Origin of the sequence: Streptomyces sp. NPDC008121 (assembly GCF_042957155.1) — a bacterium.
Classification (GTDB): domain Bacteria; phylum Actinomycetota; class Actinomycetes; order Streptomycetales; family Streptomycetaceae; genus Streptomyces.
Window position 1 is genome coordinate 399,101 of record NZ_JBIBHT010000007.1, and the last position, 110,087, is coordinate 509,187.

General features: G+C 72.3%; 106 protein-coding genes, 5 tRNA genes, 1 pseudogene and 1 riboswitch (2 of these 113 running past the window's edge). Of the genes and pseudogenes, 51 read left to right on the top strand and 61 right to left on the bottom strand.

The features are described from left to right. Together ACFZBD_RS24390 and ACFZBD_RS24395 are read right to left on the bottom strand one after the other, a co-directional pair. Positions 1–929: the 5' portion of a DUF418 domain-containing protein gene (locus tag ACFZBD_RS24390; RefSeq protein ID WP_391143007.1), read on the bottom strand. The gene continues 268 nt to the left of window position 1, outside the view; only the first 929 of its 1,197 coding nucleotides appear in the window; its start codon is at positions 927–929; its stop codon lies beyond the left edge, outside the window. Between the two features lie 111 nt (positions 930–1,040). After that, positions 1,041–1,631, bottom strand: a complete 591-nt coding sequence (locus tag ACFZBD_RS24395) for a TetR family transcriptional regulator (RefSeq protein ID WP_391143010.1) — start codon at positions 1,629–1,631, stop codon at positions 1,041–1,043. A gap of 87 nt (positions 1,632–1,718) precedes the next feature. Here ACFZBD_RS24395 and ACFZBD_RS24400 point away from each other — a divergent pair, with 87 nt between their 5' ends. The 6 genes from ACFZBD_RS24400 (at position 1,719) to ACFZBD_RS24425 (ending at position 9,540) form a co-directional block, all read left to right on the top strand. Further along, positions 1,719–3,326, top strand: coding sequence for a carboxyl transferase domain-containing protein (locus tag ACFZBD_RS24400; protein WP_391143013.1), 1,608 nt, complete (start codon positions 1,719–1,721; stop codon positions 3,324–3,326). 7 nt (positions 3,327–3,333) lie between these two features. Continuing rightward, a complete protein-coding gene (locus ACFZBD_RS24405; RefSeq protein WP_391143016.1) occupies positions 3,334–5,271 on the top strand; it encodes a biotin carboxylase N-terminal domain-containing protein in 1,938 nt (645 codons plus the stop codon). Continuing rightward, entirely contained in the window at positions 5,268–6,203 is a 936-nt protein-coding gene (locus ACFZBD_RS24410; protein WP_391143019.1) for a hydroxymethylglutaryl-CoA lyase, read from the top strand. Before ACFZBD_RS24405 ends, ACFZBD_RS24410 begins: the two co-directional genes overlap by 4 nt. A gap of 8 nt (positions 6,204–6,211) precedes the next feature. Beyond that, entirely contained in the window at positions 6,212–7,372 is a 1,161-nt protein-coding gene (locus ACFZBD_RS24415; protein ID WP_391143022.1) for an acyl-CoA dehydrogenase family protein, read from the top strand. 274 nt (positions 7,373–7,646) lie between these two features. Beyond that, entirely contained in the window at positions 7,647–8,696 is a 1,050-nt protein-coding gene (locus tag ACFZBD_RS24420) for an ABC transporter substrate-binding protein (protein ID WP_391143025.1), read from the top strand. Between the two features lie 4 nt (positions 8,697–8,700). Continuing rightward, positions 8,701–9,540, top strand: a complete 840-nt coding sequence (locus ACFZBD_RS24425; RefSeq protein WP_391143028.1) for an SIP domain-containing protein — start codon at positions 8,701–8,703, stop codon at positions 9,538–9,540. 112 nt (positions 9,541–9,652) lie between these two features. Here ACFZBD_RS24425 and ACFZBD_RS24430 read toward each other — a convergent pair whose 3' ends face one another. After that, positions 9,653–11,275, bottom strand: a complete 1,623-nt coding sequence (locus ACFZBD_RS24430) for a family 20 glycosylhydrolase (protein WP_391143031.1) — start codon at positions 11,273–11,275, stop codon at positions 9,653–9,655. 192 nt (positions 11,276–11,467) lie between these two features. On the opposite strand from ACFZBD_RS24430, the gene ACFZBD_RS24435 reads away from it, so the two are divergent. Both ACFZBD_RS24435 and glmS read left to right on the top strand, forming a co-directional pair. Further along, complete coding sequence (locus ACFZBD_RS24435) at positions 11,468–11,743, top strand: hypothetical protein (protein ID WP_391143034.1); 276 nt, start codon at positions 11,468–11,470, stop codon at positions 11,741–11,743. Positions 11,744–11,776: 33 nt separating this feature from the next. After that, entirely contained in the window at positions 11,777–13,594 is a 1,818-nt protein-coding gene (gene glmS, locus ACFZBD_RS24440) for a glutamine--fructose-6-phosphate transaminase (isomerizing) (RefSeq protein WP_391143036.1), read from the top strand. A gap of 234 nt (positions 13,595–13,828) precedes the next feature. On the opposite strand, the gene ACFZBD_RS24445 is transcribed toward glmS, so the two are convergent. Continuing rightward, positions 13,829–14,395, bottom strand: coding sequence for a GPR1/FUN34/YaaH family transporter (locus tag ACFZBD_RS24445; protein WP_391143038.1), 567 nt, complete (start codon positions 14,393–14,395; stop codon positions 13,829–13,831). A 163-nt stretch (positions 14,396–14,558) separates the two neighbouring features. After that, complete coding sequence (locus ACFZBD_RS24450; protein WP_391143041.1) at positions 14,559–15,080, bottom strand: universal stress protein; 522 nt, start codon at positions 15,078–15,080, stop codon at positions 14,559–14,561. Between the two features lie 334 nt (positions 15,081–15,414). Here ACFZBD_RS24450 and ACFZBD_RS24455 point away from each other — a divergent pair, with 334 nt between their 5' ends. From ACFZBD_RS24455 to ACFZBD_RS24475, 5 genes are all read left to right on the top strand, one after another. Then, complete coding sequence (locus ACFZBD_RS24455) at positions 15,415–15,867, top strand: hypothetical protein (RefSeq protein WP_391143043.1); 453 nt, start codon at positions 15,415–15,417, stop codon at positions 15,865–15,867. 407 nt (positions 15,868–16,274) lie between these two features. Continuing rightward, positions 16,275–17,444, top strand: coding sequence for a helix-turn-helix domain-containing protein (locus ACFZBD_RS24460; RefSeq protein WP_391143045.1), 1,170 nt, complete (start codon positions 16,275–16,277; stop codon positions 17,442–17,444). A 127-nt stretch (positions 17,445–17,571) separates the two neighbouring features. Beyond that, entirely contained in the window at positions 17,572–18,174 is a 603-nt protein-coding gene (gene orn, locus ACFZBD_RS24465; protein WP_391143049.1) for an oligoribonuclease, read from the top strand. Positions 18,175–18,279: 105 nt separating this feature from the next. After that, positions 18,280–18,352 (top strand) — tRNA-His (locus ACFZBD_RS24470). A 131-nt stretch (positions 18,353–18,483) separates the two neighbouring features. After that, positions 18,484–18,705 carry a hypothetical protein gene (locus ACFZBD_RS24475; protein ID WP_391143052.1) on the top strand — a complete coding sequence of 74 codons (222 nt, stop codon included), beginning with the start codon at positions 18,484–18,486 and terminating at the stop codon, positions 18,703–18,705. A gap of 146 nt (positions 18,706–18,851) precedes the next feature. On the opposite strand, the gene ACFZBD_RS24480 is transcribed toward ACFZBD_RS24475, so the two are convergent. The 3 genes from ACFZBD_RS24480 to ACFZBD_RS24490 all read right to left on the bottom strand — a co-directional run bounded on the left by ACFZBD_RS24480 (position 18,852) and on the right by ACFZBD_RS24490 (position 22,729). Continuing rightward, positions 18,852–20,357 (bottom strand): cellulose binding domain-containing protein, encoded by a 1,506-nt coding sequence (locus ACFZBD_RS24480; RefSeq protein ID WP_391143055.1) that lies wholly within the window; start codon positions 20,355–20,357, stop codon positions 18,852–18,854. Between the two features lie 261 nt (positions 20,358–20,618). Next, positions 20,619–22,031, bottom strand: a complete 1,413-nt coding sequence (locus ACFZBD_RS24485; protein ID WP_391143057.1) for an ATP-binding protein — start codon at positions 22,029–22,031, stop codon at positions 20,619–20,621. Then, complete coding sequence (locus ACFZBD_RS24490) at positions 22,028–22,729, bottom strand: response regulator (RefSeq protein WP_391143060.1); 702 nt, start codon at positions 22,727–22,729, stop codon at positions 22,028–22,030. The genes ACFZBD_RS24485 and ACFZBD_RS24490 overlap by 4 nt, the downstream gene beginning before the upstream one ends. A gap of 78 nt (positions 22,730–22,807) precedes the next feature. Here ACFZBD_RS24490 and ACFZBD_RS24495 point away from each other — a divergent pair, with 78 nt between their 5' ends. Then, positions 22,808–23,356 carry a hypothetical protein gene (locus ACFZBD_RS24495; RefSeq protein ID WP_391143063.1) on the top strand — a complete coding sequence of 183 codons (549 nt, stop codon included), beginning with the start codon at positions 22,808–22,810 and terminating at the stop codon, positions 23,354–23,356. 49 nt (positions 23,357–23,405) lie between these two features. Here ACFZBD_RS24495 and ACFZBD_RS24500 read toward each other — a convergent pair whose 3' ends face one another. Further along, positions 23,406–24,281 carry a fused MFS/spermidine synthase gene (locus tag ACFZBD_RS24500; RefSeq protein ID WP_391143065.1) on the bottom strand — a complete coding sequence of 292 codons (876 nt, stop codon included), beginning with the start codon at positions 24,279–24,281 and terminating at the stop codon, positions 23,406–23,408. A 98-nt stretch (positions 24,282–24,379) separates the two neighbouring features. Beyond that, entirely contained in the window at positions 24,380–24,820 is a 441-nt protein-coding gene (locus tag ACFZBD_RS24505) for a hypothetical protein (RefSeq protein ID WP_391143068.1), read from the bottom strand. A gap of 223 nt (positions 24,821–25,043) precedes the next feature. Between ACFZBD_RS24505 and ACFZBD_RS24510 the strand changes: the two genes are divergently transcribed. Next, on the top strand, positions 25,044–26,333 hold the full coding sequence (locus ACFZBD_RS24510; protein WP_391143071.1) for a tetratricopeptide repeat protein: 1,290 nt from the start codon (positions 25,044–25,046) through the stop codon (positions 26,331–26,333). Positions 26,334–26,598: 265 nt separating this feature from the next. Here ACFZBD_RS24510 and ACFZBD_RS24515 read toward each other — a convergent pair whose 3' ends face one another. Continuing rightward, entirely contained in the window at positions 26,599–27,192 is a 594-nt protein-coding gene (locus tag ACFZBD_RS24515; RefSeq protein ID WP_391143073.1) for a histidine phosphatase family protein, read from the bottom strand. 139 nt (positions 27,193–27,331) lie between these two features. Between ACFZBD_RS24515 and ACFZBD_RS24520 the strand changes: the two genes are divergently transcribed. Genes ACFZBD_RS24520 through ACFZBD_RS24535 form a run of 4 tightly spaced genes read left to right on the top strand, consistent with a single transcriptional unit; the run spans position 27,332 to position 32,151 of the window. Further along, positions 27,332–28,201, top strand: coding sequence for a phosphatase PAP2 family protein (locus tag ACFZBD_RS24520; protein WP_391143075.1), 870 nt, complete (start codon positions 27,332–27,334; stop codon positions 28,199–28,201). Continuing rightward, positions 28,134–29,246 carry a hypothetical protein gene (locus ACFZBD_RS24525; protein WP_391143078.1) on the top strand — a complete coding sequence of 371 codons (1,113 nt, stop codon included), beginning with the start codon at positions 28,134–28,136 and terminating at the stop codon, positions 29,244–29,246. Before ACFZBD_RS24520 ends, ACFZBD_RS24525 begins: the two co-directional genes overlap by 68 nt. Further along, the gene (locus tag ACFZBD_RS24530; RefSeq protein WP_391143081.1) at positions 29,237–30,826 is read left to right on the top strand and encodes a hypothetical protein; all 1,590 of its coding nucleotides are present in this window, start codon (positions 29,237–29,239) and stop codon (positions 30,824–30,826) included. The genes ACFZBD_RS24525 and ACFZBD_RS24530 overlap by 10 nt, the downstream gene beginning before the upstream one ends. Beyond that, the gene (locus ACFZBD_RS24535) at positions 30,823–32,151 is read left to right on the top strand and encodes an AAA family ATPase (protein ID WP_391143084.1); all 1,329 of its coding nucleotides are present in this window, start codon (positions 30,823–30,825) and stop codon (positions 32,149–32,151) included. The genes ACFZBD_RS24530 and ACFZBD_RS24535 overlap by 4 nt, the downstream gene beginning before the upstream one ends. On the opposite strand, the gene ACFZBD_RS24540 is transcribed toward ACFZBD_RS24535, so the two are convergent. Further along, positions 32,113–32,454, bottom strand: coding sequence for a hypothetical protein (locus ACFZBD_RS24540; protein WP_391143087.1), 342 nt, complete (start codon positions 32,452–32,454; stop codon positions 32,113–32,115). The genes ACFZBD_RS24535 and ACFZBD_RS24540 overlap by 39 nt on opposite strands. Before the next feature lie 315 nt (positions 32,455–32,769). Here ACFZBD_RS24540 and ACFZBD_RS24545 point away from each other — a divergent pair, with 315 nt between their 5' ends. The 3 genes from ACFZBD_RS24545 (at position 32,770) to ACFZBD_RS24555 (ending at position 34,022) form a co-directional block, all read left to right on the top strand. Further along, positions 32,770–33,126, top strand: a complete 357-nt coding sequence (locus tag ACFZBD_RS24545) for a hypothetical protein (protein ID WP_391143090.1) — start codon at positions 32,770–32,772, stop codon at positions 33,124–33,126. Positions 33,127–33,286: 160 nt separating this feature from the next. Next, complete coding sequence (locus ACFZBD_RS24550) at positions 33,287–33,958, top strand: bifunctional DNA primase/polymerase (RefSeq protein ID WP_391143093.1); 672 nt, start codon at positions 33,287–33,289, stop codon at positions 33,956–33,958. Then, positions 33,949–34,022: transfer RNA gene (locus ACFZBD_RS24555), tRNA-Lys, on the top strand. The genes ACFZBD_RS24550 and ACFZBD_RS24555 overlap by 10 nt, the downstream gene beginning before the upstream one ends. A gap of 60 nt (positions 34,023–34,082) precedes the next feature. Here ACFZBD_RS24555 and ACFZBD_RS24560 read toward each other — a convergent pair. Next, positions 34,083–35,363: a M6 family metalloprotease domain-containing protein gene (locus tag ACFZBD_RS24560; RefSeq protein ID WP_391143096.1), complete on the bottom strand. Its 1,281-nt coding sequence runs from the start codon at positions 35,361–35,363 to the stop codon at positions 34,083–34,085. 324 nt (positions 35,364–35,687) lie between these two features. Between ACFZBD_RS24560 and ACFZBD_RS24565 the strand changes: the two genes are divergently transcribed. After that, a complete protein-coding gene (locus ACFZBD_RS24565) occupies positions 35,688–37,625 on the top strand; it encodes an EAL domain-containing protein (RefSeq protein ID WP_391143099.1) in 1,938 nt (645 codons plus the stop codon). A gap of 85 nt (positions 37,626–37,710) precedes the next feature. Here ACFZBD_RS24565 and ACFZBD_RS24570 read toward each other — a convergent pair whose 3' ends face one another. Both ACFZBD_RS24570 and ACFZBD_RS24575 read right to left on the bottom strand, forming a co-directional pair. Then, entirely contained in the window at positions 37,711–39,402 is a 1,692-nt protein-coding gene (locus tag ACFZBD_RS24570; protein WP_391143102.1) for a glycosyl hydrolase family 18 protein, read from the bottom strand. 236 nt (positions 39,403–39,638) lie between these two features. Then, positions 39,639–40,715 carry an MsnO8 family LLM class oxidoreductase gene (locus ACFZBD_RS24575; protein WP_391143104.1) on the bottom strand — a complete coding sequence of 359 codons (1,077 nt, stop codon included), beginning with the start codon at positions 40,713–40,715 and terminating at the stop codon, positions 39,639–39,641. A 107-nt stretch (positions 40,716–40,822) separates the two neighbouring features. Between ACFZBD_RS24575 and ehuB the strand changes: the two genes are divergently transcribed. The 6 genes from ehuB (at position 40,823) to ACFZBD_RS24605 (ending at position 44,887) form a co-directional block, all read left to right on the top strand. Continuing rightward, positions 40,823–41,710, top strand: a complete 888-nt coding sequence (ehuB, locus tag ACFZBD_RS24580) for an ectoine/hydroxyectoine ABC transporter substrate-binding protein EhuB (protein WP_391143106.1) — start codon at positions 40,823–40,825, stop codon at positions 41,708–41,710. Then, positions 41,707–42,366, top strand: a complete 660-nt coding sequence (gene ehuC, locus ACFZBD_RS24585) for an ectoine/hydroxyectoine ABC transporter permease subunit EhuC (RefSeq protein ID WP_391143108.1) — start codon at positions 41,707–41,709, stop codon at positions 42,364–42,366. The genes ehuB and ehuC overlap by 4 nt, the downstream gene beginning before the upstream one ends. Next, positions 42,363–43,013 (top strand): ectoine/hydroxyectoine ABC transporter permease subunit EhuD, encoded by a 651-nt coding sequence (gene ehuD / locus ACFZBD_RS24590; protein WP_391143110.1) that lies wholly within the window; start codon positions 42,363–42,365, stop codon positions 43,011–43,013. Before ehuC ends, ehuD begins: the two co-directional genes overlap by 4 nt. After that, a complete protein-coding gene (gene ehuA, locus ACFZBD_RS24595) occupies positions 43,003–43,755 on the top strand; it encodes an ectoine/hydroxyectoine ABC transporter ATP-binding protein EhuA (protein WP_391143111.1) in 753 nt (250 codons plus the stop codon). Before ehuD ends, ehuA begins: the two co-directional genes overlap by 11 nt. A gap of 167 nt (positions 43,756–43,922) precedes the next feature. Then, the gene (locus tag ACFZBD_RS24600; protein WP_391143114.1) at positions 43,923–44,681 is read left to right on the top strand and encodes an IclR family transcriptional regulator C-terminal domain-containing protein; all 759 of its coding nucleotides are present in this window, start codon (positions 43,923–43,925) and stop codon (positions 44,679–44,681) included. Positions 44,682–44,813: 132 nt separating this feature from the next. Further along, positions 44,814–44,887 (top strand) — tRNA-Lys (locus ACFZBD_RS24605). 58 nt (positions 44,888–44,945) lie between these two features. On the opposite strand, the gene ACFZBD_RS24610 is transcribed toward ACFZBD_RS24605, so the two are convergent. The 4 genes from ACFZBD_RS24610 to ACFZBD_RS24625 form a co-directional block, all read right to left on the bottom strand. Next, positions 44,946–46,790, bottom strand: coding sequence for an AMP-binding protein (locus ACFZBD_RS24610; RefSeq protein ID WP_391143116.1), 1,845 nt, complete (start codon positions 46,788–46,790; stop codon positions 44,946–44,948). Positions 46,791–46,815: 25 nt separating this feature from the next. After that, complete coding sequence (locus tag ACFZBD_RS24615) at positions 46,816–47,406, bottom strand: lytic polysaccharide monooxygenase (RefSeq protein WP_365715303.1); 591 nt, start codon at positions 47,404–47,406, stop codon at positions 46,816–46,818. Between the two features lie 154 nt (positions 47,407–47,560). After that, positions 47,561–49,840 (bottom strand): SPFH domain-containing protein, encoded by a 2,280-nt coding sequence (locus tag ACFZBD_RS24620; RefSeq protein ID WP_391143120.1) that lies wholly within the window; start codon positions 49,838–49,840, stop codon positions 47,561–47,563. 24 nt (positions 49,841–49,864) lie between these two features. Then, entirely contained in the window at positions 49,865–51,355 is a 1,491-nt protein-coding gene (locus ACFZBD_RS24625; RefSeq protein ID WP_391143122.1) for a peptidoglycan-binding protein, read from the bottom strand. Positions 51,356–51,538: 183 nt separating this feature from the next. Here ACFZBD_RS24625 and ACFZBD_RS24630 point away from each other — a divergent pair. After that, positions 51,539–51,612, top strand: a tRNA-Lys gene (locus ACFZBD_RS24630). Positions 51,613–51,681: 69 nt separating this feature from the next. Here the strand turns inward: ACFZBD_RS24630 and ACFZBD_RS24635 are convergent. From ACFZBD_RS24635 to ACFZBD_RS24690, 12 genes are all read right to left on the bottom strand, one after another. After that, positions 51,682–52,353 (bottom strand): class F sortase, encoded by a 672-nt coding sequence (locus ACFZBD_RS24635; protein ID WP_391143124.1) that lies wholly within the window; start codon positions 52,351–52,353, stop codon positions 51,682–51,684. A gap of 9 nt (positions 52,354–52,362) precedes the next feature. Continuing rightward, on the bottom strand, positions 52,363–53,061 hold the full coding sequence (locus ACFZBD_RS24640) for a hypothetical protein (protein WP_391143127.1): 699 nt from the start codon (positions 53,059–53,061) through the stop codon (positions 52,363–52,365). Positions 53,062–53,143: 82 nt separating this feature from the next. Then, a complete protein-coding gene (locus tag ACFZBD_RS24645; protein WP_391143131.1) occupies positions 53,144–53,923 on the bottom strand; it encodes an HAD-IIA family hydrolase in 780 nt (259 codons plus the stop codon). A 140-nt stretch (positions 53,924–54,063) separates the two neighbouring features. Then, complete coding sequence (locus ACFZBD_RS24650; protein ID WP_391143134.1) at positions 54,064–55,131, bottom strand: 2-aminoethylphosphonate ABC transporter substrate-binding protein; 1,068 nt, start codon at positions 55,129–55,131, stop codon at positions 54,064–54,066. A gap of 95 nt (positions 55,132–55,226) precedes the next feature. Further along, a complete protein-coding gene (locus ACFZBD_RS24655; protein WP_391143138.1) occupies positions 55,227–56,024 on the bottom strand; it encodes an ABC transporter permease subunit in 798 nt (265 codons plus the stop codon). Then, positions 56,011–56,808 (bottom strand): 2-aminoethylphosphonate ABC transporter permease subunit, encoded by a 798-nt coding sequence (locus ACFZBD_RS24660; RefSeq protein WP_391143360.1) that lies wholly within the window; start codon positions 56,806–56,808, stop codon positions 56,011–56,013. Before ACFZBD_RS24660 ends, ACFZBD_RS24655 begins: the two co-directional genes overlap by 14 nt. Before the next feature lie 244 nt (positions 56,809–57,052). Beyond that, on the bottom strand, positions 57,053–58,108 hold the full coding sequence (locus ACFZBD_RS24665; RefSeq protein ID WP_391143141.1) for an ATP-binding cassette domain-containing protein: 1,056 nt from the start codon (positions 58,106–58,108) through the stop codon (positions 57,053–57,055). Continuing rightward, positions 58,105–58,800, bottom strand: coding sequence for a phosphonatase-like hydrolase (locus ACFZBD_RS24670; protein ID WP_391143144.1), 696 nt, complete (start codon positions 58,798–58,800; stop codon positions 58,105–58,107). Before ACFZBD_RS24670 ends, ACFZBD_RS24665 begins: the two co-directional genes overlap by 4 nt. A 5-nt stretch (positions 58,801–58,805) precedes the next feature. Next, positions 58,806–59,927 carry a TIGR03364 family FAD-dependent oxidoreductase gene (locus tag ACFZBD_RS24675; protein ID WP_391143146.1) on the bottom strand — a complete coding sequence of 374 codons (1,122 nt, stop codon included), beginning with the start codon at positions 59,925–59,927 and terminating at the stop codon, positions 58,806–58,808. Positions 59,928–60,101: 174 nt separating this feature from the next. After that, complete coding sequence (locus ACFZBD_RS24680; RefSeq protein ID WP_391143149.1) at positions 60,102–60,866, bottom strand: UTRA domain-containing protein; 765 nt, start codon at positions 60,864–60,866, stop codon at positions 60,102–60,104. A gap of 231 nt (positions 60,867–61,097) precedes the next feature. Then, on the bottom strand, positions 61,098–62,267 hold the full coding sequence (locus ACFZBD_RS24685) for a hypothetical protein (RefSeq protein WP_391143152.1): 1,170 nt from the start codon (positions 62,265–62,267) through the stop codon (positions 61,098–61,100). Between the two features lie 119 nt (positions 62,268–62,386). After that, positions 62,387–63,706, bottom strand: coding sequence for an ROK family protein (locus tag ACFZBD_RS24690; protein WP_391143156.1), 1,320 nt, complete (start codon positions 63,704–63,706; stop codon positions 62,387–62,389). Between the two features lie 269 nt (positions 63,707–63,975). On the opposite strand from ACFZBD_RS24690, the gene ACFZBD_RS24695 reads away from it, so the two are divergent. Then, on the top strand, positions 63,976–65,061 hold the full coding sequence (locus ACFZBD_RS24695) for a Gfo/Idh/MocA family oxidoreductase (protein ID WP_391143159.1): 1,086 nt from the start codon (positions 63,976–63,978) through the stop codon (positions 65,059–65,061). After that, entirely contained in the window at positions 65,058–65,531 is a 474-nt protein-coding gene (locus ACFZBD_RS24700; protein ID WP_391143163.1) for a heme-degrading domain-containing protein, read from the top strand. Before ACFZBD_RS24695 ends, ACFZBD_RS24700 begins: the two co-directional genes overlap by 4 nt. A 106-nt stretch (positions 65,532–65,637) precedes the next feature. Here ACFZBD_RS24700 and ACFZBD_RS24705 read toward each other — a convergent pair whose 3' ends face one another. The 4 genes from ACFZBD_RS24705 to ACFZBD_RS24720 form a co-directional block, all read right to left on the bottom strand. After that, positions 65,638–66,495, bottom strand: coding sequence for a fumarylacetoacetate hydrolase family protein (locus ACFZBD_RS24705; RefSeq protein ID WP_391143166.1), 858 nt, complete (start codon positions 66,493–66,495; stop codon positions 65,638–65,640). A 218-nt stretch (positions 66,496–66,713) separates the two neighbouring features. Further along, positions 66,714–67,391 carry a membrane protein insertase YidC gene (locus ACFZBD_RS24710; RefSeq protein ID WP_391143169.1) on the bottom strand — a complete coding sequence of 226 codons (678 nt, stop codon included), beginning with the start codon at positions 67,389–67,391 and terminating at the stop codon, positions 66,714–66,716. Positions 67,392–67,596: 205 nt separating this feature from the next. Beyond that, the gene (locus ACFZBD_RS24715; protein ID WP_391143172.1) at positions 67,597–67,896 is read right to left on the bottom strand and encodes a DUF6412 domain-containing protein; all 300 of its coding nucleotides are present in this window, start codon (positions 67,894–67,896) and stop codon (positions 67,597–67,599) included. A gap of 95 nt (positions 67,897–67,991) precedes the next feature. After that, positions 67,992–68,522, bottom strand: coding sequence for a winged helix-turn-helix transcriptional regulator (locus ACFZBD_RS24720; RefSeq protein ID WP_391143174.1), 531 nt, complete (start codon positions 68,520–68,522; stop codon positions 67,992–67,994). A gap of 114 nt (positions 68,523–68,636) precedes the next feature. Here ACFZBD_RS24720 and ACFZBD_RS24725 point away from each other — a divergent pair, with 114 nt between their 5' ends. Then, the gene (locus ACFZBD_RS24725; RefSeq protein ID WP_391143177.1) at positions 68,637–70,076 is read left to right on the top strand and encodes an MFS transporter; all 1,440 of its coding nucleotides are present in this window, start codon (positions 68,637–68,639) and stop codon (positions 70,074–70,076) included. Positions 70,077–70,099: 23 nt separating this feature from the next. On the opposite strand, the gene ACFZBD_RS24730 is transcribed toward ACFZBD_RS24725, so the two are convergent. Beyond that, positions 70,100–70,900, bottom strand: a complete 801-nt coding sequence (locus tag ACFZBD_RS24730) for a class E sortase (protein ID WP_391143180.1) — start codon at positions 70,898–70,900, stop codon at positions 70,100–70,102. Positions 70,901–70,963: 63 nt separating this feature from the next. On the opposite strand from ACFZBD_RS24730, the gene ACFZBD_RS24735 reads away from it, so the two are divergent. From ACFZBD_RS24735 to ACFZBD_RS24745, 3 genes are read left to right on the top strand one after another with little or no spacing between them, the layout of a single operon-like run. Beyond that, positions 70,964–71,974 (top strand): SEC-C metal-binding domain-containing protein, encoded by a 1,011-nt coding sequence (locus tag ACFZBD_RS24735; RefSeq protein ID WP_391143183.1) that lies wholly within the window; start codon positions 70,964–70,966, stop codon positions 71,972–71,974. A 36-nt stretch (positions 71,975–72,010) separates the two neighbouring features. Continuing rightward, positions 72,011–72,982 carry a NaeI family type II restriction endonuclease gene (locus ACFZBD_RS24740; RefSeq protein WP_391143186.1) on the top strand — a complete coding sequence of 324 codons (972 nt, stop codon included), beginning with the start codon at positions 72,011–72,013 and terminating at the stop codon, positions 72,980–72,982. Positions 72,983–72,994: 12 nt separating this feature from the next. Beyond that, positions 72,995–73,519 carry a DNA mismatch endonuclease Vsr gene (locus ACFZBD_RS24745; RefSeq protein ID WP_391143189.1) on the top strand — a complete coding sequence of 175 codons (525 nt, stop codon included), beginning with the start codon at positions 72,995–72,997 and terminating at the stop codon, positions 73,517–73,519. On the opposite strand, the gene ACFZBD_RS24750 is transcribed toward ACFZBD_RS24745, so the two are convergent. After that, positions 73,507–74,709: a DNA (cytosine-5-)-methyltransferase gene (locus tag ACFZBD_RS24750; protein WP_391143191.1), complete on the bottom strand. Its 1,203-nt coding sequence runs from the start codon at positions 74,707–74,709 to the stop codon at positions 73,507–73,509. The two genes, ACFZBD_RS24745 and ACFZBD_RS24750, sit on opposite strands and share 13 nt — an antisense overlap. Before the next feature lie 786 nt (positions 74,710–75,495). Between ACFZBD_RS24750 and ACFZBD_RS24755 the strand changes: the two genes are divergently transcribed. Then, positions 75,496–76,194 (top strand): excalibur calcium-binding domain-containing protein, encoded by a 699-nt coding sequence (locus ACFZBD_RS24755; protein WP_391143194.1) that lies wholly within the window; start codon positions 75,496–75,498, stop codon positions 76,192–76,194. Positions 76,195–76,246: 52 nt separating this feature from the next. Beyond that, positions 76,247–76,549 carry a hypothetical protein gene (locus ACFZBD_RS24760; protein ID WP_391143197.1) on the top strand — a complete coding sequence of 101 codons (303 nt, stop codon included), beginning with the start codon at positions 76,247–76,249 and terminating at the stop codon, positions 76,547–76,549. 148 nt (positions 76,550–76,697) lie between these two features. Here ACFZBD_RS24760 and ACFZBD_RS24765 read toward each other — a convergent pair whose 3' ends face one another. The 4 genes from ACFZBD_RS24765 to ACFZBD_RS24780 form a co-directional block, all read right to left on the bottom strand. Beyond that, complete coding sequence (locus ACFZBD_RS24765; protein WP_391143199.1) at positions 76,698–78,101, bottom strand: DUF445 family protein; 1,404 nt, start codon at positions 78,099–78,101, stop codon at positions 76,698–76,700. Between the two features lie 14 nt (positions 78,102–78,115). After that, complete coding sequence (locus tag ACFZBD_RS24770) at positions 78,116–79,087, bottom strand: ATP-binding cassette domain-containing protein (RefSeq protein ID WP_391143363.1); 972 nt, start codon at positions 79,085–79,087, stop codon at positions 78,116–78,118. Positions 79,088–79,194: 107 nt separating this feature from the next. Next, the gene (locus tag ACFZBD_RS24775; protein ID WP_391143366.1) at positions 79,195–79,971 is read right to left on the bottom strand and encodes an ABC-2 family transporter protein; all 777 of its coding nucleotides are present in this window, start codon (positions 79,969–79,971) and stop codon (positions 79,195–79,197) included. 130 nt (positions 79,972–80,101) lie between these two features. Beyond that, on the bottom strand, positions 80,102–80,902 hold the full coding sequence (locus tag ACFZBD_RS24780; protein ID WP_391143369.1) for an ABC-2 family transporter protein: 801 nt from the start codon (positions 80,900–80,902) through the stop codon (positions 80,102–80,104). Positions 80,903–81,058: 156 nt separating this feature from the next. Between ACFZBD_RS24780 and ACFZBD_RS24785 the strand changes: the two are divergent. Further along, positions 81,059–83,405: pseudogene (locus ACFZBD_RS24785) on the top strand (transglycosylase domain-containing protein); the annotation flags it as partial. On the opposite strand, the gene ACFZBD_RS24790 reads toward ACFZBD_RS24785, so the two are convergent. The 3 genes from ACFZBD_RS24790 to ACFZBD_RS24800 form a co-directional block, all read right to left on the bottom strand. Then, the gene (locus tag ACFZBD_RS24790) at positions 83,308–83,628 is read right to left on the bottom strand and encodes an SMR family transporter (RefSeq protein ID WP_391143372.1); all 321 of its coding nucleotides are present in this window, start codon (positions 83,626–83,628) and stop codon (positions 83,308–83,310) included. The pseudogene ACFZBD_RS24785 and the gene ACFZBD_RS24790 sit on opposite strands and share 98 nt — an antisense overlap. A 34-nt stretch (positions 83,629–83,662) precedes the next feature. After that, positions 83,663–83,738, bottom strand: a riboswitch (guanidine-III (ykkC-III) riboswitch). 106 nt (positions 83,739–83,844) lie between these two features. Beyond that, a complete protein-coding gene (locus tag ACFZBD_RS24795) occupies positions 83,845–84,183 on the bottom strand; it encodes a co-chaperone GroES (protein WP_365715335.1) in 339 nt (112 codons plus the stop codon). Between the two features lie 60 nt (positions 84,184–84,243). Then, positions 84,244–84,564, bottom strand: a complete 321-nt coding sequence (locus tag ACFZBD_RS24800; RefSeq protein WP_391143203.1) for a DUF3618 domain-containing protein — start codon at positions 84,562–84,564, stop codon at positions 84,244–84,246. 123 nt (positions 84,565–84,687) lie between these two features. Between ACFZBD_RS24800 and bcp the strand changes: the two genes are divergently transcribed. The 5 genes from bcp to ACFZBD_RS24825 all read left to right on the top strand — a co-directional run bounded on the left by bcp (position 84,688) and on the right by ACFZBD_RS24825 (position 88,456). Continuing rightward, complete coding sequence (gene bcp / locus ACFZBD_RS24805) at positions 84,688–85,161, top strand: thioredoxin-dependent thiol peroxidase (protein ID WP_391143207.1); 474 nt, start codon at positions 84,688–84,690, stop codon at positions 85,159–85,161. A gap of 210 nt (positions 85,162–85,371) precedes the next feature. Next, on the top strand, positions 85,372–86,868 hold the full coding sequence (gene proP, locus ACFZBD_RS24810; protein WP_391143210.1) for a glycine betaine/L-proline transporter ProP: 1,497 nt from the start codon (positions 85,372–85,374) through the stop codon (positions 86,866–86,868). A 179-nt stretch (positions 86,869–87,047) separates the two neighbouring features. Further along, positions 87,048–87,698, top strand: a complete 651-nt coding sequence (locus ACFZBD_RS24815) for an HNH endonuclease (RefSeq protein ID WP_391143213.1) — start codon at positions 87,048–87,050, stop codon at positions 87,696–87,698. 527 nt (positions 87,699–88,225) lie between these two features. Next, on the top strand, positions 88,226–88,369 hold the full coding sequence (locus ACFZBD_RS24820; RefSeq protein ID WP_391143216.1) for a hypothetical protein: 144 nt from the start codon (positions 88,226–88,228) through the stop codon (positions 88,367–88,369). A 12-nt stretch (positions 88,370–88,381) separates the two neighbouring features. Beyond that, a tRNA-Leu gene (locus ACFZBD_RS24825) sits at positions 88,382–88,456 on the top strand. A gap of 45 nt (positions 88,457–88,501) precedes the next feature. Here ACFZBD_RS24825 and rdgB read toward each other — a convergent pair. From rdgB to ACFZBD_RS24845, 4 genes are all read right to left on the bottom strand, one after another. After that, positions 88,502–89,104, bottom strand: a complete 603-nt coding sequence (gene rdgB, locus ACFZBD_RS24830; RefSeq protein ID WP_391143219.1) for an RdgB/HAM1 family non-canonical purine NTP pyrophosphatase — start codon at positions 89,102–89,104, stop codon at positions 88,502–88,504. Between the two features lie 8 nt (positions 89,105–89,112). Further along, the gene (locus ACFZBD_RS24835; RefSeq protein WP_391143223.1) at positions 89,113–89,493 is read right to left on the bottom strand and encodes a hypothetical protein; all 381 of its coding nucleotides are present in this window, start codon (positions 89,491–89,493) and stop codon (positions 89,113–89,115) included. 156 nt (positions 89,494–89,649) lie between these two features. Next, positions 89,650–90,381, bottom strand: a complete 732-nt coding sequence (gene rph / locus ACFZBD_RS24840; RefSeq protein WP_391143226.1) for a ribonuclease PH — start codon at positions 90,379–90,381, stop codon at positions 89,650–89,652. A gap of 76 nt (positions 90,382–90,457) precedes the next feature. Then, entirely contained in the window at positions 90,458–90,691 is a 234-nt protein-coding gene (locus ACFZBD_RS24845) for a glucose PTS transporter subunit EIIB (RefSeq protein ID WP_391143229.1), read from the bottom strand. Positions 90,692–90,928: 237 nt separating this feature from the next. Between ACFZBD_RS24845 and ACFZBD_RS24850 the strand changes: the two genes are divergently transcribed. Both ACFZBD_RS24850 and ACFZBD_RS24855 read left to right on the top strand, forming a co-directional pair. Beyond that, positions 90,929–92,194 (top strand): PTS transporter subunit EIIC, encoded by a 1,266-nt coding sequence (locus ACFZBD_RS24850; RefSeq protein WP_391143233.1) that lies wholly within the window; start codon positions 90,929–90,931, stop codon positions 92,192–92,194. 285 nt (positions 92,195–92,479) lie between these two features. Further along, complete coding sequence (locus ACFZBD_RS24855) at positions 92,480–93,745, top strand: PTS transporter subunit EIIC (protein WP_391143236.1); 1,266 nt, start codon at positions 92,480–92,482, stop codon at positions 93,743–93,745. Between the two features lie 88 nt (positions 93,746–93,833). On the opposite strand, the gene ACFZBD_RS24860 is transcribed toward ACFZBD_RS24855, so the two are convergent. After that, entirely contained in the window at positions 93,834–94,586 is a 753-nt protein-coding gene (locus ACFZBD_RS24860) for an MBL fold metallo-hydrolase (protein ID WP_391143238.1), read from the bottom strand. 256 nt (positions 94,587–94,842) lie between these two features. Here ACFZBD_RS24860 and ACFZBD_RS24865 point away from each other — a divergent pair, with 256 nt between their 5' ends. Next, positions 94,843–95,349 carry a type II toxin-antitoxin system PemK/MazF family toxin gene (locus tag ACFZBD_RS24865; protein ID WP_391143240.1) on the top strand — a complete coding sequence of 169 codons (507 nt, stop codon included), beginning with the start codon at positions 94,843–94,845 and terminating at the stop codon, positions 95,347–95,349. A 109-nt stretch (positions 95,350–95,458) separates the two neighbouring features. On the opposite strand, the gene ACFZBD_RS24870 is transcribed toward ACFZBD_RS24865, so the two are convergent. The 7 genes from ACFZBD_RS24870 to clpS form a co-directional block, all read right to left on the bottom strand. Further along, entirely contained in the window at positions 95,459–96,409 is a 951-nt protein-coding gene (locus tag ACFZBD_RS24870) for a cysteine synthase (protein WP_391143243.1), read from the bottom strand. 5 nt (positions 96,410–96,414) lie between these two features. Next, positions 96,415–96,693: a MoaD/ThiS family protein gene (locus ACFZBD_RS24875; RefSeq protein WP_391143246.1), complete on the bottom strand. Its 279-nt coding sequence runs from the start codon at positions 96,691–96,693 to the stop codon at positions 96,415–96,417. A gap of 99 nt (positions 96,694–96,792) precedes the next feature. After that, entirely contained in the window at positions 96,793–96,909 is a 117-nt protein-coding gene (locus ACFZBD_RS24880; protein WP_391143248.1) for a putative leader peptide, read from the bottom strand. A gap of 90 nt (positions 96,910–96,999) precedes the next feature. Continuing rightward, on the bottom strand, positions 97,000–97,431 hold the full coding sequence (locus ACFZBD_RS24885; RefSeq protein ID WP_391143251.1) for a Mov34/MPN/PAD-1 family protein: 432 nt from the start codon (positions 97,429–97,431) through the stop codon (positions 97,000–97,002). 78 nt (positions 97,432–97,509) lie between these two features. Further along, a complete protein-coding gene (locus ACFZBD_RS24890; protein WP_391143254.1) occupies positions 97,510–98,937 on the bottom strand; it encodes an amino acid permease in 1,428 nt (475 codons plus the stop codon). A 361-nt stretch (positions 98,938–99,298) separates the two neighbouring features. Further along, positions 99,299–99,877: a DUF2017 family protein gene (locus tag ACFZBD_RS24895; protein WP_391143257.1), complete on the bottom strand. Its 579-nt coding sequence runs from the start codon at positions 99,875–99,877 to the stop codon at positions 99,299–99,301. Further along, complete coding sequence (clpS, locus tag ACFZBD_RS24900) at positions 99,877–100,182, bottom strand: ATP-dependent Clp protease adapter ClpS (RefSeq protein ID WP_391143258.1); 306 nt, start codon at positions 100,180–100,182, stop codon at positions 99,877–99,879. The genes ACFZBD_RS24895 and clpS overlap by 1 nt, the downstream gene beginning before the upstream one ends. 103 nt (positions 100,183–100,285) lie before the next feature. On the opposite strand from clpS, the gene ACFZBD_RS24905 reads away from it, so the two are divergent. Beyond that, a complete protein-coding gene (locus ACFZBD_RS24905; protein WP_391143262.1) occupies positions 100,286–101,662 on the top strand; it encodes a nicotinate phosphoribosyltransferase in 1,377 nt (458 codons plus the stop codon). Positions 101,663–101,777: 115 nt separating this feature from the next. Beyond that, positions 101,778–102,377: an isochorismatase family protein gene (locus ACFZBD_RS24910; protein WP_391143264.1), complete on the top strand. Its 600-nt coding sequence runs from the start codon at positions 101,778–101,780 to the stop codon at positions 102,375–102,377. A gap of 53 nt (positions 102,378–102,430) precedes the next feature. Here the strand turns inward: ACFZBD_RS24910 and ACFZBD_RS24915 are convergent, their stop codons facing one another. Next, positions 102,431–102,724, bottom strand: a complete 294-nt coding sequence (locus ACFZBD_RS24915) for a hypothetical protein (protein WP_365715357.1) — start codon at positions 102,722–102,724, stop codon at positions 102,431–102,433. A gap of 122 nt (positions 102,725–102,846) precedes the next feature. Beyond that, on the bottom strand, positions 102,847–105,291 hold the full coding sequence (locus ACFZBD_RS24920; RefSeq protein ID WP_391143267.1) for an immune inhibitor A domain-containing protein: 2,445 nt from the start codon (positions 105,289–105,291) through the stop codon (positions 102,847–102,849). Between the two features lie 371 nt (positions 105,292–105,662). Between ACFZBD_RS24920 and ACFZBD_RS24925 the strand changes: the two genes are divergently transcribed. Further along, positions 105,663–105,932: a hypothetical protein gene (locus tag ACFZBD_RS24925; protein WP_391143270.1), complete on the top strand. Its 270-nt coding sequence runs from the start codon at positions 105,663–105,665 to the stop codon at positions 105,930–105,932. Between the two features lie 12 nt (positions 105,933–105,944). Here ACFZBD_RS24925 and ACFZBD_RS24930 read toward each other — a convergent pair whose 3' ends face one another. After that, a complete protein-coding gene (locus tag ACFZBD_RS24930; protein WP_391143273.1) occupies positions 105,945–106,739 on the bottom strand; it encodes an RDD family protein in 795 nt (264 codons plus the stop codon). 143 nt (positions 106,740–106,882) lie between these two features. Beyond that, positions 106,883–108,382, bottom strand: coding sequence for an RDD family protein (locus ACFZBD_RS24935; protein ID WP_391143275.1), 1,500 nt, complete (start codon positions 108,380–108,382; stop codon positions 106,883–106,885). A gap of 333 nt (positions 108,383–108,715) precedes the next feature. Here ACFZBD_RS24935 and ACFZBD_RS24940 point away from each other — a divergent pair, with 333 nt between their 5' ends. Next, the gene (locus ACFZBD_RS24940; RefSeq protein WP_391143276.1) at positions 108,716–109,243 is read left to right on the top strand and encodes an SsgA family sporulation/cell division regulator; all 528 of its coding nucleotides are present in this window, start codon (positions 108,716–108,718) and stop codon (positions 109,241–109,243) included. A gap of 59 nt (positions 109,244–109,302) precedes the next feature. Here the strand turns inward: ACFZBD_RS24940 and ACFZBD_RS24945 are convergent, their stop codons facing one another. After that, a protein-coding gene (locus tag ACFZBD_RS24945; protein WP_391143278.1) for an FAD-linked oxidase C-terminal domain-containing protein crosses the window boundary here: on the bottom strand, positions 109,303–110,087 show its 3' portion. The gene runs 595 nt beyond the window's last position; only the last 785 of its 1,380 coding nucleotides appear in the window; the start codon falls outside the window, past its right edge — the gene reads right to left on this strand; it ends in the stop codon at positions 109,303–109,305.

Below are 110,087 nucleotides of genomic sequence, written 5' to 3' on the forward strand. Positions count from 1 at the left end.
CGGCGGGTGGCGGCGCCGCGCGGCGTCCGCATCCACAGCAGCAGGGCGCTGCCGTACGCGGCGGTGAGCGCCGGGGCGGTGACCATGCCGGCGACGAAGGCGAGGGTCCCCCAGCGGGCCGGGAGGACGCCGGTGGCGCCCGCCGCCATGAGGAGGGAGCCGGGCAGGCCGCAGAGCAGTCCGTACGTACGGATCCGCCGCAGCCGGTCCGTGCCGAGGGCGTCACCGGCCAGCAGCCGCCGCTTGCCGGCCGCCGCGCCCGCCAGGAAGGCGGCGGTGACCAGGCCGCCGGCGAAGAGGAGGGCGCCGACGACGTCGGGCCAGGCGGCGAGGTGGGTGGCGATGATGTCGGCCGGGCCGCCGCGGTAGCCGGCCGTCAGCCGGGCGGTCTCCTCGGCCTGGTCGGTCTCCGTGCCGCCGTCCGGGACGAGCGTCACCAGGGCGGCGAAGGCGAGCAGCAGCGCGGAGGTCACCGTCTGGACCCAGCGGGCGGCCGTCCACAGCCGGCCGGGGGACGCGCCTCGGGCCGCGAGGAGGATCAGGCCGAGGAGGGCGTACATGGTCAGGATGTCGCCGGTGTAGAGCAGCGCGATGTGCAGCAGGCCGAGGACGAAGAGGCCGAGGAGGCGGCGCAGCATGCGCGGGACGAAGCGCGCGCCGGCTCGCTCGGCCGACTCCTGCTGGAGGACGAAGCTGTAGCCGAAGAGGAACGAGAAGAGCAGATAGAACTTGGTCTCCACGAACGCGGTGACCAAGCCTTTGGCCACGAGGCCGGGCGTGTCGTCGGGGAGGGCGGGGACGCCCGCCATGACGAGGGCGTTGACCAGGAGGATCCCGCCGAGCGCGAAGCCGCGCAGGGCGTCCACCTCCTGGATGCGCCGCCCGCTGTCCGCCGGGCGGACGCCGGCCTCCGTCGCGTCCTGTGCCATGGCCGTGCCCCCGTGCTCGGTCGTCTGCCGGACGGCGCCCGAGGGCCCGTCGTCTCCGGGAAGTCTGCCGGACGGCCCGCGGGTCCGACGGACCGCGGGGCGCCGACGCGGCTAGCGGGCGGCGGCCAGGGCGCCGAAGGCGCCGTGGGCCAGGCGCCGCAGCAGCTCCTCCATCGCCGTGCGCCCCAGCGCGGCGAGGTAGGGCGTGGAGTTCAGGAGGCCGAAGACCGCGTGCACGGCCGCGCGCGCCTCGCTCTCGGTGGCGGTCGGGTACAGCTCCCGTACGACCGCCACCCACAGCTCCACGTACTGCCGCTGGAGCTGGCGCACCCGCTTGCGGTCCTCGTCCTTGAGCCGGTCGAGTTCGCGGTCGTGGAGGGTGATCAGGGGCCGGTCGTCGAGGGCGAAGTCGATGTGTCCGTCGATGAGCGAGCCGAGGAGCGCCCGCGGGTCGCCGGCCGCCTCGCCGACCCGGAGCCGGCCGCCGTCGAGGAGCCGCTCGCTGATGCCGACGAGCAGCTCGGCCAGCATGGCGTCCTTGCCGGGGAAGTGGCGGTAGAGCCCGGGGCCGCTGATGCCGACGGCCGCTCCTATCTCGTCCACGCCCACGCCGTGGAAGCCGCGCTCGGCGAAGAGGCGGGCGGCCTCCTTGAGGATCTGCTCGCGTCGCGTCGGGGCGTCGGTCCTGGCGGTCGTGGTCATGGGACCGATTCTAGACAACGCGGTTAGCGATCGTTAACCTGAAGGACATACGTTAACGCTCATTAACCGAGCAAGGGAGCTCAGTCGATGCAGCAGGCACCTGTGCTGACGAGCGCGGCGGACCCCGCCTCGCCGGCCTGGCAGGCCAACGAGGCAGCCCACCACGAGCTGGCCGCGACCCTGCGCGCCAAGCTCGCGGCGGCCGCGCTCGGCGGCGGCGAGAAGGCCCGCGCCCGGCACACCGCGCGCGGCAAGCTGCTGCCGCGGGACCGGGTGGACACGCTTCTGGACCCGGGCTCGCCCTTCCTGGAGCTGGCCCCGCTGGCCGCGACCGGCATGTACGGCGACCAGGCACCGGCCGCCGGAGTCATCGCCGGCATCGGCCGGGTCTCCGGCCGCGAGGTCGTGATCGTCGCCAACGACGCCACCGTCAAGGGCGGCACGTACTACCCGATGACGGTGAAGAAGCACCTGCGGGCCCAGGAGGTGGCGCTGGAGAATCGTCTCCCCTGCCTCTACCTCGTGGACTCGGGCGGCGCCTTCCTGCCGCTCCAGGACGAGGTCTTCCCCGACCGGGAGCACTTCGGCCGGATCTTCTACAACCAGGCCCGGATGTCCGGCGCCGGCATCCCGCAGATCGCGGCGGTCCTCGGCTCCTGCACGGCCGGCGGCGCGTACGTCCCCGCGATGAGCGACGAGGCCGTGATCGTCCGCAACCAGGGCACGATCTTCCTCGGCGGGCCGCCGCTGGTGAAGGCCGCGACCGGCGAGGTCGTCACGGCCGAGGAACTGGGCGGCGGCGAGGTCCACTCCCGTACGTCCGGGGTCACCGACCACCTCGCCGAGGACGACGCCCACGCCCTGCGGATCGTCCGCAACATCGTGGCGACGCTCCCCGAGCGCGGCCCGCTGCCCTGGTCGGTCGAGCCGGTCGTCGAGCCGAAGGTCGACCCGGCCGGGCTGTACGGCGCGGTGCCGGTGGACTCCCGTACGCCCTACGACGCCCGCGAGATCATCGCCCGGATCGTCGACGGCTCGCGCTTCCAGGAGTTCAAGTCGGAGTACGGCCAGACGCTCGTCACCGGCTTCGCCCGGATCCACGGCCACCCGGTGGGCATCGTCGCCAACAACGGCATCCTGTTCTCCGAATCCGCCCAGAAGGGCGCCCACTTCATCGAGCTGTGCGACCAGCGCGGCATCCCGCTGCTCTTCCTGCAGAACATCTCCGGCTTCATGGTCGGCCGGGACTACGAAGCGGGCGGCATCGCCAAGCACGGCGCCAAGATGGTCACGGCCGTCGCGTGCACCCGGGTGCCGAAGCTGACCGTCGTCGTCGGCGGCTCGTACGGCGCGGGCAACTACTCCATGTGCGGACGGGCCTACTCCCCCCGCTTCCTCTGGATGTGGCCCAACGCCAAGATCTCGGTCATGGGCGGCGAGCAGGCCGCGTCCGTCCTCGCGACGGTCAAGCGGGACCAGCTCGGCGACGGATGGAGCGCCGAGGAGGAGGACGCCTTCAAGGCGCCGATCCGCGAGCAGTACGAGACCCAGGGCAACGCCTACTACGCCACCGCCCGGCTCTGGGACGACGGGGTCATCGACCCGATGGAGACCCGGCAGGCCGTCGGCCTCGCGCTCACCGCCTGTGCCAACGCCCCCCTGACCGAACCCGCCTTCGGCGTCTTCCGGATGTGAGTGACAGATGACCATGTTCGACACAGTCCTCGTCGCCAACCGCGGCGAGATCGCCGTCCGCGTCATCCGTACCCTGCGGGCGATGGGGGTCCGCTCGGTCGCCGTTCACAGCGACGCGGACGCCGACGCCCGGCACGTACGGGAGGCCGACACGGCGGTTCGGCTCGGCCCCGCCCCCGCCGCCGAGTCCTACCTCTCCGCCGAGCGGCTGATCGAGGCCGCCCGCCGCACCGGCGCGCAGGCGGTCCACCCGGGGTACGGATTCCTCGCCGAGAACGCCGGGTTCGCGCAGGCCTGCGCCGAGGCCGGACTCGTCTTCATCGGCCCGCCGGCCACGGCGATCTCGCTCATGGGCGACAAGATCCGGGCCAAGGAGACCGTGAAGGCGGCCGGCGTCCCCGTCGTACCGGGCGCCGCCGACCCCGAACTGGAGGCCGCCGCCCGCGAACTGGGCGCCCCGGTCCTGCTGAAGCCCTCGGCGGGCGGCGGCGGCAAGGGCATGCGCCTGGTGCGCGACCTGTCGGTGCTCACCGACGAGATCGCCGCCGCCCGGCGCGAGGCCCGGTCCTCCTTCGGCGACGACACCCTGCTGGTGGAGCGGTGGATCGACCGCCCGCGGCACATCGAGATCCAGGTCCTGGCCGACGCGCACGGCAACGTCGTCCACCTCGGGGAGCGCGAGTGCTCCCTCCAGCGCCGCCACCAGAAGATCATCGAAGAGGCGCCGAGCGTCCTGCTGACCCCGGAGATCCGCGCGGAGATGGGCGCGGCGGCGGTCGAGGCGGCCCGGTCCTGCGGCTACGTCGGCGCGGGCACGGTCGAGTTCATCGTCCCGGGCGTGGACCCCTCCTCGTACTACTTCATGGAGATGAACACCCGGCTCCAGGTTGAGCACCCGGTGACCGAGCTGATCACCGGGATCGACCTGGTGGAGTGGCAGCTGCGGGTCGCGGCCGGCGAGAAGCTGGGCTTCGGCCAGGAGGACGTCCGCCTCGACGGCTGGGCGATCGAGGCCCGGATCTGCGCGGAGGACCCGTCCCGCGGCTTCCTCCCGTCCGGCGGAACGGTTCTCTCCCTGCACGAGCCCCAGGGCGGAGGGGTCCGCACCGACTCCGGGCTCAGCGAGGGCACGGAGGTCGGCAGCCTCTACGACCCGATGCTCTCCAAGGTGATCGTCCACGCCCCCGACCGCGCCACCGCCCTGCGCCGCCTGCGCGCGGCCCTCGCCGACACCGTCACCCTCGGCGTCCCCACCAACGCGGGCTTCCTGCGCCGGCTGCTGGCCCACCCCTCGGTGGTGAGCGGCGACCTGGACACCGGGCTCGTCGAGCGGGACGCGGAGAGCCTGGTCGACAAGGGCGTACCCGACGAGGTCTACGCCGCGGCCGCCGCCGTACGGCTCACCGCGCTCACCCCCGCCCCCGCGGCCGGCTGGACCGACCCGTTCTCCGTGCCGAACGGCTGGCGCATCGGCGGCCGGCCGGCCCCCCTGGACTTCCCGTTCCGCGTGTCGGGCCTCGAACCCGTCACGGCGCAGGCGCCCGCAGGGGCCAAGGTCACCGCCGACTCGGTCACCGTCCACCTCGACGGCCTCACCCATCACTTCCGCCTCGCCTCCTCCCCGGAGGGGGTCTGGCTGGGCCGCGACGGGGACTCCTGGCACGTCCTCGATCACGATCCCGTCGCCGCCGCGCTCTCCGGAGCCCGCCACGGAGGCGCCGACACCCTCGCCGCCCCCATGCCCGGGACCGTGACCGTCGTGAAGGTGACCGTCGGGGAGGAGGTCGAGGCCGGGCAGAGCCTCCTCGTCGTCGAGGCGATGAAGATGGAGCACGTCATCTCCGCCCCGCACGCCGGCACCGTCACCGAACTGGACGTCACACCCGGCACCACCGTCGCCATGGACCAGATCCTCGCCGTGGTGACCCCGAGGGAGGAATCATGACCACGGGCCTGCCCATGACGGTGCCCGCCGCCGGGCTCCCCGCCCGCGTCCGCATCCACGAGGTCGGGGCCCGCGACGGGCTGCAGAACGAGAAGACCGTCGTCCCGACCGCCGTCAAGGCCGAGTTCGTGCGCCGTCTCGCCGGGGCCGGGCTCTCCACGGTCGAGGCCACCAGCTTCGTCCACCCCCGGTGGGTGCCCCAGCTGGCCGACGCCGAGGAGCTGTTCCCGCTGCTGCGGGGCCTGCCGGCGCGCCTGCCCGTGCTCGTCCCCAACGAGCGCGGTCTCGACCGCGCCCTCGCCCTCGGCGCGCGGGAGATCGCGGTCTTCGCCTCCGCCACCGAGTCCTTCGCCAAGGCCAACCTCAACCGGACCGTCGACGAGGCGCTGGCCATGTTCGCGCCGACCGTCACGCGGGCCATAGAGCAGGGCCTGAAGGTGCGCGGCTATCTCTCCATGTGCTTCGGCGACCCGTGGGAGGGCCCGGTCCCGGTCGAGCAGGTCGTCCGGGTCACCAAGGCGCTGGCCGAGATGGGCTGCGACGAGCTGAGCCTCGGCGACACCATCGGCGTCGCCACCCCGGGGCACGTCCAGGCGCTGCTGACGGCGCTGAACGAAGCCGGCGTCCCCACCTCCCGGATCGCCGTGCACTTCCACGACACCTACGGCCAGGCGCTGTCCAACACCCTCGCCGCGCTCCGGCACGGTGTCACCACCGTCGACGCCTCCGCCGGCGGCCTCGGCGGCTGCCCGTACGCCAAGAGCGCCACCGGCAACCTCGCCACCGAGGACCTCGTGTGGATGCTCGACGGCCTCGGCATCGAGACCGGGGTCGACCTCGCCGCCCTCACCGCCACGAGCGTGTGGATGGCCGAACAACTGGGCCGACCGAGCCCTTCCCGTACCGTCCGCGCCCTCTCCCACAAGGAGTGACGAAACCCATGTCCCTCGACCACCGGCTCTCCGAAGAGCACGAGGAACTCCGCCGCACCGTCGAGGAGTTCGCCCACGACGTCGTCGCCCCCAAGATCGGGGACTACTACGAGCGGCACGAGTTCCCGTACGAGATCGTCCGCGAGATGGGGCGCATGGGCCTGTTCGGCCTGCCCTTCCCCGAGGAGTACGGCGGCATGGGCGGCGACTACCTCGCCCTCGGCATCGCCCTCGAGGAGCTGGCCCGGGTCGACTCCTCCGTCGCCATCACCCTGGAGGCGGGCGTCTCGCTGGGCGCGATGCCCGTCTACCGCTTCGGCACCGCGGAGCAGAAGCGGGAGTGGCTGCCCCGCATGTGCTCGGGCGAGATCCTGGGCGCCTTCGGGCTGACCGAGCCCGGCGCGGGCTCGGACGCCGGCGGCACCCGCACGACGGCCGTCCGTGACGGCGACGAGTGGGTGATCAACGGCTCGAAGTGCTTCATCACCAACTCCGGTACGGACATCACGGGCCTGGTCACCGTCACCGCCGTGACCGGCCGCAAGGCGGACGGCCGGCCGCTGATCTCCTCGATCATCGTGCCGTCGGGCACCCCCGGCTTCACCGTCGCCGCCCCGTACTCCAAGGTCGGCTGGAACGCCTCGGACACCCGTGAGCTGTCCTTCGACGACGTCCGCGTGCCCGTCGCGAACCTGCTCGGCGAGGAGGGCCGGGGGTACGCGCAGTTCCTCCGCATCCTCGACGAGGGCCGGATCGCGATCTCGGCCCTCGCGACCGGCCTCGCCCAGGGCTGCGTCGACGAGTCGGTGAAGTACGCCAAGGAGCGCCACGCGTTCGGGCGGGCGATCGGCGACAACCAGGCGGTCCAGTTCAAGATCGCGGACATGGAGATGCGGGCGCACATGGCCCGGGTCGGCTGGCGCGACGCGGCCTCCCGGCTGGTGCTCGGCGAGCCGTTCAAGAAGGAGGCGGCGCTGGCGAAGCTGTACTCCTCGACGGTGGCGGTGGACAACGCCCGCGAGGCGACCCAGATCCACGGCGGCTACGGCTTCATGAACGAGTACCCGGTGGCCCGCATGTGGCGCGACTCCAAGATCCTGGAGATCGGCGAGGGCACGAGCGAGGTCCAGCGGATGCTGATCGCCCGGGAGCTGGGCTTCACGGCCTGAACCGAGGGGTGTCGACGTCGCGGGCCGGGACCTGGTGGTCCCGGCCCGCCGCTCGTCGCCGGTGGTGGCGGGCCGGGTCATCCGGTCGAGCAGCCAGGAGCGGACGCCGCCGAGCGCCGACGCGGCCAGGGCCGTCGGGTGGAGGGTGAAACCGTGCGCGGCGTAATCCTGCACCCCCCGGCACCGCGCACAGAAGGTTAGGCTAACCTTCCCTCGATCGACGCTGGTCGGCCCCCGGCCGGCCCCGCCCGCACGCACCGAAAGCGACTCCGCCATGCCCAGCAACGCCCGAGCCTCCCATCCGACCCGTCGCGGCCTCCTCGCCGCGGGCGGCGCCCTCGGGCTCGGCGCCGCGCTCGCCGCCTGCGGCGGCGAGAAGGCCGGAAGCGGTGCTGCCGCGAACACCTCGGACAAGACCGGCCCCTGGAAGTTCACCGACGACCGGGGCACGGCCGTCCAGGCGAAGTCCACGCCGAAGAACATCGTCGCCTTCACCGGCATGGCCGCCGCCCTGAAGGACTTCGGCATCGAGGTCAAGGGCGTCTTCGGCCCGACCTACGTCGAGGACCCGAAGACCAAGGCCCGGAAGCCGGACGTCCAGGCCGGCGACCTCGACATCGCCAAGGTGAAGGTGATCGGCAACGTCTGGGGCGAGTTCAGGATCGAGGAGTACCTCAAGCTCGCCCCGGACCTCCTCATCACGGACATGTGGGAGAAGAACGACCTCTGGTACGTCCCGGCCGAGCAGAAGGACAAGATCCTCAAGATCGCCCCGAGCGTCGCCCTCTGGGCCGCCGACAGGTCGATGCCGGCCGTCCTCCAGCGCCACGCCGACCTCGCCGCCTCGCTGGGCGCCGATGTGAAGACCCGGCAGATCCTCGCGGACAAGGCCCGCTTCGAGGCCGCCGCCGAGCGGGTCCGCCGGGCCGCCAAGGGCAAGAAGGACATCAAGGTCCTCATCGGCTCCGGCTCCCCGGACCTCTTCTACGTCTCCACCCCGGTCCGGCCGACCGACACGCTCTACTTCAAGGAGCTTGGCGTCAACCTGGTCACCCCCGACAAGCTCGACCAGGGCGGCTGGTTCGAGGGTCTGAGCTGGGAGAACGTCGGGAAGTACCAGGCCGACGTCATCATGCTCGACAACCGGACCTCGGCCCTCCAGCCCGAGGCCCTGAAGTCCAAGCCGACCTGGGCCGCGCTGCCCGCCGTCAAGGCCGGGCAGGTCGTCCCGCGCGTCACCGAGCCGGTCTACTCCTACGCCAAGTGCGCCCCGCTCCTGGAGGACCTGGCCAAGGTCCTGGAGAACGCGAAGAAGGTGTCCTGACCCGATGACGAGCGCCGCGGCCGCCCCGTTCCGGTTCTTCTCCCTCCGGGTCGACCGGACGAGACGGCTGGGCCCGTCGCTGGTCCGGATCACCTTCGCCGGCCCGGAGCCGGCCGCCTTCGCCTCCGGCGGACGCGACCAGTCGCTCTCGCTCTTCCTCCCGCACCCCGGCCAGGACGCGCCGGTCCTGCCCCCGCTGGACGACCCGGACATCTACGCGGTCCTGGGCGCCTGGCGGGCGATGCCGCACGACGAGCGGGCGGTGATGCGCTCGTACACCGTGCGGGAGCAGCGGACCGGCCCCGACGAGGTCGACATCGACTTCGCGCTGCACGAGGACGGCGGCCCGGCCTGCCGCTGGGCCGGGCGGGCGAAGCCCGGGGACCGGGTGGTCGTGCTCGGTCCGGCGGTCGCCGAGAACACCGCCGTCCGCTTCCAGCCGCCCGCGGACACCGACTCCGTGGTGATCTGGGCGGACGAGACGGCCCTGCCGGCCGCCTCCGCGATCCTGGAGTGGCTGCCGGCCGGGACCAGGGCGCGGGTCTTCCTCTCGGTGCCGTACTCCGGCGACCGTGCGGAGCTCGTGACGGATGCCGACGCCACCGTCACCTGGCTGGTGCGCGAGGAGGGCGCCCCGTCCGCCGTGGACGCGGTGCGCGGCGCCGAGCTGCCGGGGGCGGCTCCGTACGTCTGGCTCGCGGGCGAGTCGGGCTCCGTGAAGGAGCTGCGCCGGCATTTCGTACGGGACCGGGGGCTGGACCGCGGGCACGTGACGTTCGTCGGCTACTGGCGCCGGGGGCTGTCCGAGGACGCCCTGCGGGAGGCCCCGGCCGACGAGGCGTAGGGCGGGCTGCGGCCGGCGCGCCCGGCACGCTTCCGCCCGAAGGACCGGCCGGCGTCCGGGGGTTTACGGTCCCCCCGGACGCCGGCTCCTTGCGTGGGCTCCCGGCTCGCCCCTAGGGCGCGTCCCAAGGCACCTGGGGCGAGCGGTAGTAGTCGATCCCGAGGGCCTCGAAGCGCGGTCCCTGGGCCGCCAGGCGCACCTTGTAGGTCTCCCAGTCGTGCGTCGCCGCCGGGGACCAGCCCAGTTCGGCCACGCCCGGCAGGCGCGGGAAGGCCATCTGGTCGATGTGGGCGCTCTCGGAGAGGGTCTCCGTCCACAGGGGCGCCTCGACGCCCTGCACCGCGGTCGCCGGCGCGCCGGGGAGGTAGGCGGCGGGGTCCCAGTCGTAGGAGCGGCGCACCTCGACGTAGCCGGCCCAGGCCAGGCCGAGCTTGGTGTCCTTGGTGTACTTCATGTCGAGGTAGGCCCGGTCGGCGGGCGACAGGATCAGTCCCGTGCCGTTCCGCGCGGCCGCGGCGACCTGCGCCTTCTCGGCGTCCGAGGTCCGGTCGAGGCCCCAGTACTGCGCGAGGGCGCCCTTCGCGGGGGTGGCACCGGTCAGTTGGTGCCAGCCGACGACGGTCTTGCCGTACTTCGCGACGATCGGCTGGACCTTGTCCATGAAGGCGACGTAGTCCTCGTGCGGGGTGGAGTGCGCCTCGTCGCCGCCGATGTGGAGGTACTTCCCGGGGGTCAGGGCGGCCAGCTCCCGGATGACGTCGTCGACGAAGTCGTACGTGACGGGCTTCGGGACGCAGAGCGAGCTGAAGCCGACCTCGGTGCCGGTGTAGAGCGGCGGGGCGACGCCGTCGCAGTTCAGCTCGGCGTAGGAGGCGAGGGCGGCGTTGGTGTGTCCGGGCAGGTCGATCTCGGGGACGACCTCCTGGTAACGGGAGGCGGCGTAGCGGACGATCTCCTTGTAGTCGTCCTTGGTGTAGTGGCCGCCGGGGCCGCCGCCGACCTCGGTGGAGCCGCCGTACGTGGCGAGCCGGGGCCAGGAGTCGATGGCGATGCGCCAGCCCTGGTCGTCGGAGAGGTGCAGGTGCAGCTTGTTGACCTTGTAGAGGGCGAGCTGGTCGATGTAGCGCTTGACCTCGTCGACGGTGAAGAAGTGACGGGAGACGTCGAGCATCGCGCCGCGGTAGGCGTAGCGCGGGGTGTCGGTGATGGTGCCGCCGGCGACCTTCCAGGGGCCGGGCTGGACGGTCCTGCGTTCGACGGCGGCGGGGAGCTGCTGCCGGAGGGTCTGGACCCCGCGGAAGAGGCCGGCGGGGCGTCGGGCGGTGAGCGTGATGCCGTCGCGGCCGGAGCGCAGGCGGTAGCCCTCGTCGCCGAGCGCCCGGTCGCCGGGGCTGAGGCGCAGCAGGATGCCGCCGCGCGCCCGGTGTTCGTCGACGACGGGCAGGGGGAGGCCGGTGGAGGGGCGGAGCACTCCGGCGAGGTAGTCGCCGACGGCGCGCGTGGCGCGGGAGTCGCCGGCGTGGCCGTCGACCCGGATGCGGGTGGCGGCGGTGAGGGCGTACGGGTGTCCGCCGGGGGTGACGGAGGCGGGGGCGGGCACGATCTGACCCAGCGGGCGGGGATCGGCCCCGGCGGGCCCGGCCGGGGCGGGGGCGGCCGCGACGCAGGAGAGGCCGGCGGCGGCGGCGATCAGCAGGGCACCGAGCACACGGGGGAACGTTCTGCGCTGTCTCACAGGGAGGGTCCCTTTCGACGGGCTTCACGACGGTGGAATGCGTATCCGATCGGTCACCATGCGTACCGTCCACCTCAGGCGCGGTCAAGGTGTAGACCAATTTCGCCGCCGAAAGCCTCGATCATGAGCCCTCCTGCCCGATTCCGGGCAGGTTTCTTGCAAACCGAGGCCCGGACCCTTCAGTATTCACGGGTGCTCGATCGCCGCCCGTCACACGACGACCTCATCGACCACCTGGTGCGCAGCACCGCGCTCCAGCGCGGCGAGGCGGCCCGGGTGATCCTCGACGTGCTGGCGTACTTCGACGAGTCGACCGAGGACTTCGTCCGCCGCCGCCACCGCGAACTCCAGTCCGGCGGCGCGGTGAACGCGGAGATCTTCGAGCGCATCGCGGCCGAACTGCCGCACCGCGCCGTGGCGCCCCCGGAGCTCTCGCTCCGGCAACTGCGCCGCATCGTCTACGGCTGAGCACACCCACTGACTCGGAGGGCTGAAACCTTTATGTGCGGAATCGTCGGTTACATCGGAAAGCGTGACGTGGCCCCGCTGCTCCTCGAAGGACTGCAGCGGCTGGAGTACCGGGGGTACGACTCCGCCGGCATCGTCATCAGCAGCCCGAAGGCCAGCGGCCTGAAGATGGTCAAGGCCAAGGGGCGGGTCCGGGACCTGGAGGCCCGCGTCCCCAAGCGCTTCACCGGCACCACCGGCATCGCCCACACCCGCTGGGCCACCCACGGCGCGCCCAGCGACATCAACTCGCACCCGCACCTGGACCCCGAGAACAAGGTCGCCGTCGTCCACAACGGCATCGTCGACAACGCCTCCGAGCTGCGCGCCAAGCTGGTCGCCGACGGCGTCGTCTTCGCCTCCGAGACCGACACCGAGGTCATCACCCACCTCATCGCCCGCTCCCAGGCCACCACCCTGGAGGAGAAGGTCCGCGAGGCCCTCAAGGTCATCGAGGGCACGTACGGCATCGCCGTCATGCACGCCGACTTCGGCGACCGCATCGTGGTGGCCCGCAACGGCTCCCCCGTCGTCCTCGGCATCGGCGAGAAGGAGATGTTCGTCGCCTCCGACGTCGCCGCCCTGATCGCCCACACCCGCCAGGTCGTCACCCTCGACGACGGCGAGATGGCCACCCTCAAGGCCGACGACTTCCGCACGTACACCACCTCCGGCGCGACCACCACCGCCACCCCGGAGACCGTGGAGTGGGAGGCCGCCTCCTACGACATGGGCGGCCACGACACGTACATGCACAAGGAGATCTCCGAGCAGCCCGACGCGGTCGACCGCGTGCTGCGCGGCCGGATCGACGACCGCTTCTCCACCGTCCACCTCGGCGGGCTCAACCTCGACGCCCGCGAGGCCCGCACCATCCGCCGCATCAAGATCCTCGGCTGCGGCACCTCGTACCACGCCGGCCTCATCGGCGCCGGGCTCATCGAGTCCATGGCCCGCATCCCCGCCGACGCCGAGCCGGCCTCGGAGTTCCGCTACCGCAACCCGGTCGTGGACCCCGACACCCTCTACATCGCCGTCTCCCAGTCCGGTGAGACCTACGACGTCCTCGCGGCCGTCCAGGAGCTCAAGCGGAAGGGCGCCCGCGTCCTCGGCGTCGTCAACGTCGTCGGCTCGGCCATCGCCCGCGAGGCGGACGGCGGCGTGTACGTCCACGCCGGCCCGGAGGTCTGCGTCGTCTCCACCAAGTGCTTCACCAACACCGTCGTCGCCTTCGCGCTGCTCGCCCTGCACCTGGGCCGCATCCGCGACCTGTCGGTGACCGACGGCAAGCGGATCATCGAGGGCCTGCGCAAGCTCCCCGAGCAGATCAGCGAGATCCTCACCTCCGAGGACAAGATCAAGAAGCTGGCCGAGGAGTACGCCGGCGCCCAGTCGATGATGTTCATCGGCCGCGTCCGGGGCTACCCCGTCGCCCTCGAGGCCTCCCTGAAGCTCAAGGAGATCTCCTACATCCACGCCGAGGCGTACCCGGCCTCCGAGCTGAAGCACGGCCCGCTCGCGCTCATCGAGCCGGCCCTGCCGACGGTCGCGATCGTCCCCGACGACGACCTGCTGGAGAAGAACCGCGCCGCCCTGGAGGAGATCAAGGCGCGCAGCGGCCGCATCCTCGCCGTCGCGCACCAGCCGCAGGAGAAGGCCGACCACACCATCGTCGTACCGAAGAACGAGGACGAGCTGGACCCGATCCTCATGGGCATCCCGCTCCAGCTCTTCGCGTACCACACCGCCCTCGCCATGGGCCGCGACATCGACAAGCCGCGCAACCTGGCCAAGTCCGTCACGGTCGAGTAGCCCCCTCCGGGCCTGTCCCCCGGAGACTCGACCACGGCCGGGAAAGCCCGTCCGCCCCCTTCCGGCCTGTCCCCGGAAGGGCGGACGCCCGGCCGGACACAGAAGCGGTCCCCGTGCCCGGCACGGGGACCGCTTCGTTCCGCCTCCCGGATCGGTTCGCCGCCGGGGCGCCGTACGCGGCGGTCGACAGCCGCGCGCCCCTTCGGCTCACCGTCCGCGCGCACGCCGTCCGCGTCAGCTCGCGGCCGGGGCCTCCCGGCGGGAGGCGCGGCCGAGGGAGGTCGGCCAGTGGGCGACCGCCGCCGTCGCGCCGTACCAGGCCGCGAGGCCCGCCACCGCGGCGACCCAGCCGCCCGCCTTCCCCAGACCGCCGTTGCCGGCCAGGGCGCCGATGCCGAGCAGCAGCAGCGCCACGCACAGCAGCCCGTACACCCCCTGCCCGAGCAGACCCGTGCCCGAGGCCGCCATCGTCAGCGTGAGCGCGAGCAGCGCCCACAGCAGCAGGAACAGCCCGGTCGCCTCGGCCGAGGCGCTGCCGCCCGCCGCGGTGCCCCAGGTGAACCAGAAGGCGCCGAGCGCCGAGAAGGCCGTGCCGTCACGGCCGTCGCCCGCCCGCAGGGCGAGCAGGCCGGCGAGGAACAGTGCCACCCCGCCGACCCAGGTGGCGAGCGCGGCGGCGTCGGACGCGGCGACGTTGTCGATCACACCGGTGCCGCCTATGCCGAAGGCCAGCAGGGTGAGTCCGAGTGCGAGTCGGCCGAGTGTGGAGGCGGTGTTTCCCGCGGCGACTTCATTGTCCACGGCGGGCTCCCTTCAGATGCGCAGTTGTGCTGCTTGGGCCACTTTGTTCCGGTGACCTTTATCTACCCTTCACAAGCGCACAATTCACCTGAGGATGGCCGAATTTCTCTGCTCATCACGGGAGTTGGGAAGAGAGCGGGGGAAGCGCCGGAGGCGGGGGCGGCTACGGGATGACGATGACGGGCCGCTGCGCGCGTCGCGCGAGCCGGCCGGCGACGGAGCCGAAGATCCGTCCGACGATGCCGTGGGTGGAGCCGACCACGATCGCGTCGGCCGCGTACTCCCGGCCGACCTCCTCCAGCTCGTGGCAGATGTCGCCGCCGCGCTCGACGAGGATCCAGGGGACCTCGGCGAGATACTCCGCGCAGGCCAGCTCCAGGCCGAGCACCTCGGTGCGGTGGTCCGGCACGTCGACGAAGACCGGGGGCTCGCAACCGGCCCAGACCGTGGTCGGCAGCCGGTTGGCCACGTGCACGATGATCAGGCCGGAGCCGGAACGGCAGGCCATGCCGATGGCGTACGCCAAGGCTCGCTCGCTGGAGGTCGAGCCGTCGAAACCGACGACCACTCCGTGCCGGAAAGCCGGATCACAGGAGTGACGTGGTTGTTCCACCGCCAGGGGGTCGACCGTGGAATCGGCGACGCGCTTGCGGTCCGCGGGTTCGGGGATTTCGTGACCGGCCATCGGTGTCTCGACGAAGAAGATCCTTCTGGGAAGGGACAGAACGGCTGCTGGCGGCGGAGCTGTGTCCGGGAATCATCTTCCCTGGCCCATACCCCCAAGGGTACGGCGACACTCCTCTCCTGCCCAGAGCCCGCCGAGCGGCGTGCGGCGAACGCACGGCGTCCCAGGGAGCATGCCCGAGCCTGCCCCTCTCTGGCAATGCCCGTTGTGTCCTACAGGTGTCCCCGCGGGGGGCCGGTGCGCGTACGGGGCCAAACGGACGCGCCGCGCAGTGACCGGAACGTTGTACTCCTCGTTGCCACTGGTCCAGCCCACCGTCGCAGGGAGACCGCCCGTGCCCGCACCATCGGCCGCCGCCGCCCAGACCTCCGCCCCCGTCCCGCCGCGCGGCCGCCGCCGCGCCGGGAGCCGGCCGTCGGCACCCACCCCCACGGCGACGGTGACGGTGACGGCTCCCGGCGGAAGCGTGAGCGGTACGGAGGGGGCGGCCGGACGGGCGGGCGGTTCCGGTGCCGGTGCCGGGGAGGGCGTCGGCGCGGGCGGCGGGCCCGGGGAATCGGCGGGCGACGTCGTCCGCTGGGCCGCCTTCTGCTGTGTGCTCGTCCCGGTCGTCCTCGTCGTCTACGGCACCTCCCTCGGCGGGGCCGCCGGAGCCGCCCTCGGCCTCGTCGCGGTGACGGCGGTCTGCCGGGTCCTGCTGCGCCGCTCCGAGCACGGACTGCGGACCGAGGCCGCCGGGAACCACGCCTGGTGCCCGCCCGGGGGCCGCCACCACCGTCAGGACTGACCCGACCTGACATACCCCCCGTAGAGCTGACAGGTTCGCACACCCACACCCGTATGATTTCAGCCAACTTCCCGATGTCGGCGAGTCCTTGCCCGAAGGGCCCCTCAACCCCGGTTCCACCAGGGCTGAAAGCCTCGCGACGAGCCCTCGCACCCTACGGGGACGGGCCATGCACGGACGGCGCACTTCCCTGCGCGGCCCGCGAGTGGAACGCTTCCTGATCGAATGCTTCGCGCCAAGTTGCCTTGTCGACAATGTGCCGGATGGAGAACTTGTCACGCCGGCGGCACGGAACGCAGTAGATTCGATCATGGGTATCGAAGACTGGGGTCTCGTGCAAAACCGAGGGGAAACGTGCAGGAGCGACAGGACCAGGGAGACGCGAACACCGAGGGGGGCTTAGCGTCATGAGCCAGGACTCCGCCGCACCGGAGGCCGCACGGAAGCTTTCCGGGCGCCGCCGTCGCGAAGTCGTCGCGGTGCTGCTGTTCAGCGGTGGCCCCATCTTCGAGAGCTCCATCCCGCTCTCCGTGTTCGGGATCGACCGGCAGGACGCCGGGGTGCCCCGCTACCGGCTGCTCGTCTGCGCCGGCGAAGAGGGCCCGCTGCGGACCACGGGCGGCCTCGAACTGACCGCGCCGTACGGCCTGGACGCGATCAGCCGGGCCGGCACCGTCGTCGTACCGGCCTGGCGGTCGATCACCTCGCCGCCACCGCCGGAAGCGCTCGAAGCGCTGCGCCGGGCACACGAGGAAGGCGCCAGGATCGTCGGGCTGTGCACGGGGGCGTTCGTCCTCGCCGCCGCCGGCCTCCTCGACGGCCGGCCCGCGACCACACACTGGATGTACGCGCCGACGCTCGCCAAGCGCTACCCCTCGGTCCACGTGGACCCGCGGGAGCTCTTCGTCGACGACGGGGACGTACTCACCTCGGCGGGCACCGCCGCCGGGATCGACCTCTGTCTGCACATCGTGCGGACCGACCACGGCGCGGAAGCCGCCGGCGCCCTGGCGCGCCGGCTGGTCGTCCCGCCGCGGCGCAGCGGCGGTCAGGAGCGCTATCTCGACAGGTCTTTACCCGAGGAGATCGGCGCCGACCCGCTCGCGGAGGTCGTCGCCTGGGCGCTGGAACACCTCCACGAACAGTTCGACGTGGAGACGCTCGCCGCCCGCGCGTACATGTCGCGGCGCACCTTCGACCGCCGGTTCCGCTCGCTGACGGGCTCCGCGCCGCTGCAGTGGCTGATCACCCAGCGGGTACTGCAGGCGCAGCGGCTCCTGGAGACCTCCGACTACTCCGTCGACGAGGTCGCCGGCAGGTGCGGCTTCCGGTCCCCGGTGGCGCTGCGCGGCCACTTCCGGCGCCAGCTCGGCTCCTCGCCGGCCGCCTACCGCGCCGCCTACCGGGCCCGCCGCCCGCAGGGCGAGACGACGACGGCCGTCATGGACCCGGTCGTGCCCCCACAGGTCGCCTCCGCGATGCGGCGCCCCGGGAGCCCGCTGGACCAGGGCAAACCGCACTCCGACGCGTACGCCTCCGGCCGGGCGGCGCTGCCGGGCCAGCGGAGCGCCCCGTAGACCGCGCGCCACAAGCCGCGCACCGCAAGACGACGGGCGCCCGGGGACACCCCCCTGGGCGCCCGTCGGCGTCCCCGGAGCCCACGAGCCGGGTCCGATCACCGGCCGAAGCCATAAGGTAGGACGCATGAACGATCGCATGGTGTGGATCGACTGCGAGATGACCGGGCTCTCGCTGACGGACGACGCACTCATCGAGGTGGCCGCGCTGGTCACCGACTCGGAACTGAACGTACTCGGCGAAGGGGTGGACATCGTGATCCGCCCGCCGGAGGCGGCGCTGGAGACCATGCCCGACATCGTGCGGCGGATGCACACCGCCTCCGGTCTCCTCGACGCCCTCCCCGACGGCACCACCCTCGCCGACGCCGAGGCACAGGTCCTCGCCTACGTCCGCGAACACGTCAAGGAGCCGCTCAAGGCCCCCCTCTGCGGAAACTCGGTCTCCACCGACCGCGGGTTCCTCTCGCGGGACATGCCCGCCCTGGAGAGCCACCTCCACTACCGGATCGTCGACGTGTCCTCGATCAAGGAACTGGCCCGCCGCTGGTACCCGAGGGCGTACTTCAACAGTCCGGAGAAGAGCGGCAACCACCGGGCCCTCGCCGACATCCGCGAATCCATCGCCGAGCTGCGCTACTACCGCGAAGCGGTCTTCGTCCCCCAGCCCGGCCCCGACTCGGACACGGCCAAGCAGATCGCCGCCCGCCACGTCCTCCCCGCGGAATGAGCCCCCGCTCGCGCCCGCCGACAATGCGGGCGCGAGCACTCGCCCGGACCCTGTAGACTTCTTCTCGGCCGGTCGGGGAAACCTTCGGGAAAACCGCCGGTCATGGTGGGTATAGCTCAGCTGGTAGAGCACCTGGTTGTGGTCCAGGATGTCGCGGGTTCGAGTCCCGTTACTCACCCTGATGGGCGAAGGGCTGACCTGTGAAGACAGGTCAGCCCTTCGTCGTGTCTCGCCATGTATCGCCCTGTGCGGATTCTCGGGAACCAACGACACCCAGGCGGGAGCCCCCCGGGGGGCCTGTCGACCGGCGTGATCATCGGCCTGGGCATCGCGGACGTGTTCGTCCTCCTGATCGCACTCGGCTCGCTCGCCGGCAGCCTCGGCTCCGGCGAAGGCAAGCAAGGCACCCCCGGCCGAGGAGCCGGCCGAGAAGGCGCCGGTCACGGTGACGGCGACGGGAAGTTCGCGGCGAAGTACGTGACGTACACCGACGGCCTGTTCGGCAAGGGCGTGCGCGGCAACGTGTCGTGACCCGCGGAAGGTCCGTCGCGCCCCCTCCGCGACGGACCTCAGCACGCGGCTCGCGCGGACCCCGGGGCGCAGGGATGACGAAGGGCGCGCGCCCCGGGCGGCGGAGGGGTGGGTGGGGGCAGGCCGGGGCGCGCGCGTGTGGGGGGTTACCGGTAGGCGGCGAACGCCTTGGTGAAGGCCAGCGGCTGCTGGAGGATCGACGAGCAGGTCGCGTCGGCGTGGTTCACGGCGCCGGCCGCGCACTGCTTGTCGCGGGTCGAGGACCACATCGACAGCCAGCCGAGGCCCTTGGACCGGGCGAAGTCGACCAGCTGGGTGGCGTCATCGACCCGGAAGACCTCGGTGGTGACGTCGTTGACGCCGATCATCGGGGTGACCGCGACGGCCTTCCAGGCAGCCGCTTCCGACAGACCGAGAACGCCCTTGACCTGGGCCTGGGTGGCGGTCGCGGCCTGGATGGCGTAGTCGCCCATGTCGCCGCTGTAGGCCGGACCGTAGTCCATCGCCATGATGTTGACGGCGTCGACGCGGACCCCGTTCCTCTTCGCGTCGGCGAGCAGGTCCACGCCCGGCTGGGTCAGGCCCTCGGGCATGACGGGCAGGGTGAAGGAGACGTTCAGGCCGGGGTGGGACTTCTGGAGCTGCGCGACGGCCTGGGCGCGGCGGGTGTTGGCGGCGGTGTCCGGCAGGGCCGCGCCCTCGATGTCGAAGTCGACCTTGGTGAGCGCGTACTGGTCGACGACCTTGCCGTACGCGGCGGCGAGGGCGGCGGAGGTCGGGCAGTTCAGGGCCAGTTCGTGGCCGGCGGCGCCGCCGAAGGAGACCCGGACGTCGCCGCCCTTGGCGCGCAGGGCGCCGATCTGGGAGGCGACCCTGTCGTCGGCGAGGCCGGTCACCCCGCCCCACAGCGGCGCGCAGGACCCGCCGGAGGTGATGAAGGCGAGGTTGAACTCCTTCACCCCGGTGGCGTCGGCGGTCGCCAGGAGGTCGTACGCGGGGTAGAGGGAGGTGTCGACGTACGGGGCGTACCGGGCGGCCGCGGACGGGGCCCCGGGGCCGGTCGGCGCGGTGGCGGTGGCAGTGGGCTTCGGGGACGCCGTCGCGGTGGGCGGCACGCTCGGGGTCGCCGGGGTGCTCGGGGTCGCGGAGGCCGTCGGGGCGGCGGTGGCCGTGGGCTGCCCGGTGGGGCGGCCGCTGGGCGTCGGGGTGACGCCGCCGACCGAGCAGGTCGCCTGGTCGATCAGGCAGTTCGCGGGGTCCCCCGCCTCGCCGGAGGCCGAGGTGACGAAGCCGACGGTGACGGACTGGCCGGGGGCGAGCCGCTCGTTCCAGCTCGCGGGCTTCACGGTGACGTGGCGGCCCGTGACGGTGTGTTCGCCGTTCCACAGGGACCCGATGGTGGTCCCCGCGGGCAGGTCGAACTCCAGCGTCCAGCCCCCCGACCGGACGCTGGAGGTCTCGTTGGTGATGACGTACTGGCCGGTGTAGCCGCCGTTCCAGGAGCTCGTCCTGGTGTAGGCGGCGCCGACGGCCGCGGCCTGCGCGGTGCCGGTGAACGCGAAGGCCGCGCCGCCGATCACCGCCGCCGTGACGACCGCGCCGACCGCCTTGGTCCTGCCGGTCGTCCTGCGCCGGTGCGTGCTGGTGCCCATCGCGTGCCTGCCTCTGTGTGCCGGGGGTGGAGGTGGGTGCGGGCAGCACGCTAGCGAGGGGGAAACGGACAAATGCGTACGGGAGGGGGCTGGTTGAGGATTCTTAGGCTCCGCTTAAGGAAGCCATCGGGAGGAGGAAAGGTTCGGGCCTCCGGCGGGCCGGTCGGGGGCCCCGGGGCCCCCCGACCGCCGGGCCCCTGGGGCGGGAGTCCCCGGCCGGAGGCCAGGTCCCGGCCCGGCGCGGGCGCTGCTCGCGTGCGGTCAGGCTCCCGGCGCCCGGCGGGGGGAGCCGGCGGGCCGTTTGCGGCGCCCCACGCGGTGGCCGCGCCGGCCTCCCGTACCGCCCGAGCGGCGGCCGTCGAGGCCGATCCAGACGCGGACCTCGGTGCCGCCGAGGACCGAGTGCCCGATGCGGACGTCCCCGCCCGTGGACTCGGCCATCCGCCGCACGATGTCCAGACCGAGGCCGGTGGAGCCGTCGCGCCGGCCGCTGTTGCCCCGGGCCAGCGCCGCGGCCGGGTCGGCGATGCCCGGCCCGGCGTCGGAGACCAGGACGATCACGGCGTCGTCGCCGTTGTGGAGGTCGACGGAGAAGGCCGTGCCCTCGCGGGTGTGGCGGAAGACGTTCCCGAGCAACGCGTCGAGCGCGGCGACCAGTTCGGGCCGGGCCACCGGAATCCGTACCGGCCGGTCGATGCCCGCGACCCGCACCTTGCGGTCCTCGTCCTCGGCGAGCGCGGACCAGAACTCCATCCGCTCCCGGACGACCTCGGACGCGTCACAGCCCGCGCCGGGCCCGGTGGCCTGCGTCTGCGGCTTGGCGTCGCGCGCCGTGCGGATGATGGTGTCGACCTCGCGCTCCAGCTGCGCCACGGCCGCCCGGGTCTGGTCGGCGGCCGGACCGGAGCCCAGCGAGGCCGCGTTGAGCCGCAGCACGGTCAGCGGGGTGCGCAGCCGGTGGGACAGGTCGGCGGCCAGTTCCCGCTCGTTGGCGAGGAGCCGGACGACCTGGTCGGCCATGGAGTTGAAGGCGATCGCCGCCGACTTCAGCTCCGGCGGCCCCTCCTCGGGGACGCGTGCGCCGAGCCTGCCCTCGCCCAGGTCGTGGGCGGCGCCCGCGAGACGCTGCGCGGGCCGGACCATCCGTACGCCGAGCCGGTCGGCGACGGCGACCGAGCCGACGATCAGGGCGATGCCGACCCCGGCCAGGACCAGCCAGGCGGTGGCGACGCCGTTGCTGGCCTCGCCTTCGGGGACGAAGAGTTCGACGACCGCGACCTGGCCGGAGCCGAGGGCGGTGGGCTGGAGCAGCACGGAGCCGCCGTCGACCTCGGCGATGGTGGCCCGGCCCAGCTCGCGGGTGGTCCGCAGGTCGTCCTCGCCGGCCCGGCGGGTGCCGATCTCCAGGGCCTTGCCGCCCGGCTCGTCGGCGGCCGGGACGTGCACGGCCATGCGCCCCGCCGCTCCGTCCTCGGTGGTGGCGACGGCGCGGTCGAGCTGCTCGCGGTCGGTGGTGATGGCGAGGACGGGCGCGAGTCCGGCGGCGCGCCGCTCGGCGTTGGAGAAGGCGCGGTCGCTGGCCATCTCCTTGACGACCAGGCCGAGCGGTACGGCGAAGGCGACGACGACCATGGCGGTGACGGCCAGCGACACCTTGACGAGGGCCCATCTCACGGCCGGGTCTCCCGGGGCGGCTCCAGCTTCACGCCCACCCCGCGCAGGGTGTGCAGATAGCGGGGACGGGCGGCCGTCTCGCCCAACTTCCGGCGCAGCCATGACAGATGTACGTCGATGGTCTGATCGTCCCCGTAGGACTGCTGCCACACCTCGGCGAGCAGCTCCTTGCGGGCGACGACGACTCCGGGCCGCCCGGCGAGGAAGGCGAGCAGGTCGAACTCGCGGCGGGTCAGGTCGAGCGGGGCCCCCTCGAGTTCCGCCTGGCGGCGCAGCGGGTCGATCGAGAGGCCGCCGACCTGGATCACCCGGGGCGGCGGCGCCTCGCCGGCCGCGGCCCGCGAGCGGCGCAGCACGGCGGCCATGCGGGCGGAGAGGTGTTCCACGGAGAAGGGCTTGGTGAGGTAGTCGTCCGCCCCGTCGTTGAGGAGGCGGACGATCTCCGCCTCGTCGTCCCGGGCCGTCGCGATGATGACGGGGACGTCGGTGATGCCGCGCAGCATCTTCAGCGCCTCGGACCCGTCCAGATCGGGCAGTCCGAGGTCGAGGATGACGACGTCGAAACGGAGATGGGCGACCTCGCGCAGCGCCTCCAGGGCCGTGCCGACGCTCCGTACGGTGTGGGAGGCGTCGGTCAGGTGCCGGATGAGGGCGGAGCGCACGAACTGGTCGTCCTCGACCACGAGCACACTTGCCATGGGCGGCACCGTACGCCATGTGGGGGAACGTGGACCAAGCTCCACCCTGCGGGACGGCGGTGCGGGTGGTGGTGCAGTATGGCCCGGATGCGTAGAGGACTCGTACACGCCCTGGCGTGGTCGCTCGCCACCGGCGCGGCGGTCACCCTCTCCTGGTGGGGGGTGCACACGGTGCTGGCCGGGACGGTCTACGACCCGCCGCGCGCGCTGCCCATCCCGGCCGGCGCCACCGGGGCCGCGGCGTCCGGGACCGCCTCCCCTTCGGCCTCCCCGAGCGAGCGGCCGAGCCCGTCGGCCACGCCCTCCGCGACGCCGTCGGCGCCGCGGAAGACGGGCGGCTCCCCCTCGGCGTCCTCGGCGTCCGGCCCGTCGGACCGGCCCACGGCCTCGCCGCCGGACGGCGGGGGGCGGGTGAAGGGCTACACCGTGGACGGCGGCCGGGTCGTGTTCGAGCTCGGCGCGACGTCGGCGGAGCTGGTCTCGGCGACACCGTCGTCGGGGTGGCAGATGCAGGTGTGGAAGCAGCCGACCTGGATCCGGGTCACCTTCACCCGGGACGGCCGCGAGCTGTCGGTGTTCTGCGTCTGGCACGACACGGCGCCGCGGGTGGAGATCGACGACCGGTAGGGGCGGCGTCCGGTCGGGGCGCGGCGGGTCGCGGCGGTGTCCGGCGGGCTCAGCGGAAGGCGGCGGCCGGGGGTACGGGTGAGGGTTTGGCGCCGGCGTCGGTGACGGGGGTCGCTCCGCCGGTGAAGTCGGCGAGGGCCCTGCCGTGTTCGACCCTGCCGGGGTGCGGGTCGGTCGCCACCCGGCGGGTCAGCTCGGCCACCGGCAGCTCCCGGTCGGAGGCGAGGAGGACGGCGTTGCCGAAGCGGCGGCCGCGCAGCACGGTCGGGTCGGCGGCGAGCGCCAGCTCGGGGAAGACGGTGGCGGCGGTGGCGATCTGGCCGCGCAGATGGGTCAGCGGCGGGCCGTCGGCCAGGTTGGCGGCGTAGAAGCCGCCGGGCTTGAGGGCCCTGCGGACCTCGGCGAGGAACTCGGTGCTGGTGAGGTGCGCGGGGGTGCGGGCGCCGCTGAAGACGTCGGCGATGATCAGGTCGGCCCAGCCGTCCTGGACCTTGGCGAGTCCGGCGCGGGCGTCGGTGGAGCGGACCCGGATGCGGGCGCCGGTGTCGAGGGGCAGTTCGCGGCGGACCAGTTGGACGAGGGGGCCGTCGAGTTCCACGATCTGCTGGGTGGAGCGGGGCCGGGTGGCGGCGATGTAGCGGGCGAGCGTGAAGGCGCCGCCGCCGAGGTGCACGGCCTGGACGGGCCGGTTCGGCGGGGCGGCGAGGTCGGCGATGTGGCCGAGGCGCCGCTGGTACTCGAAGGACAAGTGGGCCGGGTCGTCGAGGTCGACGTGCGACTGGGGGGCGCCGTCGATGAGCAGGGTCCACCCGCGGGGCCGTTCCCGGTCGGGTATGAGTTCGGCGAGGCCGCCGTCGACGGTCTCGACGACGGCGGCGGCGGTCGCCACCCGTTCGCGCTGCTTGTTCCTGGCCACGGAACCCATTATCCCGGTAGCGGTCGGGGAAGCTCGATGGCCGCCCGACGGGCCGTACGGGGTGGGTCGGCGGGGCGACCGCGAAGGCTCGGCGGCGTCGGGGAGGTTCAGTGGCAGCCGTCGGCGGCGGCGATCAGGCGGGCCGCCTGGCCGAGCGCCTCGCGGAGCACCGCCGGGTCGGTGACCTGGCCGCCGTCGTCGGGCGGCAGCAGCCAGTCGGCGGGACGGGCCGCGCCGCCGTCGGCCGGATCGGGCAGCTCCGGCAGCTCGGGGATGCGCAGGCCGCGGCCGGAGGTCTGCGTACACGCGCTGCCCGGCATGTCCCAGCCTTCGGCCGTGCCGGGCGGGACCAGGAAGCCGAGGGTGTGGCAGGCGCCGTCGTGCAGGACCGGGCCGACGACGGGGGCGCCGCCGCGGCGCAGGATGTCGACCGCCTCCAGGCCTTGCCGGACGGGCACGGTCACCAGGTCGCAGGGCTCGCCGTGCGGGGCGCCGGCGTCCGGGGCGGGCAGCTGCCGCGCGGTCGACTGCGATCCGATCTCCACCATGGGGACCCCTCCTCGCTCTGAGAAGACACGTTCCGTCTCTCCGCATGGTTCAACGCCCGCGCGCGTCAACGGCTACGGCGGCACGCCGCCGCAAAGGATGGCAGTTCATGGCAGATCGCGAGCGAGATATCCGATTTGTGGCCAAACTCTGTGTGCCCGCCTGGTCACAGCAGGTACGTTCATGCCCGCCGGAACACCGGTAGCACCAGGAGAGGGCTCGGCCATGGCGATGTCACGGGCAGTTCCCAATCTCGCCTTCCGCAGGCTCCGCGGACAGCTCTCGCCGGCGGAGTTCGCCGCGGCGGTCCGCCGGGCCGCGCGGGAGATCGGCGAGCAGGTGGCCTGCGACCCCCGCTACATCGGACGCGTGGAGGCGGGCGAGATCCGCTGCCCCAACTACGCGTACGAACGGGTGTTCCTGCACATGTTCCCCGGTCTGAGCCTGGCGGACCTGGGCTTCTCGGCGCGGGAGGCGGTACGCGGCCGACGGTCCGCCGTCGCGGCCGGGCCGCCGCCTCCGCCCGCCATCACGACCCGGAACGATGAGGAGAGCGACGTGCTGCGTCGCGCATTCATGACGAGCGGCACCGCCACCGTGGCGGCCGCCTCGCTGGGACTCGCGGGCTCCGCCGCCGCGATCCCCGCCCCGCGCGGTACCCACCGGATCGGCGAGGCCGAGGTGCGGGCCGTCGAGGACGCCGTACGGCAGATCCGACTGCTCGACGACCGGCACGGCGCCGGGGGGCTCTACCAGGCGGCCGCCCAGCCGCTGCGGACGGCGTACGCCCTGCTCGACGCGGGCACCGCGGCCCGCCGTTCCACCGAGGACCGGCTGCACGCGGGGGCGGGCGAGCTGGCTATCTCGGTCGGCTGGCTGGCCCACGACTCGGGCCGGCTGGACGACGCCCGCTCCTACTACGCCGAGGCCCTCGCCACCGCGCGCGTGGCGGGCGATCCGGCGCTGGAGGCGCACGCGTTCTGCAACACGTCGTTCCTGGCCAGGGACGCCGGACGGTACCGGGAGGCGGTGCGGGCCGCCCAAGCGGGGCTGCGGGCGGCGCGGCCGCTCTCCTCGGCCCGGCTGCTGTCGCTGCTCACCCTGCGGGAGGCCGGGGCCTGGGCGGGGCTCGGCGACAGGACCGCCTGCGAGCAGGCCCTCGGTCGCGCGCACGCCCTCTTCGCGCGCGGCCCCGGGGACGGCGACCCCGAGTGGATGTCGTTCTTCGGGGAGCCGGAGCTGGAGGCGCTGGAGGCGCAGTGCTGGTCGGCGCTGGGCGAGTGGGGCCGAGCGGCGCGCCACGCGCACCGGGCGACGGTGCTGCAGAACCCGCACTTCGCCCGCAACCTCGCGCTCTACCGCGCCCAGTTGGCGAGCGACCTCGCCCATGCGGGCCGCCCGGACGAGGCGGCGGCGGAGGCGCGGCGCGTGGTGGACGCGCTGGGCGACGTCCAGTCCTCCCGCATCCGCCGCATGCTGGCGACGACCCAGCAGCTCCTCGCCACGGCCCGCTGAGGGGGGCGCCTCGGGGGCGGGGGCCGGGAGGCGGCGATCGGCCGGCTTCGGCCACCTGGCTACCCGCCGTGCGGGGCGACCGTGCTCGGGGGCCGGGCCCTGGGCCGTCCCACCGCCCGGGACGTACGCCGAAGCCGGGGCGCGGGAGGCGGGGGTGCCGGAAGCGGGGCGCGGGGTGCTCGGGGCCGCACCGTCGGCCGGCAGCCCCGAGCCCGAGACGGGCGTCAGCGGCGGGCGGCGATCGGCCCGCGGCCGGTCAGCCGTCTCACTCCATGTGGCCCGTGTCGTTCCAGCGCTCCAGCGCCGGGGCGCCGTACGCCCAGCCCAGGACCGACAGGCTCGTCGGGTCCAGGCGGATCCGGGCGCCGAAGGAGAGGTCCTCGCCCAGCCAGCGCGCGGCGATCGTGCGCAGGATGTGGCCGTGCGCGAAGACCAGGACGTCCCGCTCCGCCGACCGCGCCCACTCCACGACCTCGTCGGCGCGGGCCGAGACCTGCTCGCGGGTCTCGCCCTCGGGGACGCCGTCGCGCCAGATCAGCCAGCCCGGCCGCAGCTCCTGGATCCGGGCCGGGGTCAGCCCCTCGTAGGCGCCGTAGTCCCACTCCATCAGCGCGTCCCAGTCCTCGGCCCGCTCGCCGAAGCCCGCGATCTCGCAGGTCTCACGCGCGCGTGACAGCGGACTGGTGCGTATCTCCAGCTCCGCGAGGCCGTTCCAGGGCGCCCTGTGCAGCCGCTCCCCCAGCAGCTTCGCGCCGCGCCGGCCCTCGTCGAGGAGCGGAATGTCCGTCCTGCCGGTGTGGCGTCCGAGCAGCGACCATTCGGTCTGGCCGTGCCGGGCGAGCAGGATGCGCGGTGCCATGAAGGCTCTCCCTGGGGTACCGGGTTCACAAGTGCGGTGCTCCCCCCATCATCGCGTACGTGAACGGAGGGCGACGCGGGGGCAACCCCCGGGTCCGTTCCGGCGTCCCCTAGGTCGTGCCCGAGAGGGGAACGCGCGTATGAATCCGAGGGCCGTACGCACCGGGCGACGACCGCGCTGGTGGACCGAGCTGCTGCTGATCGCCGTCGTGTACGCCGCGTACTCGGGCGGGCGGCTCCTCGTCCGGGGGGACACCGGGACCGCCGTCGACCACGGCCTGGCGATCCTGCGGATCGAGAAGCTCCTCCATCTGAATGCCGAGCACCCGCTCAACCGGCTCTTCACCGAGACGCCCGCCCTCGGTATCCCCGCCGACTTCGCGTACGCCTCGCTCCACTATCTCGTCACGCCGGCCGTCCTGATCTGGCTGTTCCACCGCCGCCCGGGCCACTACCGCGCCGCCCGCACCTGGCTGATGGTCTCGACCCTGCTCGGTCTGGTCGGCTTCACCCTGCTGCCGACCTGCCCGCCCCGGCTGCTCGACGCGAGCCACGGTTTCGTCGACACGATGGCGCAGTTCAGCTCGTACGGCTGGTGGGGCGCGGAGGCGAGCGCCCCGCGCGGGATGGGGGCGATGACGAACCAGTACGCGGCGATGCCCAGCCTGCACGTCGGCTGGGCGCTGTGGTGCGGGGTGATGCTGTGGCGGTACGGGCGTACGCCGCTGTTCAGGGCCCTCGGTGTCGCCTACCCGCTGCTGACCGTGATCGTCGTGATGGGGACGGCGAACCACTACTTCCTCGACGCGGTCGCGGGGGCCGCCGTGATGGGGCTCGGCCTGCTGCTCGCGGGGCCGGTGACGCGGTGCGCGGACCGGTTGCGGGTGGTCTCCGGAGGCGTACGTTCCCCTGTTGTCAGTGGGGGATGCGAGACTTCGGCGGGTGAGCGATTCCCTGGGCAGCGGAGCTCCTCGGCCTCCGCAGACGACACTCCGGCACCGGCTCGCTGAGCTGCGCGGAGCGGCCGCCGTGCCGCGTCCGCTGGATGCGCGGGCGCTGGCGGCGCTGGCCGCCAATCCCGGCTGCCGGCGGCGTGCGCTGCTCGACGGGGCCGGGGTCGACAAGACGGCGCTGGCGTCGAAGCTCGGCTCTCCGGCGGCGTTCGGCCAGTCGCAGTTCGCGTTCATGCGGGGCAACGCCTTCGAGGCGAAGGTGAAGGCGGACGGCGGCCGTGAGCTGCTGCGGCTGCTCGGCATCGAGGAGCCGGGGGCGGTGCGGACGCCCGATCTGGCGGCGGCCGGGCCGCAGGGGCGGGCGGCCCGCACGGCGCTCGCGCTGCGCGAGGCGACCGAGGCCGGGGAGTGGGCGCTGCTCGACCATCCGATGCTGGCCCTCGAGGTGGCGGGGACGCCCGCCTATCTGGAGCCGGACGCGGTCGTGGTCCACCCCGACGGGCGGTGGACGGTCGTGGAGATCAAGTCCTTCCCGATGATCGATGGGGCCGCCGACGCCTCGAAGGTCGGCGCGGCCGCCCGGCAGGCGGCGGTGTACGTCCTGGCCCTGGAGCGGGTGGCGGTGGTCACGGACGGCGCGCGGGTGGCGCACTCGGTGCTGCTGGTCTGCCCGAAGGACTTCTCCAATCTGCCGGCGGGCTCCGTGGTGGACGTGCGCAAGCAGTTGTCGGTGACCCGGCGGCAGCTGGCCCGGCTGACCCGGATCGAGGAGATCGCGGACGCGCTCCCCGAGGGGGTCACCTTCGATGTGGAGGGGTGCTCGGCGGAGCAGTTGGCGCAGGCGGTGGAGGCGGTGCCGCACGCGTACGCGCCGGAGTGCCTGTCCGCCTGCGAGCTGGCCTTCCACTGCCGTGAGCGGGCGCGGGGCGCCGGGGCGGTGGAGGCGTTGGGCCGGTCGGTCCGCGGTGAGCTGGGCGGGCTGACGACGATCGGGGAGGTCCTCGCGGCGGCTCGCGGCGAGGCGGGCGACCCGGACGATCCGACGGTGGACGCGGTCCGCCGGGCGGCTGCGCTCCGGGCGGAGGCGCTGGCATGTCGCTGATCTCCACCCTCGCCCGATTCGAGGCGGTCGAGTCGGGCCGGGCGCAGCCGTTGGCCACGGTCCGGCACCGGCACGTGTCGCCGCGGCCCCTGGTCCTGGTGCCGTTGACGACGGCGGGCGAGGCGGGGGCGCCGCTGGGCGCCCTGGTCGGGACCGACCGGGAGGAGCCCCGGCTGCTGGTGGTGGCGCAGCCCCGGGACCGGGACCTGCGGTTCGCGTTCCTCGCCGACCTGGCCGGGGAGGTGCTGCCGTACATCGACGCGTTCGCCGGAGTGGTCGAGGCCGCGGAGCGGAACGAGACCGATCCGGAGACCGGCAAAAAGGTCAAGGTCGAGGTCGAACTGTGCGCGGACGCGCCGCAGTTGATCGTGCCGAGCCGGGCGGGTGTGGAGTACGTCCGGCTGCTCGGGCGGTCGACGCGGTTCCGGCGGACGGCGGAGCAGGACCCCGAGACGCCGTTCCCGGCGCCGCCGCGGGTGCCGCTGCTGGGCCGCTGGCTGACGCACTTCGGGGAGCGGGCGCGGGTGCCGGGCTCCTCGCTGCTGCTGGCGGCGACGGATCTGCTGAACCGGCACTGGGCGACGGGCCAGTCGTCCCTGGAGGACCAGCATCTGGGCGCGCTGCTGGCCTGGATCGATCCCCCGGAGGGGGAGTCGGGCGCGGAGGCGGCGCTGCGGGCCGAGCTGGGCCGGGACCGGGAGGGGCAGTTGCTCTGTCCGCCGGCCGGGCCGGCGACGGACCCGGCGTTCGACAACCGGCTTCTGGCGCCCGCGATCGAGCGTTTCGACCGGGCCAGGCAGGAGCTGGCCGCGGCCGAGGACGGCCGGAGCGCCGACGAGCGGCTCGGCGCCCTGCACGGTGCCGAGAGGGAGGTCCGGCGGCTGATCGCCTCGCAGCTGAAGCCGACCTGGGACGCGGTGTGGCGGGCGGTCGACCTGGCCCGGGAGCTGCCGGAGGGGTCCCGGGTCGCGGACCGGTGGACGCGCGACCGCTGGTCGTTCACCGGCCACCGCGACCGGGTGGTGGCCGGGGAGCCGCCGCAGCCCCGGCGGGACGACGCCGTGACGGCGGCGCAGAAGCTGGCGGCGCGGGAGTCCGCACAGGGGCAGTTGGAGGCGCAGGAGGCGCTCGACGATCCGCTGGTGCTCGCGGGGCGGCGGCTGTCGGGCGAGGCGTTCGTCGCCGAGGTGGTGGAGGTGGCGCCGGCCTGGTCGGAGTCGAAGCGGCCCTCGCCGCGCCCGCTGCTGACCGTGCGGACGGACGACCGGCCGCATCTGGGGGAGCGGGTGAAGGTGTACCGCTCGCTGGAGGGCAAGCCGCAGACGGCCGAGTTCGTGCGGTACGAGGAGGACGGTTCGCTGGTGCTGCGGGTCACGGACCGGATGGGGCGGTCGAAGGAGCCGGCGGCGGGGTCGGTGCCGGAGAAGGGCGACCGGATCGCCTGGACGCTCTTCGAGCACGACCAGCGGGTGGGGGCGAAGCTGCCGGATCCGGAGGAGACGCCCTGGACGCACGGCGGGCCGCCCCGCGCCGACGTCGTGGAACTGCCCGACACCGTGACCGCGGAGGACGTGCTGTGAGCTTTGATCCCGGGGCGGAGGCCGCCCGGGCGACGGGCGCCATCCTGGCGGACACCCTGCACGGTGACGCGCGCGGGGTGGTGGTGGACTCCCCGCCGGGGGCGGGCAAGTCGACGCTCGTGGTCCGGGCCGCGCTCGAACTGGCGGCCGCGGGCCGCCCGTTGATGGTGGTGGCGCAGACCAACGCACAGGTGGACGATCTGGTGCTGCGGCTGGCGGAGAAGGAGCCGGGGCTGCCGGTGGGGCGGCTGCACTCCAACGACAGCGACCCGTACGACAAGGCGCTCGACGACCTGGAGAACGTACGGAAGTCGGCGAAGGCCGGGGACCTCGCCGGTCTGGACGTGGTGATCTCGACGGCCGCGAAGTGGGCGCACGTGAAGAACGTCGAGCCGTGGGCGCACGCGATCGTGGACGAGGCGTACCAGATGCGCTCGGACGCGCTGCTGGCGGTGGCGGGGCTGTTCGAGCGGGCGCTGTTCGTGGGCGATCCGGGGCAGTTGGACCCGTTCTCGGTGGTCGGCGCGGAGCAGTGGGCGGGGCTGTCGTACGACCCGTCGGCGAGCGCGGTCTCGACGCTGCTCGCGCACAATCCGGAGCTTCCGCAGCACCGGCTGCCGGTGTCGTGGCGGCTTCCGGCGTCGGCGGCGCCGCTGGTGTCCGACGCGTTCTATCCGTACACGCCGTTCCGCAGCGGCACGGGCCACGGGGAGCGGCGGCTCTCCTTCGGGGTGGCGTCGGACGGTTCGGGGTTCGACCGGGTCCTGGACGAGGCCGCCGAGTCGGGGTGGGGCCTGCTGGAGCTGCCGGCCCGGCACACCCCGCGGACGGATCCGGAGGCGGTACGGGCGGTGGCACTGGTGGTGCGCCGGCTCCTGGACCGGGGTGGCGCCGCCGTCTCGGAGCGGGGCCCGGAGCCCGTCCCCCTCACCGCCGGCCGGATCGCGGTCGGCACGGCCCACCGCGACCAGGCGGCGGCGGTGCGGGCGGCCCTGGCGGAGCTGGGTGTCACGGGCGTGACCGTGGACACCGCGAACCGCCTCCAGGGCCGGGAGTACGACGTGACGATGGTGCTGCATCCGCTGTCCGGCCGTCCGGACGCCACGGCCTTCCATCTGGAGACGGGGCGCCTGTGCGTGCTGGCCTCGCGGCACCGGCACGCCTGCGTGGTGGTCTGCCGGGCGGGCGTGCCCGACCTGCTCGACGACCATCCGTCGACGGAGCCGGTGCAGTTGGGCGTGACGATGAAGTTCCCGGACGGCTGGGAGGCGAACCACGCGGTCCTCTCACACCTCGCGGAGCACCGGGTCTCCTGGCGCCCCTGAGCGGCCGGCGGTCGCGGCCGCGGCGAGGGCGAGGAGTGCGTCCACGGGCCACTGGTCGTCGAGGTGGGTGCCGTACTTCACGGCCACGATCCGGCCGTCCCCGCCGATGAGGAAGCCGGCGGGGAGGCCGAGCCGTCCGCCGTGCGGGCGGAGCACCGGCGGTGTGTCGCGGCCGCGCAGCAGGCCCCAGGTTCCGGCGGCGACGGCCCGCACCATCGGCCCCCAGGCCCGGGGGGAGACAGCGCCCGTGCTGATGCGCTGGTCGGAGACGGTGCTCGGACTCCTGGCCGAGGCGGGCGTCAACGGCGAACGGCGGGTCGTCGCGCTGCGCGGGCTGCTCGCGTACGTCGTCGGGGCGATTCAGCTCGAACACCTCGGATCGCTCTCCGGGCCGGGCACGGCGGTCATCGCCGAGCTTCCCGCCGGCCGCTTCCCGCACCTGGCCGAGGCCGCCCGCCGGGGCGCGGGATCGACGCCGACCGGGAGTTCTTCGGCGGGCTCGCGATCTGTCTGCGCGGCCTTCGCGACTGACGGCCGCCCGCCCCCTTGCGCGAGGCGGGACAATGGAGGGGACGGCCCGGGTCTCCGGGCCGCGGGTGTGCGAGGAGGAGAAGAACGATGGCGGAATCCGCGGAGCGGAACGGACAGCGGCGGCTTCGGCCCGCGCCGCTGGTCTTCGAGCCTGCCGAGGCGACCGCGGACCCCGAGCACTTCTTCGACCTGGAGTCGATGGAGGATCCGCGCGAGCTGCTGGCCCGGGCCACGGAGCTGACGCTGGCGTTCCGCGCGGCGACGGACCGGGCGATCGAGTTCCAGGCGATCGCGGCGGCCCAGCTGGCCGACCCCCGGCGTTTCGACCGGCTGACCGCGGCGGATGTCGCCGAGCGGGCGGAGTGGACCGAGGACTACGCCGTCCGGATGATCGACTTCGGTCGCGATCTGCTCCGCAACGGCGGACGGCCGCCGGAGGACTGAGCACCGCGTCGACGCGCGCCGGCGTGCGCCCCCCTGACGCGCCCCCGCACCACCCGTGTGGCATATGACCCGGGCGAAAGATACTCCTCCCCCGGCCCCGCTGTCCGGGTTTCCTTCAACTCTCTGAAACGTTCCGGTCACTCCCGGTAGACCTTGCGGTATGAGCGCATGGCTGCGAGACGAGACCCCCCTGAGCCCCGCCCAGAGCGACACCGACGAGTGGCGGACCGACCGGCCCGACATCTTCCGGTTCCTCCGCGAGCGGGACGAGGGGCGGCACCAGACCGCGCAGGTCACCGCCGCCGGGGCCGACTGGCTCGCCTCCGCGGCCTCGTACCCGCGCTCCACCCTCGCGCTCTGGGAGGCCCGCCCGGCCGCCCCCGCCGTGCTCTCCTGCGGGACCGTCTTCGACGTCGTCAACGTCGACACGATCTTCGGGCGGCGCATGCTCGACCGGCTCTGGACGGAGGGCCCCGGATCCGGGCCCGTCGCCGTCCACCGCGGCCGGATGCTCCTCTTCGCCGCCCCCGGCACGGCCCAGCGGTTACCCTCCCTGCTCGCCTGGGAGGAGTGGGGCGACTCCGTCCCGCCGCCCCTCTGCCACGGCACCGGCGACGCCGTGACCATCCCCCCGCTCCGCCCGCTCCAGCCCACCGGCCCGCGCTGGGTCGTCGCCCCCGACACCCGCCACCCCTGGCTCCCGGGGCCCGAGGTGATGCTCTGGGCCTGCGTCCGGGCGGTCCGCGCCGCCTCCGCCGCGGACGTGCGGATATCGATTTTTCCTCCCGCCGATCAGGATGCTAAGGTCTACGACGTCAGCAGGCGCCGCTAGCTCAGTTGGTTAGAGCAGCTGACTCTTAATCAGCGGGTCCGGGGTTCGAGTCCCTGGCGGCGCACAGACGGGAAAAGCCCCTCGCGGAAGCGGGGGGCTTTTTCGTGCGCCACGCCACCCGGGGTCACGCGCGGCGGGCCGGCACCGTCACCTTCACCGTCCACACCCCCGCCCTGGTCCGGTCCGCCACCTCCACCCGCGTCCCCTCTCCGGGCACGGTGAACGTCTCCCCCACCCCCAGCGGCGCGTCCGCAAGCGGCGGGAACACCGAACGGTCCCAGCACGCCTCGGTCCGCGGATGGGCGTCCACGACCTCGATCGGACCGTCCCCGGACGCCGCCTCGTTCCGTACGCGGTAGATCAGCACCCCCTCCGTGCAGGTGTCCTCGTCGTTGCCGGTCGCCCCGCGCGCCTCGATCGCCAGCGCCGTGCCCGGGCCCGTCCGCACCACCGCCAGCCGGATGCCGAGCGTGCCGCCCGCCACCGGCGGCGCCGACAGCGGCTCCAGGCTGAGCAGCCGCCCGCCCGGCTTCTGGACGCAGGCCACCTGCTTCCGCTCCAGCCAGCCCAGCTTCCACTTGTGCCAGCCGAAGAGATCGGGAGCCAGCCCGAACTGGCTGCCCATGACGTCCCAGTCCCCCACATGGGTGTCCCAGTCGCCCTTGCCGTCGGTGGGGCGGTGGTAGAGGTCCGGCAGGTCGAAGACGTGCCCGGTCTCGTGGGCCAGGACGTTGCGGTCCGGCGGGTGCCGCTCGAAGACGGTGACGACCCGCTTGATCTCCGTGTCGTCGACCTCGATCGGATGGTCCAGGTTGACGACCTTCGTGGCGTCGGAGTCCACGCCCGGCGCGTCCGGGTCGGCCACCAGATAGACGATGTCGAAGCGCGCGAAGTCCACCTTCTCGTTCGCCGCGTCGATCGCGTCGTGCAGGTACGCCGTACGCCGGCCGGCGTCCCAGTCGCGCTTTATGTCGTAGGCGGTGGAGGGCCGCGGCATCGCGATCCACTCGCGCTGGGGGTGCGCGCGCAGCGTGAACCGGCCGTAGGAGGCGCGCCGGAAGAAGTCGCTGGTGCCGGGGAAGTGGTCGGCGGTCAGGTCGGCGGGGCCGACCAGCGGGGTGGAGTCCGGGAAGGACAGGAAGATCATGACCGCGTCGAGGGTGCGGGTGGGCTGGGGGTAGGAGCCGTTCCAGGTGTCCAGGCCCAGGGAGTGGTGCGCGGCGGTACGGGGCAGGGCGCAGGGTCCGGCGGTCGCGCCCACGGCGGGGCCCGCCACGAGCCCGGTCGCGGCGAGCGCCATGAGGGAGGTGAACGCCGCCGCCGAGGCACGCAGCGTCGGACGCTCCACTCCCCCGGGTGTCTGCTGACCCCTCACATGGACCTCCGGCTCCGGAATGCGGGACACCACACCCACCTTGTGATGGTTCGCGGCATTTCGCACTATTCCGCTGCCCCAGTCGAGTGAGCGGGCGCCACGGGGTCGACGCGACACGCCCTCGCAACAGCTCACGGAAAGTCACATTCGGTCACACCGTCGACGTCCCGCGTCAGACCCGCACAGAAACGATCGAGCGGGGTGTGCGGGGCGGCCGCTCACACCCCCCGGGAGGCAGGACGGCCGCCGTGGAGCTGGATCGGCCCCCAGGCCAGCCTCTATGATCGGCCTACTTTCCTTGGCCGACCATCCCGACCACATCTGAACGGCCCAACTGCGCTACGGGAGCCAGCGGTGAGCGGAACCCCCGAAGGACCGGTGCACACCCAGCCCCCGCCCGCCCGGGAGCCCGCGCACCCGATCACGGAGCGTCATCCTGACCCCCGGGCCGAGGGCGAGCGGCGGCAGGACGCGACGGCGGGGCCCGGTGCGGACCCCGCGGGGCCTCCGGCAGGCCCGGACCCGCGGACCGCCGCCGAACTCCGCGACTACCGCGCCGCCTTCCGGGCCGCCCAGCTCGCCATGGCCGTCGTCGACCAGGACGGCGTGGTCGTCACCGCCAACGAGGCGCTCGGCACGCTCTTCGGCACCGAGGCCTCCGCCCTGCGGGAGCAGTCGGCCGCCGACCTCGTCGACCTCGCCTCGGACGGCCGCACCTGGCACGCGTACCGCGAAGTGCTGCGCGGCCGCCGCTCCCGCTTCCGCTGCACCCGCCGGCTCAAGCACCCCGACGGACGGTCCCTGTGGGCCGAGGTGACGGTCTCCCCCGTCCCCGACAGCCGCCGGGTGCTGCTCTCGATCGCGGACATCAGCGACCGGCGCGAGCTCCAGGCCCGTCTGCGCCACCTCCAGATGCACGATCCGGTGACCCGGCTGCCCAACCGCGCCCTCTTCTTCGAGCGCCTCTCGGCGGCTCTGGAAGCGGCCGCGCAGGAGGAGGAGCGCGCCGAGATCGGATCGTCTTACGAGTCCTACAGGCATGGCGGAACAGGGCGGATCGGTCTCTGCTACCTCGATCTCGACGGCTTCAAGGCGGTCAACGACACGCTCGGGCACCGGGTCGGGGACCGGCTCCTGGCCGCCGTCGCCGGCCGTCTGACGGAGTGTGCCGACAGCGACGGCTACACCCGCAGCGGCGGTCATCTGGTGGCGCGGCTCGGCGGCGACGAGTTCGCGATCCTGGTCGAGGAGTCGACCGGCACCGAGCAGCTCGCCGATCTCGCCCAGTCCGTCCTGTGCGCGCTCCAGCGTCCCTTCGACCTGGCCGGGCAGCGGCTCTCCGTCTCCGCCTCGATCGGTGTGGTGGAGCGCGGGGCCCGCGGGACCACCGCGACGGGTCTGATGCAGGCCGCCGACACCACGCTGTACTGGGCGAAGGCGGACGGCAAGGCCCGCTGGACCCTCTTCGACCCGGAGCGCAACGCGCACCGGATGACGCGGCAGGCGCTCTCCTCGACGCTGCGGCCGGCGGTGGAGCGCGGTGAGTTCGCGCTGGAGTACCAGCCGCTGGTGTGCATGGCCGACGGGGTGGTGCGCGGGGTGGAGGCGCTGGTGCGGTGGAACCACCCGCAGTTCGGTTCGCTCCCGCCGAATCGGTTCATCGGGATCGCCGAGGAGGACGGTTCCATCGTCGAGCTGGGCCGCTGGGTGCTGCGCACGGCGTGCCGGCAGGCCCGGCAGTGGCAGCAGGACCATCCGCGCGACCGCCCGCTGTTCGTGAGCGTCAACGTGGCGGTGCGGCAGGTCTGGGACTCGGACCTGGTGGCGGACGTCGCGGGCATCCTGGCGGAGACGGGTCTCGCCCCGCACCTGCTGCAACTGGAGCTGACCGAGTCGGCGGTGATGGGGTCGGCGGGCCGGCCGCTCCAGGCGCTCCAGGCGCTGAGCGACATGGGTGTGCGGATCGCCATCGACGACTTCGGTACGGGGTATTCGAACCTGGCGTACCTGAGCCGGCTGCCGGTCTCCGTCCTGAAGCTGGACGGGTCCTTCGTCCGGGGCTTCCAGGACGAGGCGCACGCCAACCCCGCGGACGAACTGATCGTGGAGGCGCTGGTGCAGCTGGCACACCGGCTCGGCCTCACGGTCACCGCCGAGTGCGTGGAGACCTCGGGCCAGGCGACCCGGCTGCGCCGGATCGGCTGCGACACGGGGCAGGGCTGGCTCTACTCCCGGGCGGTGGCCCCGGACCGTATCGCGGAGCTGATCGGGGTCGCGCCGCTGCGGGTGTGAGCCGCCCCCGCCCTCCGGGCATGGAACTGCCCCCGGCCGGAGGGACATTCCGGGCGGGGGCAGTGCTCAGGGGGTGTTCAGCCGGCTAGCAGGCGCCCTGGTCCTTCCAGACGCCCCACTCGCCGGTCGTGCCCGGCTCCTCGTTCTGGGTCCACCACTGGGCCTTCCAGCTGCGGCCCTTGTGGGAGACCTGCGAGCCGCCGGTGTAGACCGAGCCGGCCACGTACGCCGGGGCGGTGCAGCCGCCGGTCGGCGGAGTGGTGGGAGGCGTGGTGGGCGGGGTGGTGGTCGGGGGCGTCGTCGGCGGGGTGGTCGGCGGGGTCGTGGTGCCGCCGAGCGCGTCGTTGATCTGCTTCAGCAGGGTGATGTCGTTGTCCAGGCCGAGAAGCGAGTACATCATCGCGCCGGCCAGGCCCCGCTGCTTGCCGTAGTCCACGCGGGCCTGGACGGACCGCTGGTTCAGGCCGGTGAAGAACTCGCCGTCCTTGTAGAAGTACGAGGACTTGGACTGGTCGTCCCAGAAGGTCGTGGCCGCGTTGTCGACGATGCCGCCGAGCTCCTTGTAGTGCGCGATGCCGGCCTGCTGGCTGAGCGGGCGGGCGGCCGAGCCGCCGGTGGCGGACTGGGCGAGGCCGTTGGCGCTGCCCGCGGGGACGCCCTTCCAGCCGCGGTAGTAGAACTCGTAGCCGAGCGTCAGCTTGTTCGCGGGGAAGCCGCCGGCGATGCCGTAGGCCGGCTTGCCGTCGATCCAGGAGTCGATCGCGTTGTCGATCGAGTACTTCTCGGTGCCCGGCGCGATGGGGTCGGTCGGGTCGTTCGAGCCGGAGTACAGCGGGGACTGGTGGAACGTCGGCCCGTCGCCGTCCCAGGCGCCGTGCATGTCGTACGTCATGATGTTGGCGTAGTCGAGGTACGCGCCGATCTTGTCCGTCTCGATGTGCTTGATCTTGTCCTGGCCGGCCGGGAGGGCCGCGGTCAGCAGGTACTTCTTGCCGCCGTTCGCGGCGCCGTAGGCGTCGAGCTGCTTGCGGAACTCGGCGAGGAGGAGCGTGAAGTTCTGCTTGTCCTCGGGGCCGTAGTGGTTGCCGAGGTGGCCGTCCTTGGAGCCGGGGTACTCCCAGTCGATGTCGATGCCGTCGAAGATGCCGGCGGCGCTGCCGGGGCCGCCGAAGCCGCCCTCGACCGGGAGGTTGCCCTTGAGGTACTGGTCGACGCAGGAGGAGACGAGCTTCTTGCGGCTCGCGTCCGTCTTCGCCGCGTCGTGGAAGAACTTGGAGTAGGTCCAGCCGCCGAGCGAGATGTTGATCTTCAGGTGGGGGTACTTCGCCTTCAGCTCCTTGAACTGGTTGAAGACGCCCACGATCGGCTGGTTCCACGTGTCGGCCACGCCGTCGACGCTGTCGGCCGCCCCGAAGGACTTCTGGTAGTCGGCGTAGGAGTCGCCCGCACCGTCGCCCGCGTTGGGGTTGTTGTCGTCACCGGCGGCCTTGTTGGCCTCGAAACAGGTGAGTTCGGTGGGGTGGATGTTGCCGAACGAGTAGTTGATGACGTCCAGTTTGCTCGCGATGCCCCGGGTGTCGAGGTGCTTGGGATAGAAGGCGTTCCCGTACACGCTCCACTGGTCGTAGTACGCGATGCGCACGTTGCCGTCGGAGGCGGCGGCGGGGGTGGCGGTGTCGGCGGCCTGGGCGGAGCCGAGACCGACGGTCGCGGCGAGGGCGCCTGCGGCGAGGGCCGTGCTCAGGAGCGCGGCGATCAAGGGCTTGCGGGGGTGCACGTTCGGCCTCCGAGGGGTGACGCGAGACGGGAGTTGGTGAAGTGATAGCCCCTGGGCGAACGGCACGTCAATGGTCTGAACCAGATTGCGGACTAGACCAATTGGCAGGAGAAAGACCTCGTCAGAGAGGTGCAGCACACAAAGGAACCGCCCGCCACCACAGGTGACGAGCGGTTTAAGGTTCACTTAGGGGAGGCGGGGCCGATCGTTGCGGACTGAACCAACCCGCCGCTTTCCTAGGGCCTTTCGCCGAGTTCCGGCAGGCCGTACGCGTCCGCGATCAACTCGTAGCTCCGCAGCCGCGCCTCCCCGCCGTGGGCGTTGGCCGTGATCATCAGCTCGTCGGCGCCGGTCCGCTTGCGCAGGTCGTCCAGGCCCGTCCGGACCTCGTCCGCCGTGCCGAACACGACGTTCGCCAGCCAGCCGTTCACGAACTCCTCCTCCGCCGCGCCGAAGGGGTACGCCTCCGCCTCCTCCGGCGTCGGGATCAGGCCGGGCCGGCCCGTGCGCAGCCGCAGCATCGACAGCGCTCCGGTGAGGACCTGGCGGCGGGCCTCCTTCGCGTCGTCGTGCGCGAGCGCGGCCACGCCGATGAGCGCGTACGGCGCGTCGAGCACCTCCGAGGGACGGAAGGAGTCCCGGTAGAGGTCGAGCGCCGGGAGGGTGTTCTGCGCGGAGAAGTGGTGGGCGAAGGCGAACGGCAGGCCGAGCATGCCGGCGAGCCGCGCGCTGAAGCCGGAGGAGCCGAGCAGCCAGATCGGCGGGCGCCCCTTCGGCCCCTGCACCGGACCGGGCACGGCATGGATCCGGGCGTACGGGTGCCCGTCCGGGAAGTCGTCGTCCAGGAAACGGGTCAGCTCGACGAGCTGCTGCGGGAAGTCGTCGGCGCCTTCGTTCGGCCGGTCCGTCCGGCGCAGGGCGGCGGCCGTGGCCCCGTCCGTACCGGGCGCGCGTCCGAGGCCGAGGTCGATCCGGCCCGGGGCGAGGGCCTCCAGCGTGCCGAACTGCTCGGCGATCACCAGCGGGGCGTGGTTGGGCAGCATCACCCCGCCCGAGCCCAGCCGGATGCGGCGGGTGTGCGCGGCGAGATGGGCCAGGATCACGGCCGGCGAGGAGGAGGCGACCCCGGGCATCGAGTGGTGCTCCGCGACCCAGTGCCGGTGGTAGCCGCGCCGCTCGGCGAGCCTGCCGATCTCGACGCTGGTGGCCAGGGCCTGCGTCGCCGTCCGGCCGCTGCCGACGGTCACCAGGTCCAGTACGGACAGCGGTACGGGCGAGTCCCCGTGTGCCGTGCCCCGAATCGCGTCGCTCACCGTTGACGACCCTTCCGCAAAGACGTGTGTACGGAGGACCAGAACAGGAGGGTGTCTCCGCTTATTCCGCAGGATTGACATGTTCGGGTTCGGGTAGCCGCGCCGCCATGGCTCGAATAGGTCTATCCAGCAGGACAGAACGCCTCAAACGCCGTACCCTCCTCGTCGGCACCGCCGCGGGCGCCGCTACGGCGCTCGGCGCGACCGGGTGCGCGCGGGTCGCCTCCGGCGACACCCTCGACCGGCTCAGATCCCAGCGCACCGTCCGCCTCGGCATCGCCGGCGAGGTGCCCTACGGCTACGTCGACGAGCAGGGCGCGTTCACCGGCGAGGCCCCCGAGCTGGCCCGGGTGATCTTCCGGCGCCTCGGCATCGCGAACGTCCAGCCGGTGGCGACCGACTTCGCCTCGCTCATCCCCGGCCTCAACTCCCAGCAGTTCGACGTCGTCTCCGCCGGGATGTACATCAACAAGGAGCGCTGCGCCCAGGTCCTGTTCGCCGACCCCGAGTACCAGATGCTCGACTCCTTCATCGTCCGCAAGGGCAACCCGAAGGGCCTGCGGTCCTACGAGGACGTGGTGCGCCGGAAGGCGCGCTTCGCCACCGGCAGCGGCTACGCCGAGATCGCGTACGCCGTCGCCGCCGGTTACCCCGAGAAGGACATCGTGATCCTCCAGGACCAGGTCGCCGGGTTGAACGCGGTCGAGTCCGGCCGGGTCGACGTGTTCGCGGGGACCGCCCTCACCGCCCGTTCCGTGGTGCGTAAATCGGCCAAGGCCGAGGCCACCGAACCCTTCGCCGCCGTCGTCGACGGCAAGCGGAAGATCGACGGCGGCGGCTTCGCCTTCCGGCCCACCGACACCTCCCTGCGGGACGCCTTCAACGTCGAGCTGCACAAGATGAAGAAGAGCGGCGAACTCTTCCGGATCCTGCGGCGCTTCGGCTTCACCGAGTCCGAGATGACCACCCTCACCGCCGAGGAGCTGTGCCGATGACCGCGGGACTCTGGCAGAACTGGGTCCTGCCCGGCATCTGGATCACCCTCCAGCTCCTGATCGCCTCCGCCGCGCTCGCCGCGCTGGTCGCCTTCACCGTCGGCACGGCCCGCACCCACCGCGCCCGTACGGTGCGCTTCCTCGCCGGGCTCTACACCGAGGTCTTCCGCGGCACCTCCGCGCTGATCCTGATGTTCTGGCTCTTCTTCGTGCTGCCGCCGCTGATCGGCTGGCAGCTCGTCCCGATGTGGGCGGCGATCCTCGCGCTCGGCCTCTCCTACGGGGCCTACGGCGCCGAGATCGTGCGCGGCGGCCTGAACGCCGTACCCCGGGCGCAGCGGGAGGCGGGCATCGCGCTCAGCCTCACGCCCTGGCAGCGGCTGCGGCTGGTCCTGCTCCCGCAGGCCGTGCCCGAGATGATCCCGCCCTTCTGCAACCTCCTCGTCGAGCTGCTCAAGGGCACCGCGCTGGTCTCGCTGCTCGGCGTCGGCGACGTGTCGTTCGCCGCGTACCTGGTGCGGCTCGCGACCCAGGAGAGCGGCGGGATCTACACCGTCACCCTCCTCGTGTACTTCGTGATCGCGCTGGTGATCACCCGCTCCATGAAGGCCCTGGAGCGACGCACCAAGGCGAACCTGGGGGTGGTGGCCAAGTGAACTGGGACTGGTCCGCGGTGGCGGACTTCATGCCGCGCTTCTGGGACGGGCTGCTCGTCACCCTCCAGGTGCTCGTCCTCGGCTCGCTGCTCTCGTTCACCCTCGGTCTGGTGTGGGCGCTCGGCTTCCGGGCCCCCAGCCGGTTCGTCCGGTGGCCGGTGCACGCCGTCACCGAGTTCGTGCGCACCACCCCGCTGCTCGTGCAGCTCTTCTTCCTCTTCTTCGTCCTGCCGGAGTGGGGGGTGCAGTTCTCCGCCCTGACCACCGGCACGCTCGCGATCGGGCTGCACTACTCGACGTACACCGCGCAGGTGTACCGCGCCGGCATCGACGCGGTCCCGGCCGGCCAGTGGGAGGCGGCCACGGCGCTCAGCCTGCCCCGCCACCGCACCTGGACGACGGTGATCCTGCCGCAGGCGCTGCGCCGGATCGCGCCCGCGCTCGGCAACTACGTCATCGCGATGCTGAAGGACACCCCGCTCCTGGCCGGGATCAGCGTGCTGGAACTCCTCCAGCAGTCCCGGCTGGAGAGCGCCGCCACCTTCCAGTACACCGAGCCGCTCACCGTGGTCGGTGTGGCGTTCGTCCTGATCGCGTACCCCGCTTCCCTGCTCGTCCGCACCCTGGAGCGCCGCCTTGCCCACTGAAACCGACCATGACCTGATCCGCTTCGAGAACGTCACCAAGCGGTTCGGGGACAACACCGTCCTCGACGATCTCTGCTTCTCGGTCCGGCCCGGCGAGCACGTCACCCTGATCGGACCTTCCGGTTCCGGAAAGACGACCATCCTGCGGCTCCTGATGACCTTGGAGAAGCCCGACGCGGGGACCATCCGGGTCAACGGCGGAAAGCTGTACCCGGCCGACGAGAAGCACCGGCGAGAGGTCCGCAAGAAGATCGGCATGGTCTTCCAGCACTTCAACCTCTTCCCCCATATGTCCGTGTTGCGCAATATCACCGAGGCCCCGGTCCGGGCCCTCGGCAAGAGCCGGGAGGAGGCCGAGGCGCGCGGCCGCGAACTGCTCGACATGGTCGGACTCGGCGACAAGTGCGAGGCCAGACCCGCACAGCTCTCCGGCGGACAGCAGCAGCGGGTCGCGATCGCGCGGGCCCTGGCGATGGAGCCGCAGGTGCTGCTGCTCGACGAGGTCACCTCGGCGCTCGACCCGGAGCTGGTGGCCGGCGTGCTCGACCTGCTGCGGGACATCGCGCGGACGACGGACATCACGATGATCTGCGTGACGCACGAGATGAACTTCGCCCGGGACATCTCCGACCAGGTGCTGATGTTCGACGGCGGAAAGGTGATCGAGTCCGGTTCCCCGGAAAAAATCTTCTCGGATCCGGAGCACGAACGCACGCGCGAGTTCCTCGGCGCGGTGCTCTGACCTGAGCCTCTGTCGGGCAGGTGTGACCCTGGCATATGCCAGGGGGGTGAGCCCCAGTGCAGCCACCCGGGGCACCGCATCAAACTCGCCAACAGCCGCCCCGGAAACGGCTCTTGACGGCTATCGTGGTACGGAAGCTTGCGGTCACAACCTGGTAGGGGGAAACCGTGGCGCTGAAGCCCGAGCCCACCGCGCCGTTCCACTCGGTGCAATACGCCCTGCGCGTCCTCGAGACGGTCTCGCGGCACGGTGGCGGGGTGACGGACGTCCAGATCGCGCGTGAGACCGGTCTGCCCGTCGCCCATCTGGCGTCCCTGCTGCTCATGCTGCGCCGCGAGGGGTACGTCGAGCAGGTCGCCGACGGCGCGTACGTCATCGGCGACTCGCTCGTCCTCCTGGGCTCCGGCATGACCCGCCGCGAGGCCCTGGAGGGCAAGCTCCAGGAGACCCTGACCGAACTGCGCGACTCCGTCGGAGCCGCGGTCTACATCTCCCGGTACATCGACGGCGAGGTGAAGATCACCCAGTTCGCCGACGGCCCGCGGACGCCCAAGGTCAACGAGTGGGTCGACTTCCGCTCGGCCGCGCACGCCAGCGCCGTCGGCAAGTGCCTGCTCACCCAGCTCGACCAGAACGGCCGCCGGGACCACCTCTCCCGCCACAAGATCGCCCGGCTCACCTCCCGGACGATCACCAACGAAAAGGTGCTCTTCTCCAAGCTCGACAGCCAGCCGCCGACCGTCCCCGTGCTCGACCTGCAGGAGTACGCCGTGGGCACGGTCTGCGCGGCGGTGCCGCTGACGGCCGGCGCCTCCGTGGGCTGCCTCGCGCTCTCCCTGCCGATCGAGCACGCCCACCGGCTGCGCTCCGCCGCGGACACCCTGAACCGCAGAGCCGCGCCCGTGGTCCTCTCGCTGGCGATCTAGAACGTGTCCGGAAACCATCGACCCCCGGCCTGCGGGCCCGGGCCACGGGGGTGAGGGAGCCGCCCGGCGTGGCGACGCGTGGGGTGGTCCGGAGCACCCCTGGGGACCGGGTAGTATTTTCTCTGTCAGCAGGCGCCGCTAGCTCAGTTGGTTAGAGCAGCTGACTCTTAATCAGCGGGTCCGGGGTTCGAGTCCCTGGCGGCGCACAGACGGAAGAAGCCCCTCGCGGAAGCGGGGGGCTTCTTCGTGTGCCCGATGCGCCCCTCAGGGCGGCGGGAGCGGGCGGCCGTGGGCGGCATGGCGGGCACGGAGTTCCGAGACGGCGGCGGGGGTCAGCCGCTCGTACGGCGCCCCGGGGGCGGGGCGCCACCAGACGGGGTCCTCGCAGAGGAAGCCCTCCCGGCGCAGGGCCACGCGGTGGATCTTGTTGGTGGCCGTGAGGGGCAGCTCGTCCACGACCCGGACGAAGCGCGGCGGCATCTTCGTCCCGAGATCGGTCTGGGCGGCGAGAAAGGCCTCGAAGCCGGCCGGGTCGAAGCGGGCACGGGAGGCGGGGCCGGGGGCGGAGGCGGGCGGGGGCGCGCCGCCGATGTCGGGGCCGGGGGCGGAGGCGGGCGGGGGCGCGCCGCCGATGTCGGGGCCGGAAGCGGAGACGGGCGGGGGCGCGCCGCCGATGTCGGGGCCGGTCCTGGGGGCCGGCTCGGGCTCGGGGCCGGGGCCCGGCGCCGAGGCGCGCAAGGCGATCGCCGCCATGACCTGGTCGCCCGCGACCGGGTCGGGTATCGCGTAGACCGCGACCCCGGCCGCCTGATCCCAGCGGGAGAGGATCCCCTCGATCACCGCCGCCGCCAGGTTCTCGCTGTCCACCCGCAGCCGGTCGTCCGTACGCCCGGCGAAGTAGAGGAAGCCCCGCGCGTCCCGGTAGAAGAGGTCCCCGGTCCAGTACCAGCCGCCCCGGCGCCGGGCCGCGTCCGCCTCGGGGTTGCGCCAGTAGCCCTCGAAGGGGCTCCGCCCACGGTTGACCAGTTCGCCGATCGCCGCCTCGGCGTTGAGCAGGCCACCCGAGGGCGAGAGCACGGCCCGCGCGCACTCCGCGCCGGTCGCCGGGTCCACCACCGCCAGGTCGTCCCCCGGCGCGGCCCGCCCGATCGCCCCCGCCGGCGTGTCCGGGGTCCGCTGGATCGCCGCGCCGCCCTCCGAGGAGCCGTACCCCTCCACGAGCCGGGCGCCGAACCGCGCCTCGAAGCGGGCGGCGTCCACCGTGCCCGCCTCCGTACCGAAGCCGAGGCGCAGCCCGTGCGCCCGGTCGTCCGGCCCCGCCGGGGTGGCCAGGAGGTACTGGATCGCCCGGCCGACATAGGTGAAGTACGTGGCGCCGAACTCCCGTACGTCGGGCAGGAAACGGGAGGCCGAGAAACGGGCCCGCAGCGCCACCCCCGCCCCGGCCGCCAGCGCGGGGGCCCAGTCGGCGATCACCGCGTTGCCGTGGAACATCGGCATGCAGACGTAGTGGACGTCGTCGGGCCGCACGGCGAAGTGCGCGGCGAGCGAACCGCCCGCGGCCGCCAGGCGCCGCTGGGTGCAGATCGCCGCCTTCGGCGCGCCGGTCGAGCCGGAGGTGAAGTAGAGCAGCATCCGGCTGTCCGGCGTGACCGGGCGGACCACCGCCTCGCCCGGCTTCGCGCCCTCGAACGGCGCGAGGAGCGCGCGGTACGCGTCGGTGTCGGTCACCAGCAGCCGTACGCCCGGCAGCGGGACGCCGTCGAGCAGGGGAAGGTACGCACGCCGGGTGACCAGGATCCGGCACTCGGTGTGCCGGATGTCCCGGGCCAGTTCGGCCCCGCGCCGGGTGGGGTTGATCCCGGCGACGGCGGCCCCCGCGAGGGCCGCCGCGCTCAGCCAGAGCGGGTACTCCGGTGAGTTGTCGAGCAGGACCCCGAGGTGCGGCTCGGCACCCCGAGGCAGCAGGTCCACGAGCAGCGCGGCCCGCGCGGCGGCGCCCGCGGCGACCTGGTGGTGGGTGAGAGCGTGGTGCTCGTCCCTCAGTCCGATCCGGTGGTCGCCCCATTGGCGCCGTACGAGCTCCGCGACGGTGTCCGCACCCCTCATGGGCCGGACCATAACTGACGAACCGTCAGAACTGAACATCCGAACAGGCGTAGAAGGCGTTCGCCGTGTCGGCGACCGTCCACACCGCCAGGATCAGGTGCTTGCCGGTCTTGCCCGCCGGGATCGTCCCGGAGTGCGAGAGCGTGGCCGGCGGCTGCTGGCTGTTGTACGGGACGGTCAGGAAGGGCTGCGAGTCGAGAGCGGCCCTGGTGAGCGGCTTGGTCCGGTCCCAGCCGTTCTTGGTGATGTAGTACCGGAAATCGGTGGTGCGGTGGCGGGCGGTGAACTGCCAGCGGAAGCTGTAGCTCTGGCCCGCCGTGACCTGGGTGGCGGGCCAGTTGCCGCCGCGCGGGTCGTCCAGCTGGGAGAAGTGCGAGATGCCGGCCGAGCAGAGTTTTCCGTCGGCGGGGCCGGCGGAGGGGAAGCCCTTGGGGCCCTCGACCGACTGCGGCTCCCACTGGATGGAGCCGCAGTTGGTCACGGTGCCGTTGGCGCAGAGCTTCTGCCTGCTGATCGGAGAGTCGGTGTAGCCATGGCTGCTGGCGCTGCTGGTGGCGAAGAGGGAGGCGCCGGCGACGCCGAGCGCCACCGCCGCCACGCCTATCTTTTTGCGCATGCTGTCGCTCCTGATGAACGTGGGGGAGTTCGATGAGCCGTGCTGCACGCGTGCGGCAGTCGTGCGGCACCGCCGCGGGACTTCCGCGGTAGTACCTATTCCGGTCTAGACCAAGTACCAAGGTATGGACGGAACTTGCCTCTGTCCAGACCCGTCACGCGCCCTCTCCCGGGCCCGACCGGCCGGTGTAGAACGCCACCGTCAGGTCCTTGACCAGCGCCTTGCGGTCGTAGTCGTCCAGCTCCACCAGACCACGCGTGGTCAGCCGGTGGACCACGTCGTCCACCGCGTCCACGACGGCGGTCAGCACGCTGTCCCGGTGCTTGGCGTCGATCGCGGCGATCCGGCGGCGCCGCATCGCGGCGGCCAGCTCGGGGGCGTACTCGATCCGGGTCGGCTGCGCCGAGAACACGTCGATCCCGACCGGCGCGCACTCCGCGGAGAGCATCCGGGTCAGGGCCTCGCCGACCGCCTCCGCGTCCCGCAGGGTGGGGGCGTCCTCGTGGAACGCGTCGGCGGGGAGCTGGGACAGGACCCGCGCCATGGCCGCCTCGACCTGCTCGCGCAGGTACTCCTCGTGGCCCTCGACCCCCAGGGCGGCGCGGACGGTGTCCCGGATGCGCCAGACCACGAGCACCACCACATCGAGCGCGGTGCCCTTGGCGTCCACGGCGGGCAGCGGCTCGCTGCGCCAGTGGCGGAGGCGGACGTCGACCCGGCGGCGCAGCAGGAGCGGGCTGATCCAGACGAGGCCGGTACGGCGGACGCTGCCGCGGTAGTCGCCGAAGAGGGTCAGGACCCAGGCGTAGCCGACGCGGCCGCGGCCGAGACCGCCGAAGGAGAAGAGGGCGGCCAGGACGCCGAGGGCGAGCAGCCCCCACTGTCCGAGGTGGATGCCGTGGTACGGGCGCGGGGACAGCCGGAGCATCCGGTCGACCGCCCCGGGCACCGCGCCGGTCCACCACACCACGGCCGCGCAGCCGGCGAGCGCCAGCAGACCGCCGAGGATGCCGAGCCACCCGGGGAACGCCCTGCCCGGACGCTCGACGAGCTGGGGGTCGGCGGTGGGGGCGGGGCGGGCGGGCTCCGGGCGGGCGTGCTTGGGGAGGGCCGGCCTGGTGGACGGCGTGGGGGACGCCGGGGCGGCGCCGGCCGTCCGCGGGGTGGCGGGCGCGAGGGCCACGGCGGCGGCGAGGGCGACGGTGGCCGGACCGCCGTCGTCGTCCCCGCGGGGCGCGTCGCCCGCGGGGCGCTCGGGCTCGTCGCGGAAGAGGAGGTGCACCGGGATCGACCCGGTCGTCTCGTTCCCGATCACCGTCTTGCGCCGCGGCAGCGAGCGCGGCGGGGCCTGCCTGGCCCGCACGGAGGTGACCTCGGCGACGACGGGCACGGTGATCGTACGGACCCCGGCGGCGGCGATCCGCCGGAAGTCGGCGGTCCGCCGCCCGCCACCGGACGGGGCGGCGCCCTTGGGGGGACGGGGGCCGGTCGTCGGGGTTCCGGGGCCGCTGCCGGTCGGGGTGCCGGTTCCGGCGAGAGTGGTGCTGATCCGCGCGTGGGGCCCGGCGGGGAAGGTCGGATGCACGGGGTCCACGACGCCCGTCGGGGCCGTACCCTCTCGGGGCTCCGGGTCGGCGGGGATGGTCGAGTCCGTGGCACCGCCGCTCGCGGGGGTGTCCCCCGGTACGGGCTCCGGGGCGTGGGAAGCCGCCGGCTCCGCGGCGTCCGCTCCGCCCGCGTCGGCGGGAGGCTTCGCGTGCGCGGGACCCGGCCTGGTCGCCTGCCCCGCACCGGCAAGGGTCTCCGGAGCGGCGGTCTCCGCACCCGCTTCGGAGCGAGGCTTCGCGTGCGCGGGACCCGGGCCGGCCACCCGACCCGCACCGGCCGGGGCCTCCGCAACCGCCGTCTTCGTGCCCTCGTCAGCGGCCGGTGAGGTGTCCGCCGTCGCCGCGGGCGCCTCGTCCGTCGGCGTGGGCACGCTGGGCGCGGCGGCCTCGCGCACGGCGTCCGCGTCGGCGGGCGTGGCCGTGTCCGGAGCCGTAGAACCGTCGCCGGCCGTCTCGCCGGAGCCCGCCGGGTCCGCCGGAGCGGGGTCCGGGGGCGAGTCCTCGGGAGCGCGGTCGGGGGCCGGGGCCTCGGGGGGCAGCAGGCCGACCGGGTCCGTCGGGCCCGAGACGTTCACCGGGCCCGGCAGGTCGGCCTTCGGGGTGGGCTCGTCGCTCCGCGAACCCGGTGACGCGACCGGGGTCGTCGTGGCCAGGTCGCCGTCCAGGCCGGCGGGAGCGGCCTCCGGCTCGGGAGCCGGCGCGGACCGCTTCGGCCGCCACGCGCGGAGCTCGTCCGTCAGGCGTCTCGCCGTGCGGGCCGCGTCGCGCGAGGCCGCCGCGCCGCCGTCGGGCGCCGGGCCCAGCGGGTTCGGGGTCGATCGGGTCATTCGGTCCACCTCATGCTCTCGGGTTCATCGGAACAGGCGCCGCCAGGTCTCCGGGCCCGGGTAACCGTCGGCCGCGCCGCCGCGCCATCCCTGTGCCCGCTGGAACGCCTCGACATTGCGACGGTCCGCCTCCGACCAGCGCGGACCGGGACCCGACACGTAGTGCTTGCCGTAGCCCCGCTTCACCAACTGTTTGCCCAGCTTCTCCACATATGCGTTGGATTGGCCCGGACGGAAGGAGCCACGCCCGGGGAACCCCGGCGCATCTGCGCTCGATCCGCCCGAACCACTCGAACCGCCGATGTTCCTGCCCTTGCCGGTCACCAGCAGCCGCCAGGTGTGGGGGCCCGGCAGGCCGTTCGCCTCCGCGCCCTTCCAGCCCTGCGCCCGCTGGAACGCCTGGGTCGCCCGGCGGTCCGCGTCGCTCCAGTTCGGCCCCGGGCCCGTGCGGTAGTACGTCGTGGCGCCCCGCCCCACGAGCAGTCGCCCTAGCTGGGTGACGTAGGCGTTGCGGGCACCGGGGCCGAACATCGCGTCACCGGGGTACGGCGTCGCCGCCGCACCCGGTCCGCCGCCCGCGGGGGTGCCGCCCGTCACCGCGCCTGCGCTCACCACCGCCTTGTAGCGGTAGGCGACATAGCGGTCGGAGTGGGTCCAGTACGCCAGGGGTGTCGCCTGCTGACGGGTGCGCGGCTTGGTCTGCTCGTAGGCGACGTACGACGTGTGGGTGTAGTCCGTCCAGCCGCCGAAGATCGTGACGTGCGAGCCCTTGTTCGGATCGGCCGGGTTGTGGAAGAGCAGGATGTCGCCCGGCTGCAGCTCGGTGCGGTCGATCCGCTCGGCGAAACGGTCGAGGCTGCCGGTCCACTCGTTGGCGCGCAGGTTCCACGCCATGGAGATGTAGCCCGAGCAGTCCTGGCGGTAGCCGTCCGACCAGTACCTCTCCAACGAGTACGGCACCTGCGCGTTCACCCACCGCTTGGCTCGGTTGATGATCTCGGCGCGGGTCGTCTTCCGCAGGGACTCGGTGGTGATCTGACTGGTCGTCGGAGTCGAGACGGGGGACGGCTGCGAGGCGGGGCCGTGGGCTCCGGGGCGGGGGGTTCCGTGCAGCGGGCCGGTCCCGCCCTGCGGGGTGTCGGGGGCGGGGCCCGAGGTGTCCGCGCCCCCGACGCGCGGGGAGGCGACCACCTCGGCCGCCTCCCTCACCTCTCCCGAATCCTCCGCCCCTGCGGTGTCGGAGACCACCGTCGTTTCCGCGGCTCCGGCCCGCTCGGCCCTCGTCTCCGCCGGGCCCGCGGGGTCGGCCGGCCCGGCCAGGGCAGTCGGTCCCCCGCCGCCCAGGACCGCTCCCGCCGCCGTCACCAGGACCAGCGCCCGGCGCGCTCCGTGCGCGGCGGGATGGCCGCCCGCCCGCACGGGCAGGCCGAGGGCGACATCGCGCCGCCGTTGGGCGCAGCCCGGGCAGCCGCAGTCGGCCGCGGGCTCGTACTCCACGAAGACCGGCACGCTCATGCGCATCCCCTCCACACTCGTCAAGATCTTTTGGCCTGCGATACGGGCGTCAGTGTCTCAACTGTCTGGACATATCGCATTTTGACGGATCGAAGGTAAAAAAGACGATCCGACAGGCCGGTGATCGGTCGGAAATGGTCGGGAGCACGCGCGGGGATCGGGTAAAGTTGTGCAGGTCAGCAGGCGCCGCTAGCTCAGTTGGTTAGAGCAGCTGACTCTTAATCAGCGGGTCCGGGGTTCGAGTCCCTGGCGGCGCACGCAGAGTCGAGGCCCCCTCACCATCGGTGAGGGGGCCTCGGTCGTTCCCGGGCGTGGACCGCGCCGGCTCAGGGCGGAGGCGTCGCGCCCGTGAGGTAGGCGGAGACGACGACGTTCGCCGTGTACGTCCCGACCGTGGGGTCGAAGGTGCCGCCGCAGGTGATCAGCCGCAGCTCGGCCCGGCCGGGCACCCGCGGGCCGTAGACCTGGTGGGGGTCGAAGCCGTCCCGGGGGACGACCCGCACGTCGTCGACGGTGAACTCGGCGACCGAGCCGTCCGACCGCGCCACCCGGACCTTCGCGCCGGGGCGGGCGGAGCTCAGCCCGTAGAAGACGGCCGGCCGGGACGCGGTGTCGACATGGCCGACGAAGAGCGCCGGCCCCCGCGCCCCCGGCCGCGTACCGCCCTCGAACCAGCCGACGGACCCGGCCGACTCGTACGGCGGGGGGTCGACCGCGCCCGTACGGTCCAGGCCGCGGGGTACCACCGGAGCGGTGACGCCCAGGGAGGGAACGTCGAGCCGGCGGGGCGTCGCGGACGGCAGTGGGCCGTGCGCGGGAGGCAGGGGGGCGTCGAGCGTACGGCCGATCGCGGCGATGTCGCCGTGGGCCGGCGCCGGGTCGTCGCCCGGCCCTTCCCCGCCGCCGCCGTCCCAGAGGCAGAGGGCGAGGAGCAGCACCGCCCAGCCGGCGCCGGTCAGCACCCGCCCGGTGCCGGCCGGGCGGGGCGCGCGGGACACGCGGGTGCCTCAGTCCGCGCGCCCGGCCGCGTCCTCGCGGCCGCGGCGGGCGCTGCGGAAGGCGACGGCCACGGCGGCGACCGCGGCCATGATCAGGCCGACCAGGGTGTAGGGGGTGCCGAGGCCGCTCTCCGACGCGGTCTGCGCGACGCTCGGCGCGACCGGCGCGGCGAAGGCCACGGCGGCGCCGCCGCCGCCGGCGCGGACCGGGGCGACCGGCGTCGCGTGATGCGTCGGCCGGTGGTCGGACTCGTACACCGGCTCGTGGGTGGGGCGGTGCGACGGCTCGTGCGGGGGCCGATGGGTCGGCTCGTGCGTGGGCCGAGGGCTCGGCTTGTGCGGGGGCTCGCTCTGCCGCCGGACGTGGAGCGTCCCGGCGTCCCGGTGGTGGTGACCGTCGCAGGTCACGCTCACCCGGTACGTCCCGCCCTGGAGCCCGGCCCGGAGCGTGGCGCCGCCGAGGAGCGGCGAGATGCCCCCGTCCCAGCCGGCCAGGCGCGCCTCGGCGACGAACGCCTGGGACGCGGCGGTGCCGGTCCGGCCGTGGCAGCCGTGGACGCGGATGCCGACGGCGGCGCCCGGCCGGGCGGTGGACGGGGTGATCGTGACCCTCACCCCGTCGTGCGCGTACGCGCTGCCGGCCGTGGGCACCAGGACGAAGACGGCCGCCGCCCCGGCGGCACACAGGGCAATGGGACCAGAACGCATCGTGACCTCCTGAGATGCAGGGTCACCCCGTTCCCGTCTTCGCGCATCCGCAGGGGCGCGACCAGGGGACGGCCCCCGTCGGTCAGACGCGGTCGACGATGTCCGCGATCGAGTCGACGATCTTCGACGGGCGGAAGGGGTAGCGGTCCACCTCGGCCTGCGTCGTCAGCCCGGTGAGCACGAGGAAGGTCTGCATGCCCGCCTCCAGGCCGGCCAGGATGTCGGTGTCCATCCGGTCGCCGATCATGGCGCTGGACTCGGAGTGGGCGCCGATGGCGTTGAGGCCGGTGCGCATCATCAGCGGGTTGGGCTTGCCCGCGAAGTACGGGTCCTTGCCGGTGGCCTTGGTGATGAGGGCGGCGACGGAGCCGGTGGCCGGGAGCGGGCCCTCCAGGGAGGGGCCGGTCTCGTCGGGGTTGGTGCAGATGAACCGGGCGCCCGCGTTGATCAGCCGGACCGCCTTCGTCATGGCCTCGAAGGAGTACGTCCGGGTCTCGCCGAGGACCACGTAGTCCGGGTCGTGGTCGGTGAGGACGTAGCCGATGTCGTGCAGCGCCGTGGTGAGCCCGGCCTCGCCGATGACGTACGCCGTGCCGCCGGGGCGCTGGTCGTCGAGGAAGCGGGCGGTGGCCAGCGCGGAGGTCCAGATGTTCTCCACGGGCACGTCCAGGCCCATGCGGGCGAGCCGGGCGTGGAGGTCGCGGGCGGTGTAGATCGAGTTGTTGGTGAGGACCAGGAAGGGCTTCCCGGTCTCCCGCAGCTTCTTGATGAAGGCGTCCGCGCCGGGGATCGGAACGCCCTCGTGGATGAGGACGCCGTCCATGTCGGTCAGCCAGGATTCGATCGGCTTGCGCTCTGCCATGTGCGGGGACTCCTGCCGTACAAAAACGTGCCGTGTGCTGGGGGCGCCGCGACAGCGCTGTGGCGACGCCCCCAGACTAGTCAAGACGTGGTGATCCCGACCCCGTCGATCACCCGGTACCGCGCTCGAGTGGTGGCAGGTCAGCTTCCGGTGGCCGACTTCCAGGCCTCGATGTACGTCTTCAGGTTCTCGTCGATGTCGGCCCAGTCCGGCTCGAAGATCTCGACGCCCTTCAGCAGCCCGGCCAGCGCGATCGCGTTGGCGTCGGTGGCCTTGACGTCCTTGCGGGCCGGGAACCCGCCGCCGATCTCGCTGACCTGGCGCTGCGCCTTCTCGGCGAGCATGAAGTCGAGCAGCTTCTTGGCGTTCTCGCTGTGCGGGGCCTTGTTCACGAGCCCCGCGGCGTACGGCAGGGCGAAGGTGGTCGGCTTCTCGCCGGCCTTGGCCGGGAACCAGATGCCGAGGTTCGGCATGGACTTGGACTGGGCGAAGTTCATCTGGACGTCGCCGTTGGCGACGAGTATCTCGCCCTTGTCGACCTTGGGCGCGAGCTTGGAGGTGGAGGAGGACGGGCCGACGTTGTTGGCCTGGAGCTTCTTCAGGTACTCCATCGCCGGCTCCTGGCCGTCGAAGTCGTGCATCGCCTTGATGACGACGGCCGTGCCGTCACCGGCGACACCGGGGGTGGAGTACTGCAGCTTGTTCTCGAACTTCGGGTCGAGCAGCTCCTCCCATGTCTTGGGGGCCTGCTCGAGCTGCTCCTTGTTGTAGATGAAGCCGAAGTAGTTGTTGACCACCGAGGTCCACTTGCCGTCCTCGGCCTTGTCGCCGCCGCCGACCCATTCCGCGCCCTCGGGGACGTACGTCTGGAGGAGTCCCTTGGAGTCGGCCTGCTGGATGAAGGGCGGCAGGGTCACGATGATGTCGGCCTGCGTGTTGTTCTTCTCGCGGACGGCGCGCTGCACCATCTCGCCGGAGCCGCCCTCGACGTACTCGACCTTGATGCCGGTCTGCTTCTCGAAGTCGGCGAAGACCTTGTCGTACCAGCCGTCGCCCTTCTCGCCCTTGAGACCGTCGGCGCTGTAGACGGTGACGACCTTCTCGGTGGAGGCGGTGGAGGTGCCCCCGCAGGCGGTCAGGGTGGCGGCGAGGACGAGGCTGCCGGTGACGGCGGCGATCGGCTTGAGGTGCTGGGACGTGGTGCGCATGACGTCGTTCTCTCCTGTGTGCGGCGGGGCTTCGCGGGGACGACCGCGCGGGGGACGGACCGCGCGGGGAACGGACCGAGCCGGGGCTCGGGGGCTCAGCGGTAGGACGCTTTGGTACGGATCCGGGAGACGGCGAGCAGGACGAGCAGGGTGGTCGCCATCAGGACCACGGCGAGCGCCGAGCCGGTGAAGAGGGAGCCGCGGTCGGTGGCGGTGAAGATGAGCACCGGCAACGGCAGCCAGTCCGGCGGGTAGAGCATCATCGTGGCGCTCAGCTCGCCCATGGACAGGGCGAAGCAGAGCCCGGCGGCCGCGTTCAGGGACGGCAGCAGGAGCGGCAGCTTCACCCGGAGCAGGACGTACGCGGGGCCGGCGCCCAGACTGGCCGCCGCCTGCTCGTACATCGGGTCGAGCCGGCGGATGGCGGCCGAGACCGACTGGTAGGCGAAGGCCGTGACCAGAACGGTGTGCGCCAGGATCACGATCCAGCGCGTGCCGTTGAGGAGCACCGGCGGCTGCGAGAAGGCGACCAGGACGGCGAGGCCCACCACCACCGACGGCACCGCGACCGGCAGCATGAACAGCGCGTCCAGGGCCCTGCGGCCCCGCTTGCGCAGGGCGGAGGCGGCGAGCGCCGCCCAGGTGCCCATCGTCAGGGCGAGGACGCTCGCGGTGACCGCCGTGATCAGGCTGGTGGTGAGCGCCTGCAGGGACTCCCCGCGCACGGCGGCCGCGTAGTGCTCGGCCGTCGGCCCGGAGGGGAAGGCGCCGGACCAGTTCGTGGAGAAGGAGGCGGCGATGATGACGAGGAGGGGCAGGGCGAAGAGCGGGACGAAGAGGACCGCGAACACCGCCCACGCCGTCCACCTGCCCGTTCGGCTATGCACCAGCACGGCGGCTCACCACCCGGTAGAGGCCGTAGAGACCCACGGAGATCGCGACGTTGACGACGGCGACGACACAGGCGGCGGCGTAGTCGGACTCGAGAATGGCCTTGCCGTAGACGAGCATGGGGAGCGTCGTGACGCCCTTGGCGCCGGTGAACAGCACGATCCCGAACTCGTTGAGGCACATGACCAGGACGAGGCTGCCACCGGCGGCGAGCGCGGGCAGCGCCTCGGGCAGGATCACCTGCCGGACGATCCGCAGCGGCCGCGCGCCCAGCGAGGACGCCGCCTCCAGCTGCCCCGTCTCCATCTGCGAGAACGCGGCGAGGAGCGGACGCATCACGAAGGGCGTGAAGTACGTGATCTCCGCGAGGAGGACGCCCCAGGGAGTCGTCAGGAACCGGAAGGGCCCGGCGGAGGCGCCGGTGACGTCCGTCCACACCCCGTTGGCCATGCCGACCGTGCCGTAGACGAACAGCAGGGCGAGCGTGATCAGGAAGGACGGGAAGGAGAGGAAGACGTCGATGAACTTCGACACCGCCTTCCCGCCGGGGAAGGGGACGAACGCGATGACCAGGGCGAGCACGAACCCCAGGACCAGACACCCGACCGTGGAGGCGACCGCGAGCCACACGGTGGTGACCAGGGCCTCCCGGAACGCCTCGGAGGCGAAGACGTCGGCATAGGCGCCGGGGGCGAGGGACTCCTGGACGACGAGGGCCAGGGGGTAGAGGAAGACGAGCGCCAGGACGGCCACGGGAGGCAGCGCCCACAGCAGCGTGGTGGGCACCCGGCGCGCGCCGGCGCCGGGCGGCCCTCCGCCCCGCCCGGACCGCCGGGACGGGCCCGGACCGGAACCGGAGACCGCACCGGAGGAGGCGGCGGAGGCGGTCCCGACGGGGCCCGGTGAGGAACCGACGGACACGGGACCGGAGGCTCCGGCGGGGCCCGTGGGCACCGCCCGCACGGATCCCTCCCCCGCGGGCGCTCCCCTCCCGCGTCGCCGTCCGGCCGTCACCGCCGGTGCGATCGCGTCACCCATGGGTCACCCCGCCTCCCAGCAGCACCGCGTCCTCCGGTGCGAAGTGCACGGTGACCCGGTCCCCGAGGGCGGGCGTCTCCCGCAACTCGCGGACGTCGGCCTTCACCCGCTGCCCTTCCCCGACATCGACGTACAGGCGGTGCGTCGCCCCCCGCCACTGCACCTCCGCGATCCGCCCCCGCAGCGCGTTCGGCCCGTCGCCGAGGCCGACCAGATGGGGGCGCACGCACAGCGTCGCGGTCGCTCCGGGCGCCGCCCGGTCGGTCGCGACGCTCAGCCGGGCGCCCCCGAAGGAGACCGTGCCGGCCCCCACCGTCACCGGCAGCAGGTTCGCGTTGCCGACGAACGAGGCCGTGAACTCCGTACGGGGACGGCGGTACAACTCCTGCGGGGTCCCGCAGTCCTGCAGCCGGGCCTTGTCCATGACCGCGATCCGGTCGGCCAGCGTCAGCGCCTCGACCTGGTCGTGGGTGACGTACAGGATCGACACGTCCGGGAGTTCCCGGTGCAGCCGGGCCAGCTCCGCCAGCATCCCGGAGCGCAGCTGCGCGTCGAGCGCCGACAGCGGCTCGTCGAGCAGCAGTACGTTCGGCCGGATCGCCAGCGCGCGGGCGATGGCGACCCGCTGCTGCTGCCCGCCGGACAGCTCGCGCGGATACCGCTTGGCGTAGGCCGCCATCCCGGTCATCTCCAGCGCCTCGGCGACCCTTCCGGGTATCTCGGCCTTGGGCGCCTTCCGGGCCTTCAGGCCGAAGGCCACGTTGTCCTCGACGCGCATGTGCGGGAAGAGGGCGTACTGCTGGACGACCATCCCGATCCCCCGCTTGTGCGGCGGGAGGGCCGTGACGTCGCGGTCGCCGATGAAGACCCGCCCGGAGACCGGCCGCACGAACCCGGCGACGGCCCGCAGCGCGGTCGTCTTCCCCGAGCCGGAGGGCCCGAGCAGTGCCATGACCTCGCCCGGCTCGACGGTCAGGTCGAGCGAGTCGAGCACGGTGTGGTGGCCGTAGGCGACCGAGACGGCGTCGAAGCGGATCCCGCTGGTCATGTCCCGGCCCCCCGCGACCGCGCGAGCAGGGCCGGGAGTTCGGCGACCGAGGGCAGGACGTGCGTGGCGCCGTGCTCCTTGAGCGCGCCCTCGTCGTGGGCCCCGGTCAGCACACCGGCCACGATCCCGGCCCCGGAGCGCACCCCGCTGAGCATGTCGTACGAGGTGTCGCCCGCGACCACGATCCGCCGCACGTCGTCGACGGCTCCGGTACGGAGGAAGGCGCCGAGGACCATGTCCGGGTACGGGCGCCCCCGGCCGCCGGCGTCCGCCGGGCACAGGGTCAGGGGGACCAGGTCGCGCCAGCCGAGGGCGTCGAGGATGGCGTCCTGGGTGACCCGGGCGAAGCCGGTGGTCAGGACGACCGTGCGGCCCTGCTCGGTCAGCTCGGCGATCGCCTCGGCGGCGCCGGGGATCGGAGCGATCAGGCCGCCCGCGACCAGCTCGCCGTACGCCTCCTCGAAGGCGAGGTTGGCCTGCTGGGCGCGGGCCTCGTCGCCGCCGAGGAGGTGGCGGAAGACGGAGATCTTGGACTCGCCCATGGTCGCCCGGACGTAGTCGATCATCGTCGCCGGATCCTCGCCGAGGCGCTCCGCGGCGGCCGTGAAGGCCCGCTCGACGAGGCCGCCGTCGGCGACGGTCGTCCCGGCCATGTCCAGGACGACGAGGTCGTGCGTCGGGGTGTCGGTCATGTCGGTCACCAGCCCAGTTCGTCGGCGGTCGTCTCTGCGATGGCGGGCGAGCAGGTCATGCCCCGGCCGCCGGGTCCGGTCACCAGCCACACGCCGTCGCGGACCCGCTGGCGGTGCACGACACGGCTGGTGTCGACGCACTGCGCGTACACGCCGGCCCAGCGGCGCCGAATCCGCGGCAGCGGGCGGCCGAGGAAGGACTCGACCACCCGGGTCAGGTGCTCGTAGGGGTCTTCGAGGGTGTCGAAGGCGAAGGGGTGCTCGTACTCGTGGGTGTCGCCGATGGTCAGCCCGCCGTCGAGCCGCTGCACCATGAGGAGCTGCATCTTGTGGCCGGCGGCCGTCGGGTCCTGCGCCTGCCCCGCGTTCAGCGCGTCGAGCGCCTCGGACGCGTACGCCGGGTAGTAGCGGAAGGAGTCGGCGTCGGCGACGGAGGTGGTGAGCGGCTCGCCGAGCGGGTCGGTCTGCATCATCTGCAGGCGGACGCGGCGGACGGGGACCTCGCCGGCGACCTCCCGGACCAGACCGCCGAGCCAGGCGCCGGTGCACAGCACCACGACGTCGCCGGTGTGGGTCTCGCCCCGGTCGTCGCGCACGGCGTTCTCGCCGACGACGTCCCGGACCTCGCGGTTCGGCAGGAAGGTGTACTTCCCGGAGGCGAGCAGCGCCTCGCGGAGGGCGAGCTGGGCGGTGCGCGGCTCGACGGCCGCGTCCCGCTCGCACCACAGCGCCGCCTCGAACGTGCCGCGCAGGGCGGGGTTGATCTGCCGGGCCTCGTCGGCGGTGACGAGCTTGTAGCCGCGCGCGGCGGCGTCGGGCCGGGCCAGGGCGGCCTCGGCGACGGCCAGTTCGAGCTCGTTGCGCACGGGGGTGAGCGAGCCGATCGCCCGGAAGCCGAGGCGGGGGACCCGGGCGCCGACGCCCTCCCATATCTCGCGGGCGCGCAGGGCCGTGTCCAGCTCCTCTCCGCCCGCGCGGCCGCTGACCCATATCTGGCCGAAGTTGCGGAGGGAGGCCCCGCGGGCCTCGGCCTCGCGCTCGATGTGTACGACCTCGTGGCCGCGTTCCACTGCGTGCCAGGCGTGCATGGTTCCCACCACGCCGGCTCCTACGACGATCACCTTCATGACGGCCACGCTCCTCGGGGTGGGTGACTGGGACGGATCCGTACGGCAACGGGATGGTGAACGGCCCGACAAGGATGGCCTAGACCCGTTACCTTTTTGTTATCGGCATGGGTCGATCGTCGCACGGGGGGCGCGGAGGGTTCAGGGGGCTGCGCTGTCCGTCCGGCCGGGGGTTCAGGTCTGGGGGCCCAGGTGCGCGGTGAAGCTGAAGCGGTCGCCGCGGTAGAGGGTGCGGACGCGCTCCAGCGGACGCCCCGCGGTGTCCCGGGAGACCCGGTGGATCAGCAGCATCGGCAGCGCGGGCGGGGTGCCGATGAGCAGGGCCTCGCGCGGGGTGGCGAGCACCGTCTCGATCCGCTCGTCGGCGCCGCCGAACGCGATCCCGAGCCGTTCGTGGAGATAGGCGTAGAAGGAGGAGTCGGGATCGAACTCGCTGTCCAGACGCGGGGCGCGGGCCTCGGAGACGTACGTGCTCTCCAGACCGACCCGCTCGTCGTCGGCGAGGAGGACACGCTCCATGTGCCAGACGGGTTCGCCGCGTTCCGCCCCGATCTCGGCGGCGAGGGCGTCGGTGCAGGGGAAACGGTCGAGGGAGATGAGCGTACGGCCGGGGCGGCGGCCCTGGCGGCGGACGCCTTCGGTGTAGCTCGCGAGGGAGAGCGGCTGCTCCAGCTTGGGCCCGGCCACGACGGTCCCCCGCCCCTGACGCCGGAGCCGCCCTTCGAGGAGCAGCTCCCGCAGCGCCTGCCGGACGGTCTCGCGGGACACCTCGTAGCGCAGGGCCAGCTCCCGCTCGGTGGGCAGCAGCCCCCCTTCCCCCAACTCGTCGAGCAGCCCGGCGACTTTCGCCTTGACCGCGTAGTACTTGGGGATGCGCCCGTGCTCCGGGATTCCGGAACGGACAGGGGAGTCGGGTGACGGGTCGGTCGAGTAGTCCACCGGCCGATGGTCGCAGACGCGAATGAACGGGCGGGTGTACGGAAGGTGGCCTGCGGGGATCCGCGTGCGGGGGACGGCCCGAACGGGTGAGGGTGATGCCGAGGGGCGCGGGAGCGACGCCGGAGGGGCGGTGGGATGGCGGGCGCGACGCCGGAGGGACGGCGGGAGCGACGCCGGAGGGACGGCGGAGGGAGCCGGTCAGGGGCCGGGACGAGGAGTCGCGGACCGGAGTCAGGAGGGGGTGTCGGTCACGGGGGCGGGCTCCGCCTCCGTGCTCGTACGGCTCCGGCGGCGGGCGGTGGCCGACAGGGCGGCGCCGCTGAGGAGCAGGGCGCCGGAGAGGGGGGCGAGGGTGCGGGCCGGGTCCGGTCCGGGACCTGTGTGGGCGAGTTCGGGGAGCGGGCGGAGCGGCGGGTCGCCGGCCTCGCTCTCGGGCGGGGTGGCGCCGTCCGTCGGTGACACGGAGTGCGAAGGGCCCTCCGTGGGCTGCGGCTTCGTCTCCCGGGGGGCCTCCGGGTCGCCGGGCGGCTTCGTCGCCTCCGGGGTCTCCGTCGCCCTCGGCTCCTCGGTGTCCTCCGGGTCTCCCCCGTCGGCGATGCGGAGGCGGTAGTCGCCCGACTCGCCGACCCAGTCGCCGTCGTCACCGTTGCGCTGCACGACCGCCGCCCGGACCACGACCTCGTTGGGCGCCGCGTCGGCGCGGAAGGAGAGCCGGACCGGCACCGTGACCGTGCGGCCCGCGGGGACGGTGAAGCCGACGAAGTCGGCGATGTCCGCGAAGACTCCGATGTTCTCGTCCTGGTCGGTCCCCTCGAAGGGGACCGGTCGCCAGCGGTCGGCCTCGGAGTCGTGGAACTCCAGGTTGATCTGGGCAGGGGTGAGGGTCCGGTCGCGGTCGGTGAGGGCCAGTACCGGATGGATGCTGTGGCAGGACTCGGTGGTGGTGTTGGTGAGGTCGACGTTCCAGGTCCGGAAGTCGTCGCCGGGTGCGTAGGTGGCGGGCCCGCCGTGGATCCGGGTGTCGAGCGGGAAGTCGGGGTCCGACTCCTTGCCGCAGGTGGGCGGCGTGTCCTGGCGCTGCGGCCCCCCGCCGGGACCGGACCCGGCGTCGGGGGACGGGGCGGGGGGAGAAGTGGGGGCGGGCTTGAGCCGGGGGCCGAAGGGGGTGCCCTCGCCGGACAGCAGGCCCGTACCGGTGCCGGAGAGCAGCCCGGGTCCGGCGTCCGGACCGTCCGAACCGGCCGAACCGTCCGGGCCGGCCGTCGTGCCGGCCCCCGGGCCGGTGTCCGCGGAGACGGCGGGCGGAGCGGCGGCGGGCGCGGGGGCGGCGGTGAGCGCGAGCACGGCGGTGCCGGTCGTCGCCGCGGTCACACCGAGGGCGAGGGCGTTGCGCAGTCGCATGAGCGGGTGCCTTTGCTGCTCGCGGGCGTACGGGACGGCCGCGACGTTGCCACGCGGGCCGGCCCGTGCCCGGGAACGGCACGGCGGACGCGCCCGTACGACCCGGGCAATCCGCCCGATCAGCCTATTTTCCGATGAGTGAAGAGCGCGGAGAGGATGAGCTGGGCCGCACCCTCGGCGACCGTGTGCGGGGTGCCCGCGACGGAGACCGGGACGGGCAGGCCGAGCCCGGCGAGCACCCGGTGGGCGCCGTCGGCGAACGCGTCCGGGGCGGCCAGGACGGACCGGCCCCCGAGGAGGACGCGGTCGATGTCCAGCAGCCGGACGAGGTTCGCCGCGCCGGTCCCGAGGATCCGCGCGGCTTCGGCGAGGTCCCCCGCACCCACGGCCGCCAGGCACAGGACCTCCAGACAGCCGCGGCCGCCGCAGCCGCACGGGGGCCCGTCGAGCAGCACGGTCTGGTGCCCGAACTCCCCGGCCCCGGTCCGCGCCCCCCGCAGCGGCCGGCCGCCGAGGACGAGTCCGGCGCCGAGCCCCGTACCGAGGTGGACGTAGGCGAACGAGTCGGCGGTGGGCGAGCGGAGCGCGAGGCCGAGCGCGGCGGCGTTGGTGTCCTTGTCGAGCTCGACGGGCATCCCGAGCCGCCGCGCCAGCTCGTCCCGGAGGGGGTAGCCGTCCCACTCGGGAAACCCGGTGACACGGCCGGGCACGCCGGTGAGGTGGTCGAGGGGACCGGGCATGGCTACCCCGGCCCCGATGACGGCCGGCGCCACCGCCCACCCGCCACCGCCGCCCTGCCCGCCCTCGGCGTGGCGGCCGCCGGGGTTCCCGGCCCCGATGACGGCCGGCGCCACCGCCCACCCGCGACCGCCGCCCTGCCCGCCCTCAGCGTGGCGGCCGCCGGGGCTCCCGGCCCCGCCGTCGGCCTCCTCCGCGCCGTCGGCGCCGTGGCCCTCATCCGCGTCGTGGCCCTCGTCGGCGCCCTTGCCCTCGTCGGCCCCGTGACCCTCGTCCTCGTCCTGGCTCGGGCCGCTGGAGCGGAGGGCCGAGACCTCGTGCTCGATGGCGTCCAGGACCGCGTCCGGCCCCGCCCCCAGGTCGAGCGGGGTGCGCCGGGTGGCGACGCGGGTGCCGGCGAGGTCGAGCAGGACGGCGGTGAGTTCGTCGCGGTCGAGGTGGACACCGATCGCGTACGCCGCCGAGGGGACCAGGCACAGCACCGTACGGCGCTTCCCGCCCGTCGACGCGCGGTGGCCGGCCTCCCGTGCCATGCCGTCCGCCCGCAGCCGCGCCGTGATCTTGCTGACGGCCTGCGGGGTGAGCCCGGTCCGCTCGGCCAGCTCCAGCCGGCTGATCCCGTCCTCGCCCGCCGCGCGCAGCAGGTCGAGCACGAGGGCGGCGTTGTGGCTGCGCAGGGCGGGGAGGTTCACACCGATCACCGCCGGGGCGGACCCGCGCGAGGCCGCCGAAGCCCTCTCCGCCGCGGACCTCCGCGAGGCTGCGGAAGCCCCTTCGGCTGCCGCCGGCTCGGGCCTCCGCGCCTCGGCCCGAGCCGTCTCCGGCGTCGTCACCCTCCTCGTCACCGCCCCACGCGTCGCCGCCGCGCGGCTCCCGCTCTCCCGCTGCTCCACGTGCCCGTTCTCCCTCTCCACCCGCCCATTGTCCCCCCTGCTTGCACTTTGGCAACAGCGTTGCTTAAGTGGGAGGCATGACTGGCACCGGCCCCCGCACCCCCCTCCGCGTCGGACTCGTCGGCTACGGCCTCGCGGGCTCCGTCTTTCACGCCCCGCTGATCACCGCCACCGAGGGCCTGACCCTCGACACGGTCACGACCGGCAACCCCGAGCGCCAGGAGCAGGCCCGGGCCGCGTACCCGGGCGTCCGGGTCGCCGACTCCCCCGACGAGCTGTGGGCGCGGGCGGACGAGCTCGATCTGATCGTCGTCGCCTCCCCCAACAAGACGCACGTCCCCGTCGCGACCGCCGCCCTCAAGGCCGGCCTCCCCGTCGTCGTCGACAAACCGATCGCCGGCACCGCCGCCGAGGCGCGCGAACTCGCCGCCCTCGCCGACGAGCGGGGCCTGCTCCTCTCCGTCTTCCAGAACCGCCGCTGGGACAACGACTTCCGTACGCTCCGCACGCTCCTCGCGGACGGCGACCTGGGCGACGTGCAGCGCTTTGAATCCCGTTTCGAGCGCTGGCGCCCACAGCTCAAGGGCGGCTGGCGCGAATCCGGCGCCCCGGAGGAGATCGGCGGCCTGCTCTACGACCTCGGCAGCCACGTCGTCGACCAGGCCCTGGTCCTCTTCGGCCCGGTCGCGGCCGTCTACGCCGAGTCGGACGTCCGCCGCCCGGGCGCGGAGGCCGACGACGACACGTTCCTCGCCCTCACCCACGCGAACGGCGTCCGCTCCCACCTGTACGTGAGCGCCACGACCGCGCAACTCGGTCCGCGTTTCCGGGTCCTGGGCTCCCGCGCCGGCTTCGTGAAGTACGGGCTCGACCTGCAGGAGGCCGCGCTGCGCGAAGGGCTCCGCCCGGCGCCCGGCACGCCCTGGGGCGTGGAGCCGGAGTCGCTGTGGGGCACGCTCGGGGCGGGGGAGTCCCCGCTGACCGCCGGCGGGACCCCGGTCGAGACCCTGCCGGGCGACTACCCGGCGTACTACACGGCCGTCGCCGCCGCCCTGCGCGGAACCGGGGACAACCCGGTCACCGCGCTGGAGGCCGCGGCCACGCTCGACGTCCTGGAGGCGGCGAAGCGGTCCGCCCGCGAGGGAAGCACGGTGACGCTGTGAGCGACGAGATCGCGGAACTGGAGGCACAGCAGGCCCTGCTGGCCCTCCGTCACTTCACGTACGACGACGCCTGGACGCTCGGCACCCTCCTCGTCGAACTGGCCCGCGAGCGCCACGCCCCGGTCGCGATCGACATCCGGCGCGGCGCGCAGCAGCTCTTCCACTGCGCCCTGCCGGGTTCCAGCGCGGACAACGACGCCTGGATCGACCGCAAGCGCAGGGTCGTCGAGCGGTACGGCGAGAGCTCGTTCCTGGTCGGCGCCCGTTTCCGCGCCAAGGGAACGACGTTCGAACAGTCCTCCCGGCTGGACCCCGACCGGTACGCCGCCCACGGCGGTTCCTTCCCGATCACGGTCGAGGGCGCGGGCGTGATCGGCTCGGTGACGGTCTCGGGCCTCCCGCAGGCCGAGGACCACGCCCTGGTCGTCGAGGCCCTGGAACGACTGAAGGGGGCGCCGGGGCGGCTGTGATCCGGGCGTGGGGGCGGGAGGGCGGGCCCCGGGGCGGGAGCCCGCCTGGCTCCCGCCCCACGGTTCGCCTGCGTCCCCCGCAGGCTCATCGGACCAGGGGGCAGGGTCAGGCGTCCTTGAGTTCCTGCCGCTGGCGGCCCAGGCCCTCGATCTCCAGCTCCACCACGTCCCCTGCCCGCAGGTACGGCTTCGGATCCGGTTGGCCCATCGCGACGCCCGCCGGCGTACCGGTGTTGATGATGTCGCCCGGGTACAGCGTCATGAACCGGCTGACGTACCGCACGACCTCCGCGACCGGGAAGATCTGGTCGGACGTGTGGCCGTCCTGCTTCAGTTCGCCGTTCACCCACAGCTTGAGCCCGAGCGCCTGCGGGTCCGGCACCTCGTCGGCGGTGACCAGCCACGGCCCCAGCGGGTTGAACGTCTCGCAGTTCTTCCCCTTGTCCCAGGTGCCGCCGCGCTCGATCTGGAACTCGCGCTCCGAGACGTCGTGAGCGACCGCGTACCCCGCGACGTGCGCGAGCGCCTGCTCGTCCGTCTCCACATAACGGGCGGTCCGGCCGATGACGATGGCGAGTTCGACCTCCCAGTCCGTTTTCACGCTGTCGCGCGGTACGAGCACGGTGTCGTCCGGCCCGACGACCGTGTCGGCGGCTTTGAGGAAGACGACCGGCTCGGCGGGGGTCGCCGCGCCCGTCTCCGCGGCGTGGCCGTGGTAGTTCAGCCCGATGCACACGACCTTGCCGATCCGGCCGACGGGCGGCCCGATCCGCAGCCCGGTCGCGTCGAGCGCGGGCAGCACGCCCGCACCGGCGGCGGCGCGGATCCGTTCGAGCGCGGACCCGTCGGCGAGCAGCCCTCCGTCGATGTCGTCGACCAGCGCGGACAGGTCGCGGAGCGTTCCGTCCTGGTCGAGCAGGGCGGGACGCTCGGCGCCCGCCGGCCCGACACGCAGCAGCTTCATGGTCTTCTCCCTGTGGTCGAGGTGGGCCCGGGGCGGGCCCCGGTGGCCCCGGCCGATGGAGTGCGGCCATCGGAGGATTGGTCGATCCTCCAAGAGATCCGACCACTCTGCAATACCCCGTTCACAACCTGGACCCTTACTCGACGGTAGGCAGGTCCTCGGGCGGCGGAGGGGAGCGCCGCGACCGCGGCACTCCCCGCCGCGCTGTGTGCCGCGATTCAGAACAGCAGGGCGCGCTCCACGACGGTCCAGGTGGTGCTGGTGACGATGTACAGCGCGGCGGCGAGCGGCACCACGGCGACGGTGACGAGGGTGCCGAACGCCAACAGCGGCATGACCTTGGCGAACGCGCCCGCGCCCGGCCCCTCGGGCAGGAAGGCCGCGGTCTCGGCCATCTGCCGCTTCGTGCGGCGGTAGCTGAACGTGGCCACGGCGGCGACGAACGCGAAGAGCGCGACGTACACGAGTCCGGCGGGCCCCAGCAGGCCGCCGTCGGTGAGCGCGTCGGCCCAGCGGTCGCCGAGCGGTGCGGCGAAGAGGCTGTGCCCGGCCATCCGGTCACCGGCGAAGAGGTAGTACATCAGGAGGAAGGCCGGGAGCTGGAGCAGGCTGGGCAGCATCCCGGAGAACGGCGAGACGTTCTCGCGGGCGTGCAGCGCGCCGATCTCCTCGCGCAGCCGCTCGGGATTCCGGGCGTGCTTGGTGCGCAGCGCCGCGAGCTGCGGTGCGAGGCGGGTACGGGCCTTCTGGCCGCGGGCGGCGGCCCGCGAGAGGGGGTGGATCGCCAGCCGTACGAGCGCGGTGAAGAGGACGATCGCGGCGGCGGTCGCGGCGGTCGCGAAGAGCGGCTGGAGAAGGTCGGCGAGCTGCTCGACCAGGGTGGCGAAAACGGACATGGGAGCCCTCCGAGGGGTCTCGTCGTGCCGGTGAGAAGGAGAAAACGCTCAGCGGGACGGACCGCGGGGAGAGGCACCGCACGGCGTACGGACACCTCGGCGTGTACGCGTACGAGAAGACGTACGAGACGTACGGGACCTAAGGGTGCCGGTATGGATGTGCCGGTACGGATGTGCCGGTACGGATGTGCCGGTACGGATTCCTCTACGCGACCGCGGCCGTCGGGAGGGAACGGCCGGGCGCCCGGGGCCTGCGGCGGCCCGAGGCGTCGGGATCGCGCTGCGGCAGGAAGGCGGTGCGGTGCTCGCGGTCGCGGAGGGCGGTGCGCACGCGCGTCGGGGGCACGGCGGGGACCGTACGAGAGCCGAGGAGCGTGTGGACGACGGCCGCGGCGGCGAGGGCGACGGCGGCGGGGACGGCGGCGCCGTCGGAGAGGAGCAGGTCGGCGTGGGCGAGGAGGAAGAAGAGGGGCGCGATGACGCGCAGGGCCAGGCCCTGGACCATTTCCCCCACCCCCTGACGCGTCGCATCCCCGCTGATCCACGGACGGGCGGCGGTCTTGCGCGGGCCGCCCCGCCTCTCAGCGCTACAGACGATCGTTATACCCGATCGGTTCCCAGGGGCGCGAGGAGCCGGCGCGGCGCGAGGAGGGCCCGGCCGACCGGATCGGACGGGTCCGGATCGAGCCCGGCGCCGGGCCGCATCTCGACGTCGGCCGGCGGGACGGGGACGCCGCAGGCGGGGCATTCGCCGTACGAGCCGAGTTCGGTGCCGCAGTCGGCGTGGTGGAAGTGGCGTACGGGAAGGGCTCCGGGCACCTCGTCCCGCCCCCACCGGGACAGCGAGCGCAGGACCGGCCAGAGGGCGAGCCCCCGGTCGGTGAGCACGTACTCGTCGCGCGGCGGCGACTCCTGGTAGCGGCGCTTGTCCAGGACGCCGGCCTCGACGAGGGCCTGGAGGCGGGCGGCGAGGACGGCGCGGGGCGCGCCGAGATGGACGAGGAAGTCGTTGTAGCGGCGCACGCCGTAGAAGGCGTCGCGGACGACGAGCAGGGTCCAGCGTTCGCCGACGACTTCGAGGGCGCGGGCGATGGAGCAGTGCTGCGCGGAGTAGTCCTTGCCGAGGGCCATGGAGCCGAGTGTACGCGCAGTCGGTTCATTGAACGAACCTATGTGGTAGCGTGTGAGTTCATTCACCGAACCGAGGCCGTACGCAGGTCATCCCGATGTCTGGCGAGGTCCGCCATGCCCCAGCCCGCCCGCGCATCCGCCGACACTTCCTCGTCCACCGCGCCCGTGCCGGCACGGGTCTCCCCTCCTGGCGAGTTGCGGCCGCGGCGCCGGGGCGCGAACCCCCGGCCCGGCGTCACGCTCGCGGTCACCAGCGCCGCCACGACCGTCACGCTGATGAACTACACGGCCCCGATGCTCACCCTCCCGGCCATGTCGGCGGCCTTCGGCACCCCCGCCTCCGCCCAGGCGTGGCTGCTCAACGGCACCCCGCTCGGCCTCGCCGTCTTCCTCCTCGTCACCGGCAGCCTCGCCGACGACCACGGCCGGCGGCGCGTCTTCCTGCTCGGCACCCTGGCGCTCGGCCTGACCACCGGGCTCGGCGCGTTCGCGCCCTCCACGCTCACGTTCACCCTGGCCCGGGTCGCCCAGGGCGCGGCGAGCGCGGCCGTCCTGGCGGGCAGCCTCGGGCTGCTGGCCCACGCCTTCCCGTCGGGCCCGCGGCGCGTGCGGGCGACGGGCGTCTGGGGCGCGTTCGTGAGCGCGGGCATCGCGCTCGGCCCGCTGCTCGCGGGCGCGCTGAGCACGATCGACTGGCGGCTCGCGTACGAGGTGCCGGCGCTCGGCGCCCTCGCGGTCGCCGCGCTGGGCGCCCGTGCCCTCACCGAATCCCGAGCGCCGCGCGGCGGCCGGCCCGACATCGCCGGGGCCCTCGCCCTCGGCCTGGCGCTCGCCGCCCTGCTCACCGCGCTCACCCTGGGCCGGGACGGCTGGCTGCGGGTCCCCGTGGGCCTGCTGCTGCTCGGCGCGGTCGTGTGCACGGCGGTCTTCGCGGCGGTCGAGCGCCGGAGCCGTACCCCGATGATCGACCCGGCACTGCTGCGCCGCCCCGCGTTCCTCGCGGCCACCTCCGGAGCGCTGTTCACCGGCCTGGCGGTGATCGGCCTGTTCAGCTGCCTGCCCGCGATCCTCCAGGGCGGGACGGGGATGTCGCCGCTGGGAGCGGCGTGGCTGTTCGTGATCTGGTCGGGCACGGCGTTCCTGGTGGCGCTCCAGGCCCGCCGACTCGCGGGCCGGCTCGCGGCCCACCACCAGCTGGCGGTCGGTTTCGTGCTCTCCACGGCGGGCGTCCTCGGGCTCCTCGGCTCCCTCGACGGGGACGGCCCGTGGGCGCGCATGCTGCCGGGCCTCTTCGTGGCGGGCGTCGGCAGCGGCCTCCTGAACGCGGCCCTGCCGCGCCTCGCCGTCGACTCCGTACCGCCGGAGCGGGCCGCGATGGGATCCGGGGCGAACAACACCGCCCGCTACATCGGGTCGGCGGCGGGGGTCTCCCTGACGATCGCGCTGTCGCCCGCCGGGCCGGACACCGCGCTGGTGGTGGCGGCGGTGCTGGGGCTGGCGGGGGCGGTGGTGACGGTGGGCGTGGCCCGCCCGCGCCCCGGCCGGCCGAGCTGACGCCCCGCGCCGCCCTTCGGCGATCACTCCGACCGGACGAGCTTCGCCCACACGATCAGGCGGTACGTCGAGCTGAACTCGGGGGTGCAGGTGGTGAGGGTGAGGTAGGAGCCGGGCGAGGAGTAGCCGTACGAGGGCTTGACCAGGGACCGGGGCACGGGCGCGATGACTCCGGTGTCCCGCGGGGCCGTCCGCGGCAGCACCTGGTCGACGCGGTAGACGTACTCCCGCTCCCGGGTCCGTACGGTGATCTCGTCCCCGGCCCGGAGCCGGTTGATGTACCGGAAGGGTTCGCCGTGGGTATTGCGGTGTCCGGCGAGCGCGAAGTTCCCGGGGCGGCCGGGCGCGGCGGTACGGGGGTAGTGGCCGACGTACCCCCGGTCGAGGACGGACCGCTTGCCGATGCCGCGGGCGACGGGGGCGGTGAGGCCGATGCGCGGGATGCGCAGGACGGCGTAGGCGGCGGAGCCGGCCGGCGGCGCAGAGCGATCATCCGGGGCGCCCGCCACGGGAGGGGACGCGGCCGCCGACGGCTCCCCGGCGGCGGGCTCCTCCGGTGCGGGCTCGGGCCCGGCCTCGGGCCGGACCTCGGGCCAGGCATCGGGTGATCCCTCCCACTCCCGCTCCAGGGCGCGGACCTGCTCGGTGGCCTCGGCACGGGCCTGCTGGTTGGTCCACCAGAGCTGATGGACGACGAGGAGGAGGATGACGACACCGCAGGTGACGACGGCCTCGGCGCACACCCACAGCACCCGGGCGGGGCCGGCGCGCACCCCGCTCGTCTGGACGACCACCGGCACTCTCGTACGCACCCTGTCCCGCACGCCGGGCACGATAGGCGCTGACGCGCCAACTCTCCAGGGGTGCACAGCAGTACGGTATTCATCATGCGCCCCGACACGCCTGCCGATCACGCCACCGAAGCCGAGCGCCTGCTGCGCACCGCCGAGCGGTACCCGCAGGACCGGGAACCGCTGCTCCTGAGGGCGGCGGCCCACCTCGAACTGTCGGGCGACCGCGCCCGCGCGACGACCCTGTACGACACCCTGCTCTCGTCCGGGCCGTCGGACCCGCACCTGATCAGGGCGCTGAAGGCGGCGAACCTCTGGGAGTACGGCCACGAGGCGGAGGCCCGCGCGGTCATCGAGGGCGTGCGCACGTCGGCGCCCGAGGACGCGGAGCCGTGGGAGATCGTGGCCGAGACGCTGGAGACGCACGACGAGCTGGAGCAGTCGGAGGCGGTCTTCACGGAGGCGGCGACCCTGCTGCTGGGCTCCGGGCGGGGTTCCGACGAGATCCCGCACGCCACCCAGTCCCTCCTGAAGTCCCGCCACCGGGTCCGCAGAATGCTGGCGCTCCCCCACGACGACTGGGACATGCTGGCGGACACGGTCCACACGGCGGACGTCCCCCTGGACGAACTCCACGACCCCAAGCGCCTGTGGTCCCTGGGCTCCTCGGACCCGGCCGAACTCCAGGCCGAGATCGCCCGCCTCCGCGCCGAACTGGGCTCGTACCGCACGGCCCTCTCCCGCCCGTTCCCGGTGGCGGTCCTCCACTGGCCGGAGGCGGAACTGGACGAGCTCCTCGCGGCTTACCCGGAACTCGAATCCGAGTACCCCACCTACCGCGCCCACCTCACGGACATCGAGGCCTCCCTCCGCGAACTCTCCCAGGCGGGCACCCCCAATCTCGGCATCGTCCCGGCCACGGTCCCCTCCTACGAAGCCTTCGCCGCCTCCGAGGCCTCCTCCCCGTCGAACGCGGACCTCCTCCCCCAATACGCCACCACCCTGGCGGCCCGCGGCCGCGCGACCCCTTGGCCGCCGGCACGGGCGGGGGCGTGCTGGTGCGGCTCGGGGAGGACGTACGGGGAGTGCCACGGCTCAGATAATTGATCTCTGTCACATAGACGCCGAAAGAGCCAGGAATTGATGCCCGATCAGACGCTTCCGCTCGACATCTTTGCTGCACAGAACGTCGTCAGCCTGCCGAAACCGCGGGGAGGCGAAGATGATCACTTTGCAGCCGTTGCAGAATGGCTGCAGTCCATTCCGCTAGAGAAGACGATCGGCGCATGCCTTCGGCAGGCAATCGACGAGGTGCTGGATGGTCAGCGAACAGGACGGTTCGACGTTGACGATCTAGAGAAGACAGAGAAGACGTATCTGGGCACCAAGGTCGAGATCATCATCCGCAGCGCGCTCGGGCTCAAAAAGGGGCCACGAATGGACTATCTCATCCAAGGCCGCGAAGTCGATTCGAAATTCACAATCGGCAAGTACTGGACAATCCCCCGGGAAGCGGACGGGCACATCTGTCTGCTGACATCGGCTGACGACCACGATTCCGTATTCCGCGTAGGTATCGTGCGCATCAATAACAGCATTCTCAACCTCGGCGAGAACAGAGACGGAAAACGAACACTGTCCGCCGCCGGCCGTCAGGCCGTCAGGTGGCTTGTTCCTGAGGGAAAGCTCCCGACGAACATTCTGATGGGACTTCCCGAACAGGACCGCGTCGCCATCTTTGCCGCTTCTGACGGTTACCGGGGACACGGTAACGGCGGCCAGTTGCGCACCAATGAGCTTTTCCGTCGCGTCCAGAGAAAAGCTGTAGACCGAAACACAGTGCTGACCGTAGCCCGCCAGGACGACAGCCCTAAGCGCGTACGTGACGCACGCAAAAAGTTGCGCCTCGAAGGAATCATTATCCTGGGCCACCAGAGCAGCCATCCACGGATCGCCAGAGACCTCCACCTCACCGTGCCCGAAAAGGGTTCCTGGATCGCTGCAAAGGTCACGAAGGTGACATCCTCGTGCGATCGCCCGAAGACCGAGATTGATGGCGAGCTCTACGCGATCGCCGTCACCGGCGAGACAGCTGAAGCGCCAGGAACCTATTAAGGCCACATCCGGATGCCCCGCCCCTCAAGCGACAACACCCCAGAGCCGGCTGAATGGACCCCACCGCCCGGTTCCTGGGCGTCCACGGCCGCCCGGCGCCGCAACATGCAAGCGATCCGGAGCCGGGACACCAAGCCAGAGCAGCTGGTCCGGCGACTTCTGCACGCACGAGGCCTTCGCTATCGTGTAGCCGCCAAGCCTCTGCCTGCTCTCCGGCGTACGGCGGACATTGTGTTCCGGCCCGTGAAGGTGGCTGTTTTCATCGATGGCTGCTACTGGCATGGGTGCCCCGCGCACTACGTGCCACCCAAAACCAATCCCGGCTACTGGTCTGACAAAGTCGCCCGGAACGTGGCCCGCGACCGGGACACCGATCAGCGTCTATTGGAAGCGGGTTGGACGGTCCTCAGGTTTTGGGAACACGAAGCTTCCGAGGAGTGCGCCGCACGCATCGCGGCCGAGGTCGAAAAGCACCGTGCCCTTGCACGGGGCAAGGGCACGGTCGAAGCCGAAGAAACCAGTGATCAGGAGCTCTGAGCGTCCCGCTCGCGGGCTGCCTTCAGGACGTCCATGATCGACCTTCCCACAGCCTCGGCTACCGGCGGCGGGAAGGCGTTTCCCACCTGCCGGTACTGAGCCGTCTTGCCACCGTCGAAGATCCAGTCCTTCGGAAAGCCCTGGATAATAGCCGCCTGTTCGACGGTCAGCATGGGCCCTTCGGGGCGGAAGAGGTCACGCTCCTCAGACCCCTTCTCCTTGCACCTCTTGATGTCGTTGGCCACGCCGAGGCCCGAGACGCCCAGCTGCCTCCAGGCAGCCTTGGCCCGGCTCGGGCCGAGATCGGCGCCCCCGTGCTTCTTGGAGCCCCCTACGAGCGTGGGTGCGATTCCGGCACTGCCCTTGACCTTCAACTCCTCGTGGCGCTCTGTGGCCTTCGCGTACCAGCGCTCAAAGGCAGCCCTCGCGTCTCGGTCACGCGGCCCGTCGTAGTACGCCTCGTATCGCGCGCGCATCGACTCCTCTAGCGCCTCCACGACGCTCACTGCATCCTCGTGCGTTGGCGTCGGCCACTCGTACTTCAAGTCCCCCTTCGCGCTTTTCAGGACGTCCTCACGAATGGCGACGAGAATCGCCCGCGGCCGAAGCTGCGGAACACCGAAGTTGCTGGCCTCCAGCAGTCCCCAGTGGCACACGACGTAACCGAGCCCCTTGTCCTCAACGAGAGAGCCGTCCTCTTCGCGATATGTGCCACTTTGCAACCTGGCCTTGATGAAGTCCCGGTAGTCCGAGAACTTGGGGTCCAGGATCCCGCGCACGTTCTCGATCATGACGGCGCGGGGCCTCAGCTCGGCCACGAGATCGAGCATCCGCGGAAAGAGGTCACGCTCATCTGACTTTCCGAGCTGTTTGCCCGCATGGGAGAAGGGCGGGCATGGCACGCCGCCCGCCAGGAGATCCAGCTCCTTGGATTTGAGGAGCCGCCCGGCCCGCTGCACGTCCCTCAACGGCTCGAAGCCGTTCACGTCTCCGTGCTTGAGGTCACAGTGCTGCTTCTCCCACGCCCAGTCGGGCCGCGAGTCAATGTTCCGACGCAGCGTCTCCGCCGCATGCTTGTCGATCTCCACGAGCGCAAGGTGCCTGAACCCGGCGGCATGCAGCCCAATGGCCTGCCCGCCAGCTCCAGCACAGATCTCGATTGAAGTGAACTCCGCCTCAGTGCTGGTCATGCACCCTCCTTTGACCGCGTACCTCGCTGGCGCTTCGTTCGCCAGTCACAACAGAGAGTGACAGGCCGCACTGACAGCGCCCCCATAGTGTGCGTCATTCCGAAGCACCCTCAGTCACTCCACACCAACAGGGAACACTTGTACGGTCAGCGGGATGGTGCAAATCTCGCGGGCAGCGGCGAGCTGCGACCTCCATGCGCGCTCGGCATGCAGGGCAACTGGCGTGAGTTGCTGCAGAACAACGTGCGCGTCCAGGAGCTCTCCGGCCTCCTCCGAGCGCCCGCACGGGAACGCCGCCGTCGACTCTCGGTGTGACCGCGGAACGGCGGTCAGTTGCAAAGCCACCGACACTGACCTCGTAGAGCTGCTGCGTACGACAGAGCACTTCGGGGGGTCGCTGCCCCGCAAGGTGAGGCAGACGAGGACGTCAGCGACCAGCCTGACCGCCTGCTCCTGGTTCACCTTGAAGTGCGACACCACTCAAAGAGCCGACCCTGCTCTTCGCCGAAGTCGAGCGGAACGGGTCGGCGCCTCGGGTTCGTCTTCACCAGTAGTTCACGAATCCACCACATTCCGCTTCCTTCCGTGGCAGCATCAGTGCCCTCCGTCACCGGAAACGCTTGGGGGCTGGTTGTGCGTACGGAAAAAGCGGTTCGTTGTCGGCGGGCGCTCGTGGGGGCGGCCGTGGTCGCCCTGGTGCTCGCTGGGTGTGAGGGGGGAGAGGACGTAGGGGCCTCGGATCCCAAGCCGGTCAAGGCCGCGTCCACGAGTGCCTCGCCGAAGGCCGTGGCGCCCGTCGTCGCGCTCCGGCTCGTGGACGACGAGGAGAGCGCGGACAGGGCAGGGGTCGTCGTCGCCGTGCTCGACAACGACACCGTCGCCAAGGAGCCGGGGGGTCAAGAGCGGCCGTTCTCCGAGGTGTTCGGGCCGGGGGCGTACGAGCTGGTCGTCGACTCGCCGCCCGAGTCCGGGACCGCCGAGGTCAGCGGGGTCTCCATCCGGTACACGCCCTCTACTGGGTTCAGTGGCGCGGACGAGTTCGTCTACCGGGTGAAGCCGAAGGACCCGGCCACGGCGGCTGCCACCGCCGTCGTACGCATCACCGTCGCTGCTCCCACGCCGACCCCGACGCCCACGCCCAAGCCGACCCCCGCGCCGACGCGTACGAAGAAGGCCGCTCCGCCCGCCGTGCTCTACCCGAACTGCGCCGCCGCCCGCGCGGCGGGCGCCGCCCCCGTGCGGCGGGGTGACCCCGGGTACGGCAGGCACCTCGACGGTGACGGGGACGGCACCGGCTGCGAGTCGTCCTCCGGGGGCGGGAGCGGTAGTGGGGGCGGCGGAGGGACCGGCGGTGGGGGCGGGGGCGATACGTACTACCGGAACTGTGCCGCCGCCCGTGCCGCCGGCGCGGCACCCGTGCGGGTCGGCGACCCCGGGTACGGGCGGCACCTCGACCGGGACGGGGACGGCGTCGCCTGCGAGTAGCCGGCGGCAGGGTCGTACCGTAGGTGGTCCGTCGATCGGAAGGTGTCCCGTCATGCCCCGCGTCCCCTCCCCCGCCATAGCCGCCGCCGGTCTCGTCGGGGGGTACGCCGTCGCGCGGTGGACCAAGAAGCGGCCGCTCGGGGGCGTCGTGCTCGCCGGGGCCGGGGCCGTCGCCGTGCGGGAGTGGCGGGAGGCCGCCGGAGGGAAGGCGGCCGCCGGGCTCGCGGCGGCCTATGTGGCCGCGTTCGCCGGGTCGCATCCGCTGGCGAAGAAGGTCGGGGCCTGGCCGGCGGTGTTCACCGTCGCCGGGGTCGTGGCCGGGGCCTCCTGGGCGCTTACGCGCGACAAGGGCTGAACGCCCCGCCCCCGCCGTACGTACTCAACGACGCATCTCCCCACAGTCGCCGGGCGGGTGAGCCGGAACTCACCCGCCCCGCGCACCACCACCGGAGCGAGGCCCGGCTCAGCCGCCCCGCGCACCACCGGGGCGAGGACCGCCCGGCTCAGCCGCCCAGGCCGTGGCTCACCGTGTAGATCACCAGGCCCGCCAGGGCGCCCACCACCGTGCCGTTGATGCGGATGAACTGCAGGTCGCGGCCGATGTTCGCCTCGATCTTCTTCGAGGTCTGGTCCGCGTCCCAGCTCGCGATCGTGTCCGTGATCAGCGAGGTGATCTCGGTGCGGTACGTCGTGACCACGTACCCCGCCGCGTCCTCGAGCCAGCCCTCCACCTTCTCCTGCAGGCGGGTGTCCGTCACCAGGCGCTTGCCCAGGGAGATCAGCGAGGCCCGGGCGCGCAGGCGCAGTTGGCTCTGGTCGTCCTCCGCCGCCGCGATGATCAGGCCCCGGACCGAGGCCCATGCCGAGGCGATGATGTCCTGGATCTCCGGGCGGGCCAGCAGCTCCGACTTCAGGCGCTCCACCCGTCCCCGGGTGTCCGTGTCCGCCTGGAGGTCGGCGGCGAAGTCCGTCAGGAAGCGGTCGATCGCGCCGCGCGCCGGGTGCGCCGGCATGTCCCGCATCTCGGTGACGAAGCGGAGCAGCTCCTTGTAGACCCGCTCCCCCACCCGGCGGTCCACGAAGCGGGGCGTCCAGCCGGGCGCGCCGCCCTGGACCGCGTCCATCACCGAGTCCCCGTGGAAGACGAGCCAGTCGTGGGCGCGGGCGCAGACCAGGTCCACCGCCCGGTGGTGCGCCCCGTCCGCGACCACCCGCTCCAGGGTCATGCCGATGCCCGGCGCGATCTCCGCCGCCTCCGCCCGCCGGGTGATCGCCTCGCCCACCACCGCCTGGACGTCGGAGTCCCGCAGCACGGTCAGCGCGCCGCGCAGCGCCGTCGCGAGCTCCCGCGTCACCCGGTCGGCGTGCGCCGGCTCGGCGAGCCAGGCCCCGACCCGGCCCGCGATGCCGAGCGCCCGCAGCCGGCCCCGTACCACCTCGGCCGACAGGAAGTTCTCGCCGACGAACGAGCCCAGCGTGACACCCAGCTGGTCCTTCTTCGTCGGGATGATCGCCGTGTGCGGGATCGGCAGCCCCAGCGGCCGCCGGAAGAGCGCCGTCACCGCGAACCAGTCGGCCAGCGCGCCCACCATGCCCGCCTCCGCCGCGGCGGCCACATAACCGGCCCAGGCGCCGGCCCCCGCGTTCTCCGCCCACGTCGCCAGGGCGTAGATCACCGCGACCACGAGCAGCAGACCGGTCGCGATCGTCTTCATCCGGCGGACGGCACGGCTCCGCTCCTCGTCCGCCGCCGTGTACGCGAACGCCGGCAACGACGAACGGACCCGTCCGCCCCCCGCGCCCCGCCCGACGCCCTCGCCTGCACCGGGGCCACCACCAGGGCCGGCACCGGCTGCCGCCCCGCCCGCGGAAGCCCGCCCGTCCTCGGAACCCGTGTCGCTCTCCATCGCACCTCCCTGTCTCAGGGACTACTCCCCGCACGCACGCCGAGTTCCCCCTGCCCGTACATCTTCGCGATCACCGCCTCGATATCCGGCTCCCGCACCGACAGATCCACCAGTGGATACGCCGCCGCCACCGCCGCGACGACCGGCGCCGCCGACGCGGACGACGGGAACGCCAGCACCTGACGCGGCCCCTCCGCACGGACGAACCGCGCCCCCGGCACCTCGATCGGCGGCAGCTCCCGCTCCAGGTCCACCACGAGCTGCCGTTCGCTCTCCCCCACCGCGTGCAGCCCCGCCAGCGCCCCGTCGTACATCAGCCGGCCGTGGTCGATCACCATCACCCGCTTGCAGAGCTGCTCGATGTCCGTCAGATCGTGGGTGGTGAGCAGCACGGTCGTGCCCCGGGAGGCGTTCAGCTCCCGCAGGAATTCGCGTACCCGCGCCTTCGACACCACGTCGAGGCCGATCGTCGGCTCGTCGAGGTACAGCACGTCCGGGTCGTGCAGCAGCGCCGCCGCGATGTCGCCGCGCATCCGCTGGCCGAGGGAGAGCTGGCGTACGGGTACGTCGAGCAGGTCGCCGAGCTCCAGCAGCTCCACGCAGCGGGCGAGGTTGGCGGCGAAGCGGTCGTCCGGGATCCGGTACATCCGGTGCATCAGGCGGTACGAGTCCTTCAGCGGCAGGTCCCACCACAGCGTGGTGCGCTGGCCGAACACCACCCCGATGCGCTGCGCGAGCCGCGTCCGCTCCCGGGACGGGTCGATGCCCGCGACGCGCAGCCGGCCGCCGCTCGGGGTCAGGATGCCGGTGAGCATCTTGATCGTCGTCGACTTGCCGGCGCCGTTCGGGCCGATGTAGCCGACCATCTCGCCGCGCCCCACGCCGAAGCTGATCCCGTCGACGGCCCGGACCTCACGCTTCTCGCGCCGTACGAGTCCCACCTTCCGGCGCACCGAGAAGACCTTCTCGACGTTCCGCAGCTCGATGAAGCCCCCACCGCCCCCCTCACCGGAAGCGCCGGAATCATCGGAAACGGCGGGATGGAGGGGGCGGGCGGGACCGGCGGAATGGAGGGGTTCGGTGGAGGACACGCTCAGCTCCCTGTCGATCGGTACGAACGGAGTCCGGTGCGCCAGGCCAGCCCGGCGAGCCCCCAGCACACCGCCGCGACCAGCGGCGACGCGAACGCGGCCGCGTCCGGCACCCCCGCCGGCGCCTCGCGGCCGAGGATGTACAGCGCCGGCAGCCAGTTCACGAACGCCAGCGGGACGACGTAGACGACCCCGCGCACCAGCTCCTGCGCGAAGATCGACGGCGGATACTGCAGCAAGGTGTTGCCGCCGTAGGTGAAGGCGTTGGTGACCTCGGCGGCGTCCTGGGCCCAGAACAGGACGGACGCGCCCACGACCATCACCGCCGCGAAGATCAGCGTGCCGCAGAGGACCGTCAGCGGCAGGAGCACCAGCTTGACCACCGTCCACTCCACGTCCAGGACCACCAGGCTCCACACGAGCACCAGCAGCCCCTGCGCGACCCGGCCGAGCCGGCGCAGCGCGAACTGGTCCGCCGCCACCTGCGCGAGGACGGGCGCCGGACGCATCAGGAAAGTGTCGAGCGAGCCGTCGCGCACCCGCCTGCCCATCCGCTGGAGCGAGCCCATGATCAGGTCGGTGAGCCCGAAGGAGGTGCCGGTCAGGCCGTAGAGGAAGGCGATCTCAGCGAACGAGAAGCCGCCCAGGCTCCGCACCTGACCGAACATCAGCAGGATGACGACGAAGTCGAAGAAGGTGATGACGAAGCTGGAGAGGAGGGTGAGCGCGAACGAGGCGCGGTAGGTCATCGTGGACCGGATCCACATCCCCGCCACCATGCGGTACGTACGCCAGAAGTCGGCGGCGTTCCGGCGGATCGCGGCGACCTTCCGGACCGCCCGCACCTGTCCGGCCGACCCCGTTCCGACCGCCCCGTCCCGGACCCCGTCCCGCTCCCGCGGCGAGACCTCAGCCACCCTGCACCACCACCTTCCGCGTCGCCGCCCACTGCGCCACCCGCCCCGCCCCGAGCAGCACGACCGCCCAGCAGGCCTGGAACGCGTACGCGCCGAGCAGCCCCCACCCCTCGTACCGCTCCAGGAAGACGTCCGCCGGGATCTGGAGCATCGACGCCCACGGCAGCACCCGCGCCACCTCGCCCAGCGCCCCGGGGAAGACGTTCAGCGGCAGCAGCATCCCGGAGAAGAACAGGCCGCCCAGCCAGGCGACCTGCGCCACGCCCTGCCCGTCGAGGAACCAGAACGCGCTCATCGCGACCAGGTACCAGATCGCGAAGCTGACCGTCGAGCCCAGCGCCACGGCGAGCACGAACGCCGCCCAGGTCCCCGGCCGGGACGGCAGCCGCAGGTCGAAGACGAGCGCCCCGACCGCCATCGGCGCCACCCCGCGGCCCAGCAGCTGGTACGCGGACCGGCCCAGGTTGGCCGAGAACCACCAGGCCTGCAGATCGGCGGGCCGGTAGAGGTCGACGGCGATGTCACCGGTCCGGATCCGCTCCATCACCTCTTCCTGGAACCCGCCGCCCATCAACCCGCAGGTGGCCAGCAGCGCCTGACCGATCCACACATAGGCCAGCGCGTCGGGCATCTCGTACCCGCCGAGCCGGGGCCTCTCGTCCCAGAGGGCGATATAGGTGTACGACAGGATGAAGCCGAAGACGGTGTTGGTGAACACGCCCGCGACCGTGGCCATGCGATACGTGGCATGGCGCCGGAACCCACCCGCGGCGACCGTCGCGTACAGCCGCACCACACACGCTCCCTCCACCCGGCACCGAAGCGCCCGACCCTAGCGGGGCGCGTACCGCCATCGCGAGTGGATTTCGAGTCGTATTCAAGGCTTCTGTCCGCGCGCGTGCAGTATGGGGTGAACATGCCCCCTTCGTCCGGTACGGGAGCTCCACCTATGAGCGACGGCCAGCCTCGGCAGCCCGGTTGGGAGCCCAGGGACCCCACCCTCCCCACCGCCTCCCCCGCCCGGCCACGGCCCGCGGGGAAGCCCAAGCGCCGGACCCGCGGCCGGCGCGTCCGGCGGTTCCTCCTCGGCACCCTGCTCCTCACCGTCCTGCTGCTGGCCGGCGGGTTCGCGGCCGGATACCTGCTGGTGGACATCCCGCCCGCCAACGCCGCCGCCGTCGCGCAGTCCAACCTCTACCTCTACGCCGACGGCACCCCGATCGCCCGCGACGGCGAGGTCAACCGCGAGAACGTACGCCTCGACCGGGTCCCGGAGACCGTCCGGCACGCCGTACTCGCCGCGGAGGACCGCGACTTCTACTCCCAGCCGGCGGTCGACCCCAAGGCCATGGTCCGCGCCGCCTGGAACACCCTGCGGGGCAAGGGCAGGCAGTCCGGCTCGACCATCACCCAGCAGTACGTCAAGAACTACTACCTCGTCCAGGAACAGACCCTCACCCGCAAGGCGAAGGAATTCTTCATCGCCATCAAGCTCAACCGCGAGAAGAGCAAGGACGCCATCTTCGAGGGTTACCTGAACACCAGTTACTTCGGCCGCAACGCCTACGGCATCCAGGCCGCCGCGCACGCCTACTACGACAAGGACGTGCAGGACCTGGAGACCGCCGAGGCCGCCTACCTCGCCTCCCTCCTCAACGCCCCCACCGCCTACGACCTGGCCGCGCGGCCCGAGAACCGGCCCAAGGTGCTCGCCCGCTGGAACTACGTCCTGAACGGCATGGTCAAGGAGCGCTGGCTCACCCCCTCCGCCCGGGCCGCCGCCGCCTTCCCCGCCCCGCTCCCCGCCCGCCCGGCGACCGGACTCTCCGGCCAGCGCGGCTACGTCGTCCAGGCCGTCGAGGACCATCTGGCCGCCCGGGGCGTCATCGACGCGAAGACCCTCGCCGGCGGCGGGTACCGCATCACGACCACCCTGGAGAAGCCGAAGCAGGACGCCTTCGCCGCCGCCGTCGACGAGCAGGTGACGTCCAGGCTCGACCCGGAGCGCAACCCCGTCGACCGCTTCGTCCGGGTGGGGGGCGCGGCGATCGAACCGGCCACCGGCCGGGTCCTCGCGCTGTACGGCGGCGTCGACTACACCGAGCAGTACGTCAACAACGCCACCCGCCGCGACTACCAGGTCGGCTCCACCTTCAAGCCCTTCGTCCTCGCTGCCGCCGTCGAGAACGCGGCACAGACCCAGGACGGCCGGACGATCACCCCGAACACCTATTACGACGGCACCAACAAGCGCCCGGTGGAGGGGTGGCCGGGCGACCTCTACGACCCGGCCAACGAGGACGACGTGTCGTACGGCCCGCTCACCGTCCGCGCGGCCACCGACCAGTCCGTCAACGCCGTGTACGCCCAGCTGGCGGTGGACGTCGGGCCCGCCGAGGTCAAGGAGACGGCGATCGCCCTCGGCCTGCCCGCGAAGACCCCCGACCTCAACGCCACCCCCTCGATCGCGCTCGGCCCGGCCACCGCCAGCGTCCTCGACATGGCACAGGCGTACGCCACCCTCGCCGACCACGGCACCCACCGCGCGTACACGCTGGTGGACAAGATCAGCAGGGACGGCCAGGAGCTGGAGCTGCCCGCCCCGGAGACCCGGCAGGCGATCGGCCGGGAGGCCGCCGACACGACGACATCGGTCCTGCGCGGGGTGGTGGAGAGCGGTACGGGCAAGGCGGCGCTGTCGGCCGGCCGCCCGGCCGCCGGAAAGACGGGCACGGCCGAGGAGGACCGGGCCGCCTGGTTCGCGGGCTTCACACCCGATCTCGCGACGGTGGTCACCGTGATGGGCCAGGACCCGAAGACGGGCCGGCAGAAACCGCTGTACGGAGCGCTCGGCCTGCCCCGGATCGACGGCGGCGGGGCGCCGGCGGAGGTCTGGGGCCACTTCACCCGCGAGGCGCTGTCCGGGACCGCGCCGAAGGATTTCGACCTGCGGATCGCGGCGGGCGCGGAGGAGGTCCTCGAACCGATGGATCCGCAGGACCCCCTCGCCCCGGAGCGCTCCGGGGACCCGCGCGACCCCCGGGACCCCGGCGGCACACGGGAACCGGGACGCCCGGGCCGCTCGGAACAGGCCGAGGAGCCCGGACGCCCCGGCTGGCCGGAAAGCGCCGCCCGCCCGGACACACCCCGGGCCGAGGACCGCGTCCAGCGGTACCGGCCCGGCGGGGCGGGCACCCCCTAGTGGCCGGAGGTCGCCTTCAGGCCCACCACCGCGACCAGCAGCAGACAGACGAAGAAGATCCGCGCCGCCGTCGCCGGCTCGCCGAGCACGACCATGCCGAGCACCGCGGCACCGGCCGCGCCGATGCCCACCCACACGCCGTACGCCGTACCGATGGGCAGCGACTTGGCGGCCTGCGACAACAGGAGCATGGAGGCGACGATCCCGGCGCCCGTGAGAAGGCTCGGCCAGAGACGGGTGAAGCCGTCGGTGTACTTCATACCGATGGACCAGCCGACTTCGAGCACACCGGCTATGACGAGAAGAACCCAGGCCACGACGAACAACACCTCCGCGAGACGGATCAACAGGGGTGCGTCGTCTTTGCGATTCCTGGGAAGGCCCGGTACGGCGCGTCTCGTCGGGTGTCTCCAGGCTAGCAAACGGCAGACGAAAGACCTGGTGACCATGGTCACCAGGTCTCGGGTCCGGCCCCGCGCCGAGCCCCGTACGGGACGGCGGGCGGCTCCGCGGCAGGCGGCGGGCCGCGGGCGCTACAGGTACAGGCCGGTGGAGTCCGTGGACCCCTGGAAGCGGTCCGCCGCCACCGCGTGCAGGTCGCGCTCGCGCATCAGGACGTACGCCACGCCCCGCACCTCGACCTCGGCCCGGTCCTCGGGGTCGTACAGGACCCGGTCGCCGGTCTCGACGGTGCGGACGTTCTGGCCGACGGCGACGACCTCGGCCCAGGCCAGCCGGCGCCCGACCGCGGCGGTCGCCGGGATCAGGATGCCGCCGCCCGAGCGCCGCTCGCCCTCGGGAGAGTCGGTCCGGACCAGGACGCGGTCGTGCAGCATCCTGATGGGCAGCTTGTCGTGCGTGTTCTCGCTCACGCCCCGAAACCTACCTGCCCGGGCGTGTCGGCCGTAGCCGGGTGGGGGTCACGGGGAAGGTCATCCCTTGCGCCGCCGGGACGAGGTCGCCAGCAGCCCCACGAGGGCCACGGCGACCAGGGCCACCGGCACGACCCGCTCGAGCCGCGGCGCGCCGTCGGCGTGGGTGAAGCGGGCCTTCACGCCGGAGACGGTCCGGTTGACGGCGACGAACGCCCGTCCGGCGGTGTGGTCGACCGACGAGGCGACCCTCGCCTTCGCGTCGCCGATGATCGTCTTCGGATGCATCCGAATACCGATCTCGTCGAGAGTCTCGGCAAGCTGGTCGCGCCGGCGGACGATGTCCGCCTCGATCTGCGCAGGGGTCCTGGCGTCCGACACCGCGCTGCCTCCGTTGTCGTCATCGGTTCGTTGATGGACAGTCTGTCAGCTTCCGCGCTCTCGGGTTGTCCTCGACCCCCATTAGGCTCTTCTGGCGTACGCGTCCATCCTCCGAGGAGAGCCATGAGCGAGCGACTTCAGCCCGGCGACACCGCCCCCGCCTTCACCCTGCCCGACGCGGACGGCAACGAGGTCTCGCTGGCCGACCACAAGGGCCGCAAGGTCATCGTGTACTTCTACCCCGCCGCCCTGACGCCCGGCTGCACCAAGCAGGCCTGCGACTTCACCGACAACCTGGACGTGCTGGCCGCCGCGGGCTACGACGTCATCGGCGTGTCCCCGGACAAGCCGGAGAAGCTGGCGAAGTTCCGCGAGCAGGAGTCCCTGCGGGTGACGCTGGTCGGCGACCCGTCGAAGGAGGTGCTGGAGGCGTACGGCGCCTTCGGCGAGAAGAAGTTGTACGGCAAGACGGTGACGGGCGTCATCCGCTCGACGGTCGTCGTCGACGAGGAGGGCAAGGTCGAGCGGGCGCTCTACAACGTCAAGGCGACCGGGCATGTCGCCAAGATCCTCCGGGACCTGGAGATCCAGGCCTGACCGCCCGGGCCCGGCCCGACCGTCCGGGCCCAGGCCCGACCGTCCCGCGCCGGGCCTAACCCGGCGCCCGGCCTGACCGTCCGGCGCCCGGACGGAGGGCCCAGGGCGGGGTGACGGACGTCCCAATGACCGGTGACTTCCGTTTGTGAACGGCGTGACCGCGCAGATGTTCCTCTTGGAGTTCCATGCCCCGAGAAAGGACGTACGGTCATGCCGGCCACCGACCGCGACAACGCGGCCGACCCCGAGGCCCTGAAACGCCACCCCCGGCTGTTCAGGGCCATCACGCGTCGGCAGCAGCCCAGACTGCGCCGGACGGACATCACGGTGACCGACGAGGCGGCGGTCAAGCGGGCCGTGAAGGCGGCCTCGCTCGGCAATGCCATGGAGTGGTTCGACTTCGGCATCTACGCCTACCTCGCGGTCACCCTCGGCCACGTCTTCTTCCCGTCCGGGAACGACACGGTCCAGCTGCTGTCGTCGTTCGCGACCTTCGCCGTCGCCTTCCTTGTCCGCCCGCTCGGCGGCATGTTCTTCGGCCCGATGGGCGACCGGATCGGACGCAAGAAGGTCCTGGCGCTGACCATGATCCTGATGGCGGTCGGCACGTTCGCGATCGGCCTGATCCCGTCGTACGCCTCGATCGGCTTCTGGGCACCGGTGCTGCTGGTCTTCTTCCGGATGCTCCAGGGCTTCTCCACCGGCGGTGAGTACGGCGGCGCCTCGACCTTCATCGCGGAGTACGCCCCCGACCGCCGCCGCGGCTTCTTCGGCAGCTTCCTGGAGTTCGGCACCCTCGCCGGCTACGTCGGCGCGGCCGGTCTCGTCACGGCGCTGACCGCCTGGCTCGGCTCCGACACGATGGAGGCCTGGGGCTGGCGCGTGCCGTTCCTGGTGGCCGGACCGCTCGGCCTGGTGGGTCTCTACCTCCGGATGCGGCTCGACGAGACGCCCGCGTTCCAGAAGCTGGAGAGCGAGTCGGCGCACGCCTCGGAGGCCGCCGACACCGTGGAGACCTCGACCAAGGGCGACCTGGCCAAGATCTTCCGGCAGCAGTGGCCGACGCTGATCCTGTGCATCGCCCTGGTGGGCGCGTACAACATCACCGACTACATGCTGCTCTCGTACATGCCGACGTACCTCTCCGACGAACTCGGCTACAGCGAGACGCACGGCCTGCTGATCCTGCTGCTCGTGATGGCCTTCCTGATGCTGATCATCACGCAGGTAGGACGGCTGAACGACCGCTTCGGGCGCAAGCCGGTCCTGATGGCGGGCATGCTCGGGTTCCTCTTCCTCTCGCTCCCGGCGTTCCTGCTGATCGGCCAGGGCGGGATCCCGGCGATCACGGCGGGCATGCTGATGCTCGGCCTGTCGCTGGTCTGCATGCTGGGGACGATGTCGGCGGCGCTCCCGGCGCTCTTCCCGACGAACGTGCGGTACGGCTCCCTGTCGGTCGGCTACAACCTGTCGGCCTCCCTCTTCGGCGGCACGACGCCGCTGGTCATCACGGCCCTGATCAGCGCGACCGGCAGCAACCTGATGCCCGCGTACTACGCGATGGCCGCGGCGCTCGTCGGCGTAGTGGCGGTGGCCTGCATGAAGGAGACCGCACAGAAGCCGCTGGAGGGCTCGCCCCCGTCGGTGGAGACCCCGGAGGAAGCGGCGGAACTGGTCCTGGCCCAGACGCCCGAACCGAAGTTCTGACCCTCCGACCGACCTCCCGCCGACCCACGAAGGGCCACGAACGGCCCGCACCGGATACCGCCGGCGCGGGCCGTTCGCGCGTTCCCCCCCGATCCGATGCCGCACGCGTACGCGATATGACGTGACCGTCCGATATTCGGCTCGTTACTCCGTACGAGATCCGTACAAGGAGGGGACCCATGGGGGCGAGCGTGTACACGCGAGAGCGGCTCGCGGAGGCGGCGCGTACGTCGCGGACGTTGTCGGAAGCGCTGGGGAAACTGGGGGTGGATCCGCGGAGCGGCACCCGGAGGTACGTCCGCGAGCGGATGCGGAAGCTGGGCGTGGACACGGCCCACTTCGAGCGGGAGGGGGTGCGGTGGACCCGGGAGGTTCTGGAAGAGGCGGTGGCGGCGTCGACGAACATGTGCGAGGTGCTGCGCCGGCTGGGGGTGGAGGTCGTGGGCGGGCAGCACACGCACATCAGTCGCCGGATCAAGGCGTACGGGATCGACACCTCGCACTTCACACCGCCGACACGCATCGGGGCGATGCAGGAGAACCGCCACCGGCGCAGCGCCGACGAGGTCCTCGTGGACGGCACGGGAGAGCACGTAAGGCGCACGCCGAGCGAACGGCTCAGGCGAGCGTTGCGCGAGGCAGGGATGGAGGTGCGCTGCGCGCTCTGCGAGATCGAACAAACCTGGCTGGGTCGTCCGCTCCCCCTGGAGGTTGATCACATCGACGGTAACTGGCGCGACAACCGAATCGAGAACCTGCGGTTGCTCTGCCCCAACTGCCACTCGACGACGGACACCTATCGGGGCCGGCGCAAAGGCCGCGTCTCATGACGGAGGGAGTGCGCTATACCCGGGAGCGTCTGGTCGAGGCGGCCGCACAGTGCGAGAACATCGACGAGGTCATCGCCTTTTTCGGCACGCGACCCTACCCGCGCCTGCGCTCGTATCTCTGGCAGCGGTTCGAGTGTTACGGCATCGATGTCTCGCATTTCCCCCGGCGCGGCTATCGCAGGTGTCTGCCGCGACCGTCGGCTCCTGATCTGTCCAACGCCGTGGCTGCTTCCACCTCCCTGGCCGGGACGCTGCGCCACCTCGGAAGGCCGGTGAGCTCCAACCAGACGACATGTTTGAAGCAATGGATCGCCGGGGACCGACTGTCCACCGCCCACTTCCTCGGGCAAGGCCACCAGCGGGGCAAGCCCGGGAGCAGACCCCCGCGAAAGGCAGCGGATCTGCTCGTGCAGCATGAGGGCAGACGCCGGACCCCGGCGAGACATTTGCGCCGAGCCCTCGCGGAGATCGGGGTGCCGGAGCAATGCGCACGGTGCGGCACGGGCCCTGTCTGGCTCGGAAGGCCCATGACTCTCGAGATCGACCACGTCAACGGCGACTGGAGCGATGACCGCGCCGAGAACCTGCGGCTGCTGTGCCCCAACTGCCATGCGGTCACCGACACCTGGTGCAGGGGAGGCAAGCGCAGGGCGGCGCCCTCGGGCCAGTAAGGTAGTCAAACGGGGCCCGTATCCCAGCTGGCAAGAGGACGCCGGTTTAGATCCGGTGCGTCGTGGGTTCGAGTCCCACCGGGCCCACTCGAACGGGCGCGCCACCCCCCGGGGTGCCGCGCCCCTCTCGTCTCAGCCCAGCAGCTCCCGCACCACCGGTACCAGCGCCCTGAACGCCTTCCCCCGGTGGCTGATCGCGTTCTTCTCCTGCGGCGTCAGTTCCGCGCACGTCACGTCGTACCCCTCCGGCTCCAGGATCGGGTCGTAGCCGAAGCCGTTCGTTCCCACCGGGGTGTGGCGCAGGGTGCCCTCCAGGCGGCCTTCGACCACGCGTTCCGTGCCGTCGGGGAGGGCGAGGGCCGCGGCGCAGGTGAAGGCGGCGCCGCGGTGGGGGGTGGCGATGTCGGCGAGTTGGGCCAGGAGGAGGTCGAGGTTGGCGCGGTCGTCGCCGTGGCGGCCGGCCCAGCGTGCCGAGAAGATGCCGGGGGCGCCGTTCAGGACGTCGACGCAGAGGCCGGAGTCGTCGGCGACGGCGGGCAGGCCGGTGGCCTGGGCCAGGGCGTGGGCCTTGAGGAGGGCGTTCTCGGCGAAGGTGACGCCGGTCTCCTTGACGTCGGGGATCTCCGGGTACGCGTCCGCGCCGACGAGGTCGTGGGGCAGACCGGCGTCGGCGAGGATGGCGTGGAGTTCGGTGATCTTTCCGGCGTTGCGGGTGGCGAGGATCAGACGGGTCATGGGTCCGATTATCCCGGTGTGCAGACCTTGCCGATCTCGGTGGCGGCGTCCGTGACGGGCTTGATGTCCGGGGTGGTGTCGCCGTTGTTCACGGCGGTGCGGACGGAGTCGACGCCCTTGGTGAGGTCGTCGACGGCCTTGGAGAGGTCGGCGTTGTCCGTGGTGTCCTTGAGGTTGCCCAGCTCGGTGGAGATGTCGTTGAGGGCTTCGTTGAGCTGGGTGGGGTCGTTGGAGGCGTTGGAGACGGCCTGCTCGAGCTTGTCCACGCTGGTGGCTATGGCGTCGGCGGTGGCGACGCAGTCCATGGCCTTGTCGAGGGCTCCGCAGCCGACGAGGGTGGTGGTGAGCACGGCGGCCGTGGCCGCGGCGAAGGCGAGTCGGCGCTTCAAGTCGGGTCCTCCCCTGGTGTACGGAAACGGGCGCACGGTCGGACCGTGCGCCCGTGTCACGGAGGACGCCGTTGTGGGTCTCCGTGGTTGCCACGCCTGTCCGCCCCGACCACGCCGGGCGGGGCGGTGGTGGGCGGGGCCGGGCTGTCTCGGTGGTTAGAGCGTGCCTTCGAGGGCCTGGCGCTGGAGTTCGGCGAGTTCGGTGCAGCCGCCGGAGGCCAGGTCGAGGAGGGCGTTGAGCTCCTTGCGGTCGAAGGGCTCGGCTTCGGCGGTGCCCTGGACCTCGACGAAGCGGCCGTCGCCGGTGCAGACGACGTTCATGTCGGTCTCGGCGCGGACGTCCTCTTCGTAGCAGAGGTCGAGGAGGGGGACGCCGTCGACGATGCCGACGGAGACGGCGGCGACGGTGCCGGTGAGGGGCTTGCGGCCGGCCTTGACGAGCTTCTTGGTCTGGGCCCAGGCGACGGCGTCGGCGAGGGCGACGTAGGCGCCGGTGATGGCGGCGGTGCGGGTGCCGCCGTCGGCCTGGAGGACGTCGCAGTCGAGGACGATGGTGTTCTCGCCGAGCGCCTTGTAGTCGATCACGGCGCGCAGGGAGCGGCCGATGAGGCGGGAGATCTCGTGGGTGCGGCCGCCGATCTTGCCGCGGACGGATTCGCGGTCGCCCCGGGTGTTGGTGGAGCGGGGGAGCATCGAGTACTCGCCGGTGACCCAGCCTTCTCCGCTGCCCTTGCGCCAGCGCGGGACGCCTTCGGTGACGGAGGCGGTGCAGAAGACCTTGGTGTCGCCGAAGGAGACGAGGACGGAGCCCTCGGCGTGCTTGCTCCATCCGCGTTCGATGGTGACGGGGCGGAGCTGTTCGGGGGTACGGCCGTCGATACGAGACATGGGACGAGCGTAGCCGTACGTGGAGGAGGGCCCGTTCCCCTGCCGGAACGGGCCCTCCTTCAGGTGCGGGGGTGGCTCACATCATGTCTTCGATGTCGGCGGCGATGGGGTCGGCGTCGGTGCCGATGACGACCTGGATCGCGGTGCCCATCTTGACGACGCCGTGGGCGCCGGCGGCCTTCAGGGCGGCTTCGTCGACCTTGGCGGGGTCGATGACCTCGGTGCGCAGGCGGGTGATGCAGCCCTCGACCTCTTCGATGTTGTCGATGCCGCCGAGGCCGGCGACGATCTTCTCAGCCTTGCTGGCCATGTGTCTCTCCCTGTCCGTTCCGTTCGGAGAACGTAAGTCTCGGCGCACCCACGGTCCGCTGTGTCACGGTAACCCACGGTTGGCCCAACTTCGCGAGCGTGTGCACGGGTTCTGCCGAATGATGACGATCACCGGCGCCCTGCCCTGAGCGGGCTCCGGGGAGCCTATCGCAACTGGTCTACACCAGTGTGCAACGCGAGCCGGGGCGTGCTTGTTCCGGGACCTGGGAGGACGCCGATGAGTAGCGAGAGCGCCGCCGCGCCGCGGAGGACGTGGCGGAACGGCCTCTTCCAGGGGCTTCAGAAGGTGGGCCGCAGCCTCCAGCTCCCCGTCGCCGTGCTGCCGGCGGCCGGTCTGCTGGTCAGCCTGGGCAGTCTCTTCTCCGCGTATCTGCACGGCGATTTCTGGGACAAGACCTCCGCCGTGCTGCTGGGAGGCGGCACCGCCATCCTCGACGGCTCCTTCGGTCTGCCGCTCCTCTTCTGCATCGGCGTCGCGATCGGTTTCGCGAAGAAGGCGGACGGCTCCACGGCGCTCGCCGCGGTGGTCGGTTTCCTCGTCTACTTCAACGTCCTCAAGGTCTTCCCTCGCGAGGGGACGGTGACACCGGAGCTGCCGGAGGGGGTGCCGCAGAACCCCGGGGTGCTGGGCGGCATCCTGATCGGCCTGCTCACGGCCGTGACCTGGCAGCGATTCCACCGGACGAAGCTGGTCGACTGGCTGGGCTTCTTCAACGGCCGCCGACTGGTCCCGATCATGATGGCCTTCGCCGGTGTCGTGCTGGGCGTGGTGTTCGGGCTGATCTGGGAGCCGGTGGGCGACGCGCTGACCTGGTTCGCCAAGCAGCTGATCAGCCTCGGCGCCTGGGGCTCCGCCATCTTCGGCGTCGCGAACCGGCTGCTGATCCCGATCGGCATGCACCAGTTCATCAACACCTTCTTCTGGTTCCAGGCGGGTGAGTACACCAAGGCGGACGGCACGGTCGTCCAGGGTGACCTGACGCGCTTCTTCGCGGAGGACCCGTCGGCGGGTCAGTTCATGTCGGGCTTCTTCCCGATCATGATGTTCGGTCTGCCGGCCGCCGCCCTCGCGATCGCGCACTGCGCCCGTCCCGAGCGGCGCAAGGAGGTGACGGGTCTGATGATCTCGGTCGCTCTCACCTCGTTCGTCACGGGCGTGACCGAGCCGCTGGAGTTCTCGTTCATGTTCGCCGCGCCGCTGCTCTACGGTCTGCACGCGCTGCTGACGGGGGCGTCGATGGGCATCACGTGGGCGCTGGGGGTGCACGCGGGTTTCAGCTTCTCGGCGGGGTTGATCGACTACGTCGTCAACTGGCATCTCGACACGAAACCCTGGCTGATCATTCCGATCGGTCTGGGGTTCGCGGTGGTCTACTACGTGCTCTTCCGCTTCCTGATCACCAAGTTCGACATCCCGACGCCGGGGCGTGAACCGGTGGAGGAGGAGGAGGAGCGGGCGGACCGGGACATCACGAAGCCGTAACCCCGCGGGCCCCGGTTCCCCTCTTCGGGAGGGGCTTCCGGCCCCTCTTCCCAAGGTCGACAAGGCCCCTGGACCTCATGGTCCTGGGGCCTTTCGTCGTGCGGGGCGGGTTATGGCCGAGTCCACAGAATTCGCAGGTTCCTTATCTAAGTCTCACGTGCTAAAACTGGTCTACACCAATGAGTGGTGTAGACCACGCGGTCCAGACCACCGCGTTCCACGAGACGCCGCCGTCGCCCCCTTTTCCTGTCCTCTGGCGGCGCCTTGCCTTACTGGAGGAAGTTGATGAGTACGGCCACCGCCCAGGCCGCCGCTCCCGCGAAGAAGCGCGGATCCGGCCTGTTCCAGGGTCTGCAGAAGGTCGGTCGCAGCCTGCAGCTGCCGATCGCCGTGCTGCCGGCCGCGGGTATCTTGCTCCGTCTCGGACAGCCGGACGTCTTCGGCAAGGACGGGCTCGGGTGGGACAAGGTCGCCTCCGTGTTCGCCACGGCCGGCGGCGCTGTCTTCGACAATCTGCCGATGCTGTTCTGCATAGGCGTGGCCATCGGCTTCGCGAAGAAGGCCGACGGCTCGACGGCGCTCGCCGCCCTCGTCGGCTTCCTCGTCTACGCCAACGTCCTCAAGGCGTTCCCGGTGACCGAGGCCGTCGTGAACACGACCGCCAACAAGGGCGTCGACGTCGCGGCCACGTACAACAACCCGGGTGTCCTCGGCGGCATCCTCATGGGTCTGCTCGCCGCGGTGCTGTGGCAGAAGTTCCACCGCACCAAGCTGGTCGACTGGCTCGGCTTCTTCAACGGCCGCCGTCTCGTGCCGATCATCATGGCCTTCGTCGGCACCGCCGTCGGCGTCGTCTTCGGTCTGGTCTGGGAGCCGATCGGCAACGGCATCTCCAGCTTCGGCGAGTGGATGACCGGCCTCGGCGCCGGTGGCGCCGGCCTCTTCGGTCTGATCAACCGCGCGCTGATCCCGGTCGGCATGCACCAGTTCGTGAACACCGTCTCCTGGTTCCAGATCGGCGACTTCACCAACGCGGCCGGCGAGGTCGTCCACGGCGACCTGAACCGCTTCTTCGCGGGCGACCCGAGCGCCGGAATCTTCATGTCCGGCTTCTTCCCGATCATGATGTTCGGCCTCCCGGCCGCCGCGCTCGCCATCGCGCACTCGGCCCGCCCCGAGCGCCGCAAGGCCGTGACCGGCATGATGGTCTCCCTCGCGCTGACCTCCTTCGTCACCGGCGTGACCGAGCCGATCGAGTTCTCGTTCATGTTCATCGCGCCGCTCCTGTACGTGATCCACGCGGTCCTGACCGCCGTCTCGATGGCCGTCACCTGGGCCCTCGGCGTCCACGCGGGCTTCACGTTCTCCGCGGGCTTCATCGACTACGCCCTGAACTGGAACCTCGCGACCAAGCCCTGGTTGATCATCCCGATCGGTCTGGTCTTCGCGGTGATCTACTACGTGCTCTTCCGCTTCGCGATCACCAAGTTCGACCTCACCACCCCGGGCCGCGAGCCCGAGGAGGAGATCGAGGACCTCACCAAGGCGTGAGCCCCGCCCCCGCCTCACCCGTACGACGGAAGGGCCCCGGAACCGTGTCGGTTCCGGGGCCCTTCCCGTACGCGGGGGCCGGTGGCGCTCAGATCTCGTAGACCGCGCCCGGTCTCGCCAGCTCCACCGGGCCGGTGTACACCGCGCGGGCGTCCGCCAGGTTCAGCGAGCCGTCGGTCCACGGCGGGATGTGGGTCAGCACCAGCCGCCCGACCGAGGAGCGCGACGCCTCCGCGCCCGCCTCACGGCCGTTGAGGTGCAGCGCCGGGATGTCCTCCTTGCCGTGGGTGAAGGACGCCTCGCACAGGAACAGGTCCGCGCCCGCCGCCAGTTCGTGCAGCGCGTCGCAGACGCCTGTGTCGCCGGAGTAGGTCAGGGCGCGGCCGCCGTGCTCGATGCGGATGCCGTACGCCTCCACCGGGTGGCACACCTTCTCCGTACGGACGGTGAACGGGCCGATCTCGAAGGTCTCCGACCGCAGCGTCCGGAAGTCGAAGACCTCGCTCATCGCCTTCTCGGAGGGCGTGTCCGCGTACGCCGTGGTCAGCCGCTGTTCGGCGCCCTCCGGGGCGTAGACCGGGAGGGCGTCGCAGCGGCCGCCCTCGTGGCGGTAGTAGCGGGCGACGAAGTAGCCGCACATGTCGATGCAGTGATCGGCGTGGAGGTGGCTGAGGAAGATCGCGTCGAGGTCGTAGAGACCGACGTGGCGCTGCAGCTCGCCCAGGGCGCCGTTGCCCATGTCGAGGAGCAGCCGGAAGCCGTCGGCCTCTACGAGGTAGCTCGAACAGGCCGATTCCGCGGACGGGAACGACCCGGAGCAGCCGACGACGGTGAGCTTCATGGAGCGTGAACCTCCGAGGAAGGGCGTCCTTGGACGGTGCGGGGCAGCCGCAGGGGAGTCACTGGACAGTCGCTGAGCGGTCACTGAGCGGTCACTGAGGGAGAGGGCGTGCGATCTGTCGAGCGTACGGCTCACCCGGCCCCGTCGCTCCTTGTGAGTGGCCCGTTGTGGGCGAACTCACGGGCTCTGTCACCGGTTCGGATGGACCTGGGGGCGCACGGGCGCGGGCGATCGGCCGCCGGTAACGTCGTGGGGTATGGACACGTCATGGTGGCCGGCGCTCGTCGCGGTCGTGGTACTGGCGCTCGTGGTGGCGCTGGTGGGCGGCCGCCGGCGCTCGGGTGCGCGGCGTCCGCCCGCGAAGGGGCGGACGAGGGGGCCGGCCGGGAGGCCGTCGAGGCCGGGCGGTACGGCGCCGAAGGCGCCGGGCCGGGGGGCTGGGAAGGCGCCCGGAAGGCTGCCGCGCGCCGGGGAGATCTGGTGGGCCGACGTGCCCTACGAGGACGGTCCGGGTTCGAAGGACCGGCCGTGCCTGGTGCTCTCGCTCCGTGGCGGGCAGGCGCTCGTCGTCAAGATCACCAGCAAGTACCACGACGAACGGCCGGGTGTGATCGCGCTGCCGCCGGGGGCCGTGGGCGACGCGCACGGGCGGCCGAGCTTCCTGGAGACGGACGAGCTGCGGGAGGTCCCGGTGGCGGAGTTCCGCCGCAGGGTGGGTACGGCGGACCCGGTCGTCTGGGACCAGGTCCGCCATCTCGCGTGAGCCGGTGCCCCGCTGCGCGGCCGGGCCGCGGGGCCCGGTGACCCGGTACGCGGCCGGGCCGTGGGGCGTCCGCGCCTGAGCGGGGCGGGCGGGACTTTCCGGAGACGGCCTACGCCCAGAGCTGGCCGTGGAGCGTCTCGATCGCTTCCTCCGTCGTCGCGGCGGTGTAGACGCCGGTGGACAGGTACTTCCAGCCGCCGTCGGCGACGACGAAGGCGATGTCCGCGCTCTCGCCCGCCTTCACCGCCTTGTTGCCCATGCCGATCGCCGCGTGCAGCGCCGCGCCCGTCGAGACGCCCGCGAAGATGCCCTCCTGCTGGAGGAGCTCGCGGGTCCGGGTGACGGCGTCCGCCGAGCCGACCGAGAAGCGGGTGGTGAGGACGGAGGCGTCGTACAGCTCCGGCACGAAGCCCTCGTCCAGGTTCCGCAGGCCGTAGACCAGGTCGTCGTAGCGCGGCTCGGCGGCGACGATCTTGACGTCCGGCTTCTGCTCGCGCAGATAGCGGCCGACGCCCATGAGGGTGCCGGTGGTGCCGAGGCCCGCCACGAAGTGCGTGATCGAGGGCAGGTCGGCGAGGATCTCGGGGCCGGTGGTGGCGTAGTGCGCGCCCGCGTTGTCGGGGTTGCCGTACTGGTAGAGCATCACCCACGTGGGGTTCTGCGTCGCCAGTTCCTTGGCGACCCGTACCGCCGTGTTCGACCCGCCCGCCGCCGGGGACGAGATGATCTCCGCGCCCCACATGGCGAGCAGCTGGCGGCGCTCCTCGCTGGTGTTCTCCGGCATGACGCAGACGATGCGGTAGCCCTTGAGCTTCGCCGCCATGGCGAGGGAGATGCCGGTGTTGCCGCTGGTCGGCTCGAGGATGGTGCAGCCGGGGGTGAGCCGGCCGTCCTTCTCCGCCTGCTCGATCATGTGGAGCGCGGGGCGGTCCTTGACCGAGCCGGTGGGGTTGCGGTCCTCCAGCTTGGCCCAGATGCGGACGTCGTCCGAGGGCGAGAGCCGGGGCAGCCGGACCAGGGGCGTGTTGCCGACCGCCGCCAGCGGGGAGTCGTAACGCATGTGGATCAGACCATGCCGCCGGCCACGGCCGGCAGGATCGTGACGTTGTCGCCGTCGGTGAGCTTGGTCTCGATGCCGTCGAGGAAGCGGACGTCCTCGTCGTTCAGGTAGACGTTGACGAAGCGGCGCAGGCTGCCGCCGTCCACGATGCGGGCCTCGATCCCGGTGTGGCGGGACTCCAGGTCGGCGAAGAGCTCGGCGAGGGTCTCACCGCTGCCCTCGACGGCCTTGGCGCCGTCGGTGTAGGTGCGGAGGATGGTCGGGATGCGGACCTCGATGGCCATGGCGTGGGCTCCTGTCGGGAGTGACGTGGTGGGCGCGCGGCTGGGGCCCCCGCGCGGAGGGGGTGGTACGGGAGGTGCGCTCGGGCCGTGGATCGGTGATCAGAACGCAGCGCGGGGCGTACACATCGCGCTGGCGAGGCGGCACAGGTCGACGTGCAGACGGGCCACGAGCAGCAGTGTGCCCGGCGTCTGTTCGCTCACGTCGTGGGAAACCATGCGGTCATCGTATCGATTCCCGGTCCGGGTTCCGGAATGTGATCTCACATGACGGACGAGCGCTGCTCGCCTGTCGGACGGGCGCGGTGGTCAGGCCTCGACGTAGGCCTCGACGACCTGCACGTCCTCCTCGGTGACGACGCCTTCGACGATGGTGAAGGAGCGGAACTGGAAGGGTCCCGCCTCGTCGGTGTCGGCCGTGGAGACCAGGACGTAGTGGGCGGCGGGCTCGTTCGCGTAGGAGATGTCCGTACGGGAGGGGTAGGCCTCGGTCGCCGTGTGCGAGTGGTAGATGATCACGGGCTCCTCGTCCCGGTCGTCCATCTCGCGGTACAGCTTCAACAGGTCGGCCGAGTCGAACTCGTAGAAGGTGGGCGAGCGCGCGGCGTTCAGCATCGGGATGAACCGCTCGGGGCGGCCGCTGCCGACGGGACCCGCGACCACGCCGCAGGCCTCGTCGGGGTGGTCCGCGCGGGAGTGTTCCACGATCTGGTCGTACAGGGCCCGGGTGATGGTCAGCATGTCCGACAGGATAAGCAGAGGGGCCGCTCCGTACCGAGGAGTGGTACGGAGCGGCCCGAATGCTGGACTGCGGTGGTCCTACGAGCGCTTGTTGAAGGCCGCGCCCTGCGGGTTGCGGGACTTCAGGACCAGGTAGGCGACGCCCAGGACGAGGCCCCAGACGGGCGCGCAGTAGAGGGAGACGCGGGCTCCCTCGTCGATGCCCATCATCACGATGACCATGAGGATGAAGGCGAGCGCGAACCAGCTGGTGTACGGGGCTCCGGGGGCCTTGAAGGTGGACTCGGGGAGCTCGCCGCGGTTCGCCTTGGCGCGGTAGCGGATCTGGCTGACCAGGATCATGATCCAGGCCCACATGCCGGAGATGGTGGCGAAGGAGACGACGTACTCGAAGGCCTTGCCCGGGGCGACGTAGTTGATCCAGACGCCGACCAGCATCAGCGAGGCCGAGAAGGTCAGGCCGAGCAGCGGGGTGCCGTTCTTGGTGAGCCGGGTGAAGACCTTCGGGCCCTGGCCGTTGAGCGCGAGGTCGCGCAGCATGCGGCCGGTGGAGTACATGCCCGAGTTGCAGGAGGAGAGGGCCGCCGTCAGCACCACGAAGTTGACGATGGCGGCGCCGACGCCGAGGCCCATCTCCTCGAAGGCGGCGACGAACGGGGAGACGCCCGGCTTGAACTTGGTCCACGGCACGACCGACAGGATCATGATGAGCGCGCCGACGTAGAAGACGGCGATGCGCCACGGCACGGTGTTGATCGCCTTGGGCAGGACCGTCTTCGGGTCCTTGGACTCGCCGGCGGTGACGCCGACCAGCTCGACCGCGAGGAAGGCGAACATGACGATCTGCAGGGTCATCAGCGTGTTGCCGATGCCGGTGGGGAAGAAGCCGCCTTGGTCCCACAGGTGGGACACCGAGGCGGTGTCGCCGGCGTCGGAGAAGCCGATGGTGAGGATGCCGGCGCAGATCAGGATCATGCCGATGATCGCGGTGACCTTGACCATGGAGAACCAGAACTCCAGCTCACCGAAGAGCTTCACGGAGATCAGGTTGGCGCCGTAGAGGATGACCGTGAAGACCAGTGCGGAGATCCATTGCGGGATGTCCCACCAGTACGTCATGTAGGTGGCCGCCGCGGTGACCTCGGTGATGCCGGTGACGACCCAGAAGAGCCAGTACGTCCATCCGGTCACGAAGCCCCAGAAGGGGCCGACGAACTCCCGGGCGTACTCCGCGAAGGAGCCCGACACCGGGCGGTACATGAGCAGTTCGCCCAGGGCCCGCATGATGAAGAAGATGACCAGGCCCGCGATCGCGTAGGCGAGGATCAGGCTGGGGCCCGCCTTGGCGATGGCCTTGCCGGCGCCGAGGAAGAGGCCGGTGCCGATGGCGCCGCCGATCGCGATCATCTGGATCTGCCGGGCGCCGAGGCCGCGCTGGTAGCCCTCGCCGCCGCCCACGGCCCCGTCGGTGCCGTCGTTGTGCTGGTCGACCTGCACTGAGGTCATGGTGGTGCGCCTTTCTCCATGCTGATCCGCGCCGACTGCGTCTGGCTGCGGATCAGGTCCTGATCCCCCCGGATGTGGATGGAGTGCTACCGGCGGTCAGCCGGTCAAAGCGCCCCCGGGAACAGGGGTGGCGTCCCCGGGCGGTCGTGAAGATTTATCACGGTGGAAACAGTGATCGACGGGGGCGATTGTGGCGCACACCACAGGGAGAAGCGGACAGAAAGGACTCAAGACGGCAAGCTAGAACACTTTGGTGACGTATTCGTTATGCGGATTTGAGCGTCCGCTGAGCGAACAGAGCGTGACGGTCCGGGGAACGCCGGGCCGCGGCGACGGGCCCCCGCACGGGGGCCCGTCGGACCTACGGCATCAGCGTCTCGACGAGCGACTCCTGGAGCGCGCCGAGCCAGAGGTACGCCATGACCATCGGCTTGCGCGGATCGGAGTCCGGCAGCCGGTAGAGCTCGCCGCTCTCGTCCTCGTCGGTGACCTCCAGGCGGGTCCCGATCGTCAGCCGCAGGTCGTTGAGCGCGCCGAGCCATGCGCGGGACTCGTCGGCGGTGAGCTTGAGGACGGCGCCGCCGTCCCCGGTCGAGGTCAGCGCGTCGAGACCGCGGACTACGGCGAGGGCGTCCGCGCGCTTGCGGGAGCGCAGGTCCTTCTCGGTGTACCGGCGGAAGTCGGCCGCGGCGGCCCGCAGCTCCTCGTCCTCGTCGCCGTAGGCATCGGGGAAGAGCCGCTTGAGCGCGGGATCGCTGGGCGGTTCGCTCGGACCCTCCGCGAAGAGCGCCGCCAGCGGGTCCTCCCCCTCGACGGGCTCGTCGCCCGGCCCGATCAGCTCCATGAGCTGGACGGCGAGGGAGCGGAGGATGGAGATCTCGACCTCGTCGAGCGCCACGGCCGCGCCGCCGCCCGGCAGCGCCTCGAAATGGCCGGCCATCAGCCGCGGTCCTGCGACAGCGTCGCCCAGAGGCCGTAGCCGTGCATCGCCTGCACGTCCCGCTCCATCTCCTCGCGCGTGCCGGCGGAGACCACCGCGCGGCCCTTGTGGTGCACGTCGAGCATCAGCTTGTGCGCCTTGTCCTTGGAGTAACCGAAGTACGCCTGGAAGACGTAGGTCACATAGCTCATCAGATTGACCGGGTCGTTGTGCACGATCGTCACCCACGGCACATCCGGTTCGACGACCGCGAAGGTGTCCTCGGACGATTCCGTACGTTCGATCTCGATAGGCGCGACGCTCACTCACCCCATGCTGCCACCCGGAGTGGCGTGTCGCACAAACGGGTCGCACGGCCGGACGTAGAAATCGTCACTCTGACGAGTATTCGGGGGTAGCATCGCCGACATGAACGCTGCGGACCTTGGGCTCCAGGAAGACGAGCGCGAAACGCTTCGGAAGAGGGGCGGTGGCGGGCTCCCGGTGGACGTGCCGTCGACCGCGCTCTTCACCGACCAGTACGAGCTGACCATGCTCCAGGCGGCCCTCCGGGGCGGCACCGCCGAACGACGCTCCGTCTTCGAGGTCTTCACCCGTCGCCTGCCCGAAGGGCGGCGCTACGGCGTGGTGGCCGGCGTCGGGCGGGTCCTGGACGCCGTCGAGAACTTCCGGTTCGGCCCGGAGGTGCTCGGCTTCCTGCGGGAGCAGGCCATCGTCGACGAGGCGACCCTGCAGTGGCTGGCGGGCTACCGCTTCTCCGGCGACATCTGGGGCTACCCCGAGGGCGAGGTGTACTTCCCCGGTTCGCCGCTGCTGCGGGTCGAGGGCTCCTTCGCCGAGTGCGTGCTCCTGGAGACCGTGATCCTGTCGATCCTCAACCACGACTCGGCCATCGCGGCGGCCGCCTCCCGGATGTCGGCGGCGGCCGGCGGCCGGCGGCTGATCGAGATGGGCGCCCGGCGCACCCACGAGCTCGCCGCCGTCGCCTCGGCGCGCGCCGCGTACGTCGGCGGCTTCGACTCCACCTCCGACCTCGCGGCCGGCTTCCGCTACGGCATCCCGACCGTCGGCACCTCCGCCCACGCCTTCACCCTGCTGCACGACAGCGAGCGGGACGCCTTCCGGGCCCAGGTCGACTCGCTGGGCCGGGGCACGACGCTGCTCGTCGACACCTACGACGTGGCCGAGGCCGTCCGGACCGCCGTGGAGGTGGCGGGACCGGAGCTCGGAGCCGTACGGATCGACTCCGGGGACCTGCTCCTCGTGGCGCACCGGGTGCGGGCGCAGCTCGACGAGCTGGGCGCGACGGAGACCAGGATCGTGGTCACCTCGGACCTGGACGAGTACGCCATCGCGTCCCTGGCTGCGGCCCCGGTCGACGCGTACGGCGTGGGGACGCAGCTGGTCACCGGAAGCGGGCACCCCACCTGCTCGATGGTGTACAAGCTGGTCGCCCGTGCCGAGTCGGCGGACCCCGAGGCGCCGCTGACGGCGGTGGCGAAGAAGTCGCTGGGCGGGAAGGCGTCGGTCGGCGGCCGCAAGTGGGCGGCCCGGCGGGCCGACGCGTACGGCGTGGCCGAGGCGGAGGTCCTCGGCACCGGCCCGGTCCCGCCGGAGCTGGCCGACCGGCAGCTGCTCGTCGAGCTGGTCAAGGGCGGTGACGTGGTGGCCCGCGAGCCGCTGGAGGCGGCCAGGGCGCGGCACATCGCGGCGCGGGCCGGGCTGCCGATGTCGGCCATGCAGCTGTCCCGGGGTGAGCCGGTGCTGCCGACCGAGTACATGTAGGACGCAGTCGTACCGCCCTGAAATGCCCCCTCCCGAAGGGAGCGGGAAGTCTCTAGGCTCGAAGTCTCCAGGCTCGCCGTCGTTCCCCCCTTCCGACCCGCTAAGGACACGCCCCATGCACCGCGCATTGATCGTCGTGGACGTTCAGAACGACTTCTGCGAGGGCGGCAGCCTCGCGGTGACGGGAGGGGCGGACGTCGCCGCCGCCATCACCGACCTGGTCGGCGAGGCGGCGGGCGCCGCGTACCGGCACGTGGTGGCCACCCGCGATCACCACGTCGACCCGGGCGACCACTTCGCGCCGGAGGGCCAGGAGCCCGACTACGTCACCTCGTGGCCGGTGCACTGCGTCGCCGGTACGGAGGGCGTCGGCTTCCACCCGAACTTCGCGCCGGCGGTCGCCAGCGGGGCGATCGAGGCCGTCTTCGACAAGGGGGCGTACGAAGCGGCGTACAGCGGCTTCGAGGGGCGTGACGAGAACGGCATGACCCTTGCCGAGTGGCTGCGGGAGCGTGAGGTCGGGGAGGTCGACGTCGTGGGCATCGCCACGGACCACTGCGTCCGGGCGACGGCGCTGGACGCGGCCCGCGAGGGCTTCCGGACGCACGTCCTGCTGGACCTCACGGCGGGCGTCGCCAAGGAGACGACGGACCGCGCCCTGGAGGAGCTGCGCGGCGCCGGCGTCGAGCTGACCGGGAAGCCGGTCGTGGCCTAGTTCGTGTCCGGAAAGTCCCGCCTGGCCCGCGATCACGCGGGCCCGGGCGGGTCTCAGCCGGTCGGCAGGGAGCGTATGGGGTGCCACAGCTCCTGGGCCGTGGAGCGCCACAGGAGGCCGTCCGGGTGGTGGAGGACCGCCGTGATCTCGTCCGGGGTCGGGGGCTCCGCGTTGCCCCGAAGGTAGACCGCCCGCAGCCCGTGGTTCCGCAGCCTGGTCAGGGCGCGGGCACGGTTCGCCGCGTGGACGAGGAAGCGGACGGTGGCGCCGTCGCCGGCCGGGCTGGGCAGCCCGATCGCGACGACCACGCTGCCCCCTGGCAACTTGCAAAAACCTCCACCGGGCATGCCGGAACCACTCCCCCGTACGGTCGCTGTCAATAAGGATCTGTCAGACGCACCTAAACACGATCGGCCGTCGCCCGCTAGAGGGCGACGGCCGATCATGCTTTGACCTGCGGTGATGCTCTTTACTTCTGCGACGGACCCACCTGGACGGTGATCGTCTGGCCGTCCTTCGGCTCCTTGACGACCTGGATCTTGGTGTTGGTGTCAGTTACCTTGACACCGGCCCGCTCGGTCTCCGTGTACCAGTACGTGCCCCGCCGGTCGTCGAAGACCGGGTTGCCGGGCTGCGAACCGACCCGCGCCGGCACGCCCGCCTTGTGCAGCTTGATGGCGTCGGTGCGGTAGGTGCCGAACGTCGAGTCGTACGCCTGGACGCGGTTGCGCATCAGGGTGCCGTCGGCGTTCTTCAGCGGCGTCGGGTGCGCGTCGACCGGGAGGATGAGGCCCTGGCCCGGGTGGACGGCCGTGTTGTTGTCCTTCTGCGAGGTGTCCCACAGCCAGACGAGCAGACCGTTCTGGTACGGGTAGTGCTCGACCCAGCTCGCCTTGTCGCCGGTGAACCCGAAGTTGTACGGGCCGACCTTCAGGGTGGCGTCGTACGAGACGTACTGGCGGTTCTCCGCGAGGTAGTACTGCTCGTACTCCTTGGTGAAGCCCTTGCCGATCCGCGAGAAGCCCTTGGCGGTCCAGCCGTTGTCGCCGTTCTCGACGTTGTCCGAGAAGACGGCGGCACCGTCGGCGGTCAGCGTGATGGCGTCGGCCGCGAAGCCCTTGCCGCCCGCGCCGCCGTCCGTCTGGTAGCGGAAGCGGAGGTCGAACTTCTTGCCCGCGTAGGCGTCCAGGCCGTACACCAGGTTCTTGTACGCGCCGGAGACGTCGGTCAGCGCCGGGGCGCCGCTCGCGTCGCGCGGCAGCGGCTTGCCGTCGGCGGTGCCGTCCAGCGCCGTCCAGTTGGCGCCGCCGTCCGTCGACACCTCGGTGTAGAGGTAGTCGTAGTCCAGCTCGATGTCGTACCAGCCCTTGAGCTCCAGGGTGGCCTTCGACTTGCCGGTGAGGTCGACGGAGCGGGTCAGGGTGTTCTTGAGGTCGTCACCCATGTCGCTCCACCACTGCGTGGCGCCCTCGGCGGGCGCGACGACGTCGGTGGTGACCTTCTTCTTCGGCAGCTCGACGACGAGCGCCTGCGGGTTCTTGGTGTTGTACTCCGCCACGCCCAGCTTGTGGGTGGACTTCGTGCCGCGCTGCTCGTTGCTCACCTTGGTGTAGTTGAGCCAGCCGAGCTGCAGCTTGTCCCAGGAGTTCATGTCGCCGGGCAGGTCGCCGATGGCGTCCTTGCCCCGGCCGAGCCAGGAACCGGAGGACATCAGGGACCAGAAGCCGGTCGAGTTCTCCGCGCCGGGCTTGCCCGAGGTGTCGTACAGGTCGGGCAGACCGAGGTCGTGACCGTACTCGTGGGCGAAGACGCCGAGGCCGCCGTTCTCGGGCTGCATCGTGTAGTCGCCGACCCAGATGCCGGAGTTGCCGATCTGCGTGCCGCCGGACCTGTTCTGCGCCGGGCCGGTCTTGCCCGCGTCCGTGCCGTACGCGTACCAGCGGTGCGCCCACAGGGCGTCGGGGCCCTGGGCGCCGCCGCCCGCGGACTCGTCCTCGCCCGCGTGGACGATCTGGAAGTGGTCGATGTAGCCGTCGGCCTCGTTGAAGTTGCCGTCGGCGTCGAAGTCGTAGCGGTCCCACTGGTCGTACTGCGCCAGGTCGGCCTTGATCTGGGCGTCGGTGCGGCCCTTGGCCTTCTGGTCGGCGGTCCACGCGGTGACACCGTCGCGGACGGCGTCCCAGACGTTGGCGCAGTTGCTGTTGCCGCAGTAGTTCGAGCCGTAGCGGGCCTCGTTGTAGTCGACCTTGACCCAGTCGGAGACGCCGCCCTCGACCGAGTACCGGCCGGAGGAGGTCTTCTCGTAGTAGGTCTTCAGGGACTCCTTCGGCTGACCGGTCTTCTTGTCCTTGCCGGTGCCGAAGTAGAGGTCCTGGAAGTGCTGCTGGTTGTAGTCCTTCTGCCAGGCCGTCGAGTTGTCCTTCGAGCGGTCCGGCTGGGCTATCCGGTTGTGCAGCGGGCCGGGCGTGCCGCCGAACTTCGGCTTCGGCTCGGCCGTGTCGTCGTCGGCGCGGTCCACCAGGGTCGTGTTGTCGACCTTGTCACCGAACTCGACGAGGATGGTGAAGATCTTGTCGGTCTTCTCCCGGCCCAGCTCGACGTACTTCTTGCTGTCGAGCTTGACGACCTGGGAGCCCCCGCGGCGCTCCACCTTGGCGTCGCCGCTCAGCACCTGCTCCAGCGCGGCCTCGCGCTGCTGCGCCTGCTGCTTGCTGAACGGGCCGTCGAGGTCGTGGTCGACCGCGGTCTTGTCCACGTGCGCACCCGGGGCCGGGTCCTGGCGCTCGATGCCGGCCGGCGCGTTCGGGCCCTTGTCGTCGGCCCATGCGGTGGTGAAGGTCGAGGCGGTGGCAGCGGTGGCCGCGAGCGCCACGACGACTGCGGACGCCTTGAGCGCCCGTCGTCTGTTGGTCACTTGATGTAGTCCTCCCCGGCGTCCCGGAGCCACGGACCGGAGGTGGGGTAATGTCCGCGGGCGGGTCGCGCGTCACAAGTGACGACATTCGACCGGAGTTACGCGAGAAAAGACAGACCTTGACTTGCACATACCAAGTGCACTATGCAGGAGCTGTCCTCCGGAATGCGGACATCGAACAGGCGCACCACGCACGGCCGTTGGCGGATCCATGACTCCATGCGCCCCTTGTGCACCCGCACGGTGGGTGAGGTCACGCTTACCGGCGGTTCCCCTCGGGCAAGGACCCTCGTAGAGTCGCTCGGGCGGGCGCCCACCCGGCGCCGGCCAGGGGGAGCGAACCGCCGATGCCTCGAGGGACGGTAACCGTCATGCCGCGTCCGAACGCCGCACAGCTCGCCTACGGTTCGGCGACCGTCGTCTTCTCCACCGTCGCCCTGCTGCTGCTGTCCCGTACGACGGACACGCTGGGCATCGCCGTCATCTGCGCCGCCGGGCTGCTCCTCGGAGTGCTGGTGGCGGTGACGCTGCCGGCCCGCCGCACACCCCGCCCGGCCGCGCCGCCCCTCCCCCGGAACGACGAGATCCGGGAACCGGCCGTCCGCGTGGGTGCGGGGGCCGATACCCGGATCGGTTCGTAGCGGTACGTCGCGTCAGCTGGGTACGGAGACCACCACGGTCTTGGCGGCCTTGTCGTGGAGGCCCTGCTTGTAGGGCTTGTCGACGAGGATCAGGATCAGGATCAGCAGCGGCCACAGGCAGGCGCAGCAGATCAGCGCGGGCAGCCAGAGCACGACGGCGCGGATGAGCGAGGCGTTCATCGGCGGTGTGGAGCCGTCGTTGAGCATCGCGACCCGCAGCTTGAGCCACTTCTTGCCGAGGGTCTGTCCCTTCTTGGCCGTCATCACGGTGTCGTAGGCGACGTACGCCACGATGGTGATGAGCTGGAAGACGAGCTGGGATCCGCCGTTGAAGCTGTTGACGGTGTCGCCGAAGTCGGCGTCGTTGTCGGTCGCCCGCTGGTAGACGTCGAACGGGATGCCGATGAGCGCGAGCGGTACGGCGATGATCAGCCAGTCGATGAGGCGGGCGAGGATGCGCCGGCCGGACTCGGCGAGCGGCGGCATCCCGGCGAGCGGATCCGCCCCGCCGTAACCGCCACCGGGGCCGCCGTAGGGCGGAGGGGGCGGCGGTGTGCTGCCGTACGGCGATCCCGGCGGGGGCCCGCCGGGGGGCGGACCACCGGGCGGCGGCCCCTCCGGCGGCGGACCACCGGGGGGCGTGCCTCCGGGGGGCGTCCCGCCTGACGGCGGGCCGCTGGGCGGCGGGCCGTCCGGGGGCGGGCTGCCGTAGGGGGACCCCGCCGACGGCGGTGTGGGGTCCTGCGGCTTCTTGAGGAACGGATCGTCCTCGGGCGGCTGTCCGGGCGTCGGCTGGTCGTTGCTCATGGGGGCAGTGCACCCCGCGGGCGGCCGCCCCGCAACGATTCACCGCCCGTACGGGGGACCGCCGTACGGGCGGGATCGCGGAAGGTCGGGCCGTACGGCCCGGGTCATCCGGCCGGACTCGGGCGCTCCGGGCGGGCCCGGGGTCAGCCCGCGACGAAGGTGTGGGCCGCCTTGTCGTGCCAGCACTGCCGCCACGGACGGTCGAAGAGGCACCAGAGGACGTTGAGGACGCCGACCGCGAGCAGCCCGAGCAGGCTGTAGACGAGCCAGCGGCACAGCGCGGCGCCGAAGCCGGGCGGTTCGTGCGCCTCGATGTCGCGCACCTGGAGGCCGCACAGCTTCTTGCCGAGCGTGCGGCCCCACTTGGCGGTGGGCACCGCTTCGTACAGCAGGCCGAGGACGAGCACCACGGCCAGCGCGATGCCGAAGTAGAGGGAGGTGGTGCCGTCCAGCAGCCAGACCTGGACGGTGACGCCCGACTGCTTGGCCGCCTCGATCTTGGCGTCGATGTGGTCGAGCGCCTTGACGACGAAGGGGAACGCCACGGCGCCGGTGAGCGCGCCGAGCACGACGGTGTCGACGAGCCGAGCGACGAGCCGCTTGCCGAGGCCGGCCGGGCGGGCCGCGGCCTGGGCGCGGGCGGCCCGCAGGAAGGGGTCGTCGACGGGCGGCTTCCAGGGCACCACGGGCGGTTCGGCCTCGGCCGTCCCCGCCGCGGCCGCCGGGGTCGGGGGTTGGGGGTGGGCCAGCTGGTGCACCTGCTGCGGCCAGGAGGGCGCGCCGCCACCGGAGCCGGTGGTGACCGGCGCGGGGGTGGCGGCCGGAGCGGGGGTGGCGGCGGGGGCTGCCGCCTGCGACGGGTTGGGTACCCGCGCCTGCGGGGCTTCGGGGGCGGCCTGGGCCTGGGGGGTCCGGGCGGCGGCGGGGGCGTTCTGGGCCTGGGGTCCTTGCTGGGCGGACGCCGGGCGGGAGGCCTGCGGGGACCGGGCCGCTTCCCACTCCTCCTGCGCCGCCCGCTCCGCCCGGTCGGCCGCGTCACCGCGGCCGGTCCTCGGCGTCTGCGGCGGGAGCGCGCGGATCGTCATGGTGCCCTCGGCGCCGGGCCGCTGCGGGTCCGTCGCCGACGCCTGCGGCCGCCGTACGCCGGGCAGGGCTCCGCCCGTCGGATCCGCGGGCGTCGCCGGGGTGACGGGCATGCCGCCGAGCCTGGCCGGGGTCGCCGCCGCCACGCGGGGGTCCTGCGCGGCCGCCGGGGACGCGGGCTCCCCGTCCGGGGCGCCCCAGGAGACCTTCTGGTCGCGGTCGCCGCCGAACCCGGTCTGCCGGGCGACGTCCGCGTGCCAGGCCGACGCCGGCTCGGGGTCGTGCCGGGTCTCGACGTCCGGGTCCTCGTCGAGGAAGACGGGGCCGGTCTCCTCCACCGCGGGCACCGGCGCGGGCGCCGGGCTCGGGGCGAGCGCGGGCCCGGGGGGCGTCATGCCGGCCGGCGGGCCGGGCGGGGTCTCGCCCTCCTGGGGTGCGGGCCGGCTCGTCCCGGGCACCCAGGCGCCCCCGTTCCAGTACCGGATGTATCCGGGAATGGACGGGTCCGGGTAGTACCCGGCCTGCGGTACCTCCCCGCCGGCTCCAGGAGGAGTAGCCACTGCCCCGACTCCGTTCCGTCACAACGCTGCTACGACCATAGGGCGCGCGCCCAAGGAGGACAGTAACGAAGAACGCGGCCCCGGGAAGACGGAGGCCGGGAGAAAAACCGCCTTCGAGCGACATCCCCACAAACTCGCCACGCACCGTCACCCTCAGGCCGACGGTCATCCGTCGGAAAGGTGTTCTCCCGTGTCCCGTCACCGATCGTGACGGAGCCTCCTCCGCCGCCTCCCCCGAAAAACTTTCCCGAAGTCGCGTCATACCTCGCCGCCCCCGCGCTCTCTCCTCGTGCGGGCCCGCCCCGGGCCGCGGAGACGAGAGGGAGCAAGGCCATGCGGAACACCGAGAACACCGTCGTCGAGCGCGAGCTGGAACTGAAGCTGGTGCTCTCCCCCGAGCGCGCCGTCCCCGTCCCGGCCCGGCTGGTCTACCGCACCGACGACCCGTACGCCGTCCACATCACCTTCCACCTCGGCTCGGAGCACCCGGTCGACTGGACGTTCGCCCGTGAGCTGCTCATCGAGGGTGTGTTCCGGCCCTGCGGGCACGGGGACGTGCGGGTGTGGCCGACGAAGGTGGAGGGGCGCGAGGTCGTCCTGATGGCGCTCTCCTCCCCCGACGGTGACGCCCTGCTGGAGGCGCCCTCCGCGCAGGTGTGCGCCTGGCTGGAGCGGACCCTGCGCACCGTGCCGTCCGGCACCGAGTCCGAACGGCTGGGCATGGACGACGGGATCGCCGCGATCCTCGCGACGACCGCCGTCACGGACGAGGTCTGCGAGGTGTGGCCGCGCGACCCGTCACCGTCCTTCGGCGGCGACGGCGCCAGGCCGTGGGACGAGCCGCAGGACGGTGACGTGTGACGCGGACGGCCGCTCGGCGGACCGCCGTCGAGCCGGTACGGGTGCTGGATGCCGGGGGCTCAGAACAGCTTGCCGGGGTTCAGCAGGTTCAGCGGGTCGAAGGTGCGCTTGATGCCCCGCTGCAGTTCGAGGCCGACGGGGCCCAGTTCGCGGGCCAGCCACTCCTTCTTCAGGACGCCCACGCCGTGTTCGCCGGTGATCGTGCCGCCCAGCTCCAGGCCGAGCGCCATGATCTCGTCGAAGGACTCCCGCGCCCGCCGCGACTCGTCCTCGTCGGTGTGGTCGAAGCAGACGACCGGGTGCGTGTTGCCGTCGCCCGCGTGCGCGCAGACGCCGATGGTCAGGTCGTACTTCGCGGCGATGGCGGCGGTTCCGTCCAGCATGGCGGCCAGCTTCGTCCGCGGGACGCACACGTCGTCGATCATCGTCGCCGACGAGATCGCCTCCAGGGCGGTGAGGGACATCCGGCGGGCCTGCAGGAGCAGTTCGGACTCGGCGGCGTCCTCGGCCGGGACGACCTCGGTCGCCCCGGCGGCGGTGCACAGCTCCCCGACGGCCGCGAGGTCGGCGGCCGCGTCCGGGGTGTCGAAGGCACACAGGAGAAGCGCTTCCGTGGTGTCGGGGAGCCCCATGTGCGCCATCCGGTTGACCGCCCGGACGGTGGTGCGGTCCATGAGCTCCAGCAGCGAGGGGGTGTGGCCGCGCTCCATGATCGCGCAGACGGCCTCGCAGGCGGCGGCCGCGGAGGGGAACTCGGCGGCGAGCGCGAGCTGCCGGGGCGGCTGCGGCCGGAGCGAGAGCACCGCCTTCACCACGATGCCGAGGCTGCCCTCGGAGCCGACGA

What these genes read in the sequence shown, in the direction of transcription:
- ACFZBD_RS24410 (WP_391143019.1), top strand. Translation starts at nt 5,268, where the DNA reads ATGACCACGGGCCTGCCCATGACGGTGCCCGCCGCCGGGCTCCCCGCC.
- ACFZBD_RS24760 (WP_391143197.1), top strand. Translation starts at nt 76,247, where the DNA reads ATGCCCCGCGTCCCCTCCCCCGCCATAGCCGCCGCCGGTCTCGTCGGG.
- ACFZBD_RS24775 (WP_391143366.1), bottom strand. Translation starts at nt 79,971, where the DNA reads ATGGTGGCGGGGATGTGGATCCGGTCCACGATGACCTACCGCGCCTCG.
- ACFZBD_RS24500 (WP_391143065.1), bottom strand. Translation starts at nt 24,281, where the DNA reads ATGGGTTCCGTGGCCAGGAACAAGCAGCGCGAACGGGTGGCGACCGCC.
- ACFZBD_RS24480 (WP_391143055.1), bottom strand. Translation starts at nt 20,357, where the DNA reads ATGGGCACCAGCACGCACCGGCGCAGGACGACCGGCAGGACCAAGGCG.
- ACFZBD_RS24875 (WP_391143246.1), bottom strand. Translation starts at nt 96,693, where the DNA reads ATGGCCATCGAGGTCCGCATCCCGACCATCCTCCGCACCTACACCGAC.
- ACFZBD_RS24865 (WP_391143240.1), top strand. Translation starts at nt 94,843, where the DNA reads ATGGACACGTCATGGTGGCCGGCGCTCGTCGCGGTCGTGGTACTGGCG.
- ACFZBD_RS24645 (WP_391143131.1), bottom strand. Translation starts at nt 53,923, where the DNA reads ATGGCAGAGCGCAAGCCGATCGAATCCTGGCTGACCGACATGGACGGC.
- ACFZBD_RS24915 (WP_365715357.1), bottom strand. Translation starts at nt 102,724, where the DNA reads ATGCCCGGTGGAGGTTTTTGCAAGTTGCCAGGGGGCAGCGTGGTCGTC.
- ACFZBD_RS24870 (WP_391143243.1), bottom strand. Translation starts at nt 96,409, where the DNA reads ATGCGTTACGACTCCCCGCTGGCGGCGGTCGGCAACACGCCCCTGGTC.
- ACFZBD_RS24735 (WP_391143183.1), top strand. Translation starts at nt 70,964, where the DNA reads ATGCGCCCCGACACGCCTGCCGATCACGCCACCGAAGCCGAGCGCCTG.
- ACFZBD_RS24490 (WP_391143060.1), bottom strand. Translation starts at nt 22,729, where the DNA reads ATGGCAAGTGTGCTCGTGGTCGAGGACGACCAGTTCGTGCGCTCCGCC.
- ACFZBD_RS24460 (WP_391143045.1), top strand. Translation starts at nt 16,275, where the DNA reads ATGAGCCAGGACTCCGCCGCACCGGAGGCCGCACGGAAGCTTTCCGGG.
- ACFZBD_RS24550 (WP_391143093.1), top strand. Translation starts at nt 33,287, where the DNA reads ATGAGCGCATGGCTGCGAGACGAGACCCCCCTGAGCCCCGCCCAGAGC.
- ACFZBD_RS24640 (WP_391143127.1), bottom strand. Translation starts at nt 53,061, where the DNA reads ATGCGTTCTGGTCCCATTGCCCTGTGTGCCGCCGGGGCGGCGGCCGTC.
- ACFZBD_RS24665 (WP_391143141.1), bottom strand. Translation starts at nt 58,108, where the DNA reads ATGACCAGCGGGATCCGCTTCGACGCCGTCTCGGTCGCCTACGGCCAC.
- ACFZBD_RS24855 (WP_391143236.1), top strand. Translation starts at nt 92,480, where the DNA reads ATGAGTACGGCCACCGCCCAGGCCGCCGCTCCCGCGAAGAAGCGCGGA.
- ACFZBD_RS24720 (WP_391143174.1), bottom strand. Translation starts at nt 68,522, where the DNA reads ATGGCCCTCGGCAAGGACTACTCCGCGCAGCACTGCTCCATCGCCCGC.
- ACFZBD_RS24610 (WP_391143116.1), bottom strand. Translation starts at nt 46,790, where the DNA reads ATGAGGGGTGCGGACACCGTCGCGGAGCTCGTACGGCGCCAATGGGGC.
- rdgB (WP_391143219.1), bottom strand. Translation starts at nt 89,104, where the DNA reads ATGACCCGTCTGATCCTCGCCACCCGCAACGCCGGAAAGATCACCGAA.
- ACFZBD_RS24815 (WP_391143213.1), top strand. Translation starts at nt 87,048, where the DNA reads ATGGGGGCGAGCGTGTACACGCGAGAGCGGCTCGCGGAGGCGGCGCGT.
- ACFZBD_RS24450 (WP_391143041.1), bottom strand. Translation starts at nt 15,080, where the DNA reads ATGGCCGGTCACGAAATCCCCGAACCCGCGGACCGCAAGCGCGTCGCC.
- ACFZBD_RS24850 (WP_391143233.1), top strand. Translation starts at nt 90,929, where the DNA reads ATGAGTAGCGAGAGCGCCGCCGCGCCGCGGAGGACGTGGCGGAACGGC.
- ACFZBD_RS24395 (WP_391143010.1), bottom strand. Translation starts at nt 1,631, where the DNA reads ATGACCACGACCGCCAGGACCGACGCCCCGACGCGACGCGAGCAGATC.
- ACFZBD_RS24930 (WP_391143273.1), bottom strand. Translation starts at nt 106,739, where the DNA reads ATGAGCAACGACCAGCCGACGCCCGGACAGCCGCCCGAGGACGATCCG.
- ACFZBD_RS24880 (WP_391143248.1), bottom strand. Translation starts at nt 96,909, where the DNA reads ATGGTTTCCCACGACGTGAGCGAACAGACGCCGGGCACACTGCTGCTC.
- ACFZBD_RS24625 (WP_391143122.1), bottom strand. Translation starts at nt 51,355, where the DNA reads ATGAGCGTGCCGGTCTTCGTGGAGTACGAGCCCGCGGCCGACTGCGGC.
- ACFZBD_RS24615 (WP_365715303.1), bottom strand. Translation starts at nt 47,406, where the DNA reads ATGCGCAAAAAGATAGGCGTGGCGGCGGTGGCGCTCGGCGTCGCCGGC.
- ACFZBD_RS24820 (WP_391143216.1), top strand. Translation starts at nt 88,226, where the DNA reads ATGACTCTCGAGATCGACCACGTCAACGGCGACTGGAGCGATGACCGC.
- ACFZBD_RS24685 (WP_391143152.1), bottom strand. Translation starts at nt 62,267, where the DNA reads ATGCGACTGCGCAACGCCCTCGCCCTCGGTGTGACCGCGGCGACGACC.
- ACFZBD_RS24675 (WP_391143146.1), bottom strand. Translation starts at nt 59,927, where the DNA reads ATGAAGGTGATCGTCGTAGGAGCCGGCGTGGTGGGAACCATGCACGCC.
- proP (WP_391143210.1), top strand. Translation starts at nt 85,372, where the DNA reads ATGCCGGCCACCGACCGCGACAACGCGGCCGACCCCGAGGCCCTGAAA.
- ACFZBD_RS24765 (WP_391143199.1), bottom strand. Translation starts at nt 78,101, where the DNA reads ATGGAGAGCGACACGGGTTCCGAGGACGGGCGGGCTTCCGCGGGCGGG.
- ACFZBD_RS24705 (WP_391143166.1), bottom strand. Translation starts at nt 66,495, where the DNA reads ATGAAGCTGCTGCGTGTCGGGCCGGCGGGCGCCGAGCGTCCCGCCCTG.
- ACFZBD_RS24860 (WP_391143238.1), bottom strand. Translation starts at nt 94,586, where the DNA reads ATGAAGCTCACCGTCGTCGGCTGCTCCGGGTCGTTCCCGTCCGCGGAA.
- ACFZBD_RS24415 (WP_391143022.1), top strand. Translation starts at nt 6,212, where the DNA reads ATGTCCCTCGACCACCGGCTCTCCGAAGAGCACGAGGAACTCCGCCGC.
- ACFZBD_RS24750 (WP_391143191.1), bottom strand. Translation starts at nt 74,709, where the DNA reads ATGACCAGCACTGAGGCGGAGTTCACTTCAATCGAGATCTGTGCTGGA.
- ACFZBD_RS24495 (WP_391143063.1), top strand. Translation starts at nt 22,808, where the DNA reads ATGGCCCGGATGCGTAGAGGACTCGTACACGCCCTGGCGTGGTCGCTC.
- ACFZBD_RS24405 (WP_391143016.1), top strand. Translation starts at nt 3,334, where the DNA reads ATGACCATGTTCGACACAGTCCTCGTCGCCAACCGCGGCGAGATCGCC.
- orn (WP_391143049.1), top strand. Translation starts at nt 17,572, where the DNA reads ATGAACGATCGCATGGTGTGGATCGACTGCGAGATGACCGGGCTCTCG.
- ACFZBD_RS24740 (WP_391143186.1), top strand. Translation starts at nt 72,011, where the DNA reads ATGCCCGATCAGACGCTTCCGCTCGACATCTTTGCTGCACAGAACGTC.
- glmS (WP_391143036.1), top strand. Translation starts at nt 11,777, where the DNA reads ATGTGCGGAATCGTCGGTTACATCGGAAAGCGTGACGTGGCCCCGCTG.
- ehuC (WP_391143108.1), top strand. Translation starts at nt 41,707, where the DNA reads ATGACCGCGGGACTCTGGCAGAACTGGGTCCTGCCCGGCATCTGGATC.
- ACFZBD_RS24650 (WP_391143134.1), bottom strand. Translation starts at nt 55,131, where the DNA reads ATGCGCACCACGTCCCAGCACCTCAAGCCGATCGCCGCCGTCACCGGC.
- ACFZBD_RS24620 (WP_391143120.1), bottom strand. Translation starts at nt 49,840, where the DNA reads ATGACCCGATCGACCCCGAACCCGCTGGGCCCGGCGCCCGACGGCGGC.
- ACFZBD_RS24670 (WP_391143144.1), bottom strand. Translation starts at nt 58,800, where the DNA reads ATGACCGACACCCCGACGCACGACCTCGTCGTCCTGGACATGGCCGGG.
- ACFZBD_RS24400 (WP_391143013.1), top strand. Translation starts at nt 1,719, where the DNA reads ATGCAGCAGGCACCTGTGCTGACGAGCGCGGCGGACCCCGCCTCGCCG.
- ACFZBD_RS24745 (WP_391143189.1), top strand. Translation starts at nt 72,995, where the DNA reads ATGCCCCGCCCCTCAAGCGACAACACCCCAGAGCCGGCTGAATGGACC.
- ACFZBD_RS24515 (WP_391143073.1), bottom strand. Translation starts at nt 27,192, where the DNA reads ATGGCACCGCGCATCCTGCTCGCCCGGCACGGCCAGACCGAATGGTCG.
- ACFZBD_RS24530 (WP_391143081.1), top strand. Translation starts at nt 29,237, where the DNA reads ATGTCGCTGATCTCCACCCTCGCCCGATTCGAGGCGGTCGAGTCGGGC.
- ACFZBD_RS24710 (WP_391143169.1), bottom strand. Translation starts at nt 67,391, where the DNA reads ATGTCCGTTTTCGCCACCCTGGTCGAGCAGCTCGCCGACCTTCTCCAG.
- ACFZBD_RS24885 (WP_391143251.1), bottom strand. Translation starts at nt 97,431, where the DNA reads ATGCTGACCATCACCCGGGCCCTGTACGACCAGATCGTGGAACACTCC.
- ACFZBD_RS24845 (WP_391143229.1), bottom strand. Translation starts at nt 90,691, where the DNA reads ATGGCCAGCAAGGCTGAGAAGATCGTCGCCGGCCTCGGCGGCATCGAC.
- ACFZBD_RS24725 (WP_391143177.1), top strand. Translation starts at nt 68,637, where the DNA reads ATGCCCCAGCCCGCCCGCGCATCCGCCGACACTTCCTCGTCCACCGCG.
- ACFZBD_RS24695 (WP_391143159.1), top strand. Translation starts at nt 63,976, where the DNA reads ATGACTGGCACCGGCCCCCGCACCCCCCTCCGCGTCGGACTCGTCGGC.
- ACFZBD_RS24510 (WP_391143071.1), top strand. Translation starts at nt 25,044, where the DNA reads ATGGCGATGTCACGGGCAGTTCCCAATCTCGCCTTCCGCAGGCTCCGC.
- ehuB (WP_391143106.1), top strand. Translation starts at nt 40,823, where the DNA reads ATGGCTCGAATAGGTCTATCCAGCAGGACAGAACGCCTCAAACGCCGT.
- ACFZBD_RS24715 (WP_391143172.1), bottom strand. Translation starts at nt 67,896, where the DNA reads ATGGTCCAGGGCCTGGCCCTGCGCGTCATCGCGCCCCTCTTCTTCCTC.
- ACFZBD_RS24545 (WP_391143090.1), top strand. Translation starts at nt 32,770, where the DNA reads ATGGCGGAATCCGCGGAGCGGAACGGACAGCGGCGGCTTCGGCCCGCG.
- ACFZBD_RS24520 (WP_391143075.1), top strand. Translation starts at nt 27,332, where the DNA reads ATGAATCCGAGGGCCGTACGCACCGGGCGACGACCGCGCTGGTGGACC.
- bcp (WP_391143207.1), top strand. Translation starts at nt 84,688, where the DNA reads ATGAGCGAGCGACTTCAGCCCGGCGACACCGCCCCCGCCTTCACCCTG.
- ACFZBD_RS24940 (WP_391143276.1), top strand. Translation starts at nt 108,716, where the DNA reads ATGCGGAACACCGAGAACACCGTCGTCGAGCGCGAGCTGGAACTGAAG.
- ACFZBD_RS24505 (WP_391143068.1), bottom strand. Translation starts at nt 24,820, where the DNA reads ATGGTGGAGATCGGATCGCAGTCGACCGCGCGGCAGCTGCCCGCCCCG.
- ACFZBD_RS24890 (WP_391143254.1), bottom strand. Translation starts at nt 98,937, where the DNA reads ATGACCTCAGTGCAGGTCGACCAGCACAACGACGGCACCGACGGGGCC.
- ACFZBD_RS24925 (WP_391143270.1), top strand. Translation starts at nt 105,663, where the DNA reads ATGCCGCGTCCGAACGCCGCACAGCTCGCCTACGGTTCGGCGACCGTC.
- ACFZBD_RS24910 (WP_391143264.1), top strand. Translation starts at nt 101,778, where the DNA reads ATGCACCGCGCATTGATCGTCGTGGACGTTCAGAACGACTTCTGCGAG.
- ACFZBD_RS24425 (WP_391143028.1), top strand. Translation starts at nt 8,701, where the DNA reads ATGACGAGCGCCGCGGCCGCCCCGTTCCGGTTCTTCTCCCTCCGGGTC.
- ACFZBD_RS24895 (WP_391143257.1), bottom strand. Translation starts at nt 99,877, where the DNA reads ATGGCCGGCCATTTCGAGGCGCTGCCGGGCGGCGGCGCGGCCGTGGCG.
- ACFZBD_RS24905 (WP_391143262.1), top strand. Translation starts at nt 100,286, where the DNA reads ATGAACGCTGCGGACCTTGGGCTCCAGGAAGACGAGCGCGAAACGCTT.
- rph (WP_391143226.1), bottom strand. Translation starts at nt 90,381, where the DNA reads ATGTCTCGTATCGACGGCCGTACCCCCGAACAGCTCCGCCCCGTCACC.
- ACFZBD_RS24420 (WP_391143025.1), top strand. Translation starts at nt 7,647, where the DNA reads ATGCCCAGCAACGCCCGAGCCTCCCATCCGACCCGTCGCGGCCTCCTC.